Source organism: Selenomonas ruminantium AC2024, from assembly GCF_000687995.1.
GTDB classification, from domain to species: Bacteria; Bacillota; Negativicutes; order Selenomonadales; family Selenomonadaceae; genus Selenomonas_A; species Selenomonas_A ruminantium_B.
Window position 1 is genome coordinate 865,071 of sequence record NZ_JIAC01000001.1, and the last position, 115,343, is coordinate 980,413.

General features: G+C 49.1%; 105 protein-coding genes, 7 tRNA genes, 3 rRNA genes and 1 riboswitch (1 of these 116 only partly in view). Of the genes, 94 read left to right on the forward strand and 21 right to left on the reverse strand.

Annotation, left to right across the window (positions count from 1 at the left end; genetic code table 11):
• A protein-coding gene (locus P157_RS0103985) for a hypothetical protein (protein WP_026759877.1) crosses the window boundary here: on the forward strand, positions 1-188 show its 3' end. The gene continues 496 nt to the left of window position 1, outside the view; the window shows 188 of its 684 coding nt (coding positions 497-684); the start codon falls outside the window, past its left edge; it ends in the stop codon at positions 186-188.
• Between the two features lie 64 nt (positions 189-252).
• Here P157_RS0103985 and P157_RS14845 read toward each other — a convergent pair whose 3' ends face one another.
• Genes P157_RS14845 through P157_RS0104000 form a run of 3 tightly spaced genes read right to left on the reverse strand, consistent with a single transcriptional unit; the run spans position 253 to position 4,932 of the window.
• On the reverse strand, positions 253-2,778 hold the full coding sequence (locus P157_RS14845; protein ID WP_051598483.1) for an ATP-binding protein: 2,526 nt from the start codon (positions 2,776-2,778) through the stop codon (positions 253-255).
• Complete coding sequence (locus tag P157_RS13805) at positions 2,771-3,889, reverse strand: BMP family ABC transporter substrate-binding protein (protein WP_051598484.1); 1,119 nt, start codon at positions 3,887-3,889, stop codon at positions 2,771-2,773. Before P157_RS13805 ends, P157_RS14845 begins: the two co-directional genes overlap by 8 nt.
• Positions 3,886-4,932 (reverse strand): HD domain-containing phosphohydrolase, encoded by a 1,047-nt coding sequence (locus P157_RS0104000; RefSeq protein WP_026759878.1) that lies wholly within the window; start codon positions 4,930-4,932, stop codon positions 3,886-3,888. Before P157_RS0104000 ends, P157_RS13805 begins: the two co-directional genes overlap by 4 nt.
• 139 nt (positions 4,933-5,071) lie before the next feature.
• Between P157_RS0104000 and P157_RS0104005 the strand changes: the two genes are divergently transcribed.
• Positions 5,072-6,391, forward strand: a complete 1,320-nt coding sequence (locus P157_RS0104005) for a sensor histidine kinase (RefSeq protein ID WP_026759879.1) — start codon at positions 5,072-5,074, stop codon at positions 6,389-6,391.
• A gap of 76 nt (positions 6,392-6,467) precedes the next feature.
• Here P157_RS0104005 and P157_RS0104010 read toward each other — a convergent pair whose 3' ends face one another.
• Both P157_RS0104010 and P157_RS0104015 read right to left on the reverse strand, forming a co-directional pair.
• Positions 6,468-6,857 carry a P-II family nitrogen regulator gene (locus tag P157_RS0104010; protein WP_026759880.1) on the reverse strand — a complete coding sequence of 130 codons (390 nt, stop codon included), beginning with the start codon at positions 6,855-6,857 and terminating at the stop codon, positions 6,468-6,470.
• Positions 6,854-8,164, reverse strand: coding sequence for an ammonium transporter (locus P157_RS0104015; RefSeq protein ID WP_026759881.1), 1,311 nt, complete (start codon positions 8,162-8,164; stop codon positions 6,854-6,856). Before P157_RS0104015 ends, P157_RS0104010 begins: the two co-directional genes overlap by 4 nt.
• A gap of 287 nt (positions 8,165-8,451) precedes the next feature.
• Positions 8,452-8,567, forward strand: a riboswitch (molybdenum cofactor riboswitch).
• 72 nt (positions 8,568-8,639) lie between these two features.
• Between P157_RS0104015 and P157_RS0104020 the strand changes: the two genes are divergently transcribed.
• From P157_RS0104020 to aroF, 8 genes are all read left to right on the forward strand, one after another.
• Positions 8,640-9,671, forward strand: coding sequence for a molybdopterin-binding protein (locus P157_RS0104020; RefSeq protein ID WP_026759882.1), 1,032 nt, complete (start codon positions 8,640-8,642; stop codon positions 9,669-9,671).
• Between the two features lie 12 nt (positions 9,672-9,683).
• Positions 9,684-10,895 (forward strand): molybdopterin molybdotransferase MoeA, encoded by a 1,212-nt coding sequence (locus P157_RS0104025; protein ID WP_026759883.1) that lies wholly within the window; start codon positions 9,684-9,686, stop codon positions 10,893-10,895.
• A 13-nt stretch (positions 10,896-10,908) separates the two neighbouring features.
• Entirely contained in the window at positions 10,909-11,898 is a 990-nt protein-coding gene (gene moaA, locus P157_RS0104030) for a GTP 3',8-cyclase MoaA (protein WP_026759884.1), read from the forward strand.
• 3 nt (positions 11,899-11,901) lie between these two features.
• Positions 11,902-12,849 carry an MOSC domain-containing protein gene (locus P157_RS0104035; protein ID WP_026759885.1) on the forward strand — a complete coding sequence of 316 codons (948 nt, stop codon included), beginning with the start codon at positions 11,902-11,904 and terminating at the stop codon, positions 12,847-12,849.
• Between the two features lie 16 nt (positions 12,850-12,865).
• Positions 12,866-13,951 carry a molybdopterin-guanine dinucleotide biosynthesis protein B gene (mobB, locus tag P157_RS0104040; RefSeq protein ID WP_026759886.1) on the forward strand — a complete coding sequence of 362 codons (1,086 nt, stop codon included), beginning with the start codon at positions 12,866-12,868 and terminating at the stop codon, positions 13,949-13,951.
• Between the two features lie 77 nt (positions 13,952-14,028).
• Positions 14,029-14,694 carry a 3'-5' exonuclease gene (locus P157_RS0104045; RefSeq protein WP_026759887.1) on the forward strand — a complete coding sequence of 222 codons (666 nt, stop codon included), beginning with the start codon at positions 14,029-14,031 and terminating at the stop codon, positions 14,692-14,694.
• Positions 14,695-15,054: 360 nt separating this feature from the next.
• A complete protein-coding gene (pheA, locus tag P157_RS0104050; RefSeq protein WP_026759888.1) occupies positions 15,055-15,891 on the forward strand; it encodes a prephenate dehydratase in 837 nt (278 codons plus the stop codon).
• 27 nt (positions 15,892-15,918) lie between these two features.
• On the forward strand, positions 15,919-16,950 hold the full coding sequence (gene aroF, locus P157_RS0104055) for a 3-deoxy-7-phosphoheptulonate synthase (RefSeq protein WP_026759889.1): 1,032 nt from the start codon (positions 15,919-15,921) through the stop codon (positions 16,948-16,950).
• A 47-nt stretch (positions 16,951-16,997) separates the two neighbouring features.
• Here aroF and clpX read toward each other — a convergent pair whose 3' ends face one another.
• Complete coding sequence (gene clpX / locus P157_RS0104060; RefSeq protein WP_026759890.1) at positions 16,998-18,275, reverse strand: ATP-dependent Clp protease ATP-binding subunit ClpX; 1,278 nt, start codon at positions 18,273-18,275, stop codon at positions 16,998-17,000.
• Between the two features lie 284 nt (positions 18,276-18,559).
• Between clpX and rpmE the strand changes: the two genes are divergently transcribed.
• The 7 genes from rpmE (at position 18,560) to rbr (ending at position 25,996) form a co-directional block, all read left to right on the forward strand.
• Entirely contained in the window at positions 18,560-18,760 is a 201-nt protein-coding gene (gene rpmE, locus P157_RS0104065; RefSeq protein WP_026759891.1) for a 50S ribosomal protein L31, read from the forward strand.
• 125 nt (positions 18,761-18,885) lie between these two features.
• Complete coding sequence (locus P157_RS13810; RefSeq protein WP_037368528.1) at positions 18,886-19,824, forward strand: DUF1385 domain-containing protein; 939 nt, start codon at positions 18,886-18,888, stop codon at positions 19,822-19,824.
• Between the two features lie 16 nt (positions 19,825-19,840).
• A complete protein-coding gene (prfA, locus tag P157_RS0104075; protein ID WP_026759892.1) occupies positions 19,841-20,908 on the forward strand; it encodes a peptide chain release factor 1 in 1,068 nt (355 codons plus the stop codon).
• Complete coding sequence (gene prmC / locus P157_RS0104080) at positions 20,908-21,783, forward strand: peptide chain release factor N(5)-glutamine methyltransferase (RefSeq protein WP_026759893.1); 876 nt, start codon at positions 20,908-20,910, stop codon at positions 21,781-21,783. The genes prfA and prmC overlap by 1 nt, the downstream gene beginning before the upstream one ends.
• Positions 21,784-21,794: 11 nt before the next feature.
• Positions 21,795-22,856 carry an L-threonylcarbamoyladenylate synthase gene (locus P157_RS0104085; protein ID WP_026759894.1) on the forward strand — a complete coding sequence of 354 codons (1,062 nt, stop codon included), beginning with the start codon at positions 21,795-21,797 and terminating at the stop codon, positions 22,854-22,856.
• Between the two features lie 708 nt (positions 22,857-23,564).
• Positions 23,565-25,361, forward strand: a complete 1,797-nt coding sequence (locus tag P157_RS13815; protein WP_051598485.1) for a methyl-accepting chemotaxis protein — start codon at positions 23,565-23,567, stop codon at positions 25,359-25,361.
• Positions 25,362-25,456: 95 nt separating this feature from the next.
• Positions 25,457-25,996, forward strand: coding sequence for a rubrerythrin (rbr, locus tag P157_RS0104095; protein ID WP_026759895.1), 540 nt, complete (start codon positions 25,457-25,459; stop codon positions 25,994-25,996).
• 249 nt (positions 25,997-26,245) lie between these two features.
• Here the strand turns inward: rbr and P157_RS0104100 are convergent, their stop codons facing one another.
• The gene (locus P157_RS0104100; protein WP_026759896.1) at positions 26,246-27,310 is read right to left on the reverse strand and encodes a tartrate dehydrogenase; all 1,065 of its coding nucleotides are present in this window, start codon (positions 27,308-27,310) and stop codon (positions 26,246-26,248) included.
• 156 nt (positions 27,311-27,466) lie between these two features.
• Between P157_RS0104100 and P157_RS0104105 the strand changes: the two genes are divergently transcribed.
• The 15 genes from P157_RS0104105 (at position 27,467) to P157_RS0104175 (ending at position 41,450) form a co-directional block, all read left to right on the forward strand.
• Entirely contained in the window at positions 27,467-27,913 is a 447-nt protein-coding gene (locus P157_RS0104105) for a PaaI family thioesterase (protein ID WP_026759897.1), read from the forward strand.
• On the forward strand, positions 27,910-29,190 hold the full coding sequence (locus P157_RS0104110; RefSeq protein ID WP_026759898.1) for a M18 family aminopeptidase: 1,281 nt from the start codon (positions 27,910-27,912) through the stop codon (positions 29,188-29,190). Before P157_RS0104105 ends, P157_RS0104110 begins: the two co-directional genes overlap by 4 nt.
• 142 nt (positions 29,191-29,332) lie before the next feature.
• Positions 29,333-29,992: a hypothetical protein gene (locus tag P157_RS13820; protein WP_051598486.1), complete on the forward strand. Its 660-nt coding sequence runs from the start codon at positions 29,333-29,335 to the stop codon at positions 29,990-29,992.
• A gap of 273 nt (positions 29,993-30,265) precedes the next feature.
• Complete coding sequence (locus P157_RS0104120; RefSeq protein ID WP_026759899.1) at positions 30,266-31,258, forward strand: asparaginase; 993 nt, start codon at positions 30,266-30,268, stop codon at positions 31,256-31,258.
• Between the two features lie 123 nt (positions 31,259-31,381).
• Positions 31,382-33,685 carry an ATP-binding protein gene (locus P157_RS0104125; protein ID WP_026759900.1) on the forward strand — a complete coding sequence of 768 codons (2,304 nt, stop codon included), beginning with the start codon at positions 31,382-31,384 and terminating at the stop codon, positions 33,683-33,685.
• A gap of 181 nt (positions 33,686-33,866) precedes the next feature.
• The gene (locus tag P157_RS0104130) at positions 33,867-34,328 is read left to right on the forward strand and encodes an Hsp20/alpha crystallin family protein (protein ID WP_026759901.1); all 462 of its coding nucleotides are present in this window, start codon (positions 33,867-33,869) and stop codon (positions 34,326-34,328) included.
• Positions 34,329-34,695: 367 nt separating this feature from the next.
• Positions 34,696-35,067 (forward strand): hypothetical protein, encoded by a 372-nt coding sequence (locus tag P157_RS0104135; RefSeq protein WP_026759902.1) that lies wholly within the window; start codon positions 34,696-34,698, stop codon positions 35,065-35,067.
• Positions 35,068-35,101: 34 nt separating this feature from the next.
• Positions 35,102-35,776 (forward strand): F0F1 ATP synthase subunit A, encoded by a 675-nt coding sequence (gene atpB / locus P157_RS0104140; RefSeq protein ID WP_014423512.1) that lies wholly within the window; start codon positions 35,102-35,104, stop codon positions 35,774-35,776.
• Between the two features lie 47 nt (positions 35,777-35,823).
• Complete coding sequence (gene atpE / locus P157_RS0104145; RefSeq protein ID WP_014423513.1) at positions 35,824-36,075, forward strand: F0F1 ATP synthase subunit C; 252 nt, start codon at positions 35,824-35,826, stop codon at positions 36,073-36,075.
• A 39-nt stretch (positions 36,076-36,114) separates the two neighbouring features.
• Positions 36,115-36,618 carry a F0F1 ATP synthase subunit B gene (gene atpF, locus P157_RS0104150; protein ID WP_026759903.1) on the forward strand — a complete coding sequence of 168 codons (504 nt, stop codon included), beginning with the start codon at positions 36,115-36,117 and terminating at the stop codon, positions 36,616-36,618.
• Positions 36,612-37,154, forward strand: a complete 543-nt coding sequence (atpH, locus tag P157_RS0104155; RefSeq protein WP_026759904.1) for an ATP synthase F1 subunit delta — start codon at positions 36,612-36,614, stop codon at positions 37,152-37,154. The genes atpF and atpH overlap by 7 nt, the downstream gene beginning before the upstream one ends.
• Positions 37,155-37,177: 23 nt before the next feature.
• Positions 37,178-38,695 carry a F0F1 ATP synthase subunit alpha gene (gene atpA / locus P157_RS0104160; RefSeq protein WP_026759905.1) on the forward strand — a complete coding sequence of 506 codons (1,518 nt, stop codon included), beginning with the start codon at positions 37,178-37,180 and terminating at the stop codon, positions 38,693-38,695.
• A 20-nt stretch (positions 38,696-38,715) separates the two neighbouring features.
• Positions 38,716-39,567, forward strand: coding sequence for an ATP synthase F1 subunit gamma (gene atpG / locus P157_RS0104165; protein ID WP_026759906.1), 852 nt, complete (start codon positions 38,716-38,718; stop codon positions 39,565-39,567).
• Positions 39,568-39,590: 23 nt separating this feature from the next.
• Complete coding sequence (gene atpD, locus P157_RS0104170) at positions 39,591-41,003, forward strand: F0F1 ATP synthase subunit beta (protein ID WP_026759907.1); 1,413 nt, start codon at positions 39,591-39,593, stop codon at positions 41,001-41,003.
• 3 nt (positions 41,004-41,006) lie between these two features.
• On the forward strand, positions 41,007-41,450 hold the full coding sequence (locus P157_RS0104175; RefSeq protein WP_026759908.1) for a F0F1 ATP synthase subunit epsilon: 444 nt from the start codon (positions 41,007-41,009) through the stop codon (positions 41,448-41,450).
• 56 nt (positions 41,451-41,506) lie between these two features.
• Here P157_RS0104175 and P157_RS0104180 read toward each other — a convergent pair whose 3' ends face one another.
• Entirely contained in the window at positions 41,507-43,063 is a 1,557-nt protein-coding gene (locus P157_RS0104180; RefSeq protein ID WP_026759909.1) for an alanine/glycine:cation symporter family protein, read from the reverse strand.
• 219 nt (positions 43,064-43,282) lie between these two features.
• Between P157_RS0104180 and P157_RS13825 the strand changes: the two genes are divergently transcribed.
• Positions 43,283-45,097, forward strand: a complete 1,815-nt coding sequence (locus P157_RS13825) for a putative bifunctional diguanylate cyclase/phosphodiesterase (RefSeq protein WP_051598487.1) — start codon at positions 43,283-43,285, stop codon at positions 45,095-45,097.
• 25 nt (positions 45,098-45,122) lie between these two features.
• Here the strand turns inward: P157_RS13825 and P157_RS0104190 are convergent, their stop codons facing one another.
• Genes P157_RS0104190 through P157_RS0104200 form a run of 3 tightly spaced genes read right to left on the reverse strand, consistent with a single transcriptional unit; the run spans position 45,123 to position 48,647 of the window.
• Positions 45,123-46,871 carry an NADH-dependent [FeFe] hydrogenase, group A6 gene (locus P157_RS0104190; RefSeq protein WP_026759910.1) on the reverse strand — a complete coding sequence of 583 codons (1,749 nt, stop codon included), beginning with the start codon at positions 46,869-46,871 and terminating at the stop codon, positions 45,123-45,125.
• A 5-nt stretch (positions 46,872-46,876) separates the two neighbouring features.
• A complete protein-coding gene (locus tag P157_RS0104195; RefSeq protein WP_026759911.1) occupies positions 46,877-48,127 on the reverse strand; it encodes a complex I 51 kDa subunit family protein in 1,251 nt (416 codons plus the stop codon).
• A gap of 13 nt (positions 48,128-48,140) precedes the next feature.
• Positions 48,141-48,647, reverse strand: coding sequence for an NAD(P)H-dependent oxidoreductase subunit E (locus P157_RS0104200; protein ID WP_051598488.1), 507 nt, complete (start codon positions 48,645-48,647; stop codon positions 48,141-48,143).
• Between the two features lie 188 nt (positions 48,648-48,835).
• Here P157_RS0104200 and P157_RS0104205 point away from each other — a divergent pair, with 188 nt between their 5' ends.
• The 12 genes from P157_RS0104205 (at position 48,836) to P157_RS0104260 (ending at position 58,219) form a co-directional block, all read left to right on the forward strand.
• A complete protein-coding gene (locus P157_RS0104205) occupies positions 48,836-49,075 on the forward strand; it encodes a hypothetical protein (RefSeq protein WP_026759913.1) in 240 nt (79 codons plus the stop codon).
• 205 nt (positions 49,076-49,280) lie between these two features.
• The gene (locus P157_RS13830; protein WP_155266696.1) at positions 49,281-50,120 is read left to right on the forward strand and encodes a metallophosphoesterase; all 840 of its coding nucleotides are present in this window, start codon (positions 49,281-49,283) and stop codon (positions 50,118-50,120) included.
• Between the two features lie 18 nt (positions 50,121-50,138).
• Positions 50,139-51,587, forward strand: a complete 1,449-nt coding sequence (locus tag P157_RS13835; RefSeq protein ID WP_051598490.1) for a hypothetical protein — start codon at positions 50,139-50,141, stop codon at positions 51,585-51,587.
• Positions 51,584-52,399: a class I SAM-dependent methyltransferase gene (locus P157_RS0104220; protein WP_026759914.1), complete on the forward strand. Its 816-nt coding sequence runs from the start codon at positions 51,584-51,586 to the stop codon at positions 52,397-52,399. Before P157_RS13835 ends, P157_RS0104220 begins: the two co-directional genes overlap by 4 nt.
• 435 nt (positions 52,400-52,834) lie before the next feature.
• Positions 52,835-54,397, forward strand: a 16S ribosomal RNA gene (locus tag P157_RS13840).
• 104 nt (positions 54,398-54,501) lie between these two features.
• Positions 54,502-54,577: transfer RNA gene (locus P157_RS0104230), tRNA-Ala, on the forward strand.
• Positions 54,578-54,581: 4 nt separating this feature from the next.
• Positions 54,582-54,658: transfer RNA gene (locus P157_RS0104235), tRNA-Ile, on the forward strand.
• A gap of 165 nt (positions 54,659-54,823) precedes the next feature.
• Positions 54,824-57,740 (forward strand): 23S ribosomal RNA (locus P157_RS0104240).
• Positions 57,741-57,812: 72 nt separating this feature from the next.
• Positions 57,813-57,929: ribosomal RNA gene (gene rrf, locus P157_RS0104245) — 5S ribosomal RNA — on the forward strand.
• Together the 16S, 23S and 5S rRNA genes with 5 tRNA genes alongside form the textbook arrangement of a ribosomal RNA operon.
• Before the next feature lie 27 nt (positions 57,930-57,956).
• A tRNA-His gene (locus P157_RS0104250) sits at positions 57,957-58,032 on the forward strand.
• 13 nt (positions 58,033-58,045) lie between these two features.
• Positions 58,046-58,121, forward strand: a tRNA-Trp gene (locus P157_RS0104255).
• 7 nt (positions 58,122-58,128) lie between these two features.
• Positions 58,129-58,219, forward strand: a tRNA-Ser gene (locus P157_RS0104260).
• Between the two features lie 95 nt (positions 58,220-58,314).
• Here P157_RS0104260 and P157_RS0104265 read toward each other — a convergent pair.
• The 3 genes from P157_RS0104265 to P157_RS0104275 all read right to left on the reverse strand — a co-directional run bounded on the left by P157_RS0104265 (position 58,315) and on the right by P157_RS0104275 (position 60,607).
• The gene (locus P157_RS0104265; protein WP_026759915.1) at positions 58,315-59,073 is read right to left on the reverse strand and encodes a C40 family peptidase; all 759 of its coding nucleotides are present in this window, start codon (positions 59,071-59,073) and stop codon (positions 58,315-58,317) included.
• A 34-nt stretch (positions 59,074-59,107) separates the two neighbouring features.
• Complete coding sequence (locus P157_RS0104270) at positions 59,108-59,404, reverse strand: ArsR/SmtB family transcription factor (protein ID WP_037353087.1); 297 nt, start codon at positions 59,402-59,404, stop codon at positions 59,108-59,110.
• Positions 59,405-59,524: 120 nt separating this feature from the next.
• Positions 59,525-60,607, reverse strand: coding sequence for a MupG family TIM beta-alpha barrel fold protein (locus tag P157_RS0104275; RefSeq protein WP_026759917.1), 1,083 nt, complete (start codon positions 60,605-60,607; stop codon positions 59,525-59,527).
• A 235-nt stretch (positions 60,608-60,842) separates the two neighbouring features.
• Between P157_RS0104275 and P157_RS0104280 the strand changes: the two genes are divergently transcribed.
• The 3 genes from P157_RS0104280 (at position 60,843) to P157_RS0104290 (ending at position 61,644) form a co-directional block, all read left to right on the forward strand.
• Positions 60,843-61,376, forward strand: a complete 534-nt coding sequence (locus P157_RS0104280) for a methyl-accepting chemotaxis protein (RefSeq protein ID WP_026759918.1) — start codon at positions 60,843-60,845, stop codon at positions 61,374-61,376.
• A gap of 111 nt (positions 61,377-61,487) precedes the next feature.
• Positions 61,488-61,564: transfer RNA gene (locus P157_RS0104285), tRNA-Asp, on the forward strand.
• A 4-nt stretch (positions 61,565-61,568) separates the two neighbouring features.
• Positions 61,569-61,644 (forward strand) — tRNA-Phe (locus tag P157_RS0104290).
• Positions 61,645-61,708: 64 nt separating this feature from the next.
• Here P157_RS0104290 and P157_RS0104295 read toward each other — a convergent pair.
• Complete coding sequence (locus P157_RS0104295) at positions 61,709-61,927, reverse strand: hypothetical protein (protein ID WP_026759919.1); 219 nt, start codon at positions 61,925-61,927, stop codon at positions 61,709-61,711.
• A 117-nt stretch (positions 61,928-62,044) separates the two neighbouring features.
• Here P157_RS0104295 and P157_RS0104300 point away from each other — a divergent pair, with 117 nt between their 5' ends.
• Entirely contained in the window at positions 62,045-62,611 is a 567-nt protein-coding gene (locus P157_RS0104300) for a TMEM165/GDT1 family protein (RefSeq protein WP_026759920.1), read from the forward strand.
• A gap of 219 nt (positions 62,612-62,830) precedes the next feature.
• Entirely contained in the window at positions 62,831-64,153 is a 1,323-nt protein-coding gene (locus tag P157_RS0104305; RefSeq protein WP_026759921.1) for an RNA-binding domain-containing protein, read from the forward strand.
• A 107-nt stretch (positions 64,154-64,260) separates the two neighbouring features.
• Here the strand turns inward: P157_RS0104305 and ilvA are convergent, their stop codons facing one another.
• Positions 64,261-65,511, reverse strand: a complete 1,251-nt coding sequence (gene ilvA / locus P157_RS0104310) for a threonine ammonia-lyase (RefSeq protein WP_026759922.1) — start codon at positions 65,509-65,511, stop codon at positions 64,261-64,263.
• 192 nt (positions 65,512-65,703) lie between these two features.
• Here ilvA and P157_RS0104315 point away from each other — a divergent pair, with 192 nt between their 5' ends.
• Together P157_RS0104315 and P157_RS0104320 are read left to right on the forward strand one after the other, a co-directional pair.
• On the forward strand, positions 65,704-66,132 hold the full coding sequence (locus tag P157_RS0104315; protein WP_026759923.1) for a universal stress protein: 429 nt from the start codon (positions 65,704-65,706) through the stop codon (positions 66,130-66,132).
• A 19-nt stretch (positions 66,133-66,151) separates the two neighbouring features.
• Complete coding sequence (locus P157_RS0104320) at positions 66,152-66,568, forward strand: universal stress protein (protein WP_026759924.1); 417 nt, start codon at positions 66,152-66,154, stop codon at positions 66,566-66,568.
• Between the two features lie 557 nt (positions 66,569-67,125).
• Here P157_RS0104320 and nrdG read toward each other — a convergent pair.
• The 3 genes from nrdG to P157_RS0104335 all read right to left on the reverse strand — a co-directional run bounded on the left by nrdG (position 67,126) and on the right by P157_RS0104335 (position 69,206).
• A complete protein-coding gene (gene nrdG, locus P157_RS0104325) occupies positions 67,126-67,620 on the reverse strand; it encodes an anaerobic ribonucleoside-triphosphate reductase activating protein (protein WP_026759925.1) in 495 nt (164 codons plus the stop codon).
• 6 nt (positions 67,621-67,626) lie between these two features.
• Positions 67,627-67,914 carry an anaerobic ribonucleoside-triphosphate reductase gene (gene nrdD, locus P157_RS0104330; protein ID WP_026759926.1) on the reverse strand — a complete coding sequence of 96 codons (288 nt, stop codon included), beginning with the start codon at positions 67,912-67,914 and terminating at the stop codon, positions 67,627-67,629.
• Positions 67,915-68,165: 251 nt separating this feature from the next.
• Positions 68,166-69,206 (reverse strand): mechanosensitive ion channel family protein, encoded by a 1,041-nt coding sequence (locus P157_RS0104335; RefSeq protein WP_037368539.1) that lies wholly within the window; start codon positions 69,204-69,206, stop codon positions 68,166-68,168.
• 107 nt (positions 69,207-69,313) lie between these two features.
• On the opposite strand from P157_RS0104335, the gene P157_RS0104340 reads away from it, so the two are divergent.
• The 9 genes from P157_RS0104340 to P157_RS0104380 all read left to right on the forward strand — a co-directional run bounded on the left by P157_RS0104340 (position 69,314) and on the right by P157_RS0104380 (position 77,996).
• Positions 69,314-69,853 (forward strand): GNAT family N-acetyltransferase, encoded by a 540-nt coding sequence (locus P157_RS0104340; RefSeq protein ID WP_026759928.1) that lies wholly within the window; start codon positions 69,314-69,316, stop codon positions 69,851-69,853.
• Between the two features lie 748 nt (positions 69,854-70,601).
• Positions 70,602-71,261 (forward strand): deoxyribose-phosphate aldolase, encoded by a 660-nt coding sequence (gene deoC, locus P157_RS0104345; protein ID WP_026759929.1) that lies wholly within the window; start codon positions 70,602-70,604, stop codon positions 71,259-71,261.
• Positions 71,261-72,442, forward strand: a complete 1,182-nt coding sequence (locus P157_RS0104350) for a phosphopentomutase (protein ID WP_026759930.1) — start codon at positions 71,261-71,263, stop codon at positions 72,440-72,442. The genes deoC and P157_RS0104350 overlap by 1 nt, the downstream gene beginning before the upstream one ends.
• A 24-nt stretch (positions 72,443-72,466) precedes the next feature.
• Entirely contained in the window at positions 72,467-73,789 is a 1,323-nt protein-coding gene (locus tag P157_RS0104355) for a pyrimidine-nucleoside phosphorylase (protein WP_026759931.1), read from the forward strand.
• A gap of 174 nt (positions 73,790-73,963) precedes the next feature.
• Positions 73,964-74,344 carry a cytidine deaminase gene (locus tag P157_RS0104360; RefSeq protein WP_026759932.1) on the forward strand — a complete coding sequence of 127 codons (381 nt, stop codon included), beginning with the start codon at positions 73,964-73,966 and terminating at the stop codon, positions 74,342-74,344.
• 99 nt (positions 74,345-74,443) lie between these two features.
• Positions 74,444-75,643, forward strand: a complete 1,200-nt coding sequence (locus tag P157_RS0104365) for a NupC/NupG family nucleoside CNT transporter (RefSeq protein WP_026759933.1) — start codon at positions 74,444-74,446, stop codon at positions 75,641-75,643.
• Between the two features lie 103 nt (positions 75,644-75,746).
• Entirely contained in the window at positions 75,747-76,553 is an 807-nt protein-coding gene (locus tag P157_RS0104370; RefSeq protein ID WP_026759934.1) for a Cof-type HAD-IIB family hydrolase, read from the forward strand.
• 12 nt (positions 76,554-76,565) lie between these two features.
• Positions 76,566-77,414: a PHP domain-containing protein gene (locus P157_RS0104375; RefSeq protein ID WP_026759935.1), complete on the forward strand. Its 849-nt coding sequence runs from the start codon at positions 76,566-76,568 to the stop codon at positions 77,412-77,414.
• A gap of 351 nt (positions 77,415-77,765) precedes the next feature.
• Complete coding sequence (locus P157_RS0104380; protein WP_026759936.1) at positions 77,766-77,996, forward strand: hypothetical protein; 231 nt, start codon at positions 77,766-77,768, stop codon at positions 77,994-77,996.
• A 62-nt stretch (positions 77,997-78,058) separates the two neighbouring features.
• Here the strand turns inward: P157_RS0104380 and P157_RS0104385 are convergent, their stop codons facing one another.
• On the reverse strand, positions 78,059-78,634 hold the full coding sequence (locus P157_RS0104385; protein WP_026759937.1) for a hypothetical protein: 576 nt from the start codon (positions 78,632-78,634) through the stop codon (positions 78,059-78,061).
• A gap of 99 nt (positions 78,635-78,733) precedes the next feature.
• Here P157_RS0104385 and hydF point away from each other — a divergent pair, with 99 nt between their 5' ends.
• The 26 genes from hydF (at position 78,734) to P157_RS0104520 (ending at position 107,940) form a co-directional block, all read left to right on the forward strand.
• A complete protein-coding gene (hydF, locus tag P157_RS0104390; RefSeq protein WP_026759938.1) occupies positions 78,734-79,954 on the forward strand; it encodes a [FeFe] hydrogenase H-cluster maturation GTPase HydF in 1,221 nt (406 codons plus the stop codon).
• 42 nt (positions 79,955-79,996) lie between these two features.
• Positions 79,997-80,953, forward strand: coding sequence for a hypothetical protein (locus P157_RS0104395; RefSeq protein WP_230578439.1), 957 nt, complete (start codon positions 79,997-79,999; stop codon positions 80,951-80,953).
• 16 nt (positions 80,954-80,969) lie between these two features.
• Complete coding sequence (gene metA, locus P157_RS0104400; protein ID WP_026759940.1) at positions 80,970-81,905, forward strand: homoserine O-acetyltransferase MetA; 936 nt, start codon at positions 80,970-80,972, stop codon at positions 81,903-81,905.
• 71 nt (positions 81,906-81,976) lie between these two features.
• Complete coding sequence (locus tag P157_RS0104405) at positions 81,977-82,627, forward strand: hypothetical protein (protein WP_026759941.1); 651 nt, start codon at positions 81,977-81,979, stop codon at positions 82,625-82,627.
• A 131-nt stretch (positions 82,628-82,758) separates the two neighbouring features.
• Positions 82,759-83,664 (forward strand): LPP20 family lipoprotein, encoded by a 906-nt coding sequence (locus tag P157_RS0104410; RefSeq protein ID WP_026759942.1) that lies wholly within the window; start codon positions 82,759-82,761, stop codon positions 83,662-83,664.
• 138 nt (positions 83,665-83,802) lie between these two features.
• Entirely contained in the window at positions 83,803-84,234 is a 432-nt protein-coding gene (locus tag P157_RS0104415) for a hypothetical protein (protein ID WP_026759943.1), read from the forward strand.
• A gap of 58 nt (positions 84,235-84,292) precedes the next feature.
• Positions 84,293-84,730: a DUF3592 domain-containing protein gene (locus P157_RS0104420; RefSeq protein ID WP_026759944.1), complete on the forward strand. Its 438-nt coding sequence runs from the start codon at positions 84,293-84,295 to the stop codon at positions 84,728-84,730.
• A 170-nt stretch (positions 84,731-84,900) separates the two neighbouring features.
• A complete protein-coding gene (locus P157_RS0104425; protein WP_037368109.1) occupies positions 84,901-85,767 on the forward strand; it encodes an Rpn family recombination-promoting nuclease/putative transposase in 867 nt (288 codons plus the stop codon).
• Between the two features lie 244 nt (positions 85,768-86,011).
• The gene (locus P157_RS0104430) at positions 86,012-86,983 is read left to right on the forward strand and encodes a helix-turn-helix transcriptional regulator (protein ID WP_026759946.1); all 972 of its coding nucleotides are present in this window, start codon (positions 86,012-86,014) and stop codon (positions 86,981-86,983) included.
• A gap of 239 nt (positions 86,984-87,222) precedes the next feature.
• Positions 87,223-89,082, forward strand: coding sequence for an Hsp70 family protein (locus P157_RS0104435; protein WP_026759947.1), 1,860 nt, complete (start codon positions 87,223-87,225; stop codon positions 89,080-89,082).
• On the forward strand, positions 89,082-91,631 hold the full coding sequence (locus P157_RS0104440; protein ID WP_026759948.1) for a dynamin family protein: 2,550 nt from the start codon (positions 89,082-89,084) through the stop codon (positions 91,629-91,631). Before P157_RS0104435 ends, P157_RS0104440 begins: the two co-directional genes overlap by 1 nt.
• 11 nt (positions 91,632-91,642) lie before the next feature.
• On the forward strand, positions 91,643-92,305 hold the full coding sequence (locus P157_RS0104445) for a hypothetical protein (protein ID WP_026759949.1): 663 nt from the start codon (positions 91,643-91,645) through the stop codon (positions 92,303-92,305).
• Positions 92,306-92,609: 304 nt separating this feature from the next.
• Positions 92,610-96,149, forward strand: coding sequence for a helicase HerA domain-containing protein (locus P157_RS13845; protein ID WP_051598491.1), 3,540 nt, complete (start codon positions 92,610-92,612; stop codon positions 96,147-96,149).
• On the forward strand, positions 96,142-96,798 hold the full coding sequence (locus P157_RS0104460) for an HNH endonuclease (protein ID WP_026759950.1): 657 nt from the start codon (positions 96,142-96,144) through the stop codon (positions 96,796-96,798). The genes P157_RS13845 and P157_RS0104460 overlap by 8 nt, the downstream gene beginning before the upstream one ends.
• On the forward strand, positions 96,791-97,168 hold the full coding sequence (locus P157_RS0104465) for a hypothetical protein (protein ID WP_026759951.1): 378 nt from the start codon (positions 96,791-96,793) through the stop codon (positions 97,166-97,168). The genes P157_RS0104460 and P157_RS0104465 overlap by 8 nt, the downstream gene beginning before the upstream one ends.
• A 422-nt stretch (positions 97,169-97,590) precedes the next feature.
• A complete protein-coding gene (locus P157_RS13850; RefSeq protein ID WP_037368110.1) occupies positions 97,591-98,352 on the forward strand; it encodes a DUF3944 domain-containing protein in 762 nt (253 codons plus the stop codon).
• A gap of 124 nt (positions 98,353-98,476) precedes the next feature.
• Positions 98,477-99,946 carry a tetratricopeptide repeat protein gene (locus P157_RS0104475; RefSeq protein ID WP_026759952.1) on the forward strand — a complete coding sequence of 490 codons (1,470 nt, stop codon included), beginning with the start codon at positions 98,477-98,479 and terminating at the stop codon, positions 99,944-99,946.
• Positions 99,947-99,978: 32 nt separating this feature from the next.
• The gene (locus P157_RS0104480) at positions 99,979-100,698 is read left to right on the forward strand and encodes a hypothetical protein (protein WP_026759953.1); all 720 of its coding nucleotides are present in this window, start codon (positions 99,979-99,981) and stop codon (positions 100,696-100,698) included.
• Positions 100,699-100,732: 34 nt separating this feature from the next.
• Positions 100,733-102,286: a tetratricopeptide repeat protein gene (locus P157_RS0104485; protein WP_026759954.1), complete on the forward strand. Its 1,554-nt coding sequence runs from the start codon at positions 100,733-100,735 to the stop codon at positions 102,284-102,286.
• Positions 102,287-102,443: 157 nt separating this feature from the next.
• Positions 102,444-103,004: a hypothetical protein gene (locus P157_RS0104490; RefSeq protein WP_026759955.1), complete on the forward strand. Its 561-nt coding sequence runs from the start codon at positions 102,444-102,446 to the stop codon at positions 103,002-103,004.
• A gap of 245 nt (positions 103,005-103,249) precedes the next feature.
• Positions 103,250-103,666, forward strand: a complete 417-nt coding sequence (locus tag P157_RS13855) for a hypothetical protein (protein ID WP_037368112.1) — start codon at positions 103,250-103,252, stop codon at positions 103,664-103,666.
• A gap of 126 nt (positions 103,667-103,792) precedes the next feature.
• Complete coding sequence (locus P157_RS0104500; protein ID WP_026759956.1) at positions 103,793-105,277, forward strand: PcfJ domain-containing protein; 1,485 nt, start codon at positions 103,793-103,795, stop codon at positions 105,275-105,277.
• A 17-nt stretch (positions 105,278-105,294) separates the two neighbouring features.
• The gene (locus P157_RS0104505; RefSeq protein ID WP_026759957.1) at positions 105,295-106,038 is read left to right on the forward strand and encodes a hypothetical protein; all 744 of its coding nucleotides are present in this window, start codon (positions 105,295-105,297) and stop codon (positions 106,036-106,038) included.
• A 73-nt stretch (positions 106,039-106,111) separates the two neighbouring features.
• The gene (locus P157_RS0104510; RefSeq protein ID WP_026759958.1) at positions 106,112-107,284 is read left to right on the forward strand and encodes a sel1 repeat family protein; all 1,173 of its coding nucleotides are present in this window, start codon (positions 106,112-106,114) and stop codon (positions 107,282-107,284) included.
• Positions 107,285-107,303: 19 nt separating this feature from the next.
• Positions 107,304-107,729, forward strand: a complete 426-nt coding sequence (locus tag P157_RS0104515) for an HAD domain-containing protein (RefSeq protein ID WP_026759959.1) — start codon at positions 107,304-107,306, stop codon at positions 107,727-107,729.
• Between the two features lie 28 nt (positions 107,730-107,757).
• Positions 107,758-107,940, forward strand: a complete 183-nt coding sequence (locus P157_RS0104520) for a hypothetical protein (RefSeq protein ID WP_026759960.1) — start codon at positions 107,758-107,760, stop codon at positions 107,938-107,940.
• Between the two features lie 51 nt (positions 107,941-107,991).
• Here P157_RS0104520 and P157_RS0104525 read toward each other — a convergent pair whose 3' ends face one another.
• Positions 107,992-108,258 (reverse strand): hypothetical protein, encoded by a 267-nt coding sequence (locus P157_RS0104525; protein ID WP_026759961.1) that lies wholly within the window; start codon positions 108,256-108,258, stop codon positions 107,992-107,994.
• Between the two features lie 232 nt (positions 108,259-108,490).
• Here P157_RS0104525 and P157_RS0104530 point away from each other — a divergent pair, with 232 nt between their 5' ends.
• From P157_RS0104530 to P157_RS13865, 7 genes are all read left to right on the forward strand, one after another.
• Positions 108,491-109,228: a metallophosphoesterase gene (locus tag P157_RS0104530; protein WP_026759962.1), complete on the forward strand. Its 738-nt coding sequence runs from the start codon at positions 108,491-108,493 to the stop codon at positions 109,226-109,228.
• A 167-nt stretch (positions 109,229-109,395) separates the two neighbouring features.
• Entirely contained in the window at positions 109,396-109,644 is a 249-nt protein-coding gene (locus tag P157_RS0104535; protein ID WP_026759963.1) for a hypothetical protein, read from the forward strand.
• 115 nt (positions 109,645-109,759) lie between these two features.
• Positions 109,760-110,857, forward strand: coding sequence for a DUF932 domain-containing protein (locus P157_RS0104540; RefSeq protein WP_026759964.1), 1,098 nt, complete (start codon positions 109,760-109,762; stop codon positions 110,855-110,857).
• A gap of 184 nt (positions 110,858-111,041) precedes the next feature.
• Positions 111,042-112,451: a hypothetical protein gene (locus P157_RS0104550; protein ID WP_026759965.1), complete on the forward strand. Its 1,410-nt coding sequence runs from the start codon at positions 111,042-111,044 to the stop codon at positions 112,449-112,451.
• Complete coding sequence (locus P157_RS14850; protein WP_051598492.1) at positions 112,448-113,497, forward strand: hypothetical protein; 1,050 nt, start codon at positions 112,448-112,450, stop codon at positions 113,495-113,497. Before P157_RS0104550 ends, P157_RS14850 begins: the two co-directional genes overlap by 4 nt.
• A 27-nt stretch (positions 113,498-113,524) precedes the next feature.
• On the forward strand, positions 113,525-114,421 hold the full coding sequence (locus P157_RS0104560; RefSeq protein WP_026759966.1) for a hypothetical protein: 897 nt from the start codon (positions 113,525-113,527) through the stop codon (positions 114,419-114,421).
• A gap of 38 nt (positions 114,422-114,459) precedes the next feature.
• Complete coding sequence (locus P157_RS13865) at positions 114,460-115,227, forward strand: hypothetical protein (protein WP_230578440.1); 768 nt, start codon at positions 114,460-114,462, stop codon at positions 115,225-115,227.
• Positions 115,228-115,343 lie beyond the last annotated feature (116 nt).

The following is a 115,343-nucleotide window of genomic DNA, read 5'->3' on the forward strand; positions in this document are numbered from 1 at the left end:
CGGAATTGCAGTTCCATACGCCTAAGTCCTACGCCATTAAACAGGCCTCCCATGGCGTTTACGAAATCCGCCGCAATCCCGAAGCCACGCCGGAAGAAGTGGCCGAAGCAACGGTGAAGAGTATCGCCTACAACAGGCAGGTGAAGATGCCGCCGGGGACCAAGGAGATTGTCTGGGAAAACATTTAAGAACGTATAGCATAAAAAGGTGCTGTGACGAAATGGAAAATCATTTCGTCACAGCACCTTTTGGCTATTGCGGATTTGCTGCTTCCGCAGTTTTGCGGTAGAGCGCCATGATATCTGCGTGGTGTTGCTGGAGGTAGTCCAGAGCCTGTTGCTTTTGGCTGGGCGTTGCGTCTTCTGCCAAATAGTCCTTGGCGGCCTGTTCCTGCTCCTTGGCCTTTTGATTGAGACTACGGCAGCCGATGGTCAGTGCGGCGGACTTTAGCGCATGGATATTGATGCGGTAGTCATCCCAGTTGCCCGTGGCAAAATCTTCGTCCAGCCGTGCAATCTTGGCGATGGACTGTTTGCTGAACATGCCCAGTATGTTGTGGTAGATGGCCTCCATGTTGTTGCAGTATTTCATACCCAGTTCGCGGTCAATGAGCGGCGAAGATGGTGTGTCTGCTGCTGTGGCTGGAGGAGCCTCTGCGGCAGGGGCGGGGGCAGGCGTTGCCATCGGCGGCAGGGAAACCGGAGCCGGTTTTATCAGTTCTGCTGGCAGATAGCGGTGCAGCATGGCGGTGAGCTCATCACCGGTCATGGGTTTGCTGAGGTAGTTGTCAAAGCCTTCGCCGAGGAATTTTTCTCGGGAACCCGAAAGGGCGGTGGCTGTCAGAGCGATAAAACGGGTGCTGCTGATGCCCTGCAGCTGTTTGGCCTTGTGCAGAGTTTCCACCCCGTCCATGCCGGGCATCATGTAGTCGAGCAGAACAACATGGAATTTTTGTTTCTGCAGGGTTTCCAGAGCTTCGGCACCACTATGGGCAATGGTGGTCTGCATCTGCGTTTCCTTGAGCAGACTGCTGGCCACAAAGCAGTTCATATCGTTATCGTCCACGATGAGCACACGGGCATCGGGGGCGATAAAGCTGGCCTGATGGCTGAGATTGGTATCGAGGTCAGGCTGGGCATTGAGATTGAAAACACCAATCGGGTCAAAGGAATGGACTTCCTGAGGCAGTTCGATGGTAAAGGTGCTGCCTTCACCATAGGTGCTGTCCACCTGAATGGTGCCCTTCATCATGTTCAGCAGGCGATGGGTGATAGCCAGTCCCAGACCGGTGCCCTCAATCTGGCAGTTGCGCTTGATGTCGAGGCGCTCAAAGACATGGAAAAGGCGCGCTCTATCTTCTTCGCGAATGCCGATGCCGGTATCGGTGACGGCAGCCCGCAGGCGCAGGGTGCTTGCACTGCGCTGGCCGCTGATGTCTAGTGTGACGGAGCCTGACGGCGTGTACTTGATGGCGTTGTTCAGCAGGTTGATGAGAATCTGGCGCAGGCGGCCCGCATCACCATAGAGGCCGTTGGGCAGATAGGGGTCAACGTGAATCTTGAAGGCTAGATTTTTGGCCTGAGCCCGTACGCCTACCAGAGTGCCGACTTCCCGCAGCACCTGGCCCAGCTGATAATCTGTGGCGACGATTTCCATATGCCCGGATTCGATTTTCGAGAAGTCCAGAATTTCGTTGATGATGGTCAAAAGGGCCGCCGTGGCAGATTTGATATTGCTGGCGTACTTTCGGACTTCCGCAGGCAGTTCCTGCCGCAGAATCATTTCGTTCATGCCACTGATGGCGTTGATGGGGGTGCGGATTTCGTGGCTCATATTGGCCAGGAACTGGCTCTTGGCCTGGTTGGCAGCATCGGCAGCCTGGCGCGCCTCGCGCAGTTCCTCCGTCTCGGCTACACTGGTCTGAGCCATGAGCAGATAAATGCTCAGGCAGGCGAAGAGAATCAGCATAAAGGAAAAGAGAAAGAACACCCGCTGATAGATGCTCGTAATCTGACCGGCTACTGCTGACCAGGGCATATAGCCAATCAGGGAGAAATCGGTCTGGGGAAGGTCAGCACCAAAGACGAAGAATTTTCCCTCGGCTCCTTCGGTATAGACGGCGGCAGCTTTGCTGTGCTGCAGGCGGCGGTGAACCTCCTTCATGCCCGCCTGAATCGTGTCGTCGGCCCAGAATTTGGTATCATCCGTGGTGTAGTTCTCGTAGGGTACGGCCAAGGTGCCATCGCGGTATTGAATGATGACATGGGTAAAGGCATCATAATCGGAAAGGGCAAACAGCTGGGGCAACATCTCCGGCGGATAGACCTGATAGAGAACATAGCGGACATTGTCGCCATAAAAGACTGGCGTGGCCAGCAGGATGCCAATGTCGGGATTGTAGTCAATGATGGTGTTGCCATGGAAGGCAAGCTGCAGGCGGGGAAAGGAATCCCGGGACAGGAATCTTCCCATGGTATGATGCTGGAAGTCGATAAGTCCTGCCTGCCCCTGGGGATTTTGTTGGACAAGCATCTGCAGGACAGCCTCTTTGTCCTGTTCGTGCGTAGACAGATGGTTGGCCGCTGTCTGCAATGGCGTCAGAAAACGGAGGAAGCGTTCCCCAGCCAACATGGAGAGATCTTCGGTCTGGCGGGACACGGAATGTTCAGCGGCATTGTTGAGCATAGCCACAATGCGATGCTGTATGAAGATTCCTGCGAGGAAAATCAAAAAGAGCGTCATTAAAATGGTCAGCAGCATTTTTTTGCGGTTATTCAAGAATCTCCACCCCCTTCACCAGCCAGTCCATGTGCTGCAGCAGACGGTCATCCCGAATGGATTCATCCGGTCGGCAGCGCAGGTTGCCCTGACGGTCGTAGATTTCACCGGCAAAGACGAAGCGCCCGCCCAGCATCGTTTTCTTTATCTGGTCAAGCCGTGCTTTTTGTTCGTCGGTGACAGCGGGAGAGAAGTCGCAAAGTTCCACAAAGCCAGCTTCCATGCCCACCCATTGCTTATCCATGTAGTTTAGTTCGCCCTTGAGATAGCGGCGGATGATGTCCTCGTAGTAGCGGTCCCAGTTGCAGACCACGGATGTCAGGGCATGGCTGGAGCGCCAGCTGTGTTTGCCTAAATCTTCGTAATAACCAATGTAATCGATGCCGAGCTTTTCGGCCACATCAGCAGCTGCGGGTTCGTCCTGATGGTAGGTGAGGATGTCGGCACCAGCTTCCGTAATCAGGCGGCGTGCTTCCTGTGCTTCCTTTTCCTCATCCTGCCAGCTGCCGGTCCACATGACGACGACCCGGGCGGCAGGATTTGTCTGCTGCACACCCAGAGTGAAGGCGTTGATGCCGCGGTTGACTTCGGAGTTTTCCATGGCAGCCACGTAGCCAATTACATTGCTCTTGGTGCGCATGCCGGCCAGTGCGCCAGCCAGATAACGGCCCTGATACATGCGCACGAAATAGGAGGTCATATTGCGGGCATGACATTCAGCGGAGTTGGTGCCGAAGGCAATTTGAGGATATTCGCGGACGAGTTTTTTGGCTTCCTGGGAGTAGGAGTAGCTGGCCAGGAAAATCATGCCGGCACCTTCGCTGGCGAGTTCTTGAACGGCCTGGGTGCAGGCACCGTCACCGATAATGCGTTCCTTGGTGATGAGTCCTATGCCCATGGCAGCACAGGCCTTGCGGATGCCGCGGTACTGAGGTGCGTTCCAGCCCTCTTCGTCAATGCCACCCAGCAGGACAATGCCGGCTTTTGGCTGGGGCTGGTCGAAGGTGCTGCTGGAAAAAATCCAACAGGCGGCAGCCAATACGATTAAGATAAAACTGACAATGAGCCGGGTAGCCCATTGGGATAAATTGTGATGCAGCCAGAAATTCATACCGTTCCCTCCCGAAGCTGATAGTCGCTGTCCTCATCAATCATCTGCAGCATGATATCGGTAAAATAGGGATCAAGCTGCTTTCCACGGGCTTTGAGCATTTCCTGACGGACTTCTGCCTGGGGCAGACCGTCCCGGTAGCTGCGCTTGGAGGTCATGGCGTCGTAGACATCAGCCACAGCAATGATGCGTACCTTTTCCAGTATGGCCGTGCCAGAAAGACCGTCAGGGTAGCCGGTGCCATCATAGCGTTCGTGATGATGGCGGGAGGCACATAAAAGTTCTGGCATTTCCTTCACATGGGCGAGAATATCGCCGCCAATAATGGTGTGCTGCTGCATGGCGGCGTATTCCTCGTCGGTCAGCCGGCCCTTTTTGTTGATGAGGCTGGAGGGGATACCAATCTTACCGATATCATGGAGCCGGGCCATATAGTAAACGGCGTTTTGGTATGCTTCTGATTTGCCTGCCCGACGGGCAATTTCCCGGGCGTAATCCGCTACGCGGCGGGAATGGCCGTTGGTGTACTTGTCTTTGGCATCGATGGTGTCTGCCAGAGTTTCTACCATCTGCCGGAAGAGGCGCCGGGTAGAGGCCAGCTGTTCCTTGGCGATGGCGGTCTGTTGGTCGATTTCCTGCTGCATGTGGTGCTGCAGGGACTTGAGCTCCAGGGTGCGCTCGATGCGGCGCAGGATAAGAGTGGGAATGAAGGGTTTATGGACGAAGTCAAAGGCCCCGGCCTGAATGCCCTGCACCTCGGTTTCCTGGTCCGAGTCCCCCGTAAGTATGATGACGGGAATGTCCTTGGTGGCCTCATTTGCTTGCAGGGCCGCCAGTACCTCAAAACCATTCATTTCCGGCATATTGATATCCAGGAGTATGAGGTCTACAGATTGGTTGGGAAGCTGGGCCAGGGCTTCAGGTCCGCTGGACACAGCGGTGAAGTCGTAATTGACGCTGAGGATAGCTTCCAGCGTCATCTGATTGATGATATCGTCATCTACAGCCATTATGCTGCGGCGTTTTTTCGGTAGAAAATCCATAGTGAGGTTTCCCCCCTTTGTCGAATAAATTAGTGAAAATTTAATCTAATTATAATTTTAGCAAAAAGGTAGCGAGAAATCTATACTTAGGTTAAAATATAAATGCAGGGAATTGCAGCTCGGAAGGCGAGGGATGAGAATGGAGTATTTTTTGGCGTTAATGATTGTGCTTCTGCAGTTTTCCGGTGTCTGGCTTCGCTATCTGCCTTTTGCGAAAACAGTTACCGTTGTTCAGCGGCGCAAATTGGTGCAGCTGGCAGTAAGCTGGGGCATTTTGGCGTTTGCTATCTATGCAGCCATTATGAGCATGGACGACGGAGAAGTTCTGCGCTTCAAGCTGTTGGTAGCTTTCGGCTGGGTGCCGTTCTTCCTGATTTCTTATTACTGCATTCCGCGGGACTTTGTGCAGCATTTGTACGTGCTCGGCATGCAGAGTTTGTTTGCGGTACTCCTGCATACCATCAGCGGTTTTGTCGTGGGGGCGGTACTCTCGGCTGATTATGGAGAACGCATGCATATGCTGGCCATAATCAGTTGTTATCTCGTGCTGTTTACGCTGCTGATTCCATTGGAACGCCGTTGGTTCAGCACGCTGGTACTGGCGCAGCGATTTTTCCAATTCCGGCATCTGGGCCTCTACATTGCCCTGATGCCGCTGATGGTTCTGTTCGCTTATGCCCTGCCCTGGCTGGATGGGCAGCTTTATCATAGCGTGCCCGAGCGGGTCGGGCGGCTGGCCCTGCCGATATTTTTCTTCCTGATTTTCCGGCTGGTGTTCAAAGCTGCCCATCAGATGTCTGAGCATATGATGGAAATCGGCCGCAACAATATGTTGGCCCAGCAGCTTTATTCCTTGAGAGAGTACACGCGCCTGACAGAGGAACGTCGTCAGACCTTGCGGGTTCTGCGTCACGATATGCGTCATTATACCCGCCTGCTCAGTGCACTGCTGGACAGTGGGCGCATCCGTGAAGCAAAGGAATTGGTGGAAAAGCAGGCGGCGGAGCTTGAACGCACGACGATTCGGGAATTTTGTGCCAATGACCTCATCAATGCGACACTGTCGATTTATCATTATCATCTGGGCAATCTGGAAATCCCACTGCAGCAGAAAATCAGTCTGCCAAAGGAGATGTCCGGCATGGATACGGATGTGGCCATCGTGCTGTCGAACCTGTTGGAAAATGCCTTGCATGCCAGCATGAAGCAGCCGGTCATAAATCGTGAGGTTAAGGTATCGGCTCAATATGAGGGGGGACGGTTTGTACTGTCGGTGGCCAATCGTTTCGAGGAGCCGCTGCTCCTGGACCGTGACGGACTGCCCTACAACGAAGAACCGGGACAAGGTGTGGGGATGATATCACTGCGGGCCTTTATCCGCAAGTACAAGGCGCAATGCAATTTTTGCCAGCAGGATGGCTGGGTTACGGTGACACTTAATTGGCATGGGGAAGATTAGTCCGGAGAAGGCAAGAAGAGAGGCGCTATCATGGCAGCGCCTCTCTTCTTGTTGGTCTTATGTATGAGCACAGGCTTTAGGCACTGATGCTTCCGGTTGTTTCTCCGGGAATATCCCGGATGGCATCATCACCGTGCTGACCGGTGCGGATGCGGACGGCGTCCTTGAGCTCGGTGACGAAAATCTTGCCGTCACCGAACTGGCCGGTGCGCAGTACCCGTTCGCAGGTGTCGAGCACCTTGTCCACGGGAATTTCGGAAACCACGGTTTCCACTTTGATTTTGGGCACCAGCTTTACATCGTATTTTTTCCCGCGGTAAACTTCCTGATGACCTTTGGACAGGCCACAGCCGAAAACCTGACTTACGGTGATGCCCATGACCCCGATTTTGTTCAGGGCGCGGAGCAGGTCATCGAGTTTGGTGGAACGGGTGATGATTTCGATTTTTGTCAGCATGGCAATCATCCTTTCTCCATATTCATCTGCATTACCGTGTTGGCCAGCATTTCGCTGGAAGTCTCAAAGGAACCGAGGAGCGGGCTGGAGGTCAGCACGCCGCGGGTGTAACCGCGCTCGCCATGTTCGATGATATCGAGGCCCGTAAGTTCCTCCGCTTCGTCAGCGCGGGTTTCCATAAAGGCATGGACCAGCTGATAGAGCACGAAGGAACCGGCAACGGCCAAAGCGTAAGCCACTACGATGGAGATGAGCTGAGCGACGAACAGATGGGTGTCACCGTAGAAGAGGCCGTTGGCACCATCGGGGTTGACTTCCGTGGTGGCCCAGAGGCCGGTAGCGATAGCACCCCAGGTGCCGCCGATGCCATGAACGCCGAAGGCATCAAGAGAGTCATCATAACCAAGTTTTTCCTTGAGGACAGCTACGGCGAAGTAGCAGACCACGCCGCCGATGAGACCGATGATTACCGCAGGCATGGGAGCCACGAAGCCGGCAGCCGGAGTGATGGCTACAAGGCCGGCGATGGAGCCGGAGACGGCACCCAGAATGGTGGGCTTGCCATTGTGTTTCCATTCCACCAGCACCCAGGAAACAGCGGCAGCAGCTGCTGCTGCCTGGCTGGTGATGAAGGCGTTGGCGGCCAGAGCGTTGGCGCCAAGGGCGCTGCCAGCGTTAAAACCGAACCAGCCGAACCAGAGGAGAGTTGCACCAAGAACCGTCATGGGAAGATTATGAGGGAGCATAGCCGTGTGCTGATAGCCGTGACGTTTGCCCAACAGCAGGCAGATGGTCAGGCCGGACACACCGGAGAGAATATGGATAACGAGGCCGCCGGCAAAGTCCAGGGCACCCAGCTCAGCCAGGAAGCCACCGCCCCATACCCAATGAGCCATGGGGTTATAGATGAAGATAGCCCAGAGGAGGATAAAGACGGTAAAAGCAGCAAATTTCATGCGTTCGGCAAAAGCTCCGGTGATAAGAGCCGGTGTCAGAGCCGCAAACATGCACTGGAAGGCTACGAAGGCCAGTTCCGGGATGGTGCTGCCTTCCAACACCTGCAGGCCCACACCTGCAAGACCTAATTTATCCAGGCTGCCGATAAAGCCGTTGACATCCGGACCAAAGGCCATGGTGTAACCGACAACAATAAACTCTACCGAAATAAGAGCCAAAACAAAGAAACTCTGCATAATGGTGGTTAAAACATTTTTGCTCCGCACCATGCCGCCGTAGAAGAACGCAAGGCCGGGTGTCATTATGAAGACCAGGGCGGCGCTGATGAGTACCCAGGCCGTATTGCCAGTATCAATCATCACAATCATCCTTTCCATGGTAATGAATCAATAAGTCCCGCAAACAGGAAAAGCGCCCATAGCGCAGAAATCTTGCACTACGGACGCCTTTGTCCCCAAACGCAATGAACGCAAAAATCCCCAAGTGTCCGGTACCTGACACTTGGGGACGTCGTTGTCCTGTTTGCTTATGAGGTCATTATAAAATGGAAAATTTGACATGTCAAGGTGTAAAGTTATGTATACAAGAATGTAATAAAAATCACAAGCATGATTTCCTAAAATAGTGTATAATATCCAATAAGAGCAAACGAATATAACTCCGAGCAAAAATATCTAAGGCCTGTGGCTATGATATTGCGCCGGGGCCCTGTTGGAAACGGCAGGACCTTCCATTTTGAAAAGGGGTATCCATTTTAGTATCTGGCATTAGGCGAGGACTATCCTTTTCGTATGGAGAGGATAGTCTTTTTTGTGTGATGGGAGAGCGTAAACGATGAAGGAAATGCGTACCGAGGATGCGGTGGGGCAGATTCTCTGCCATGATTTGACCCAGATTATCAAGGGCGTGACGAAAGACGCCCGCTTCCGCAAGGGCCATGTGATAAGAGCAGAGGATGTGCCAGTGCTGCTGTCCATGGGCAAGGACCATATCTTTGTCTGGGAAAATGACGAAACCATGCTGCATGAAAATGATGCGGCGGAAATTCTACGGCAGCTTTGTCAGAACGAATATATGACAGCTTCTGAACCCAAAGAGGGCAAGATTGAACTGACGGCTCAGGTGGATGGCGTCTTTCAGGTGGATGAATCAAGATTTGATGAAGTCAATGAGCTGGATGATGTGACCATCGCCACGCTGCCCCAGAATATGCCGGTGAAGGCCGGGCAGAAGCTAGCGGGCATGCGGGTGATTCCGCTGGTCATCAAGAAGGACAAAATGGAGCAGGTTAAGAAGGTAGCAGGCAGTGAGCCGCTTTTGCGCCTGCGCCCTTACCGGCAAAATCTCAAAGTCGGCGTGGTCACCACTGGCACGGAAGTTTTCCTGGGGCGCATTGAAGATACCTTCACGCCGGTGATTGCGAGCAAATTAAAAGCCTTTGGCCTGACCATCGATGAGCACCGTCTGTCCGATGATGTGGCAGAGCACACGCAGAAACATATCGAAGACCTCATTGACTTGGGCATGGATATGGTCATCTGCACCGGCGGCATGAGCGTTGACCCGGACGACCGCACGCCTGCCGCCATTCGGGATGCGGGCGCGGAGATTGTAACTTATGGAGCACCGACTTTGCCCGGCGCCATGTTTCTGTTGGGCTATGTGCAAAAGGATGGCCGCGAGATTCCCGTCATGGGCTTGCCGGGCTGTGTCATGTACGCAGGCCGCACGATTTTTGATTTGATTCTGCCCCGCGTGATTACCGGGGAAAAAATAACGCGCAGGGAAATCCGCCATTTCGGCATTGGGGGACTTTGCATGAACTGCAAAGTCTGCCATTATCCCGTCTGCGGATTCCAGCATTAAGGGGGAATACAGATGCAGGATTTATCGTTGGAAAAAGCCGTGGCAATACTGAAAGAACATTGCCATAGGGTATCGGCGGTGGAAGAAGTGCCTTTGCTGCAGGCGTTGGGACGGATTCTGGCAGAGGATTATGAGGCATCGTTTGACAATCCGCCGTTTGACCGTTCCCCGTTGGATGGCTATACCTTTGCGGCGGAGAGCACGGCAGGGCATAGCGCGGATAATCCCGCGGTCTTTAAGATTATCGGCGAGGAATGTGCGGGAGATTTCTTTGACAAGGCGGTGCCAGAAGGTTCCGCCCTGCGCATTATGACTGGCGGGGCCATCCCCAAGGGCTGTAACTGTGTGGTGCGGCAGGAGGATGTGACCGCTGCGGGGGATAAACTCACTGTACCGTTCAGCATTGCGCCATATACCAACTACTGCCATGCCGGGGAAGACATCCGCAAGGGCACGAAGCTGGCGAAAAAGGGCACGAAGCTGACGGCGGCCCATATTGGCGTACTGGCAAGTATGGGCTTTGCCACGGTGAAGGTGCTGGGGAATGTGCGTATTGCCATTGCCAGCACCGGTGACGAACTCTTGCAGCCTGGTCAGCCCCTCGCCCCCGGCAAGATTTATAACAGCAATCTGTATCTCTTGGCCAGCCGCCTGCAGGAACTGGGCTTTTCCCCGGAGATTGTGGGCATTTTGCCAGATGATGTGGAAGAAGCGGCCAAGGTTATCGCCGGGTACAAGGACAGAGTGGATGTGTTCCTGACCACTGGCGGCGTTTCCGTGGGCAAAAAGGACATTATGCACGGCGTGGTGGAAAAAGTGGGCCAGCGCTTGTTCTGGCGTGTGTCCATGAAGCCCGGCGGGCCGGCGCTTGCTTATACCATGGGCGATACGTTGGGTATTGCCCTGTCGGGAAATCCCTTTGCGGCTTATGCCACCTTTGAACTCATTGCGGTGCCGGTGCTTTCCAAAATCAGCGGCAATGAAAAGATTTTGCCGGAACGCGCCCAAGCGGTGCTTACGGATGAATTCCCCAAGGCAAGCAAGGGGCGGCGCTTTATCCGTGCTTATTACGAAAACGGCAAGGTGCGTCTGCCGGAACAGCACGCGTCCGGCAGTCTCTTTTCTGCGGTGGGTTGCAATGCCTTTGTGGACATTCCCGCCGGTACGGGGAAACTGGCTAAGGAGACGGAAGTGGATATCGTCCGCTTGTATCGCGTGAAATAAAGGATTGGATTTTATGCAAGACCAATACGAGAGAAAAATTGAATACGTGCGCATTTCGCTGACCGACCGCTGCAATCTGCGCTGCCGTTACTGTATGCCGGAAGCAGGCGTGAGCAAGATGCGGCACGAGGATATTCTGACCTTTGCGGAAATCCTGCGCATTGTGCGGGGACTTTCCGCATTGGGCGTAAAAAAGGTGCGCCTGACCGGCGGGGAGCCTTTGGTGCGGCGTAATATCACGGAACTGATTCATGAAATCCGGCAGGTGCCCGGCATTGAGCAGGTGGTGCTGACCACCAACGGTGTACTGCTGTCGGAACTGGGACAAGACTTGATAAAGGCAGGACTTACCGGGTTGAATATCAGTCTGGATACTTTGAATCCGGACACCTTTGCAGAGATTACCCGCCGTCCCCTCTTTGCGCGGGTTCAGGCTGGCTTGGAAAAGGTAATGTCTTTGGGACTCACGAATGTCAAGTTTAACTGCGTGCCTATCTATGAAGTCAATGATGCGGAAATTCCCGCATTGGCGGCACTGGCGCGGGATTATCCTGTGAAGGTGCGCTTTATTGAGCTCATGCCCATTGGTTGTGCTTACGAAGTCGGTTATCGCGGTGTGCCCATGGATGAGGTGCGGGAGCGGCTGGAAAAAGCCTATGGCCCTTTGCGCCCTGTGGGGAAAAAAACTGACCGTTTGCAGGGGCCTGCGGAATACTATAAGGTCGCAGGCTTTGCCGGGCAGGTGGGCTTTATCGATGCCATGGAGCATAAGTTCTGCAGCAGCTGCAATCGGGTGCGGCTCACCGCCGAGGGCTTTTTGAAGCTCTGTTTGAATCAGAAAAACGGTCTGGACCTGCGGCAGCTTCTTCGAAGCGGCATCAGTGATGAGAACTTGAAGCTGGCTTTGCGGCAGGCCATCTACCGCAAACCGGCAGAACATTTATTTACGGATCATTTCAATACCGCGCGGGACAGCCGCGCCATGTATCAAGTGGGAGGCTAATTGATGGGTAAGATTCATGCACTGTGTACCAGCGAAAAAAAAGGAACACTCAAGACGCAGGTGGATAAAGTTGTCTTTGAAACGGAATGGGGCATTAAAGGCGATGCCCATGCGGGAAAATGGCACCGTCAGGTCAGTTTCCTCGGTCTGCAGGAGATAGAGGATTTCCGCAAGTTAGGCGTCAAGGTGGAGTTCGGCGCCTTTGGGGAAAATATCGTGGCTGAAGGTTTCCGCTTCAAGGAACTGCCCGTTGGTACCCGCCTCAGAGCCGGGGACGTCTGGTTTGAAATCACCCAGATTGGCAAAGAATGCCACAAGGGCTGTGCCATCCGCCAGCAGGTAGGAGATTGCATTATGCCCCGTGAGGGAATCTTTGGCCGGGTGCTCCATGGCGGTGAAGTCAAAGTGGGGGACGAGTTGGAACTGGTACAGCCCGGGGAGAAAATGCCCTTGGAAGCGGCTGTCATCACGGCCAGCGACAAGGGCAGCCGCGGTGAACGTGTGGATGAAAGCGGCGCGAAGGTGGCAGAAATTCTAACGGCTAACGGCTATACGGTGGTCGAAAAAGTAATCCTCCCCGACGAGCAGGAGCAGCTGGAACGTAAAATGCGGGAACTAGCGGCCAAAGGTATAGCGCTTATCGCCACCACTGGCGGTACGGGCTTTTCGCCCAGAGATATTACCCCCGAGGCTACGCTCGTTGTGTGCGAGCGTCTGGCTCCCGGTATTCCCGAAGCCATGCGCGCCCTGTCGCTGAAGATAACGGACCGGGCCATGCTCAGCCGAGCGCAGGCCGGCATCTGCCGCCGCAGTTTAATCGTCAACCTCCCCGGCAGCAAAAAAGCCGTGGAAGAATGCCTGGACTTTATCCTGCCACCGCTCAAACACGGCATCGACATACTGCGGGGAGAAGATAGCGAGTGCGCAAGACACGAGCATAAACATCAATAAGGCGGCAGGTAACAATATGGATTTTGCAGATATTGGCGTAATGATTATTGCCGGGGGCAAAAGTTCCCGCATGGGGAAGGATAAGCGATTTCTCACGGTGGATAACTGCTCTTTGTTGGAATTGACTTTGCAAAAAACGGCGCAGCTGTCTTTTGCGGAAGCGTATCTGTGCGGAGAATGTCATCAGGCAGAAGGACTATTCGAGCTGGCAAAGTGGTATGGACTTACGCTGGTGGCTGATAAACGGCAGGGGGCAGGGCCGTTGGAAGGCCTGCGTGCGGGGCTGGCGCATTTGCAAGCGGAGTATGCACTGGCCTTGTCCTGCGATATGCCGCTGTTTCGCTATGAGGTTATCAGGCCGCTGCTCGCAGAAGCCCGAGGAGAAATGGCCATTATCCCGGTGGTGAACGGCAGACGGCAGCCTTTGGCGGGACTTTATCATCGGGATTTGCTACCCACAGTGGAGGCGGCATTGCAGGGTGGCGATTATAAAATCGGTCAGGTCATTGATAGCGTGCCGCATAAGCTGGTGGAATTAGGGGACGATGATGCGTTTTTCAATGTGAACAGGCCGTCAGATTTTCGGCTGGTGCAGGGGCGGCTGGTCAATGACAAGCGGCAGGTTCCCTTGGTGACGGTTTCAGCGCCTAAGTCCAATACCGGCAAGACCACTTTTATCGAGCGCCTTATCCCTAAGCTCAAGGCACGTGGCCTGCGGGTGGGCGTGGTGAAGGGGGACTGCCACGGCTATGATGTGGACGAGGAAGGCAAGGACAGTTACCGCTTCAAGCAGGCAGGAGCTGATGGTGTGGCGGTGGTTTCGCCGGAAGGTTATTTTATCCAGCAAAAAACGGAGCAGCGGGCCAGTCTTATGGAGATTGCCGGGCGGCTGACGGATGTGGATTTGGTCATTATCGAGAGCCGCAATCATGGAACCATCCCCAAGATTTCCCTATGGCGAGGGCTTGGCGAGGTCATTGCGGATGAAGATACTGTGGCCATTTTCAGCAGCGGCGAGCATGAGGCGACTTCTCTGCGCCAGTATGATATTGATGATGCCGAGGGCGCAGCGCAGTTGGTATGTTTTTTGTGCGGCCTGTAAGCAAAATGTATTGAAGGAAATAGCGCTTTTCGGTAGAATAATATAGTTAACGAAAAAGGAAAGCGCAGGGAGTTTTAATGAAGTACGTTGTCATAGATTTGGAAATGAATCCCGTAGACCGGGAGTTCCGTGAAGTCAAGCGGCAGATGAAAGAGGAGGTTATCGAGTTCGGCGCAGTACGGCTGGATGAGAATTTCCAACAGGAAGCCGAGTTCCAGTGTTATGTGGAGCCGGAGTATGGCAAGATAAAGAAGCATATCACGAATCTCACGGGTATCAAGCAGGAAATGGTGGAGGGCAAAGCTCATTATGCCGAGGCGTTTCAGCGGTTTGTGGATTGGATTGGCGAGGAGGAAACGCAGATTTACTCCTGGAGCATGTCCGATATCAAACAGCTCAAAAAGGAATGCCGCTTCAAACTGCCGGATTTTGATGTGAAGTGGCTGGACAGCCGCTGGGTGGACTTGCAGCAGGTGTTTGATGACCGGCTGGGGCTTCATAATAATCTGGCGCTGAAACATGCTTTGGGGGCCATGGATCATCAATTCGAAGGTACTCAGCACACGGCGCTTGCAGATGCCATCAATACCAGTGCGATATTGGTGCTCATGCAGGATGATGAAAAATTCCGCAAGACCATGCAGCCGGTGCTTGATATTTTGCAGCCGAAGGATGATTTGGCTAGTTCCATTGGGGATTTGTGTCCGGACTTATTAAAGTTAAAGAATGATTTGGAAGAATAATTCGGTTCGATGTGATTGGCGGAGGTTGGCGGCTGTTGCGCCATTGCTTCGCTCTGCGGCTGAAATCATTTTTTCCTTTTAGGCAGCTAAAAAAGTCAAAACTCGCTGTGCTCAGACAGTTGACTTTTTTAGCTGCTTTTTTGGTGAGGAAAAAATGATTTCTTTACGCCGCGGCGCTGACGCATTGTCGCAACAGCCGCCAACCTCCTCAGGCTATATGCTTAATATCAATATTGTTGTTGTATTTAGCATTAATGTTTGCTTGTGATGCACTCACTGTAACTTTTTATGGAAATACTTGTTAATTTATTCCTATTATGCTATGATGTTGTCAATTGTTGAGATTCTGGAGGCGTATTTATGGCGATGAGTTTGGGCGTGCTGGGGCCGGCGGGAACCCATAGTGAGGCGGCGGCGGTGTATTTGAAGCGTCAGACGGGTGAGGATTATAAATTGGTGCTGTTTGCCGATATTTTTGACTGCCTGCAGGCTGTGGAAAATGGCGAGGTGGATTCGGCGCTGGTGCCGGTGGAAAATTCTTTGGAGGGTGCCATCAATATCACGCTGGATACGTTGGCTCGCAGTGAGGGGCTGACGGTTTGGCGGGAACTTATCTGGCCCGTCCATAACCAGCTGTTAGCGCGGCGTCGGGGTGAGATTAAGCGGATTTATTCTCACGCCCAGCCCATTTCCCAGTGCCGGGACTTTCTGCTGCAGCATTACCCGCAGGCCGAACTTATCAAAGTGGCCAGCACTGCGCGGGCGGCGGAGATTGTGGCCGAAGCTCCCGCCGATTCCGGCAGTGCCGCCATTGCCACGGCCAGAGCAGGAGAACTTTTGGGGCTTGTGCCCATTGCCACGGAGATTCAGGATAGTGCCGCCAACTGCACCCGCTTTTTCCAGGTGGGGCGGCAGGCTTTGAGCTTTTTGCCCAAGGAAAAATTATTGGTCATCTGTCAGATTGACGGTCAGAAGGCCGGTGCACTCTTTGAGGTCTTGAAGGAATTTGCCCAGCGGGGCATCAATATGACCCGTATCGAGTCGCGCCCTGCCAGAACGGAACTTGGCGCGTATATATTCTTTTTCGATTTGGAGTACAGCGATTCTCCGCAGCTTGAAGAGGCGCTCTCTGCGGTGGAGAAGAAAAGTATTTGGCTGCGGAATTTGGGGACTTTCCCCGTGCTTACGGTTAATTAATCATTTATTATAGAAGGGGATGGAATTATGGTTATTATTATGAATGTGGATGCTACGGCGGAAGACATCAAGGAAGTCATTGCAGTTATTGAGGGGGCCGGTCTGCAGGCCAAGGTAATGGAAGGCAGCCAGCAGAAGATTGTCGGCGTTATCGGCGATAAGACGCGGCTGGCTTCGGTGCCCATTGACGCTTTGGACGGTGTAGAAAAGAGCGTGGAGATTTCCAAGAGCTACAAGCTGGCCAGCCGTGAATTTCATCCCCAGAACAGTGTCATCGATGTTGCTGGCGTAAAAATCGGTGACGGTACGCCGGTAGTTATGGCAGGACCCTGCGCAGTGGAATCAAAGGAACAGCTCTTTGAAGCAGCAGAAATCGTGAAAAAGGCTGGCGCTCAATTCCTGCGCGGCGGTGCCTATAAGCCGCGTACTTCCCCTTATGCGTTCCAAGGTCTAGAAGTGGAAGGTCTGAAGTATCTGGCCGAAGCTCGCGAGCGTACGGGCCTGCGTGTGGTGACGGAAGTTACCACGGTCGAAGCCATTGAGCGGGTCGTGGAGTATGCGGATATGCTGCAGATTGGCGCGCGCAATATGCAGAACTTTGGCCTGCTCAAGGAAGTGGGCAAGTGCGGCAAGCCGGTACTCTTAAAGCGCGGTCTGGCGGCAACGATTGACGAATGGCTCAATGCTGCCGAATACATTATGAACGCAGGCAATCCCAATGTGGTGCTCTGCGAACGCGGTATTCGCACATACGAAACTTATACGCGCAATACACTCGACCTGAGTGCGGTGGCAGCGGTGAAGCACCTGTCCCACTTGCCGATTATCGTTGACCCCAGCCATGGCACAGGCAAATGGAGAATGGTAAAGCCCATGGCCTTTGCCGCTATCGCCGCCGGTGCTGACGGTTTGATGATGGAAGTCCATCCGAACCCGGCCAAGGCCCTGTCTGACGGCCCGCAGTCTTTGACACCGGAGAACTATAACGAGGTCATGCGCGGCGTACAAAAAATCTCCGCTTTTATGAAAGCGGAGAAGATTACTTCGATGGATATTTAAGCCTAGATAAAAAGCCCGTTCGTCAAATGGCGAGCGGGCTTTCATGTTTATTTCTTCACCACTTCTGGTGCGGCACCTTCTTCGATGCAGGCTTTGGTGATGATGACTTTGCGTGGTTCGTTGGATTTGGGGATATCGAACATGACATCGAGCATGATGTCTTCGATAATGCCTTTGAGCGAACGGGCGCCGGTCTTGCGCTCGATGGCTTTGCGGGCTACGGCACGCAGGGCATCTTCCTGGAACTCCAAGTCCACGTTATCCATGGCCAGGAGTTTTTCGTACTGCTTGACCGGGGCGTTCTTGGGTTCGGTGAGGATGCGCAAGAGCGCATCTTCGTCGAGGGTTTCGAGGGTGCAGATTACGGGCAGGCGGCCGATGATTTCGGGGATGATGCCGTACTGCATGAGGTCCTCGGGGCGAACCTTGTGGATGAGCTCATCGAATTTGGGCTTGTCATCCTTGCCCTGAATCTCTGCGCCAAAGCCGATGGAGCTGGTCTTGGAGAGGCGCTTGGCAATCACATCGTCAATGCCGACGAAGGCACCGCCAACGATAAAGAGGATGTTTTTCGTATCCACTTTGATGGTGGGAGCTTCGGGATGCTTGCGCTGGCCGCGGGAGGTGAATTCCACCACGCTGCCTTCGAGCATCTTTAAGAGGGCCTGCTGTACGCCTTCATGGCCGGGGTCAGCGGTGATGGAGTTGTTGGCGCCGGACTTGCGGGCAATCTTGTCGAATTCGTCGAGGTAGATGATGCCGTGTTCGGCTTTTTCTACGTCCTTGTCGGCGGCGTAGTAGAGATTGCGCACGGCGACTTCTACGTCAGCGCCAACGAAGCCGGCTTCGGTGAGGCTGGAAGCGTCCGTTACGGCAAAGGGAATGTCCAGCAGCTTGGACAGGTGAGAAAGAAGCGCCGTCTTGCCGCAGCCGGAGGGCCCGAGCATGATGACGTTGGACTTTTCGATTTCTGTGCCGTCATCATTTTGATAACCGTACTTCATGCGTTTGTAATGGTTGTAAACGGCCACGGAGAGAATCTTCTTGGCGCGGTCCTGATTGATGATGTATTCATCGAGGTACTGTTTGATGATATGGGGCTTGTTCTTATTGAGGATATCGTCCAGTTCGCCGGCGAATACCTGCTTTTCATCCTGTACCTGAGCGGCATCATGTTCTTCCAAAAAATGGTTGACTTCCTTGATGCAGTTGCGGCAGATGGCAAAGCCGGTGTTGGGGTCATAAATCGGCAGGTCATACTGGTCGCGGACGTTGATAATCCGTTTGCAGAAGCTGCACTGATGCTGCATAGTTTGATTAGCCATGATAAAATGCTTTCCTTTCTCTATATGAACTCGTAATAAACAAATTGTGTCATTACTTCATTATCTTATAAGAAGGAAATTTTTTCAAGAAAAATATTGCTTCATTCCTTGCATCGTAAGATTTCCTGTGCTATACTGTTTTGGTACTGGACGTACTGACGTCTGGTTCCAAGTCATTTTGACTGGCTTTGCCCCAAAAGGTAAGCTAGGTCTAAACCAAGCTCGCGCATAGCTTGCTTGTATCAATTCCCAGTTTTAGTTGGGGTGAAAGCGAGGTGTAATTTATGAAACAGGGTATTCATCCGGAATACTTCGAAGCAAAGGTAACCTGCGGTTGCGGTAACACGTTCACCACTGGTTCCACGCAGCAGGAACTGCGCGTCGATGTTTGCTCCAAGTGCCATCCGTTCTTCACGGGTCGTCAGCGTGACGTACAGGCAGGCGGTCGTATCGAAAAGTTCAACAAGCGTTACGCCAAGAAGTAAGACACGTTATGGTAAAGCAGAGCATATTGCTCTGCTTTATTTTGTATAAGGATAAATCAAGAATATTCGGTGTTTCCAAGTGTACGTTAGGAGGAAAGACCTTGAGTGATAAAAAAGATAAATTGATGGTAGGCGGTCAGGCCGTGATTGAAGGGGTTATGATGCGCGGGCCGAAACTTACGGCAACGGCTGTGCGCGACCCGCAAGGGTGTATCCAGGTCGAGACCAAGCCTGTAAATTCCATTAGCGATAGATTTCCCATTTTGAAAAAGCCTTTTCTGCGGGGCACGGTGTCTTTGATTGAGTCACTGGTCATTGGCATGAAATCCCTGTCCTATTCGGCCAAGATGGCCGGGGAAGAGGACGAGCAACTTTCCGACAAGGAAATGGCAGGCACCATTGTCTTTGCGCTGGTGCTGGCAAGTGTGCTCTTTATTGCCATCCCCACGGGAGCGGCCAAGCTCATTCATGGTGCCACGGAGGACCCGGTGGTGCTGAACCTGTTGGAAGGTGTCTTGCGGCTGGTGATTTTCCTCATTTATATTTGGGGCATTTCGCGGCTGAAGGATATTCGCCGGGTGTTCCAGTATCATGGGGCGGAGCACAAGACGATTTTTTGTTATGAAGCGGGGCTGCCGCTGACGGTGGAAAACGTACAGAAATTCCCCCGGCTTCATCCCCGCTGCGGCACCAACTTTTTGCTGATTGTGATGCTGGTGTCCATCTTTGTATTTGCTTTCTTAGGCTGGCCCTCTCTTTGGGAGCGCATTTTAAGCCGCATCCTGCTGCTGCCGGTGGTGGCGGGGATTTCCTATGAGATTATCCGTTTGGCCGGGCGCAGTAAGAACAGCTTCATCCAGACGGCCATCCGTCCGGGGCTTTGGCTTCAGTATCTCACGACCCGTCCCCCTGAGGACGATATGGTGGAAGTGGCCATTGAGTCCTTGAAAGCGGTTTTGCCGGAGGAGGAAATCCTGGAAGGGACGCCGGATTATATTCACAAGGAAAGCAGCGAAGCAGTGGTTGAGGAGAGTGTTCCCACAGCTGCCGCCGTTACAGAATGATTTTGAGGTGAAATAAGTGCTGGAAAAACTCCAAGCCGTTGAAGATAAATTTTTGGAACTGGAATCGCTAATCAGCGACCCGGATGTGATTGCAGATATGAGCCGCTGGCAGAAGTACAGCAAGGAACATGCCAGCCTGACCCCCATCGTGGAAAAATTCCGGGAGTACAAGGATGTGGTCAAGGGCATCGAAGATGCCAAGGCCATGTTTGCTGAATCGCTGGATGATGAGATGCGCAAGTTTGTGGAAGAGGAACTTGCAGAATTGAAGGGGCAGAAGGAAGCGCTCGACGCAGAACTGCCCATCTTGCTGTTGCCCAAAGACCCCAATGACGACAAGAACGTCATCGTGGAAATCCGCGGCGGTGTCGGCGGTGAGGAAGCGGCGCTCTTTGCCGGTGACCTGTTCCGCATGTATGGCCGTTATGTGGAAAAGCAGGGCTGGAAGATGGAAATCATCGATGCCAGCCCCACGGAGCTCGGTGGCTATAAGGAAATTTCCTTCATGGTCACGGGTTTCGGTGCTTACAGCAAGCTCAAATACGAAAGCGGCACCCATCGTGTACAGCGTGTGCCAGCGACTGAATCCGGCGGGCGCATTCATACCTCGGCAGTCACCGTCGCGGTACTGCCGGAAGCAGAAGATGTGGATGTGGCTATTGACCCCAAGGATTTGCATATCGACCTTTACTGCGCGTCCGGTGCGGGCGGCCAGCACGTCAACCGCACGGAAAGTGCCATCCGCATTACCCATATTCCCACGGGAATTGTGGTGCAGTGTCAGGATGAGCGCTCTCAGCTCAAGAACAAGGACAAGGCCATGAAGGTGCTGCGGGCAAGACTTCTCGACAAGGCCCAGCAGGAGCAGATGGATAACATTTCTGCTGACCGCAAGAATCAGGTGGGCAGCGGCGATAGAAGTGAGCGCATCCGCACCTATAACTTCCCGCAGGGGCGGGTGACCGACCATCGCATCGGCCTGACTTTGCACCGTATCGATGCTGTGCTTGCCGGTGACCTTGACGAAATCTTAAATGCCCTGATTACCGCTGACCAGGCGGAACGGCTGAAACAGGTGAAGTAATGGCAGGAAATGAAATATGGACAATCGGCCGCATTCTCAAATGGACGGAAGATTACTTTGCCCAGAAGGGCATTGAAAATCCCCGTCTGGACGCAGAGGTGCTGCTCGGTCATGTGCTTCATAAACAGCGCATTTACCTCTATGTGCACTTTGATGAACCCCTGCAGGCGCACGAACTCACTGCCTTTCGGGAGATGATTAAGCAGCGCGTAAACCATGTGCCCGTGGCCTATATCTTAGGAGAAAAGGAATTCATGGGGCTGACCTTTAAGGTCACCAAGGATACGCTTGTACCCCGTCCTGATACGGAAATTCTCGTGCAGGGGGCTGTGGAACGCTTGCGTCAGCTGGGGGGGGATAATCCCCGCATTGCCGACATCGGCACTGGTACCGGGGCGGTGGGCCTTAGCGTCCTGCATTTTGTAAAAGATGCGGAACTTGATACCGTGGATATTTCCCCGCAAGCCAGAGCAGTGGCGGAGGAGAATGCGGCCAGCCTCGAGCTTATGGACAGGGCGCATTTCTTCACCGGGGATTTGCTCGCACCGTTGCAGGGAAAAACTTATACGGCAATTCTCTCCAATCCGCCCTATATTCCCAAAGCCGATATTGCCGGCTTGTCGGAGGATGTGCAGCTCAGTGAGCCGCATACGGCCCTGGACGGCGGTGAAGACGGCTTGGATTTTTACCGGCGGCTCTGCAGCGAGGCTCCGGCCATGCTGATGGCTGGAGGTTTTATAGCCTTTGAAGTGGGGATTAACCAGGCGAAGGATGTGGCGGAACTTGCGCAGGCCAATCCCTTGATTACCCGCACGGAGATACTGAAGGACTACGCCGGTATTGAGCGGGTTGTGATAGCTTGGAAAGAGGCGTAAGAAGTAAGAACATGCAGACGAAATGTATTCAGATAGATAATGTCAAAGCCCGGAAGGAAGCTCTCCATGAAGCAGGAGAGCTTATCCGCCGTGGCGAAGTGGTGGCGTTCCCCACGGAAACGGTGTACGGTCTGGGGGCCAATGGCCTTGATGCAGATGCCTGCGCCAAAATTTATCAGGCCAAGGGGCGCCCATCGGATAATCCGCTGATTCTCCATGTGGCCAATCGTTCCATGATTGACCAGATTGCCACACGGATTCCCGAAAAGGCGGAAAAACTTATCGCTGCGTTCTGTCCCGGCCCCATCACCTTGATTCTGCCCCGCAAGGCAATCGTGCCTGACAGGATTACCGGAGGTTTGGCGACTGTCGGTGTAAGGATGCCGGAACATGATGTGGCAAGGGCTTTAATTGCCGCCGCAGGTGTGCCCATTGCGGCGCCATCGGCCAATATCTCTGGCCGTCCCAGTCCGACCACAGCAGAGTCGGTATTGGTGGACATGGAGGGAAAGATTCCCATGGTTCTCGATGGCGGTGCCTGTGATTTCGGTGTAGAGTCCACCATTGTAGATGCCACGGGGGACAAGGCCATCATCCTGCGTCCCGGTGCCATTACGAAAGAAATGCTCGAAGAAGTTTTGGGCGAAGGCAGTGTCATCATTGACCCCGCACTCGTGGGTGCGGATTCTGTGCCCAAGGCACCGGGGATGAAGTACACCCATTATGCACCAAAAGCTCCGTTGACACTGATTGAAGGTATGCCCACCCGCATGGCACGGGCGTTCCAGCAGGAAGTCAAACGCCTGCAGAGTGAAGGTCATATCGTGGGCGTCATGGCCAGCCATGAAGTGCTAAAAGAACTGAAGGAGGTTTTGCCTCAGGAGCTGATGGCAGATTACGGCCATCAGGGGAACCTGCCTGCCATTGCGGCCAATATCTATGAGGCTCTGCGCAGCTTTGATGAAAAAGAAGCCGATATTCTGCTGGGAGAGGGGACGACCTCGGAAGGATTGGGGCTGGCGATTATGAATCGGCTGCATAAGGCTAGTGGGTTTCGGACGATAAACGCTTGATTTTTGCATAATGAGTGCTGGCGCAGGTGCTTACTTTTTGGCCGGCGCCCTAAATACAGGCAGGCACAAGTGCTTACTTTTGGGCTTCCGCGCAAATGGCTCCTTCGGTAATGCCGTTTATTTAGTTACCTGCTCCGGTTACCACGTCGCGGCTTTCAGCGTTGTGTTTAGTTTTTTCTTTGGGGAGCCAGCCTGCGGCAGTGCGCTCCACCCCAAAAGCAAGCACGTGTGCCAAGCTCATGGGGATACTGTAGATTTTCAGCGCTTGCTGCTACGATTTATATAAAATATGAAGTTCCTTGCAAGAGGGTAATCTCGTGCAGGGAACTTTTTCGTATATTCAGGAGAGAAAAACTGAAGAAAAGCAATGCGACAGCGAGCGGCGGGTGGGGAATGTCTGGCTGGAGCGTAAGGCATAGAGCGTTAAGAAATATTTTTTGCCATACCGCTGTTTTAGCTGGGAAAGTCTATTGTTTGAGCGGAGCGAGTTTTGACTTTCCCAGCTAATGGATTAAGGGCAAAAAATATTTTAGCTCTAGGCATTAGCGGAAGACAGATATTCCCCGCCCGCCGCGCCTTGCACCTCGAATCAAGAATATTGTATCTCAAAAGAAAACTTTACCTACAGGCAGGAAACCGCCTTTGCGAGTAGAATTATTCCTATAAAACGCAATATTCGCATAAAAAGATTCTAAGGAGGGAGAATTTATGTTTTTTATGAAGTCAGTAAAAGGCAAACTGACAGCGCTGTTCGTGGCGGTCAGTGTCTTTGCAACGATGGCAGTGGGATGTTATTTTTTATACGTCACCATCACAGACAACGACAAATTAGTGGAGGAGTACCACAAGGAATTGGCTGACCACTACGATAGGGAGCTGCGCTTGCAGACAGAAGGTGTGGTTTCCTCGCTGAACGGCATTTATGCCCGCCAGCAGTCCGGAGAATTCACCGAGGCGCAGGCTAAGGAACTTTGCCTCGATGTTCTGCGCTCCGTGCGCTATGACGAAGGCAAGGGCTATTTCTTTGCCGATGAAAAGACTACTGGTATCTGCGTGGCTCATGCCGGCAACCGCAGTGCTGAAGGCAAAATGCGCCGCGGCGAAAAAGACCCCAATGGCGTGCCCTACATGGAAAACATGCTGAAAGAAGGCCAGAAGGATGGCGGCGGTTTTGTCAACTTCTCTTACCCGAAACCGGGCGAAAGCCAGCCCCTGCCGAAACGCAACTACGTTATGGAATTCAAGCCCTATGGCTGGATTGTTGGTACCGGCTCCTGGATTGACTACATTGACGCAGAATCTGCCAAATACATGAAAGAAAATCAGGAAGCCCTCTATAAGAAAATCGTGATTTCGGCAATTATCATTGTGATTGTGTCGGCAATCATGGCTGCATTGGGCGTAAAGATTGCCCAGAGTTTCGGCGACCCCATCAGCTTCGTGACGGGCAGACTGCAGAAATTTGCCCATGGGGATTACCGGGCAGAACCCGTTAAGCCGGAGTATACGGCCCGGGAGGACGAAATCGGCCAGATGGTGGAAATCCTCAAGGTTCTGGGCGGTAATATGCGTCATCTTATGGGCTCCATCAAAGAGTCGGCTGACCAGGTGGCTAGCGACGCAGCGCAGCTCAATGAAATGACCACCCAGTCTGCAGCTGCCAGCCAGCAGGTGGCAGAATCCATCACGGACGTGGCTGGGGCAACCAACAAACAGCTGGCCGCTATCGATGATGCTTCGCAGTCCATGGATACCTTGATGGAACGCATTGGCGGCATGGCCCACAATGCCCGCCGGGCCGCTGTGGAAACCCAGCAGGCCACGGAAAAAGCCCAGAACGGTAATCAAGTGGTTACCCGCACCGTTAAGGATATGGCCCGCCTCTCGGAAGTTGTAGGCGAATCGGCTCGCGTAGTCAACAGTCTGGGTGAGCGTTCCGATACCATCGGACGCATTACCGATACCATTTCCGGCATTGCTGAGCAGACGAATTTGCTGGCCCTCAATGCGGCTATTGAAGCAGCCCGTGCCGGTGATGCAGGTCGCGGCTTTGCTGTAGTCGCTGATGAAATCCGCAAGCTGGCTGCCCAGTCCGAAGAAGCTGCCAGTCAGATTGCCAGCCTCATTGGCCAGATTCAGAATGAAACGCAGCAGGCCGTCAATAGCATGAACGAAGGTACGGAAAATCTGGCTACGGCCAAAGACAGTGTCGAGGAAACCGGCCGGGAATTCTCTGCTATTGTGGAACTGGTGGAAAAAATCGCCAGCCGTTCCCAGCAGATTGCCAGCGCCTCCAAGGAAGCTACGGACAGTGCTGACAGCTGTCAGTCGGCCATCCATGACATTGAGGAAATGAGCCGCAGCGTGGTTTCTAATTCCGAAACCGTATCGGCGGCCACCGAGCAGCAGTCCGCATCCGTTCATGAAATGAATACCAACAGCGAACAGCTGGCGAAGATGGCCAGCATGCTGCAGGATGAAGTGCAGAAATTCAAAGTAGAATGATGATTCCAATTAAAACCAGCCGTCCCATTTACAGGGGCGGCTGGCTTATGGTAAAATATTAGCGTGTAGACAATTATATTTTAGGAGGTAGTAATATGAGTAAATACGCTGGAACCCAAACCGAGAAGAATTTGGAAGCTGCTTTTGCAGGAGAGAGCCAGGCACGTAACAAGTACACTTACTATGCTTCAAAAGCCAAGAAGGAAGGCTTTGAGCAGATTGCTGCCCTATTCTTAAAAACAGCTGACAATGAAAAAGAACATGCCAAGATGTGGTTCAAGGAACTCCATGATGGCATGCCCGATACGACGGTAAACTTAAAAGATGCCGCTGATGGCGAAAACTACGAATGGACGGATATGTACGCCGGATTTGCGAAGACCGCCGAGGAAGAAGGCTTCCCGGAACTGGCTGCCAAGTTCCGTCTCGTGGCCGATATTGAAAAGCACCATGAGGAACGCTATCGTGCGCTGTTGAAGAATGTCGAAGCACAGGAAGTATTCCAGAAGAGCGAAGTAAAAGTTTGGGAATGCCGCAACTGCGGACATATCGTGGTGGGCACCAAGGCGCCGCAGATTTGCCCGGCTTGCGCTCATCCGCAGAGTTACTTCGAGATTCATGCGGAAAACTATTAATTGGCGGCAGGGAAAGTTGCCCGGCGTGGCCGTGCTGCTTTGCCAGTCTGCGCATAGACCGTAAGCTAAAACAAATTTTGACCTTTTAATGAAATAGCTCTAAAAGCCATAAACTCGCTTTGCTCAGACAAATGGCTTTTAGAGCTATTTTTTCGTATGGTCAAAAAAGTGCCTTCCCCTTTGGGGAAGGTGCCCCGCAGGGGCGGATGAGGTTAGGATGTTACACAAGTATTCCCAACATGGTATAGATTAGCGCTGCAGGATTTCCAAGATGGCATTGCCGATTTCGTTGGTTTTGGCCGTGCCTCCTAAGTCGGGGGTGAGTGTCTTTTTCTCCTGCAGCAGGGTTTCGATGGCATCGATGACCTTCTTGCCCCATTCTTCCTGTTCGAAGAAGTCAAGCATCTGACTGACGCTCCAGATGGCGGCGAGGGGATTGGCAAGACCTTTGCCCGCGATATCCGGGGCGCTGCCGTGGATGGGTTCAAACATGCTGGGGAATTTCTTTTCCGGGTTGAGGTTGGCACCGGCGGCAAGACCCATGCCGCCGGCGATGGCGGCGCCTAAATCCGTCAGGATATCGCCGAAGAGATTGCTGGTTACGACAATCTGGAAGCGGGCAGGATTTTTGACGAAGAACATGCTGGCGGCATCGACCATAAGGCTGGAGGTTTCGACTTCGGGATATTCCTTGCCGACTTCGGCAAAGATTTCATTCCAGAACACCATGGAGTAACCAAGGGCATTGGCCTTGCTGACATTGGTCAGGGTCTTGCCCTCTTTTTTCGCCAGCTCATAGGCATAGCGGATAACACGCTCACAGCCCTTGCGCGAGAAGACGCCGGTCTGCAAAGCGATTTCCTGCTCCGTGCCGGGATAGAGGCGGCTGCCCACATTGGCGTACTCGCCTTCGCTGTTTTCCCGCACGACAATCATGTCGATGTCTTCTTCTTTCACATATTTGAGGGGGCAGGGAGCACCTTTTAAGAGTTTCACCGGCCGCAGGTTGATGTACTCGTCAAAGCCCTTGCGGATTTTTAAGAGCAGGCCCTGCAGGGAAACATCATCGGGCACGCCGGGATAGCCCACGGCGCCAAGGTAAATGGCGTCAAAATCTTTGAGGATGGAGAGTCCGTCCTCGGGCATCATTTTCCCTTCCCGCAGATAATATTCACAGCCCCAGGGAAAATCCGTAAATTCAACCTTGAAGCTGCCGTCCATTTCCGCAATGCCGGCGAGGACTTTTTTACCTTCGTCAATAACGTCCGGGCCAATGCCATCTCCGGCAATCACGGCGATTTTATAAGTTTGCATCGTAAAACCTTCTTTCTGCATAGAACAACACATTTTTATATATTCGTCATAAGGGAGAGAAAAACCTTGTGAGTATTAGTTTTATCATGGGTGATTGGCATTTTCCTAGTGGGAGGAGTATAATTTGAGCAGAAGAAAGAATAGGTGAGGTGCTTTATGAGTCAGGAACTTACGGAATTGCAACAGCAGATTGTGCGCTTTTATCATCATAATCCCTTTGTGGAATATCTTCATATTCAGGTACAGCCGCTTCCTAGTGGTGAAGTGCGGCTCGAACTGCCCATTGACGAGGTACATACCAACCTATACGGCATTGCCCATGGTGGTGTGCTCATGACGATGGCTGATACAGCTATGGGGGCGGTCTGCCTGGCCTGCAATAAAAAAGTAGTTACCATCAGTCTTACGACGGACTTCCTCCATGCGGTGCCGCTTACGGCTAAAGTGGTCACCACGGCGAAAGTCCTCCATGATGGGCGCCATACGATGACCTGCGAATGCGAGCTCAAAAGCGAAGAGGGCAAGATTTTTGCCAAGGCTCACGGCAATTTCTACGTGCTGGGAAAATTTGTGGAAGCTGAGGAAGGGAGCGAGGAGTCGTGAAGAAAGAAATCAAGGAACTGCTGAACTTTATCAAGGCGGCGCCCACTCCTTATCATACGGTGCTGACAGCGGCACAGAAATTGCAGAAGGCAGGCTTTACGGAATTGAAGCTCGGCGAAGTCTGGCAGCTGCAGAAAGGTGGACGGTATTATGTCAAAGCCTTTGATTCCACATTGCTGGCTTTTGCGCTGGGGAAGGAAGCCGGGCCTTTGCGCCTGGCGGCGGCCCATACGGATTTTCCCTGTTTCCGTCTGAAACCGCAGCCGGAAATTACGAAGGAGGGCTACGGCGTTCTCAATGTGGAAAAATATGGCGGCATGATGTTGCGCACCTGGCTGGACAGACCTTTGGCGCTGGCAGGCAAAGTAGCTTTGCGGACGAAAAATCCATTTCAGCCGGAAGTGCGGCTGGTGAATTTCCCGCGACCGCTCATGACTATTCCGAGCCTGGCCATTCATATGGACCGGGAGGTAAATGACGAGGGCAAGCTCAACGCGCAGAAGGATATGCTGCCTTTGACCACGGTGGGCGGCGAGGAACTGACGGCAGAATTCTTCCATGAATGGTTGGCGGCAGAGCTGAAAGTTGACATGTCAAATATCCTCTCCTATGAGCTGTCGGCTTATCCCTGCGAAGAAGGCACGCTTTGCGGCCTGCAGGAAGAATTCATTTCCTCGCCCCGTTTGGATAATCTGACATCAGTTCTAGCCTGTCTGGAAGGGATGACGGGACTGGATGCAGATAAACTGGCAGGCCTGCGGCTCATTGCCCTCTTTGACAATGAAGAAGTGGGCAGTCAGACCAAGCAGGGGGCTGGTTCGGCAGTCCTGCTGCAGGTATTGGAACGGATTTATCTGGCGCTGGGCAAGGAGCGGGCAGAAATGCTCGCGGACATTGCCGCAGGCTTTATGCTGTCCGTGGATGTGGCCCATGCCCTGCATCCGAACTACATGGATAAATGCGACCCCAGCCACAAGCCAGTATTGGGCGGCGGTGTGGTGCTGAAACAGGCAGCCTCCCAGTCTTATGCCGGGGATACAGAAGCGGTGGCTGTGGTGCGGGGCCTTTGCGAAGCCCATAAGATTTCCTGGCAGCATTTCGTCAACCGCAGCGACAGCCGAGGCGGCTCCACGTTAGGTTCTATTGCCTCAGCCCTTGTGCCTCTGCGCACGATGGATATCGGTGTGCCCATGCTGGCCATGCATTCGGCCCGGGAAACGATGCACAGCGCTGACCAGATATCCTTGATGGATTTGCTGAAAAAATTTCTTCGCTGACCATACAATAAATATAATTTGAAAACCATCCAAATCGTCTAAAAATTCCTTGCTTTTTCCTAGATTTTAACCGATAATGTAATTAGGAGAAATCTTTGTTTGAACTGATTTTGGAGTTCAGAGATAAAGGAGGAAGATGAACATGGATGTCAACATGATTTCTTCTTTGTCGCAAACTTCGGCAGCGGTGAAGGCTAGTTATACGAAGAACACCAGCACTACTACCAATGAAGCGACGAAGGAAACTACTACAACCACGAGCGAGGCGTTCTCGGTAGATATTTCTGCCGAAGCCAAGAAGGCCTCTACGGCGCTAGGCAAGCTCACCAGTGAGCAGGTAGATGCACTGCAGGATGGCATCAACAAGAGTTATCAGCTGATGATTAAGACCCTCACCGAGCAGAATGCGAAACTGCAGGGCTATCTCGATGAAGGTATTGGCCAGCTGAACTTTGACGGTATCCTGTTCGGCACGGACAAATTTGCTCTGCCGCCAGTAGGAACCACGCCGGAAGAAGCTGCTGAAGCTGTGGGCGAAGGCGGAGCGTATTCCGTTGACAGCGTAGCTACCCGCATCATGGATATGGCTACGGCGATTGCGGGCGGTGACCCTGAAAAACTCCAGCAGATGCAGGCGGCTGTGGAAGAAGGCTTCAAACAGGCCGGTCTCGTCTGGAAGGATGCTATGGGACAGGATGAAATGCCTCAGATTACCAAAGACACGCAGGCTGAGATTACGAATCGCTTCAACAAGCTCTATGAGCAGATGGGCGTGAATCAGACAGCCAAAATGGAAGAATAAATAATTTGTGGCGGCCGCTACGGGGAAATAGCGGCCGCCTTTTTTAGTGTCAAAGTAAAATTGTGACTTGACAGGGTTATCCACAGATAGCTTGTGCATAACCCTGTGGATTCTGTGGATAACCTGTGATGAAAAGCTGATGTTATCCACAGGTAGAAGCAGATTTCCACAGAGTTAGTAACATTTGGAAGAAGCCAGCCTGCGCTGCTGATTTGCGTGACCTCCTTATTATCCGTATAATGAAGCTATACGAATCATAAGGGGGCTATTTTTATGGGCAAGAGAATACATATACTGGCTATGGGCGGTACCATTGCCGGCAAGGCTGGGGACAGCACGGCAACCACCGGTTATCAGGCTGGCGCAGTAGGTGTGGAAGATTTACTGGCGGCTGTGCCGGGACTGCAGGAAGTGGCACAGGTCACCGGTGAACAGCTGGCAGCCATTGACAGCAAGGATATTACCACAGAGTGCCAGTTGCGTTTGGTCAAGCGGATGCGGGAACTGCTGTTGAGTGCCGATGTGGATGGCATTGTCATCACCCATGGCACGGACACGCTGGAGGAAAGTGCCTATCTTTTGGATTTGGTGCATTTTGCCGACAAGCCCGTGGTAATCACAGGCGCCATGCGCCCCGCCACGGCGTTGAGTGCTGACGGCCCCTTGAATATTTTGGATGCCGTGCGGGTGGCAGCTGCGGATAATGCCCGGGATAGAGGCGTGCTTGTGGTGCTCAACAATGAAATTCATAGCGCTCGTTTGGTGACGAAAATGTCCACGACTGCCGTGGAAACGTTTCAGTCGCCTGTGGGAGGAGCCATCGGTGCGATAAACGATGGTGTGGTGGTGTTCTATCATGGTGCGGAACTTCATCACCTGCCGAATACTTTAAGTGTCAGCGAAAAATTGACAAGTCAAAAGGAATTGCCGTATGTGCCTGTGCTCTACGGTCATAGTGATGATGATGGCCGCCTGGTGAAGCTGGTAGCTGATGAGGGAGCAAAAGGCATTGTCTATGCCGGTATGGGCAATGGCAGCATTCCTGCGCGGGTAGAAGCGAAACTTGCCGTCGCCGTGGAGCAGGGGATTGTTGTCATCCGTGCCAGCAGCAGTATCTCTGGCATGGTGACGAAGGCCGAAGCGTCTTATGAGGAAGCGGGCTTTATTGCCAGCGGCCTGCTGAATCCCCGCAAGGCACGACTGCTTTTGCAGGTCGCATTGGTCTGCGGTAAATCTGCGGCGGATTTACGGAAATTTCTTGCCTGACATAAAGGAAAAATTTTTCTCCATGGCGAATAGTACAAACAAATAATGTTCGTAACTCAGCGAAGTATTAAAATCCCTTGCGTTTCTCCGTAAGGGATTTTTTCGCCATAAGGAGGATGTGCGATGATACAGTACAATTACATGCTGAATTGGAGCGAGGGAGACCAGGGATTTTGGGATAAGCTGGAAAAGGTCATGCAGACACTCGTCATGCGTCCTGCCAGCAAACAGGCCAATGCGATTTTTATTCAGTTGTCCTTCAGTCAGATGCCCAAGGATGAGGCGGTGAAGGTGCGGGAGAAAATTCGCAGCTTCCTGCCTCGGGCTGTGGTGGCTGGTATTACGGAGACGTTGTTCTCGCCGCAGTTGGGAAGCTATGTGCAGCTCAACTGTACATTTTTCCAGAATTCTAAGCTGCGCCTGATGGAATATGCGGGGATTCCCGAAGATTTTGCCCGCCTGGGGGTGGAGTTCGGCCAGAAGGTGGCCGCCATGCCAGATGCGCGGGCGGCAATGGTGCTCGGGACTACGGATGGCAATTTTGACAAGTTCTTGGAAGGCTTTGTCTGCGGCAATGAGAATGTCGTGGTTTTTGGTGCCATGACCGGTACGGTGAAGGATATTGGCACAGGCAGTTCCATTATCACCGGTGCTCTGCTGGGGGAGAGCAATGACAAATATTATCTCATGGGCAGCGACCTGATGCCCCGGGGCATTGTAGTGGTGGTGTTTTGTGGCGAAAGTCTTGGTGTCCGGGCGGATTATGTGCTGGGCTGGAAGCCAATCGGCAAGGAAATGGTCATCACGGAAACCATGGGGCCCAATGTCATCAGCACGTTGGATGACATGCCGGCGGTGGATATTTACCGCCATTATCTGAAGGTCAAACCGGATGAGAATTTCGTCTATAATATCGCAGAATTTCCCTTGACCATTGAGCGTGAGGGCTGTCTTATCGCTCGTGTGCCGCCGGGATTTGACGAGGAAGGCCGCATCTTCTTCAACGGGAATGTGAATGTGGGAGAAAGAGTGCGCCTGACCTATGCGGTGCGGGAGGATTTTCTCCACGAGACGGAGCTGGCCAGCGAGAAGATGAGCCAGTTTGCTCCGGACGGCCTGTTTATTGTGGCCTGTGGTACTCGTTCCCTGTTCCTGCAGGGCGAGGAACATTGGGAGACGCGCTATTATCAGCGTTTTGCCAATCAGTTGAGCAGCTGCAGCGGCACAGGGGAGATTTATTGCTATCAGGGGCAGGGCGGACTGCTTAACTGTGCGCTGATTGCCGTGGGCTTCCGCGAGGGCGGCAATAAATCTGCGCTGAGCTTCTACGACGAGCCGGAGACAGAGCCGGAAAATACCCGCATGCTTTTGTCCACTCGTATGGCGGCTTTCCTGGATGTCATTACGCAGGAACTGGAGCAGAGCAATCGCGAATTGCGGGAACTGGCCGTGAAAAATGAGGAAGCCAGCATTGCCAAGTACAAATTCCTGGCCAATGTGCGCCGGGAAATTGCCGCGCCGTTGAAGACGGTAATTCGTCTGGAACGAAAAATCCGTAAGGAAAGCACGGAGGATAAAATCAAGGAATATTCCCGTGAGTGTTATTTGGCCGGAGAAAAGGTCTATGGCATTTTGGGACGTATTTTTGACTTCCTGGAGATGGAGGCAGGAGACTTAGGCGCGAATGAGGCGGAGTATCGGGTCAGCACACTCTTGCAGGATTTGCATAACGAAATCATGGACGAAGTGATAGAAAAAGGTTTGGAGATGGTGACGGAGCTGCCGCCGGACATCCCCAGCGTCCTCTACGGTGATGAACTGCGCATCCGCCAGATTCTCGTCAATATCCTGAACAATGCGGTACGCTTTACGGAAAAGGGCAGCATCCATCTTAAGGTTACGATGGAAAAGATTGGTCCTGCCGATGTACTGCTTCATTTCTCGGTGAAAGATACCGGTGTGGGTATTACACCGGAAAACTTTGCGGAGGTGCAGAGGGTTTTGTCGCTTAGTGACGACCGTCCGCAAAATATGCTCAACGAAATGGGACTCGGGCTCAATGTCACCCAACGGCTCTTAAAACTCTTTGGCAGTGAGCTGCATATGGAAACGGAGCTGGGGAAGGGCACCACCTGTTCCTTTGACCTGCGGCAGCGCGTGCTGAACTGGTTCCCCATGAAGCAGAAAAATGCACCTGCCCTGCGGGATGATGCGGACAGAAAGCCGCCTATCACGGAAGAAGAATTGGCTGAAACCTGGGAAGCTCTGCGTGAAATTGCTGCAGGCCAGGATATGGACAGTCTGGATTATATGCTGGAAACCCTCGATGATTACAGACTGCCTGAACGGGAAGCGGCGCTGCTATTGGAACTGCAGACGGCTGCCAAGGAAAATAATTGGGAGCTGATTGCAAAACTCGTACAGTGACAGCCGAAAAAAAGATAAATTTTATCTTTTTGACCTATTGACTTTTTGACTATTTGAGCTATAATAAAATTGTAATCAGGAAGAAGGAAAGCAAAGAACCTGGTTACAGAAATGTTAACAGATAGTCAGGAGCGCACAGCAAACTCTTGACCGGTATAAATTTAGAAAGGGGTTGCTGATTATGTTTGGTTTGGTTCCGTTTGGCAGTCGTAAAGATTTGGCAGCAGGCGATGCTCCGCGCAGCATCTGGGATGTGTTCAATGAACCATTTTTCCATGATGATTTCTTCCCCACCATGTCGGGCTTCAATGCCAATGGCGGTATGCGGGTCGATGTGAAGGATAACGGTGACAGCTATGAGCTGACGGCAGACTTGCCGGGCATGAAGAAAGAGGATGTAAAGCTCAGCTATCAGAACGGTTATCTCACCATAGCTGCTCAGCAGCAGAGTGAATCCGGTGATAAGGACGACAAGGGCAATTACATCCGCAGGGAGCGCCGCATGGGCTCTGTAAGCCGTTCCTTCTACATCGACAATATCGATGAGTCCCGCATTGATGCGGAGTTCAAAGATGGCGTCCTGCATGTGAATATGCCGAAAGCGGCAGAAGTGCAGCATAGTACGACAATTAACATCCGGTAAACGAGAAAGGTCTTCCTCATCCAGAGGGAGGCCTTTTTTGTGGTTTTTTATGCAATAATAAATATAAATTATTAAAATAAATAAATCTAATCGCATTTTTAATTATTTCTTGCCTTTTAACAATAATTTGCCTATAATAGTCATTGCGACCAAATGGGATAAAGTTGGAATATTGATTTATCGTAGTATAAATACCAATAATTCAATCGTAAAATCCCATAAATGTTCCTTGGAAAATAAGCAAAAAAAGCCAAAAAAACTCATAAATATTCATTTAAAAAAAGGATATTTTATGTTTATGTTGAATTGTATAAGATGGGCAATAGCCTAATATTCAACTTACAGGCTTTTTTGCCGGAGGAGGAATATGAAAGAAGTTTTGCCGATATTCATGAAAAGGCTTATAATGGGACTGGGGGTTATCACCTTGGCGGTAGGCAGTATGCTCGTGGCAAACGGGCAGACAGAGCTTATCGGGGCGTTAATCATTGGTTTTATGACGGGCCTGGTATTTTTGGGAAACATGTCCCTGCGGCTGTGGAAAGCTGCGTCACTACCTGTTGGCGGTGCAAAAAGACAAATGTTATGGGGACTGGTTTTGCGCTTGATGGTATTATTTATTGTCTTGTTGGCGGCCGTCCGGATTTCCACGCAGGTGTTCAGCATAGTGGCGTTGGGATTTCTTCTCTGTTATGCCTGGGCTATGGTTCTCATGATCCGCATGAATAGCGCGAAATAGTAACTCAGGAATTCCTGGGAGGAGGTTGAGGTATATGCATGAAATCGGTGTTCGCGAAGTAGTGCAGTTTGCCGGCTTTACCTTCAATTGGGAGACTCTGGTTATGACCTGGATTACGATGGCCATCGTACTGCTCATTGCAGTGTTGGCAACCCGCAATCTGCAGATGGTGCCGCAAGGCTGGCAGAATGTGGTGGAGGCAATCGTGGTCTGGCTTCATGAACAGATTGATGCGACCATGGGCAAGAATGGACGCTTTTTGGCGCCCTTTGTCGTGTCGCTCTTTATGTTCCTGCTGGTTTCCAACTGGCTGGGACTTATCCCAAAGATGGCATCGCCGACAAATGACTTGAACACCACTTTAGGCCTTGCACTCTTGGTCATTGTGATGGTGCACGGACTGGGGCTTTACATGAAGGGCGGTCATTACATCGCGCATTTCTTCCAGCCCACGCCGGTCTTTGTCATCATCAACGCCATAGAGGAAGTTGCTAAGCCAATTACGCTGGCCTTCCGTCTATTCGGCAACATTCTGGCAGGTGAAATCTTAATCATCATCCTGCTGCAGCTCATGCCAATCTGGATGCCGATACCGTCAGTTATCTGGCTGGCTTTCAGTATCTTTATCGGCGGGGTACAGGCATTCATCTTCACCATGCTGTCCATGGCATATCTTGCCAATGCAGTAAAGAGTGAGGAAGAAGGCTAAGACGAACTGGGAATTTTTTAGTTAAAGGTTTTAAGGAGGATTTTTTCATGGAAAACGCAATTATGGTAGCCGCTGCTCTCGTTGGCGCAGGTATTACGATGGGTCTGGCCGCAATCGGCGCTGGTATCGGTGATGGTCTTGTAACGAGCCGTTTCATCGAAGGTATCACCCGTCAGCCGGAAGCAAAGAGCACGCTCTTCACCAACACCCTTATCTCCGTTGGTCTGATCGAGTCCATGGCTATCATCGCAACCGTTGTTGCCCTCATCATGCTCTATGCAAACCCGCTCATCAAATAATTTTCTTTGATGAATTGCTTAATAAAGGGGGCATAGGAATTGATCGAGTTAAATGGGACGTTTATTGCGCAGATTATTAACTTCCTGATTTTGGTTGTATTACTCCGCGCATTTGCGTATAAACCCGTAGTCAACATGCTCAAAGCCCGTCAGGATAAGATTCAGGAAAGCCTTGACAAAGCCGATGCCGATGCGGCAGAAGCAGACAAGCTGCTGGCGCAGTACAAGGCGAAACTGGCTGCCGCAACCGCAAAAGCTGAAGAAATTCAGAAGAATGCTGAAAAGCGTGCCGCTGAGTTCCGCGAGGCAGAGGAGCAGAAGGTTAAAGCCGATATTGAGCAGATGAAGAAATCCGCTCAGGCCGATATTGAGCGTGACCGTGCAAAAGCCGTTGAAAAATTGCGCACCGAAATGGTGGCTCTTTCCATGGCTGCTGCCGGCAAAATCATCGCCAAGAATATGGATTCGGCTGAAAATGAAGCGCTTATCGCGGAATTTGTGGATAAGCTGGACAAAGATAAGATTGGTGATTTGCCATGCTAAACTTACAGCTTGCACATAAATATTCCCGGGCGATTTTTGAACTGGCGCAGGAAGAAGGCAAATTAGCCCAGTACGGCAAGGAGCTTCTGCAGGTCAAAAAAGACCTCGAAGCAGTACCGGCTGCGGTATCCTTCTTTGCCAACCCGCAGGTGGAGCGCAAAGCCAAAAAGGAACTGGTCAAGAAGATGTATGAAGGGGAACTTTCCCAGAGCATTTACCACTTCCTGCTCCTTCTGGTGGACAAGCGCCGTTTTGCCCTGCTGTCCGTTATTGCGGAACAGTATCGGGAAATGGCCAATGCCGCCCAAGGCATTGTCATTGCTGATGTGACCACGGCTCAGCCGGCAACGGAAGCACAGCAGAAAAAAATCGCCGCTAAACTTGAAGCAGTTACGGGGAAAAAGGTGGAACTCCGCCTCCACGAAAACAAGGCCCTTTTGGGCGGTGTCGTGGTCAAAATCGGCGACCGCCGTATCGACGGCAGTGTGGCCGGACGCCTCCAGGCGCTGCAAAAAGAATTACTGACGAGCAAGTGAGAAACTGGGGTGACAGCTAAGTTATGAAAATGAATCCGGAAGAAATAACGGCCATCATCAAAGACCAAATCAAGAACTACGAAGTAGACTTGAACGTCGATGAGGTTGGCACGGTTATCGAAATCGGTGACGGTATCGCCCATATTCATGGCCTCGAAAAAGCCATGGCCGGTGAGCTGTTGGATTTTGGTAATGATATATTTGGTTTGGTCCTGAACCTTGAACAGGACAATGTCGGCGCCGTTATCCTGGGCGGTGAAACCCAGATTAAGGAAGGCGCACAGGTAAAGCGTACGGGCAAAATCATGCAGGTTCCCGTAGGCGAAGCGATGATTGGCCGCGTTGTTGACGCTATCGGCCGTCCTATCGATGGCAAGGGCGACATCAAAGCCGACACGTTCCGTCCGGTTGAGTACCGCGCACCGGGTATTGCTGACCGCAAACCGGTTAAAGAACCGCTGCAGACTGGTCTGAAGGCAATCGATGCCCTCGTACCTATCGGCCGTGGCCAGCGCGAACTCATCATCGGTGACCGTGGTATCGGTAAAACGGCTATCGCGGTTGACACCATCCTCAACCAGCATGACCAGAACTGTATCTGCGTCTATGTAGCTATCGGTCAGAAGGCTTCCACCGTTGCCCGCGTGGTTAAGACCCTCGAAGAAGCCGGCGCTATGAAGTACACCATCGTCGTAGCTGCTACGGCTGCTGACAGCGCTCCGCTGCAGTACCTGGCTCCGTATGCTGGTGTTGCCATGGCTGAACACTTCATGTATCAGGGCAAGGCCTGCCTCTGCGTATACGACGATTTGACGAAGCATGCAGCTGCATACCGTGCAATGTCCCTGCTGCTCAGAAGACCGCCCGGACGTGAAGCATATCCTGGTGATGTATTCTACTTACATTCCCGTCTTTTGGAACGTGCCGCAAAACTCAGTGACGAACTGGGCGGCGGTTCCATCACGGCTCTGCCGATTATCGAAACGCAGGCCGGTGACGTTTCCGCGTACATTCCGACCAACGTTATCTCCATCACCGATGGTCAGATCATGTTGGAATCCGATGCTTTCTACTCTGGTATCCGTCCGGCTATCAACGTCGGTCTGTCCGTATCCCGTGTAGGCGGCTCGGCACAGATTAAGGCCATGAAACAGGTTGCCGGTACCATGCGTCTTGACCTCGCACAGTACCGCGAACTGGCAGCATTTGCCCAGTTTGCTTCCGACCTCGATAAAGCCACCAAGGCACAGCTCGACCGCGGTGCCCGCATGGTTGAAACGCTGAAACAGGCACAGTACAGCCCGCTCCTCGTACAGGAACAGGTTATGGTGATTTTCACCGCTGTCCGCGGTTTCCTGGCCGATATTCCGGTAGAGCGTGTGGTTGAGTTCCACAATGACTTCTTGAAGTTCATGCGTGCGCAGCATCCGGATATCGGGGCTAAGATTGCCGAACAGAAGAAACTTGATGATGCCATTGAGGCAGATCTTTCGAAAGCTATCGAAGAATTCAAGGAAACTGTAACATACAAAATGGCATAAGGTTAGCGAGGTGATTCTTTTTGGCTAGTTTACAGGACATCCGCCATCGCATTAAGAGCGTAAAGAGTACCAAGCAGATAACCAGTGCCATGAACATGGTGGCGACCTCGCGTCTCCGTCATGCCAAAGAGGCAGCACTTGCCAATAAGCCTTATGCAGAAAAGGTCGTGCAGGTGGTACAGCAGATTGCTGCTACCGCAGGAAATGATTTTTCTCATCCCCTGCTCGAAAAGCATGAGGACGGCAAAAAGCTCATTTTGCTTGTCACCAGTGACAAGGGCCTGGCCGGTGCTTATTCCGCCAATGCCTGCAAGGCAGCGGAAGCATTGGTCGAGGACAAGAAAAATACCCCGCTGGTCATTGTCGGCCGCAAGGGTACCAGCCACTTCAAGAATCGTGGTTATGATGTGGTAAAGAGCGTTATCGGCGTCAGCGAACGCCCCAGCTTTGACCTGGCTAAGAAACTGGCCGACGATTTGGTGGAACGCTTCAAGACCGGAGAAATCCGGGAAGTGCAGATGGTTTATACGAAGTTTATTTCGGCGATTAACTGTGAGCCGCAGGTGTTAAAGCTCCTGCCCTTTGAGGCAGAAGAAGGCACGGAAGGTCCGGTTACCGAATACATCTATGAACCGGATGCTGCCACGGTACTCGGAAGTTTGCTTCCGCAGTATCTTTACACCACCATCTATGCAGCGCTCCTGCAGTCTGCGGCAAGCGAACTTAGCTCCCGCATGAACGCCATGAGCAATGCAACGGACAACGCAGAAGAGCTTATCAGCAAACTGGACCTCTACTACAACAAGGTACGTCAGGCAGGTATCACCAACGAAATCACCGAGATTGTTGGCGGTGCCGAAGCTCTGAAATAAGGGCATCGTAAGGAGGTTTACCATTGGCAAAAGGTAAAGTCGTACAGGTTATCGGACCTGTCGTAGATATTGAATTCCCGGCTGGCGAACTGCCGGAAATACTGAATGCAATCACCATCAAGGGCAAAGCCGGTGAAGTGGACATCGACCTCGTGGTTGAAGTTATGCAGCACCTCGGCGACAGCGTAACCCGCTGCATCGCCATGAGCTCTACCGATGGTCTCACCCGCGGGATGGACGCCGAAGATACCGGCGCGCCGATCAGTGTTCCCGTTGGTGAAGGTACTCTGGGCCGTATCTTCAACGTACTGGGCCAGACTGTGGATAAGGACCCCACTCCGGTCAACGCCGCTGAGTATTGGCCGATTCATCGTCCTGCTCCGGAATTTGAAGATCAGGAAACCAGTGCACAGGTACTCGAAACGGGCATCAAGGTCGTTGACCTTATCGCACCGTACGCCCGCGGCGGTAAAATCGGCCTCTTCGGCGGTGCCGGCGTAGGTAAGACAGTACTTATCATGGAACTTATCCATAACATCGCTACCGAGCACGGCGGTTACTCCGTATTCGCCGGCGTAGGTGAACGTACCCGTGAAGGTAATGACCTTTGGGGCGAAATGAAGGAATCCGGGGTTATCGGCAAGACCGCACTCGTTTACGGTCAGATGAACGAACCTCCCGGAGCTCGTATGCGTGTAGGTCTGACGGGCCTCACCATGGCAGAATACTTCCGTGATGTTCAGCATCAGGACGTGCTGCTCTTCATTGATAACATCTTCCGTTTCATTCAGGCAGGCTCGGAAGTATCCGCACTGCTCGGCCGTATGCCGTCTGCAGTAGGTTATCAGCCGACCCTGACCACCGATATCGGTGCACTGCAGGAACGTATTACGTCCACCAAGGAAGGTTCCATCACCTCCGTACAGGCCGTATACGTGCCCGCCGATGACTTGACTGACCCGGCACCGGCTGGTACATTTACCCACCTCGATGCAACGACGGTACTTTCCCGTCAGATTGCCGAGCTCGGTATTTACCCCGCCGTTGACCCGCTCGATTCCACCAGCCGTATCCTCAATGCCGAAGTTCTCGGTGAGGAACACTATCAGGTGGCCCGTGGCGTGCAGGCCGTGCTCCAGAAGTACAAGGAACTGCAGGACATCATCGCCATCCTGGGTATGGAAGAACTGTCCGACGAGGATAAGCTCACCGTATCCCGTGCGCGTAAGATTCAGCGTTTCCTGTCTCAGCCGTTCTTCGTAGCAGAAGTATTCACCGGTTCTCCGGGTAAATATGTACCGCTCAAAGAAACGGTGCGCGGCTTCAAGGAAATCCTTGAAGGTAAATACGATGACCTGCCGGAAGCTGCCTTCTATATGGTCGGCAACATTGACGAAGCTGTGGAGAAAGCAAAGACCTTGGAAAAGGAGGGATAATCTATGGCTACGATCCAGCTAGAGATTGTCTCCCCGGATAAAGTGGTTTATGCCGAGGACATCAGCATGCTTATCGTCCGTTCCACGGGTGGTGAGCTGGGTATCCTCCCCAAACACGCTCCTCTGGTAACGGGGCTTTTGCCTCATGCCATGCGCGTGCGTCTCAATGGTTCCGACAGGGACGAACAGCTTATCGCTGTGTCCGGCGGCTTCATGGAAGTCACTCCGGAAAAAATTACGGTGCTGGCTACGGCAGCTGAACAGCCGATTGATATCGATATCAATCGTGCCCAGCGTGCCATGGACCGCGCCAAAGAGCGTATCGCTGCTTTCCATCAGGGAGGCGACGAGGCCAGAAATATCGATATCGAACGTGCCCAGCTGGCCCTGCGGCGTGCACTCGCCCGCCTGCGTGCTACGGGAGCGGAAATCGAGAATCTGAAATAAGAAGTGAAAACGGCTTGCAGAGAAATCTGCAAGCCGTTTTCAGGTATATAGGAAAGTTAACTTTGGGCATCCTTTATTACGTGGAAAGCTGATGAAGCGGTACATTCATCCCAAACCGGTACAGGCGTACCGAATGTTTCGGAATTGAATTCTTCATTGTTGTCTTCGAAATTCGCGAAGGCCTTTTTTACTTGGCCAAAGCCCAGATAGAGCAGCGGCAGGTTGCAGCAGACCATGACGATGTTGGCAAAGTCGCTGAGGTTCCAGAGGGCGCTGAGGTCAAAGCCGGCAATGTTGGTGACCATGCCGAAGGCCAGTACCGTCAAATTTACCAGACGGACGGAGGCAATGAACATCTTGTTATGGGAAATTTGCCGGGCGCAGATTTCGGAGAAGGACAGGAAGCCCAGCAGGCAGGTGAAGGCGAAAATGCCAAAGCAAATGCTGATGACGAGTGTAGCCAGACCATAACCGGTACCGCTGCCGAGCAGCTGCGCGCAGGAGGCGAGAAATTTTTCCAGACGGCCCAGTTCCATCCAGGCCGCAGAGCCATTGCCCATCCAGGCCTGTCCCATGATGAGGACGAAACCCGTCAGCGTGCAGATGACCATGGTGTCGAGGAAGACGCCGATGGCCTGAATGATGCCCTGATCGCAGGGATGTTTGGCATGGGAGACTGCAGCGGGCATGGACAGCGTGCCCTGTCCGGCCTCGTTGCTCATGAGGCCGCGTTTGATACCCTGTGAGAGGGCAATACCCAAAGCACCGCCGAAAATTGGCTCGGGATGGAAGGCTTCGGTTACAACCACATAGAAGAACCAGGGCAGGCGGTCAAGGTTCAGAGCGACCATAATCATAACGGCGGCCACATAGATAACGGCCATGATGGGGACGAGTACATCGGTGATTTTGGTAATGCGGCGCAGTCCGCCGAAGATGGAGAACGTGGTCACCCCCATCAGCAGCAGGAAGAAAATCCAGACAAGCGTGCTGTCAGCAGCCAGCTCCATGCCCGTTATATTCTGCGTGATGGCTGTCATGGCCGATATGGTATTGAAGCCCTGAGCCGGAATGCAGAGCAGGGCATAGACAATGTACAGCAGGCTCAAAGTCCCGCCGATGATGGCTGCACCACCCAAAAGTTTCCGTCCATAGCAGGGCAGACCGCCGACATATTCATCCCCCTGCTTGACCTTGTAAATCTGCGAGAGCGTGGATTCGACAAAAGCCGTGGCCATGCCGAAGAAGGCGGAGAACCACATCCAGAACAAGGCGCCGGGGCCGCCGGTGGAAACTGCGCCCGTCACGCCCAAAATATTTCCGGGCCCCACGCGCATAGCTGTAGAGAGAAGGAACGAGGCCAGAGGGCTGATGCCCTGCTCCGTCTTTTGGCTGTGTATCAGGGTGTTCAGGCCATAACGGAAATATTTGACCTGCACAAAGCCCAGCTGCAAGGTGAAATAAATGCCAGTCCCCACCAAGAGGATGATGACCAACGGCAATTCGCCGATAATGGGGAGCTGGGCGTACCATTCTATATTGGTGGGGAACCCCCAGACCAAATCGGCAAGATTTTGGAAGACAGCACATATACTGCTGATTAATTCATACATAAATAAAGACCTCCTGTGACACATTTAGATGAGCAGCCGGATGACTGCTGGTGCTGCTATCTAAATTGTAGCATACCCAATATAATATGGGTATTGGTGTTCGTGCTAGGTATTTTGTAGTCTGTGCGCATAGTATGCAAGTTTACGCACATTTTCTTTGCGGATATGATATAATTATATTCAGTAAATGCTAAATTATCCTGAAAGGGACGATAGCGAATGGAGCGTAGCGGAATTACAGCCTTGGTAAATCGGATAATCCGAGAATATTATGAATTTGGCAATACGACAGACATGCGTGACTTGCTGACGGATGATGTAATCGCCTTTGGCGTGATTTCTCAATACTATGTTCAGGGACGGGAGCCGGTGCTGAACTTTTTGGCGGACAGCTACAGGAAAGTGGAAGGCGTCCATGTAAAAAAGATGGCCTGCAACGAGATTGAAACCGACCAGGGAATCACGGTACGGGCGGCCGTGGAACTTACGTCCCGTAATCGCAGGCACAGTACCCATCGTCTTATGATTATGTTCCGCAAGGAGGCGGACACTTACCGGATTTGCGGTATCAATGTGCAGCGGGGCTTTGCCAGCTTTCTCTACAATCTGAATTACGACAGGCTGACCAATTTGTACAATAAAAAGGCTTTTTGCCGGCGGGTAAATGAAGTGTTGGCGCAGTATCCCGACACGGAATTTGAAATCATGCGCTTTAACATTGCCCGTTTCAAAGTGATAAATGACCTGTTCGGTGAGGAAACAGGGGACAAGCTGCTGCGGTATGTTTCCCAGTTTCTGACCAGCATTCAGCTGGAGCCCTGCGTCTATGGCAGGCTATATGCGGACAATTTCCTGCTGTGCTATCCGACGGCGGGAAATCTGCGGGAGCATCTCATTCATTCCCTGCAGATGCTGGCCGTGTCCTTTGCCCTTGATTACCGTATCGATTTCTACTTTGGGGTTTATACGGTGAAGGAACGGGATTTGTCTGTTACCACCATGTTGGACCGGGCGGCCATGGGGCTGTTCAAGGCTTCGCGCAATGGCATTATTGTCTGCGGTGAGTATGATGATGACATGCGGGAGAACATGGTCAGTGAGCAGGTCATTGTGAATAATATGAACGGCAGTTTGGAGCGGGACGAATTTATCGTCTACCTGCAGCCAAAGTACAATTTGAACACGGAGAAAGTGGTGGGGGCAGAAGCTCTGGTGCGTTGGATTCATCCCCAGCTCGGTTTCGTTTCTCCGGCCAAGTTCGTGCCCATCTTTGAACAGAACGGTTTTATCTATCAGCTGGATAAATATGTCTGGGAGAAAACCTGTCAGATGCTGCGGGAGGATATTGATGCGGGGCGGCCGGTTATGCCGGTGTCCATCAATGTGTCCCGGGTGGATTTTTACAGTCCGAATCTCGTGCAGGTCTTTGAGGATTTGACGGCAAAGTATAATCTTGACCCGCGGCTGTTGGAACTGGAATTGACCGAGAGCGCCTATGTGGAAAATCCCCAGCAGATTATTGAGATAACGAGCCAGCTACAGGCCAAAGGTTTTGTCATTCTGATGGATGATTTTGGCAGCGGTTATTCCTCGCTGAATATGCTGAAGGATTTGCCTGTGGATATCCTGAAAATCGACCTGCGGTTCCTGTCGGATTCTCAGGGCGTGGAAAATGGCCGGGCTGACAATATCCTAAATTCGGTGGTGCGCATGGCCAAGCGGCTGGATGTACCGGTCATTGCCGAGGGAGTGGAAACCCAGAAGCAGGTGGATTTCCTGCGAACCATCGGTTGCGAGTATGCCCAGGGGTATTTCTTCGCAGAGCCGGTGCCGCTCGATGAATACCGGAATCTTATTCAGGGCGATTTGGTGGTGGAACAGAAGGTACCCAGGTACGCGGAGAAAAATACCGAGGCGGTGCTGACCCTGTCCAGCCAGCTGCATAAGCTGATGGAAGAATTGCGTCAGGTAGCGCCGGATAAAATAGCTGCCATTGAAAAAAAGATGAAAGAAGAAGCCGCTGCTCTTTGGTGAGCAGCGGCTTTTTGGTGTCGAAAATTTAGTTGAAGGTGTACGGCTTATCCACCTGATGATAGTGGGTATGCAGCAGTTCGTGGGCTTTTTCACCTAAGGGCTCGCCCAGGAAATTCTGGTAAAGGGTCTGGATATCTGGGTTTTCGTGGGATTTGCGGATGGGCAGGGCCTTGTCGATTTCGTAAAGGGCGGCCATGCGCTTCTTGCGAATGGCGTTGGTGGTACCGATGGGCTGGCCGCCACCGCCGATGCAGCCGCCAGGGCAGGCCATGATTTCGATAAAGTCGTAAGGGCTTGTACCTTTCTTGACCTGTTCCATGATGAGACGGGCATTTTTGAGCGTATGAGCAACGGCAATGTGCACATCCCGGCCGGGGAGGTGTACCGTGGCTTCTTTGATGCCTTCAAAGCCGCGCACATCCATGAATTCAAGTTTTTCGAGGGTCTTGCCCGTAACTTTTTCGTAGACGGTTCTAAGGGCTGCTTCCATTACGCCGCCGGTGGCGCCGAAGATGGCCCCTGCACCGGTAGACAGGCCTAAGGGGCTGTCGAAATCATTTTCCGGCAGCTGGCCGATGGACAGGCCCACGTATTTGATGAGTTTGATAAGCTCGCGGGTGGTGAGCACCACATCCACATCCCGATAGCCGTCGCGTCCCATTTCCGGGCGGGAGGCTTCAAATTTTTTCGCCGTGCAGGGCATGATGGATACGGTGACGATTTCCTGCGGCTTGAGTCCAGCCTGCTTGGCGTAATAGGTTTTGGCAATGGCGCCGAACATGCTCATGGGGGACTTGGCCGAGGACAGGTGGTTGATGCAGGTGGGGAAGTGTTTTTCCATGTAGTTGACCCAGCCCGGGCTGCAGGAGGTCATCATAGGCAGCACGCCACCGTTATTGAGGCGGTGCAGGAACTCATGGCCCTCCTCCATAATGGTGAGGTCGGCGCCGAAGTTGGTGTCAAAGACCTTGTCAAAGCCTAAGAGCTTCAAGGCCGTAACCATCTGTCCCGTGACGATGGCGCCTGGTTCCAGGCCAAAGGCATCGCCAAGAGCTACGCGCACGGAAGGAGCAACCTGTACGATAACGTGCTTGGTATTATCCTGCAAAGCGTCCAGCACCTTCTGGGTATCGTCCTTTTCCACGATGGCGCCGGTGGGACAGACGAGGCTGCACTGGCCGCAGAGGATGCAGTCGGTTTCTTCCATGGGCTTGTTGAAGGCCGTGGTCACCACGATATCGCTGCTGCGTCCGGCGTAGGTGAGTGCGGCAATTCCCTGCACGTCCTTGCAGGCCCGGATGCAGCGGCCGCAGCGGATGCATTTGGACGGGTCACGGACGATGGACGGATTGGTTTCAATGCGGGGCACTTCCTTTACCACGCTGGGCAGATTGGATTTCAAAATGTTGAAGCGGCTGCAAAGGCGCTGCAAATCGCAGTTCTGGTTGCGGGGGCAGCTCAGGCAGTCTTTGTGATGGTTAGCCAGCATGAGCTGGAGGATGGACACCTGCGTGTCACGGACAATCTGCGTGTCCGTATGGACATCCATACCCTCCCAGACTTCGGTGGAGCAGGCGGCCAGCAGGCGCTTTTTGCCGGTGACTTCCACGGAGCACAGGCGGCAGTGCGCCTTGATGCGCTGGTCCTCATGGTAGCAGAGGTGTGGAATGTCAATGCCGAGAACTTTCGCAGCCTGCATGATTTTGGTGCCCTTGGGCACTTCGATGGGAATATTGTTAATGGTGAGTTTTACCATTTCCTGGCTTTCGTTCATATTGCTCATGCGCGGGCACCTCCAAGGTCAAAAACTTGCGGGAATTTCTTCATGGCGGACAACAGGCTGTTCTGGGCGGTTTCCCCAAGCCCGCAAAGGGAAGACATGCTCATGACCTTGGCAATGGTGGTCATGGTCTTGATATCCTGTTCGTTGGCTTCGCCTTTGGCCAGCTTGTCGAGAATAATCTTGATATGGAGATTACCCTCCCGGCAGGGCGTACACTGTCCGCAGCTCTCCTCGGAGAAGAATTCCTGATTCATGCGCAAAAAGTCAATGACACTGGTGCGCTCGTCGATGACCAGAATGCCGCCGGAACCGACCATGACGCCAGCGGCCCGCAAATCGTCATAGGTATAGGGCGTGTCCAGAATCGAAGCATCCGTGACTTTGCCGGATGCGCCGCCGAACTGAATGAGCTGGATGTTCCGGTCGTGCTGAATGCCGCCGGCCAGATTGTAGATGATTTCCCGCACCGTGGTGCCGAAGGGAATCTCAAAGACGCCCGGCTTGTTGACATTTCCTGCCACGCTGATGAGCTTGGTGCCGATGGATTCTCCTGTGCCGCAGTTCATGTAGGTGGTCTTGTCCTGAAGCAGATGAGGAACAAGAGACAGGCTCTCTACATTGTTCAAGCAGGTAGGACGAGCAAACAAACCGCTGACTTTGATAAAGGGCGGTTTCATGCGGGGACGGCCCGCCTTGCCCTCGATGGAGCGGATGAGCGCCGTGCCTTCGCCGCAGACATAGGCACCGCCGCCGGAATAGAGATGAATATTGAAATCAAAGCCTTTTCCTAAGATGTTTTCGCCCAGGAAACCGTAGTTTCTGGCTTGGCGGATGGCATTGAGAAGCAGGGGGCGGTGGCAGGCATATTCGCCCCGCATATAGATGAAGCCGTCGGTGGCACCGCAGACAAAGCCGGCAATACTCATGGCTTCAATGAGATTGAAAGGGTCGTTCTTGATGAGTTCACGGTCTTTGAACGTGGTAGTCTCTCCTTCGTCCGCGTTGCAGATGACTACCTTGTTCTCACCACGCACAGCCCGAGCCTGGCTCCACTTGCGCCCCAGCGGATATTCTGCGCCGCCGCGGCCACGGATTTTTGCCTCTGTGAGCATGGTACAGATATCTTCCGGATTCATATTCACGGCTTTGCGCAGAGCTTCAAAACCGCCAATATTCATATAGGAACCGATGGAGGAGGTGTCGTATTGGCCAAAATTTTTGGTCAGGAATTTAACTTGTGTGCTCATACATTTCCCCTCCTTATTTCAGCGAACGGAGCAGCGCTTCGATTTTTTCGATGCTGTCCAGATGGTCGTAGACATGGCCGTTGATGCGCACAGCGGGGGCCCGGTCGCAGGCACCGTAGCAGGTGGTGCGCTCCAAGGTGAAGCGGCCGTCATAGGTGATTTCCCCAATTTTGATATCGAGCAAATCCTGCAGCGTGGATAAGAGGCGCTCCGTATCGATACGGTTTACCCGGCAGGCCGGCGAGGAGCAGACCTGTATGGGATATTTTGCTCGGGGCTTTGCGGAAAGTTCGCTGTAAAAATTCAGGCAGTCGAACACGTTGGTGACAGGAATGGCGAGCCGGTCTGCTAGATAGTAGGCTGTGGCTTCCGGCACATAATGACGTTCGTTTAAGTCCTGCACTTCCAGCAGAATCCCCACAATCTGAGTCGGGTCGTTGTCGTGGGATTCCAGAACCAAATCGATTTTGGCCTGTAAATCTGCTGGCAGCGGATACTCTTTAATTTGAGTAGTAAGCATCGCAAAACCTCCTAAACAAATAGATATACACACGATACTTACATTATAAGAAAAAATTTATCCATTTACAAGAATTGTAAAAAAATTAACAAAAGATGTGTACAACTTTACAAAAATATGCTACAATATAGGTGCAACGCAGAGAGCATGTAAATATACTTCATAGGGGATTATGGGGGGTTGTTTATATGGCTATCAAGAACATAGAGATGGACCGTCGTGACAGCGCGATTTTTCGCAAACAATTAAAACGAGGAGGTTTCCTTTCTGCGAGTTACTTGTCTGTTAATGGTTTCGATGTAACGAAGTTGCGCAAACTGGCACTGGCTGGGGAGCTGGATGCTATTCGTTGCGCCATTGGCAAATCCATCCGCTGGTATTACAGGGAAAGACAAGCGGAGAACGCTCACCTGCGAGGCTTGGCATAATACATTTGATGTAAGTTTTTTTACGAAGTTTAACGAAAATTTTATTATGCTCTTATAAGATTGCACATTTGGAATCGGCGTGGCCGGTTCTCTTTTTTTTCGCTGGAGGTATTTTGTGTTCTGGGCGATATTTTTTTTAGTTGCGGCTATTGTATTTTTTTTCATCCCTGCGCTGTTGACACGGTTTATTTACCGGAAAATTCCTGTGGATAAGAACAAACGCAGATTTTTGAAGGGCGCGGCTCTTTATCCGGCAGCCATGCTGGGGGGCGGTTCCTATGGCTATTATTATGAGCGGAAGCAGCAGGTGAAGCGCCATTATGATGTAAAATATCCGGCTGGCCTCGGACTGGCCGGCTTGACTGTGGCGCAAATTAGTGATGTGCATTTGGGCAGATTCTTCTCGCTGGAGGATTTGCGGCAGCTTTTGCAGCTGGCGGCTGCGGATTCGCCGGATATTCTAGTGGTGACCGGCGATTTATTCGATGACTTGCAAAAGAATCCTGCCGCGGTGCATATATTGGATGAAGCGGTGGATTTATTCCCGAAGGGGATTTACTTCTGTCTGGGCAATCATGAAGTTTACCGGGACTGGGGACGCACGAAGAAGCTCTTGGAAAAGACCCGGGTACACATGCTCATTGGCCGGGCAGAAAAGGTGCCGGGGACAGAACTTTGGCTGGCTGGTGCCGAATATTCGTTTGCCCGGGATGAGGAAAGTTTTCGCACCGAGAAGGCGGAGATGGTGCAAAGGGCCTTGCAAGATATTCCCAAGGAGGAATGGGGGCAGACCATTTTGTTGGCCCACCATCCGGAATTTATTGATGACGGAGCGGAGATGGGCGTGCCTCTGATACTTACCGGCCATACGCATGGCGGTCAGTTCGGAGTCTTTGGGATTCCCCTGATGGCGGCCTTTAAGTACAACCGAGGACTGGTAAAGGTGAAGGACAGTCTGGGGTATGTTCACTGCGGCAATGGCAGCTGGCTGCCGATACGCATTGGCTGTCCGCCGGAGATTGCCTATTTCAGATTGACTGAGTAATGGGGACGAGGTGAGCGCATGGAGAGCTGGTGGCAGGAGATTGTGAACCTGTTGCAACGGGGCAGAACCCAACTGGCCCGGGAAAAACTGGATGATTTGCGGGGAAGCGTACCCCAGGATGAGGAATGGCGCTTCCATGAACTATATGGCGCCGTGTTCCATGATTTGGCGGATGGAGAAGGTGCGGCCGCCGCTTATAGCAACGCAGCCCAATGCGACAAATATCTGCGCAGCCAGCGGGAGCATTTCTCCAGCTATCTTTTTGCCCTGCATTATCTGCCGGGATTAGGTGCCGCTGATTTATGGCAGCAGCATAGCTACTATCAGGAACTGTACCGCGAGGAGGAATGGCTGCCTCCGCGTCAGATTGCGCCCCATAGCCGCCTGCGTGTGGGCTTTATCGCCCATGATTTCTGTGACAGTGCTGCGGCAAGATTTTATGAAGCATTGGTGACCGGACTGGATGTGCGTTATGCCAGCACGTATCTCTACGCTCTGCAGGATGAGGAGGATGCCTTTACCCATTCCCTACAGGGCTGTGGTCTTATCTATCGCTGCCTGGCCGGGAAAAATCTCGTGGAGATGGCTGAGGCCATCCGTTGGGATGAAATCGATATATTGGTGGATTTGTCGGGCCATACGGAAGGCGGCCTGACCTTGATGGTGCTGGCGAAAAAGCCTGCGCCGGTACAGCTCAGCGCCATTGGCTACTTCGATACGACGGGACTGGGGGCTGTGGACGGACTGCTGACGGATAAAATTCTTGACCCGTCAGAAATTGACATGTCATTTTTTCGGGAAGAACTGGTACCCCTTCCTCATGCGTTCTGCTTTACGCCTACGGAGGCCATGCAAAAATGCCGGCGTCAGCCACGAAATAAAAGCATGCCCCTGACCTTTGGCTGCTTCCAGAATGGTATGAAACTGAATCGGGAGGTGCTGGCGCTTTGGCGGGAGATTCTGGAACTTTGTCCGAAGGCACGTCTTATTGTGCAGGATACCACGCGCCTGCCGGAGCGGCGTCAGGCTTTGGAAAAGCGCTTGGAAAAAGCGGGCCTGCCGATGGAACGGACGGAAGTACGACTGGGCACCGATAATTACCTGCAGGATTATCAGGAAATTGACATCATGCTCGACACCTTTCCCTATAACGGCGGTGCTATGACGGCTACGGCGCTCTATATGGGGGTGCCGGTGGTGACTCTGCGGGGGAATCATCATAGTGCCCGCTTTGGGGCAAGCCTTTTGACAGCGGCAGGTTATGAGGAATGGATAGCAGACAGCAGAGAAGACTATTTGAAATATGCCTTGCAGCTTGCTTCTGACTTGTCATTTTTAGCGGCTGTGCAGGAAAATCTGCGGGCGGAGGTGGAAAATTCGCCCCTCTGCGACAAGGCAAGGTATGCAGGTGCGTTTTGGCAGGTATGTATCGACCTGTGGGCCAGAAAGGGGGACTTTGCCTTATGAAGCAGGACTTAACCGCTTTTCTGCCCGGTGGGCCGGCGCCTTTACGCTGGCTGATTCTGGAAAGTCTGACTTATGTAGAAAAGATTGCGGCACTCTATCCCCATGCTCAATTGACGGTGGTAACGGAAATTGAGGAAGTCGCCAGCTTGCACGAGTTTGCTGGGCTGAATATCCAATGGGTATTTCAGGACATCCGTCAGGAAAAACTGCCCTTTCCCAATGGCAGCTTCGATGCGGTATTAGCGGAAAATCTGCTGTCCAGGGCTTATGAGCCTTATGAACTGCTGCTGGATATCAGCCGCAAGCTTACGGATGTGGGCGCATTCTATGGTGATTTTCTGAATATACGTTACACCGGCGTATTGGAAGCTTTGAAGCAGGGGCAGTTTCCTGTACGGGAAAAACATCTTTATGCTAAAAGCGAAATGGTTCGCCTGCTGGATGATACACTTTTTAAGGAAATTGACTTTGTGCCTGGGGATAGAGATGAGGATAATAGCGCCGAAGAAGAGTGGGAGGCGGCAGGCTACGCTAATATCAATCACGAGCTTTCCATCAGCCGGTATCTCTTCCGAGCTGCCGTCAGCACCGCCAAAGTGGCCAACCTCAAAGGATTATACAGCCCAGATGCGCGCAAGGAGTTATCCCGCATCCTGCATCGTATTGAGTATGACGTTGCGCGGACGGAAAATCTGGAACATCTGCAGCAGCTTTGTCAGCAGGAGGGAATCTTCCCGGAATATCTGCACGATTTTGTTGAGGAAACATGCTATCATCGGGACAAAGTTTTAGCTTTGTTGGAGCAGAAATGATTAGAAGTGGCGGCATCTAGCAGTTTTTCATGTTTTTTTCAAAAAAGGTGTTGACAGGAGCTTCTGACTCGTGTAATATAATACAAGTCGCTGACAGACACGGCAACGAAACAGTTCAGCAAGCCTTGATTGGCAGGCCACTGTGAGGAACCGAAAAGCTTCGAAAAACTTCAAAAAAGTTCTTGACAAGCTAAGCTGAATGCGATAAGATAAATGAGTCGCTTGAAGCGAGTACCCGAAAGGGCACAGGCGCCGATAACGACAAAACAGATTGTTCTTTGAAAACTAAACAATGCAAATAATCATGCAACATGATTAAAGCCAGATGTTTGAGAAGTGAAAACTTCTTATTAAAACATCGATTGGTATGAATAACATAGCAATCGGCAATTTCTTTAATAGATAATTGAGAGCTTGATTAAGTTCTTCATAAATTTTATGGAGAGTTTGATCCTGGCTCAGGACGAACGCTGGCGGCGTGCTTAACACATGCAAGTCGAACGAGACGGATTGAAAGCTTGCTTTTGAAATGTCGAGTGGCAAACGGGTGAGTAACGCGTAGACAACCTGCCGCAAAGATGGGGACAACAGTCCGAAAGGACTGCTAATACCGAATGTTGTCAGTTTTCCGCATGGAAGACTGATTAAAGATGGCCTCTACTTGTAAGCTATCGCTTTGCGATGGGTCTGCGTCTGATTAGCTAGTTGGTGGGGTAACGGCCTACCAAGGCGACGATCAGTAGCCGGTCTGAGAGGATGAACGGCCACATTGGAACTGAGACACGGTCCAGACTCCTACGGGAGGCAGCAGTGGGGAATCTTCCGCAATGGGCGAAAGCCTGACGGAGCAACGCCGCGTGAGTGAAGAAGGGTTTCGGCTCGTAAAGCTCTGTTGACGGGGACGAACGTGCGAGATGCGAATAGTTTCTTGCAATGACGGTACCCGTCGAGGAAGCCACGGCTAACTACGTGCCAGCAGCCGCGGTAATACGTAGGTGGCGAGCGTTGTCCGGAATTATTGGGCGTAAAGGGAGCGCAGGCGGGAAGGCAAGTCAGTCTTAAAAGTGCGGGGCTCAACCCCGTGATGGGATTGAAACTGTCTTTCTTGAGTGCAGGAGAGGAAAGCGGAATTCCTAGTGTAGCGGTGAAATGCGTAGATATTAGGAGGAACACCAGTGGCGAAGGCGGCTTTCTGGACTGTAACTGACGCTGAGGCTCGAAAGCGTGGGGAGCGAACAGGATTAGATACCCTGGTAGTCCACGCCGTAAACGATGAATGCTAGGTGTAGGAGGTATCGACCCCTTCTGTGCCGGAGTTAACGCAATAAGCATTCCGCCTGGGGAGTACGGTCGCAAGACTGAAACTCAAAGGAATTGACGGGGGCCCGCACAAGCGGTGGAGTATGTGGTTTAATTCGACGCAACGCGAAGAACCTTACCAGGGCTTGACATTGATGGAAAGCACTAGAGATAGTGCCCTCTCTTCGGAGACCAGAAAACAGGTGGTGCATGGCTGTCGTCAGCTCGTGTCGTGAGATGTTGGGTTAAGTCCCGCAACGAGCGCAACCCCTATCATTTGTTGCCAGCACGTTAAGGTGGGAACTCAAATGAGACTGCCGCGGGCAACGCGGAGGAAGGCGGGGATGACGTCAAGTCATCATGCCCCTTATGTCCTGGGCTACACACGTACTACAATGGGATGGACAGAGAGCAGCGACCCCGCGAGGGCAAGCGAACCCCATAAACCATCTCCCAGTTCGGATTGCAGGCTGCAACCCGCCTGCATGAAGTCGGAATCGCTAGTAATCGCTGGTCAGCATACAGCGGTGAATACGTTCCCGGGCCTTGTACACACCGCCCGTCACACCACGGAAGTCATTCACACCCGAAGCCGGTGGGTAAACCGCAAGGATATAGCCGTCTAAGGTGGGGGCGATGACTGGGGTGAAGTCGTAACAAGGTAGCCGTATCGGAAGGTGCGGCTGGATCACCTCCTTTCTAAGGATTACAAAATCTTAGGTCGGAGCATCTGCTTTGCTAGAAATAGCGTTTGCATTGTCTAGTTTTGAGAGAATAATCTCTCTAAAATTAAATACCATAATGGGGGCGTAGCTCAGCTGGGAGAGCACCTGCCTTGCAAGCAGGGGGTCAGGAGTTCGATTCTCCTCGTCTCCACCATTATGGGCCTATAGCTCAGCTGGTTAGAGCGCACGCCTGATAAGCGTGAGGTCAATAGTTCAAGTCTATTTAGGCCCACCATTAAAAACGAATGGTATATGTACACTGAAAACTACACAGAAGAAATTAAAATGTATCAATTTTAACCAAAGGTCTACACGACAGTGTAAACAGAGGTTGAACGAACATTTTAGGATTCAAAAGCATAGACATCATAAACAATATGATACTTTATGGCAAAACGAAAGTTAAGCTACAAAGGGCATATGGTGGATGCCTAGGCGTTTCGAGCCGATGAAGGACGCGATAAGCTGCGAGAAGTCATGGGGAGCCGCAAGTAGGCTGTGAGCCATGAATATCCGAATGGGGCAACCCGATACGAGTTATGTCGTATCACCTAGTTTCTAGGAGGCACACCCGGTGAACTGAAACATCTAAGTAACCGGAGGAAAAGTAATCAAAAGAGATTCCCTCAGTAGCGGCGAGCGAACAGGGAAGAGCCCAAACCGGACGTCTTCGGACGACCGGGGTTGAGGACTGGCATCAAGCGGAAAGTTCCTAGCTGAAGCTTCTGGGAAGGAGCGGCACAGAAGGTGAAACCCCCGTAAGCGAAAGGAAAACAAGCGGGCCGGTATCCAGAGTACCACGAGACACGTGAAACCTTGTGGGAAGCAGGGTGGACCACCATCCAAGGCAAAATACTACGAAACGACCGATAGCGCATAGTACCGTGAGGGAAAGGTGAAAAGAACCCCGGGAGGGGAGTGAAATAGAACCTGAAACCGTATGTCTACAAGCAGTCGAAGCACTTTATATGTGCAACGGCGTGCCTATTGAAGAATGAACCGGCGAGTTAATTTATGTAGCGAGGTTAAGTGGAAGACACGGAGCCGAAGCGAAAGCGAGTCTTAATAGGGCGAAAGTTACATGGATTAGACCCGAAACCACAGTGATCTATGCATGGCCAGGTTGAAGCTCAGGTAAAAATGAGTGGAGGACCGAACCCGTGAGTGTTGAAAAACTTTGGGATGAGCTGTGCATAGGGGTGAAATGCCAATCGAACGTGGAGATAGCTGGTTCTCCCCGAAATAGCTTTAGGGCTAGCCTCAGGCGACACATAAAGACGGTAGAGCACTGATCGGACGCGGGTCTGTAATGGATACCAACTCCAGTCAAACTGCGAATGGCTTTATGAGAAGAACCTGGGAGTCAGAATGCGAGTGATAAGACCCGTATTCAAGAGGGAAACAGCCCAGACCGCCGACTAAGGTCCCCAATGCTGTACTAAGTGGAAAAGGATGTAGGACTTCCTAAACAACCAGGATGTTGGCTCAGAAGCAGCCACCATTTAAAGAGTGCGTAATAGCTCACTGGTCGAGAGGCCCTGCGCCGAAAATATCCGGGGCTCAAGTACAGAACCGAAGTCGCGGCATGCGCAAGCATGGGTAGGGGAGCGTTCCATGGGCGTTGAAGGTTGACCGGAAGGACAGCTGGAGCGTATGGAAGTGAGAATGCCGGTATGAGTAGCGAAACGGCCAGTGAGAATCTGGCCCACCGAAAGCCTAAGGGATCCTGGGCAACGCTCGTCGTCCCAGGGTAAGTCGGGACCTAAGCCGAGGCAGCAAGCGTAGGCGATGGACAACAGGCGAAAATTCCTGTACTGCATGAAGTTGTTTGAGGATGGAGTGACGCAGCAAGGAGTCTGAGCTGGCGATTGGAAATGCCAGTCGAAGGCGGTAGGCTGGAGCGGAGGCAAATCCCCGTTCTGTAAGGCTGAGAACCGATAGATAGACGCGTACTTCGGTACAAGTCAAATTCAGACGTACTACACTGCCAAGAAAAGCTTCTAACGAGACGACATGTACCCGTACCAAAACCGACACAGGTAGGCGGGGAGAGAATCCTAAGGTGCGCGGGAAAACCCTCGTTAAGGAACTCGGCAAAATGCATCCGTAACTTCGGGAGAAGGATGGCCGGAGCTGGTGAACCCTGTACAGGGGAAGCTGGAGCCGGCGACAGAAGAGAAGCCCAAGCGACTGTTTACCACAAACACAGGTGCCTGCTAAAGAGAAATCTGACGTATAGGTGCTGACACCTGCCCGGTGCTGGAAGGTTAAGAGGACGGGTTAGCCGCAAGGTGAAGCTCGGAATTGAAGCCCCAGTAAACGGCGGCCGTAACTATAACGGTCCTAAGGTAGCGAAATTCCTTGTCGGGTAAGTTCCGACCCGCACGAAAGGTGTAACGACTTGGGCACTGTCTCAACGAGGGACCCGGTGAAATTGAAATACCTGTGAAGATGCAGGTTACCCGCGACTGGACAGAAAGACCCCATGGAGCTTTACTGCAGCCTGTCATTGATTTTTGGCATGTAACGTACAGGATAGCTGGGAGACGGAGAACCATTGTCGCCAGATGATGGGGAGTCAATGTTGGGATACCAGCCTTTGCGTGTTAGGAATCTAACCCTGAGAGTAACGAACTCGGGGACAGTGGCAGGCGGACAGTTTGACTGGGGCGGTCGCCTCCGAAAGAGTAACGGAGGCGTCCAAAGGTTCCCTCAGCGCGGACAGAAATCGCGCGAAGAGTATAAAGGCAGAAGGGAGCTTGACTGCGAGACAGACACGTCGAGCAGGTACGAAAGTAGGGCTTAGTGATCCGGTGGAATGAGAGTGGAATTGCCATCGCTCAACGGATAAAAGCTACCCTGGGGATAACAGGCTAATCTCTCCCAAGAGTCCATATCGACGGGGAGGTTTGGCACCTCGATGTCGGCTCATCACATCCTGGGGCTGAAGCAGGTCCCAAGGGTTGGGCTGTTCGCCCATTAAAGTGGTACGTGAGCTGGGTTCAGAACGTCGTGAGACAGTTCGGTCCATATCCATCGCGGGCGTAAGATACATGAGGGAAGCTGCTCCTAGTACGAGAGGACCGGAGTGGACGGACCGCCGGTGTACCAGTTGTTTCGCCAGAAGCATAGCTGGGTAGCTGCGTCCGGAAGGGATAAACGCTGAAAGCATCTAAGCGTGAAGCCTGTCCCGAGATGAAGTATCTCATGGAGTAATCCAGTAAGATTCCTTGAAGAAGACAAGGTAGATAGGTTGGGAGTGGAAGTGCCGTAAGGCATGCAGCGGACCAATACTAATAAATCGAGGGCTTATCTTTCAGAGCTAAAATGTTCAATACAAACGATTTCTTCTGTATAGTTTTGAGTGTTCATAGAACACCAAATAAATATCTGGTGACGATAGCTGAGTGGTTCCACCTGTTCCCATACCGAACACAGTAGTTAAGCACTCATACGCCGAAAGTACTTGTCTGGAGACGGACTGGGAGGATAGGGCGTTGCCAGTTTTTCCCTATATGGGATTTTTTATCATGGCGGCTTTGGTGAAGCGGTTAACACACTGGATTGTGGCTCCAGCATGCATGGGTTCGATCCCCATAAGTCGCCCCATTTTTTAATATGTAGGGGTATAGCTCAATTGGTAGAGCAACGGTCTCCAAAACCGTAGGTTGTGAGTTCGATTCTTACTGCCCCTGCCATATATACGGAGTGGTACTCAAGAGGCTGAAGAGGACGGTTTGCTAAATCGTTAGGCTGGGTAACCGGTGCGGAGGTTCGAATCCTCTCCACTCCGCCACTTGAAATTAAAGTCATTGCTGAGGCAATGGCTTTTTGTCGTCTCTAAAATTGTGCAAAAAAAATCCTTCCCCAAAAAGGGAAGGTGTTTGCTATTCATTTTACGATATGTTTACCGCCTAAGTAGCGCGGTGCCCAGTAGGTATCGGAGAGGGCATCCACCCGGACACCTTTGCTGGAGCTGGCATGGATGAATTCGCCGTCGCCCAGATAGATGCCGCAGTGGGAGGCGCCAGGTTCGTAGGTGGTAAAGAAAACCAAATCTCCGGGAACCAGTTGTTTGCTGCTGTTGGTGCGCAGCCCCAGCTTGTATTGTTCATCGGCAGTACGAGGGATGTTGATGCCGTTCTTGGCAAAGACGTATTGGAGATAGCCGGAGCAGTCAAAGGCCTTGGGCGTTGTTCCACCAAACGCATAAGGCACTCCAATATAAGAGCGGGCAGTTTTCAGCAGGGCTCCGACCTTACCTTTGGCAAGGATGGGCGCATTGTTGGGAGCCAGCGGCCCTTTGGAAGCGAGCGTACCACTTTCTTTGGCGGCAGGTTTGGGGACGTCCACGCCCCATTTAACCTTTTTAGCCTTTTGCAGAGCCCGCCAGGTGGCGTTATTGACGATACCGGTGATGCGGATTTTGTTATCCCGCTGAAATTCTGCAACAGCCCGTTCGGTTTCACTGCCGTACACGCCGTCTACGCTGGTTATCTTATAGCCGACAGCCTGTAATTTTTTTTGCAGGAGCAGCACATCATGGCCATGGGATCCTTCCTGCAGAGTAGGGGAAGCCAGTGTGACCGCGCTCGACATGAAGAGCGCCAGTCCCAGGGTTAAGCCTGTTTTGAGCAACTGCTTGTTCATCGGCATCGTCCTTTCGTCAATGTTTGACAGGGAATCAATGTTCCTGTACGTGATCAAGTCCCATGTGCATGAGAATGAGCACATGGTCATCATCGAGGCTGTAGAAGGCCTCTTTGCCTGATTTGCGGAATTTTACCAGCCGGGCAGCCCGCAGGACACGTAGCTGGTGCGAAATGGCTGACTGGCCCATCTGCAGGCTTTCGGCAATATCGCAGACGCAGAGTTCATCCTCTGCGGCCAGCAGGGAGAGCAGTTTAATGCGGGTTTTATCGCCCAGCACCTTGAATAAATCTGCCAGTTCCAAACTGGTTTCATCGTCCAGCTTACGCATGGCGCAGGTTTTTAATTTATCGGGATGTATGTGATGAATCTCGCACATATCCGTAGTCAATGTATCAGACATAAAAATGTTTCCTTCCTCGTTCGACTTATTCTTTTATTATAACACAAATCATTCGTGGAAGATGAAGGAAAATTTCCGGCCAGGGCTGATGTACTCAATGAGATTGAGCTCACGGGAATCAATCTGAGCAGCTACATTTACCCCCGTATCTGCCGGCAGGTTGCTGCGGCAAATCTGCACTTCTCCCATATAGGGAAGGTTCCGTTCATTGTCAATGGTGATAGCTCCTAAGGGACGGGAAACAGCGTTTTCCGGCGCAATCTGCAGCTCCGTGTCCTGCCAGAAATCCTGGCTGTCACCAGCCCGTACAGCGTTTTGCGCCACATCCTGACGCGCCGTGAACACATGCTGTAAATGTTGCCGTAATTGGGGATTTGGTGTCAGCCACTTGGCCTGCAGGGTTACTGCTTTATCCGAGAGCTGGCTGATGGCTTGCAGCTCCTCGGGCAGCGGCGGCAGGTCACCGAGGAAGATGGCATCAATACCCAAAGCTACAAGATGACGGGCCGCCAGAGAGGCAGTTTCTTCCCGATGATTTTCCAGCGTAGGACAGCCCGCTTTGCAGAAATTATGCTGGCGGTTAGCGCCGGGAACAAAGGCTCCTACTCGGATGCCGGCTTTGTGCAGCAACATGGTCTTGCGTACAAGCAGGTCCTCGCTTAGCCCGGTAAAGGGGCGTGGATAAAAGCTGTGCAGGGCTTCGATTTGCCGGAAGTTGGCCTTTAGCTCGACCAGCGCGGCAATAATCCTGCTGGTGACAGTGGAGGCATTCAGGGCAATGCGTATGCCCTGCCGATTCTGGGAGAGGGTGGCAATCTCTGCGGGGGAAAATCCCTCTGCCAGCCGCAGGGTCTTGATGCCCCAGATGCGGAACAGGGAGGGACTTAGTTCTGGAAGTTCCAGCCTTTCCTGCGTTTGCGGCGTGACGTTAGCGACAACTTCCATATCATTTTGCCGGGCCGCCTTCAAAATGGCCGACAATTCTCCTTTTATATCACCCAAATCGGTGGGATATTCAGGCAAAGCAAGAAAGAGCCGCCGCAGACCACAGGCAGCTGCTTCCTCGATGATGGCCAGGCTCTGCTCCACGGGCGTTCCCTGGCCGGGATATAGTGAAATACCATTTTCCATAGCAATTCCTTCCTTAGTTCATATATCCTCGTGCCTTTTCGGTAACGGTCAATCTTTATGTATTTATTCGGTTTACAAGGGCGAGAATCCTTTTGATAATCTTATGAAAATTTTTTCGAAAGAAAAGAAGGTTTTTAGAGTCGTATGTGGAATTAAAGAAGAGCAAGGCATTATAGGAAAATCTAAATGGGGCGTTGACTATTGATGTGAATTATTAAGATGGGGAGGAATATAAATGGCAGAGGATATCAAAAACAGGGAAGAGATTAATGCACGGCTGTCTTCGGCGATTGAGGAAATCGCCACTTCAACCCAGACGGTTTATGAAGCAGTCGAGCAGGTAGCCAAAAGTGCCAGTGCGCTGGCCAAAGCAGGTCAGGAGTCTGTAGAACAGGCTAAGCTCCTGCAGGAAAAAAATGCGGATACCATCAAGGTCATCGATTTCATCACCAATATCGCCGGCCAGACGAACTTACTGGGCCTCAACGCCGCCATTGAAGCAGCCCGTGCCGGTGAACAGGGACGTGGCTTTGCCGTCGTAGCTGAAGAAGTGCGTAAGCTGGCGGAACAGTCCCGTGAAGCAACGGAAAAGATTCAGTCCACGCTGAACGAAATGAACAAGGCCGTTGAGGGCATTTCCAAGACGATTGAAACCACTGGCTCCATCAGTGAGGAGCAGGCCGCTTCCACCGAGGAAATCACGGCGAATCTGTCCCGTGTGACGAAAGCTGCGGAAGACTTGAAGAAGTTTGTGGAAGCCTTGAACTAAATGGTGAAAAAATAACCTTTCTGCTGTGAAAGGTTATTTTTTTGCGAAAAAGCTATTGACAACGAGGGCTTTTATCCGTATAATTATGTCCTGTGAGTGACACATTCACATGGCCCGGTAGTTTAGTTGGTTAGAATGCCGCCCTGTCACGGCGGAGGTCAGGGGTTCAAGTCCCCTTCGGGTCGCCATTTTGCCTTTGTAGCTCAGTTGGTAGAGCAGGGGACTGAAAATCCCCGTGTCAGTGGTTCGATTCCGCTCGAAGGCACCACTTAACAAATCAAGCCCTTGTCATGGCACTTAGCTTTGACAAGGGCTTTTCGTTTTATCAGGTACTAGCGGGCGCGGAAGTCGATATAGAGGATTTCCGCCACGGAAAAAATAAGCAGTCCCTTTTTGGTGAAGAAGGAGAAGGAATCAATTCCCTGAAACTGAAAGGAACTTAAATCATTGCTTTGCAGGAATTTAGGGCCGTCTTTGTCGGTATAACGGATGGTCAAAATATCGTCGATGGAGACGGATGAACCGCCTTTCCAATGTACAATCGCTCTCATGGTTTCACCCCCAGCACTTAAAAAAATTCGACGGCTGAGAGGATTTTCCTGCTTTTTTCGAGAGCACCTGTGTTATATTGTGTATATCATATTTGCAACAGTTTAGGAGTGGAATGGATGGAAGCATTTTGGGCATCTTTCTTGTTGATTTTTTTCGCTGAGATGGGGGACAAGACCCAGTTCCTCGTGATGGCACTGGCAGGCCGTTATGACAGCCGCCGGGTGTTTGTGGGGATGACCCTGGGGATAATCGTGGTACATGCCATGGCGGTGCTCTTGGGTGCCACCATCGGCAGTCTGCTGCCAGCGGAAAAAATGGCTATTGCCGCCTCAATCCTCTTTATTTGCTTTGGCCTTTGGTCCTTGAAGGGGGAGGAAGATGCGGAAGAAGAGGAATGCAAGGCCAGCCGATTCGGGCCGGTGATGACCGTAGCATTGACCTTTATCGTCGGCGAAATGGGCGATAAGACGCAGCTGGCAGCTGTGGCGCTGGCTTCGGAAATGAATAGCTGGCTGATGGTCTTTATCGGGGCCGTGGCCGGCATGATTATCGCCGACGGCATGGGGCTGGTGGCAGGCAACTACCTCCAGAAAAAAATATCGCCCCCGACCATGCAAAAAGTGTCGGCGGCGATATTCATCGTGTTCGGTGTGGCAGGGTTGGTGCAGTGCTTGATTCTATAAAAATATCATAGGCTTTTTTGGAGTAATTATCAGGATAAACGACGCGGTTGCTTGTCTAATTCTTGTAGTTTGCCCAATAAATTTGGGGCAAAGTCTTTGTATTCAGGTAGCGTTGTATCAGACTGTAAAAGTTTGAGGAAACGCGGGGGTTATTCTCTTGCATTCTCTTTCTATCTCTTTTATAATGAGAAAGAAAGAGAATGAGAGAGGAACAACGTGATGACCAATAGAGAAAATGTAGATATTGAATACAAGCGTGTATATGTTCAAGAGCTTCGCAAAGATATTGTAGCTTTTGCCAATACAGAAGGTGGCACTCTTTATATAGGCATAAACGATGATGGCTCGGTGGCAGGTGTAGAAGATTCAGATGATACCATGTTGCGACTGGCGGGAAGTCTGAAAGATGGCATCGCACCAGACATTATGCCTTTTGTGCAGATTCGAGCTTTCGAACAAGAAAATAAGGTCGTGATTGCAGTAGAAGTGTCCATTGGTTCTGCCAGACCGTATTATTTGAAGGACAAGGGCTTGAAGCCGACTGGAGTGTATGTACGCCGGGGAACCTCATCGCAACCCCTCAGTGAAGCAGGGATAAGAGATATGATTGTGGAGTCATATGGCAAATCCTATGAAACATGTCGCAGCCTTAACCAAGAGCTTACCTTCGAGGCTTTTCAGAAAGAAATGGCCGTGAGGGAAATGGAATGCGGGGCCGTGCAGATGCGTACATTGAACATGATTGGTGAAGATGGTCTCTTCACCAATCTTGCCCTGCTGTTGTCTGACCAGTGTGAACATACGCTAAAAGTGGCCGTATTCCAAGGCACAGATGATGTCGTATTCCGCAATCATCAGGAGTTTAGTGGCTCGTTGCTGTCACAGTTGGAAGAAGGGTATGCTTTTCTGGATAAAAATATAGCAGTCAAATCAACTATTGAAGGCCTGCGACGCAAGGAGCAGAGAGACTATCCTATAGCGGCCGTCAGGGAAGCATTGCTCAATGCCATTATCCATCGTGATTACAGTTTCAATGGCAGTACGTTGGTAAACATATATGATGACAGAATAGAATTCGTGTCCCTTGGTGGCTTGGTAGCGGGGCTTTCCATGGAGGCTGTGCTGATGGGGGTATCTCAGTCACGCAATGCCTGTCTGGCAAATGTATTTTACAGGCTGAAACTGGTAGAAAGCTACGGTACCGGTATAAAGCGTATTAAAGCTCTGTATAAAAATAGTCAGCGTCAGGCTGTTTTCGAGTCAGCACCAGGGGCGTTCAAGACCACGCTGTTTAATCTAAACATTATTGAAGAGCCAGAAATAGTAACGCCATACCAGCCAGAGGCAGAAAAAGAAGCCGTGATGAAGTTGGCAGCCAACAAGGGGATGGTTACCCGCAGGGATGTTGAGGAGGCACTGTCCGTGGGGGCAAGCAAAGCATATTCTATATTGACAAATATGTGCAACGATGGAGTCTTGATAATGCAGAAGGCTGGAAAAAGGACACAGTATGTTCCTGTGCGGCGGGATGGGCGTAACTGATCAGCGTGGCAAAGGATTAATGTTATTGTCCTTCTAAAATATAAGTGCAAACAAAAAAGCTCTTGGTGAGAAGCCGAGAGCTTTTTTCTGCATAGCGGGGGTTGTCATCAGTAAATCCGTTCCAGCTCATACCCGTTATCATGCAGGGCTTTGGTGATACGCTGGATGTGTTCTTCGTTGTTGGTTTCGCAGGTGACTTCGAGAATTACCTTTTTGAAACTGTCGGTCACTTTGGACTGGTTGTGGTTGAGTTCGATGACGTTGGCATTTTCTTCGGCGAGGATGCGGGCGACGTTGAGGAGCTGGCCGGGTTTATCAGGCAGGAGTACGCCGAAGCAGAAGACGCGGCCACGGGCTATTTTTGCTTTTTCGATAAGGGCCGAAATCGTGGAAATATCGATATTGCCGCCGCTGACGATGGCAGCTACTTTTTTGCCCTTGAAGGGGAGCTTGGAGAGGGCGGCAAGGGACAGCACGCCTGCGCCTTCGGCGATGAGTTTGTGCTTTTCAATGAGCGATAATAAAGCGCCCATAATTTCCATTTCGGAAACGGTGATGATATCGTCGAGGTATTTCTTGCAGAATTCGTAGGTGAGTGTGCCTGCCGTCTTTACGGCGCAGCCGTCGGCTACAGTGTCGGCGGATTTTAGGGTCGTGATTTTTCCTTTTGCAAGAGCCGCTTTCATGCAGGCGGCGTTTTCCGGCTCTACGCCGATAACTTTGATGTTGGGGTTGACGAGTTTGGTAGCCAGGGCTACGCCGGAGGCAAAGCCGCCGCCGCCGATGGGCACGAGGATGGCGTCAATGTCCTTGCAGGCGTCGATGATTTCGAGTGCCGTGGTGCCCTGCCCTAAAAGCACCTGCAAATCGTTGAAGGGGTGGATGTAGACATAGCCGTGCTGTTTTTGCAGTTCGAGGCTGTAGGCGTAGGCATCGTCAAAACCGTCACCGTGGAGCACAACTTCGGCGCCGAGGGCTTTGGTACCTTCGACTTTTAAGATTGGGGTGGTGGCGGGCATACAAATAACGGCCTTGACGCCGAGTTTTTGTGCGGCAAAGGCTACGCCCTGTGCATGGTTGCCAGCGGATGAGGTAATAACGCCTTTGGCACGCTCTTCGGGGGTGAGCTGGCTGATTTTATTATACGCGCCGCGCAGCTTGAAGGCGCCGGTGTGCTGGAGGTTTTCGGGTTTTAGGTAGACTTTGTTGCCGGACAGTTCGGAGAAAAAGTCACTTTCAATGAGGCGGGTTTTGCGGACAATGCCCTCTAAATTGCGGGCGGCTTGATAGACTCCTGCGATGGTAGTCTGGGCGACAATTTCGGCATTGTTTGGTTTGCTGGCTTTTTCTTTTGACATGATATGGCCTCCTCGTTGTATGGCGGTTTACATAATTGTTATTTTTATCTAGTATAATCATCTAAAATGTTCTATTTAGTGTAGCATTATCCGTGAGAAAATGTCAATGTATTTTCTCGTTGTCAGGGCAGGATTTTGCAGGCGGCGGCGCGAAGTATAAAGACAAAGAGTATTACGGGGAGGTATGTTCAGATGAAGTTATCCCGTATTTTAGTGCCGGTGGACGCGTCCGATACATCGAAGCGGGCTCTGAAGTTTGCAGCAAATCTGGCTGATGAGATGGGAGCCAAGCTGGATGTGCTCCATGTGACTTATTTTACCAGTGAAACGGATGCGCAGGAGGAAAGCTGGCTGCCGGATGATATTGCCGGGGATGTGCGCAGTGATGAAGCAGCAACTCAGACCATGGTCAAGGGTTGTATGCCGGATGATGTTGATTATGCGTATCATACTCGCACGGGGATGCCGGTGGAGGAGATTTTGCAGTTTGCTGAGGAAAGCCTGCCGGATTTAATCGTGACCGGTGGCCGGGGGCTGGGAGTCGTGGAAGGCTTCTTTGCAGGCAGTGTCAGCCAGGAATTGGTTGAGCGGGCGCAAACGGCAGTGATGGTGGTTAAATGACCTTGAGGGGGTAATCATTATGATGAAAAATATTCTTGTACCGGTGGATGGTTCGGAAGGTTCGGATCGTGCCGTGGCAGAGGCTATCGCTATGGCCGAGGTCTGTGAGGCAAAGCTCAACTTTCTCTATGTGGCCAACATCAATCAGCTGGCGATTAATGCCTGCCTGTCGGATGCTATTTTGGAAGCGGTAACGAAGGCCGGAAATGTTATTCTGGACAGAGCGATGGAAATGGTGCCCTCGGGGATTGAAAAGGAAGCCTTTTCGGAAACGGGGTCGCCGGCCGTGGTGATTCTGGATTTTGCTTCGTCTAATGATATTGATTTGATTATTATGGGCAGCCGCGGGCTCGGTATTGTCAAAGGGGTACTGTTGGGCAGTGTCAGCCAGTATATTGTGGAACAGGCGAAATGCCCGGTGCTTGTTGTTAAGTAGTTCTTGGTTGGCTAGTGGCTGGCGGGGCGGCTGGCTGTTGTCCACGCTGTGCTATGGCATTTTGCTAAAAATATTTTTTGCCAATTATAAAAAGCAAAGCATCTAAACTCACTGCGTTCAAACAGTAGATGCTTTGCTTTTTTTAGGTGGTGGGCAAAAAATATTTTCTTAACGCGAAATGTCATACGCGCCGCTTAGGACAACAGCCAGCCACCCCGCCAAAGATACTATCTAGCCATTATTATGCAACTATATCGCTGGTTGGGACAAAAACTCGCCGAAAAGTTAGCAGCAGCCGCATGGCTGAGCAAAAGCGATAGCCTCGCAACTAGCCGCCAGCGGCCATACTTGCCTAAGCGAAGCGTTAGGCGAGCGAGCGTAAAGAAAAATCTCCTTTGCCTACCTTAATATCTTGGGGAAAAGTCTACTGTTTGAGCGTAGCGAGTTTTGACTTTTCACCATGCTTAATTAAGGGCAAAGGAGATTTTTTAGCGAGCCGCCGAGCTGCGCGTGGCAAGTATGGCCGCTGGCGGCGTACTACGAATACGAAGTGCGAACTAAAATAGTGTTTTAATCTTGCCTGTCTTGCGGTAGGCGTTCATATCGATGACTCTTTGGTTGCTGGAGCCGCGGAAGTTCAGGGTCAGGTCCCGCAGGCGTTCTTCGTAGCGGCCATCCACCAGCACATCGAGTTCTTTCAGCAGAGCATCGATGGCGGGATTTTTCTTGGCAACGAGCTGTTCTAAGGTGTAGCCCGTGTAACTCCAAACATCAAGCCCGCGGGCATGGGCCTCACGGGCTAGTTTGGTCAAGGGGGAGGGCTGTAGGAACGGCTCACCGCCGCTGAAGGTGATGCCGTCCAGCAGGGGATTGGCATCTACGAGGGCGAGAATTTCGTCCGTATCGGCATCACGGCCGCCGGTGGCGGGATGGGTGCCAGGGTTATGGCAGCCAGGGCAATGATGGGGACAGCCCTGGGTAAAGATTGAGAGGCGCAGGCCGTCACCGTCCACGATGGATTCCTCTACAATGCCTGCAATGCGAATTTTCATTTTGGCTTAGTGCATAACCGTGTGTTTTACGCGGTCGTGTTCTTCTGCGCGCTTCGCATTGTTCCAGCGGTCAATGGTACCTACCAGATAACCGGTAATGCGGCGGATGCGTTCAAATTTCTGCGGCTGGAGTACATAGTCCAAATGAATCTGGCCGTCGGCTGCAGGGGTCAAGGTCAGTTCGTTGACTTTTTCGTTGGTCTGTTCTTCCACATAACCAATGTACTGGGCGATTTCTGCCTCGGTTACATCGCTGAGACCATCAACGGTTACTGCTACATCATTTACCATCATGATAATCACCTATCCTTTAATTTATATGACCCGTTGGGGTGTGTTTAAGACTAACCACAATAAGTGGTGAATGTAAGGAAATTATACAATATGTATGGCGCTTAGTCAATAGAAATACTATATATAGGTGTTTGTGCACGTAGTTATCCACAAGGAAATTGGCGCATGAAGCCCGCGCCAAAGGCGCAAAAAAAATTATCCACAGATTGCCATGACGGGAATCTGTGGATATCTGCATGTTTCTGTTGTCGTTATTGCTGAACGATGGTCCGAATCGGGAAGGGAATTTCGATGCCTTCTTGGCGGAAACGGGCGGTCAGCGCTTTGATGAATTCGTGCTTGAGGCGGAACTGGTCATCAAAGCGGGCGGAGTGCAGGAGCACGTTGAAGTCGATGCTGCTGTCGCCGAATTGATAGAAGCGTACAGCGGGCTGACGGTCGGCATCGAGTTTTTCATTGAGGTCGGTAAGCACCTGACGGGCAACTTCCAAAGTCACCTCTTCCACCTTCTGTAAATCGCTGTCATAGGCCACGCCCACGGGAATCTTGATGACGATATCGTGGCGGGGCATACTGTAGTTCGTGATGATGGAGGAGGCAATTTTCTGATTCGGAATGACGACCATATTGCCGTCCCCAACCGGAACGATGGTGGTGAAGCGCCAGGTGATGTCGGTGACGCGGCCTTCCTCGCCGGAGCTTAGATGAATGTAGTCACCTAAGCGCAGCTGTTTGGAAAGAATCAGATGCAGCCCCGAAAAGATATTGGCCAGTGTTTCCTGCAGAGCCAGGGCCACGGCCATACCACCGACACCTAAAGCGGTGAGGATGGGAGCAATGGAAATGCCGTAGTATTGCAACACGACGAGGATGCCCATGGCGTAGATGATGCCGTTGACGATGGCATTCAAGAGTGTGGTCTTGGGCATGGTCTGCTGGGAGCGTTCGATTTGCATATCGATAACGCCGCTGACTGTGCGGGCGATGACCCGCGTGATGGTCAGGATAATCACGGTAAAGAGAATGTAGGAAAAAATCTTTACCAATGGTTCGATGATGTCGATGGTGTTGACAATCCAGTAGAGGCCAACGACTAAACAAAAGGAAATCGGCACGCCCTGCAAGGCTGTTACCAATACGGACTGCCATGAGGCTTCGTCCGTATTGATGCGATTCATGACTCGCTTTTTTATCATGCGGTTGAGCATGATGCCTGCCGTGAGTGCCGCAAAAAGTATGCAGAGTGGCACAATGAGCATTTCCAAAAGATGAGTCCAGTCAATGCTGCTCATCCATCCTGTATTGAGCAAAGTAATTCCTCCCTTGCGATAAATCTTGAAATAAAAAATCCCTCTCATTATACTATATGTAGCTGAAAAAAAATAGTAAGGGGGATTTTATGTCTGAGATTTTAATAACGGGGCCTCGCCTGCGCCTGCGGAAAGCTACGGAAAAAGACCTGGATTTCATTATAGATTTGGAATACGCCGAGGATAACCTGCCTTATATCGTGCCCTTTGACCGGGATTTCCATATCAATATCGTCACGAAAGGCGAAGCCTCCATGGATGTGATTGTGGAGGAAGTCGAAACTGGCGAGCCAGTGGGATACTTTCTCGTGGCAGGCTTAAAGACGGACGCTAAGGAAATGGAATGGACCCATGTGATTATCGCCAAGAAAGGTTTGGGCTATGGGCATGAGGCCATGCAGCTTATCAAGAAATGGTGCTTTGCGGTGAAGAAATTCCATCGGGCTTGGTTGGATTGCAAGGATTATAATGAGCGGGCCTTGCACCTCTATGAGTCGGAAGGTATGGTGCGGGAAGGATTGATTCGCGAGACAATCATTACGAATGGGAAGTATGAGAATCTTGTGATACTGGGCATTCTTGATCGGGAGTACGAGGCTCGCTTGGCAGAGGGGAAAGAGCTGTCCTAATGGTTAGCTCGTGCTAAAGATATTCCGTTCATGTGTTGTTCGGGGCAAACGGAGGAGTAATTTTTCTGTTTTCCGCTAAACGCCCCCCCTCGCGAAATAGAGCTGTCCAGTTACCTGCGCCGGGCAGGCCAACGGCGCTGCTTTCAGCGTGTTTGCTTAGCTTTGTTCTCTTGGGGCCGGCCTTCACTACGCTCAGGCAGTCGCTCCCTACAGAAAAATCACTCCCCCGTCCGCCCCAAGTTGCGGATTAGGCATTTGCCACGAACTCGTTGCTCCCGTAACAAGAACATCGATGTACTTGCTCCTTATCACCACGAAAATGATGGTTGATACGGACATCACTTAGGGCGGAGATGGTGATGCTTTTCGCTGTGGAACGACTGTCCGAACGCAGTGAGGACTGGCCCACAAACGGCACAGACTAAACACTGGGCTGAACATACGCGCCGCCGGTCTTGCCCGGCGCAGGTAACTAAAAAGCCCATAAATTTACTTGTGGGTCATTCAGTGCAACGGCGAAAAGTATTGCCACCTCCGCCCAACTGAGCTGTAACAAATATCAGCAAGCTCGCATTAACATCGACATACTGCAATTGACCAGCGCGAACAAAAAAGCGAATAATTTTATCCAAGTAAAAGGACACTTACAGACATGTGTCCTTTTATTGTGCGATGAATTGCGATACAATAAGAATAACAAAGGGGATGAATAGATGTTCCCACGGGTTTTAAGCTAGGAGGCTATACAATGAATGCACAGGAAATTTTGTCCAAGGTTGACCACACGTTGCTCAAGCAGACGGCCACTTGGGAGGATATAAAGGAAATCTGCGAGGAGGCTGTGAAGTATCACACCGCTACGGTTATGATTCCTTCTTGTTTCATCACGAAGATTCGGGAGAATTATGGCGGCAAGCTCAAAATTGCAACCGTAGTCGGTTTCCCGAACGGTAACTGCAACACGGCGGCCAAGATTGCCGAAACGGCACAGGCCCTGGCCGATGGTGCGGAAGAAATCGACATGGTGATTAACATTGGCATGCTTAAAGCCGGTGAAACGGAATACGTTACCGAAGAAATCCGTGCGCTGAAGCGCCTGTGCGGTGAACGTGTGCTCAAGGTTATCGTAGAAACCTGCTTCCTGTCGGAAGAGGAGAAAATCGCCGCCTGCAAGTGCGTAACGGAAGCTGGCGCTGATTTCATCAAGACTTCTACGGGCTTTGGTTCTAAGGGCGCAACGCTGGAAGATATCAAACTCTTCAAGGACCATATCGGCGAAGGCGTACAGATGAAGGCTGCGGGCGGCATTCATACCCGCGAGGAAATGGTCGGCTTCATCGAAGCTGGCTGTACGCGTCTGGGGGCCAGCGCAGCGGTGAAAGTGCTGAAAGACGAGGTGGATAAATAATGGGCAAGTTCAAAAGAGCGTTTGTTATCGTTTTGGACAGCTACGGCATTGGCCAGGAACCGGATGCAGCAGACTTCGGCGATGGCGAGTGCAACACCTTAAAATCCATTGTGGGTTCTTCGAAATACGACACGCCGAATATGAAGAAGCTGGGCCTCTTTAACATTGATGGTGTAGGCTGCGGTGAGCCGGTGGAAAAGCCGCTGGGTTCCTTTGCCCGCCTGCGTGAGCTTTCCCGCGGCAAGGATACGACCACGGGCCATTGGGAAATCGCGGGCATCGTGTCCGAGCGTCCCATGCCGACCTATCCGGATGGCTTCCCCGCTGACCTCATTGAAAAGCTTGAAAAAGCCTTCGGCAAGAAGATCCTTTGCAACAAGCCGTACTCCGGCACGGCAGTCATCCATGACTATGGTCAGGAGCAGGAAAAGACTGGCGGTCTGATTGTCTACACTTCCGCAGACAGCGTATTCCAGATTGCCGCCAATGAAGCGGATGTTCCCGTGGATGAACTCTATGGCTACTGCAAGACGGCACGCGAAATCCTGCAGGGTGAGCATGGTGTAGGCCGTGTCATTGCCCGTCCGTATGTGGGCAAGTTCCCGGACTATCAGCGCACTTCCCGCCGCCATGATTTCTCCCTTGACCCCACGGGCGATACCATGATGGACGCTCTGCGCCGCAAGGGGCTCGATACCATTGGCGTAGGCAAGATTTCCGATATCTTTGCGGGCAGAAATGTCAGCCGTTCCTTAGGGATAAATAAGGACAACGTAGATGGCATGGAAAAGACGCTCAAGGTGATGGATGAAGACTTTGAAGGTCTGTGCTTTGTAAATCTCGTGGACTTTGATATGCAGTATGGCCATCGCCGCGATATTGACGGCTATGCAAATGCCGCAACAGTATTTGATAAGCAGCTTGGTGAATTCATGGCCAAGATGCGCGATGATGATGTGCTGATGATTACGGCTGACCACGGTTGTGACCCCGGCGCTCCTGGCACCGACCACACCCGCGAATACATCCCCCTGCTGATTTACGGTAAGCATGTCAAAGAAGGCGTAAATCTGGGCACGTATCCCACCTTTGCTATGATTGGCGCCACCATTTCCGACATGTTTGACTGTGACCTGAAAACCAAGGGCGAGAGCCTGCTCCCGCGCTTTATTAAAGATTAAACTTTAGAAAAGAGGCTGTTTTCGATGAGAATGTACGACCTGATTACCAAGAAAAAACACGGTGAGGTTCTGACGGATGAAGAAATCCAGTTCATGATTGATGGCTATGTCAAGGGTGAAATCCCCGACTACCAGATGTCTTCTATGCTGATGGCGATTTGGTTCAACGGCATGACGGACCATGAAATCACCCAGCTGACGATGGTGATGGCAAAATCCGGCGATATGATTGACCTCTCCGCGATTGAAGGCCGTAAGGTCGACAAACATTCCACGGGCGGTGTCGGCGATAAGACGACCCTGATTGTTGGCCCGATTGTCGCTGCCTGCGGCGGCAAGGTGGCCAAGATGAGCGGCCGCGGCCTCGGTCATACCGGCGGTACGGTGGACAAGCTCGAATCCATCCCCGGTTACAAGACGGCCCTTGACCGCAAGGAATTCTTCGATACGGTCAATAAATGCGGTATCAGCCTGATTGGCCAGTCCGGCAATCTTGCGCCTGCCGACAAGAAACTCTATGCCCTGCGCGATGTAACGGCAACCGTTGATTGCATTCCTTTGATTGCCTCCTCCATCATGAGCAAGAAGCTGGCCGCAGGTTCTGACTGCATTCTGCTCGACGTTAAGACCGGCAGCGGCGCGTTCATGAAGACGCTCGATGATTCCATCAAACTTGCTCAGACCATGGTGGCTATCGGTGAAGGCGCAGGCCGCCGCACGGTAGCACTCATTACCGATATGGATACGCCGCTGGGCCTTGGCATCGGCAACAGCCTCGAAGTCATCGAATCCATGGATGTTCTGAAAGGACATGGCCCGGCTGACCTCACGGAAGTATCCCTGCAGCTGGCCGCCAACATGCTCTATCTCGTGGGCAAGGGCGACCCGGATGAATGCCGCAAGCTGGCCGAAAAATCCATCGAAGATGGTTCTGCCTTTGAAACCTTCTGCACGATGGTCAAGGAACAGGGCGGCGACGACAGCGTACTGCGCGATTACAGTAAGTTTGCTCAGGCACCGTTCAAGGCCGAAATCAAGGCTGAGGAAGACGGCTTCATCACGAAGATGAACGCTGAAGCCATCGGCGAAATGTCCGTTATCTTAGGCGCAGGCCGTGAAACGAAGGAAAGTGATATCGACTTCTCCGCCGGCCTTATGCTCCATAAGAAATACGGTGACGCGGTGAAGAAGGGCGACGTCCTCGTTACGCTCTATACGTCCAAGGAAGCAGCCCTTAAAGGTGCCGAAGACCTCTACCGCAAATCCGTGGTTATCGGCGCGGACGCTCCCGAAAAGAAACCGCTGGTTTATGCCCGCGTGGAAAAAGACCTGGTAGAGAAGTATTAAGAAAAGCCTTCCCCTTAAGGGGAAGGGGGACCGCGTTAGCGGTGGATGAGGTGATGATTGGCCAATTGAGCGTTTCCACCTCATCCGTCAGCCTTATGGCTGACACCTTCCCCTCAAGGGGAAGGCTTCCCAATAAATTGTCATATAATTATGTATTGAAGGAGAGTTTTTACTGTGGAGGATAAAGACTTAATCGCCGCGGCGAAAAAATATCGGGAAAACGCCTACGCGCCGTATTCCAAGTTCAAAGTTGGCGCGGCCGTGCTGACGAAAAAAGGCAATGTCTACGGCGGCTGCAATATCGAAAATTCCAGCTTCCCCATCACGAATTGTGCCGAGCGCACGGCCATCTTCAAGGCCGTATCCGAAGGGGAACAGGAGTTTGCCGCCATTGCGCTCATTGCCGATACGCCGGGGCCCTGCTCGCCTTGCGGTGCCTGCCGTCAGGTGATGGTGGAGTTTAAGATTCCCCGCATCATCATGGCGAATATGAAGGGTGATGTGAAGGTAGTTACCCTTGAAGAAATTATGCCTTATGCTTTTACAGAATTCTAATATATTGACAATTACACTGGATTTGTGCGAAAATAGGACACATGTCCTATGATTAACAATTAGGACATGGAAGTACAAATCTCTAAAGGGGAATGAATCATGTATTTAGTAGTAAACCTTATTGGCATCTTTGTCTTTGTAGCCATTGGTGTCTTGTTGTCGAAAAAGCGAAAATCCATTCAGTGGCGCTGTGTGGGTGCGCTTTTAGCACTTAATGTATTTTTGGCCTGGTTCCTGACGTCCTTTTCCATTGGCCGTGAAATTATCATCGCCGCTGCTGCCGGCTTTAACTGGCTGGTCAGTGTAGCTTATGAAGGTATCGCCTTCGCTTTCCCGGACTGGGTGCATGTGCCGCAGATGAACTTCTTCACGTCGGCTCTGCTGCCTATCCTCCTGGTTGTGCCGATGTTCGATATTTTGACCTACATCGGGATACTGCCCTGGGTTATCAAATGGGTAGGTAAGGTACTGGCCTTCCTGACCCGCGCACCGAAGTTTGAATCCTTCTTTGCGATTGAAATGATGTTCCTCGGCAACACGGAAGCCTTGGCTGTATCGAGCCTGCAGTTAAAGCGCATGAAGGCTGACCGCTGCCTGACGCTTGCGATGATGTCCATGAGCTGCATCACGGCAGCTATGGTGGGTATCTACATCAAGATGATGCCCGGTGAATTCATCCTGACGGCTATTCCTTTGAATGTCATCAATGCTTTGATTGTCACCAACATTCTGCATCCGGTGAAGATTAAGGAATCGGAAGATACGGTAGCAACTGTAGGCGAAGGCAGCGAAGAAAAAGAACCCTTCTTCTCCTTCCTGGGCAACAGCATCTTAAATGCCGGCCGTCTGGTGTTGATTATCTGTGCTAACGTTATCGCGTTTGTGGCACTGGCAAAACTCATCGATATGCTGCTGGTGCTGATTCATCCGGCTATTACCCTGGAAAATATCCTGGGCTGCATCATGTTCCCCTTTGCCTGGCTCATGGGTTTGGAGAGCGGGGAGGCTTTCCAGCTGGCACAGTACATGGGAACGAAGCTCGTGACCAACGAATTCGTCGTTATGCTGAGCGTTCAGGATACGCTCGCAACCTTCAGCCGTCATATGCAGGGCGTGCTCACGGTGTTCGTCACTTCCTTTGCGAACTTTGCAACGCTCGGTATGATTATCGGCTGCTTCAAGAGCATGGTGGATGATGACAAGAATGAACTCATCTCCCGCAACGTAGCCTATATGCTGCTGTCTGGTATTCTTGTATCCCTGCTGTCCGCAGGTATTGCCGGTCTCTTTATCTGGTAAATTATTCAAGCCTTCCATTTTGGAGGGCTTTTTCTTATGGCAAAAAACGCCCGATAGCGTTATAATGAGATATATTTGCTTTCAATGATGACGAGGTGGACGAATGATTAAACTTATCATGTCGGATATGGATGGTACTTTGCTGGACGAAAACGGCCAACTGCCGAAGGGATTTGATGATATCATCCGCCAGTTGCGGGAAAAAGGTGTGCTCTTTGCGCCCTGCTCCGGGCGGCAGTATTATTCCCTGCTGGAAACCTTCAAGGGGTATGAGGATGAGTTCCTCTTCTTTGCGGAGAATGGCACTATGGTGCGCTACCATGACCGGGAAGTTTGCTCAAGTGTCATGCGGCGGAGCCTGGGGATGAAGGCTTTGCAGGCGACCCAGACTATTCCGGGCGTTTACGAAGTGTTCTGCGGCAAGAAGGATGCTTATGTGCTGAGCAGTCAGATGAATGATACGCTGGCCGACGAACTGCACAAATACTATACCCGCACCCAGGTGGTGGATAGCTTCGAGGAAATCGATGATGAGATGATTAAGGCTTCGTTCTATGATGAGCAGGGCCGGGCCGGGGAACGGATTTATCCCTATCTGAAAAAATTCCGCGGTCCGTTCCAGGTGGCGACCTCCAGCGATTACTGGGTGGATATGATGCGCTTTGACATCAACAAGGGCATTGCCATTCAGCACGTGCAGAAGAAACTGCATATTAGCCCTATGGAATGTGCGGCCTTTGGCGATTACATGAACGATGCAGAGATGATGAGCTCGGTTTACTATAGCTTTGCTATGGACAACGCCCATCCAAAAATCAAGGAGCTGGCACGGTTCAGCACGGCCAGCAATGTAGAGCACGGCGTTTTGCAGGGAATCCAGAAATTGATTGACGACGGACTGTGCGGCTAAGGGGGAGTAGTTATGCGGGCAGATTATCATATGCATTTTGAAAAGGGCTCCTATGATGAGGAATGGGTGGAAGGCTTCTTCCATCAGGCAGAGCTGCTGGGCCTCGAAGAAATCGGCATTTCCGAGCATTCCCATACCTTTCCGGAGTTTGAGAGCCTTTACTATGATGATTTGATTCTGGATGACAGCTTCATCGGCCAGTTCCAGAAAAAATGGCTCAAGACCAATAAGTTCAAATATACCTTGGACGAGTATTTTGCCTTTATGGCAAAGCTGAAGAAAAAGCACAAGGTCAAGACCGGCATTGAAGTCTGCAACTTCCAGAATCAGGATGCGGTGCGGGACATCCTCAAGGACTACAAGTTTGACTATGTGATTGGCTCCGTGCATTTCCTGAATGGCTGGGCTTATGATTCGGCAGAAATCATGGCGCAGTGGGATAAGGAAGATTTGGCAGACGTCTATGAGGCGTATACGCAGGAAGTGGAAAAGTTGGCGGCTGCCGGACTCTACGATGTCCTGGGGCATCCGTATAATATCCGCCTGTTCCATTACATTCCGGAATTTGATGCCACGCCGTATCTGATTCGCGCAGTGGCAGCGCTCAAAAAAGCGAATATGGTGGTGGATGTCAATACGGGGACGTTCTATCGTTATCCGATTGCGGAGATTACGCCTTATTACAAGTTCATGCGTGTGGCTTCGCAGGAGGGCCTGCCCATTGTCATCACCTCGGATGCGCATAAGCCGGAGGACTGTGGCGCGTATCACGACGAAGCGGTGAACTATGCCCGCTCTTATGGCTATGAACAGACAATTCGGTTCACCCAGCGGCAGCGGGAAGTCGTGCCACTGGAATAAGTAGAAACAGCAGCCTTTCTTTCGGGGGAGGCTGCTGTGTTCATCGTAAATAATCAGATAATAAAATATTTTTACAAGATATTGACAAACTGATTGCACAGGAGTACAATGAAGATGTATCAGTAATTGAAGCTTATATGCAGAACTGAAAAGTATCTGAAAATTTTTCCATATTTTCATCAGAAAACCCTTAAGTATTTTCAGAAAATATCGATATACCTTGTAAGAAAAAACTGGAAGCAATGTACAGGGGATTGTACTTGCAGTGACAACTGACGAGAAAGCCGTGGATGGTTATTCCATCAAATGTCAGGAGAAGTCACGAGTTTTTGATACAAGGAGAGATATATCATGAAAGTACAAATTTGTTCGCAATGGATGGAAGAAGTTTTTATCCCTGTTCGCGTCAAACAGTTCACCAAGGCCGCAAAGCTCTTAGGTCATAGCGACTTCAAGGCTTATGCAGGTGGAAATGACATGGACGACCTGGTTCAGATGGGCCGCAAGTCCGTTGAACGGCAGGTAGTAGCTGAGTGGCTCGATGGCCGTGGTATTGCAGGTGTGGCTGACGGGGTCGCATGATGGAAATATGGAAAAAGGGCACTCCCCTCGTAAGGTGGGAAGTGCCCACTATTTTTTTGCCTTTAATTCAGCTTTTGTTTGGAAGGTGGCACGGGAATCGAGAGTGGCACCTCGATAACGGAGCTTGCGGCCTCGCGCATCTGCGCGGGGCTTTTTTGTGCCCAGATGGTCTGGACGGCAAGGCGCAGGGCGGCTTCGTCCAAGGTGGCTGCTTTCTGCGCCGCTACATGTTTATGGAGGATGGCCATAAAATCTGCCGGAAGGGGAACATCCCGCTGGGCCAGTAAAACCTGTAGCGTGGTGTCCACAAGATAAAGATGCAGGGTGGTATCTGCCAGGCTCTTTTCTGTGGGGAGCAGTTCTGGTTTTACGCCGCAGAGGGAGAAGGGGGCATCGCCCCAGCCTTCTTTGAAGATGCCGTCAATTTGATAGAGGAAGAACAGCAGGCCGTCCTGTTCGTAGAGAGCCAGTTCCATCTTGCCGGTGCGGAAGGCTTCGGCGGCAATGACATCATGGCGGGAGAGCTGCAGGATAAACATACAGCCGTTGGCGTCAATTTGGAAAAGGCCGCCGTCCTGTTGGTTTTTGATGGGCAGGGGGAATTTTTCCCCGACTTGAAAGTTTGCGTAGTTGCTCATTGTGGTCGCTCCTTTGCGTTTGTTCTTTCCTAGTGTATCATATTTTGCGGAGAATGTGCTATACTGATTACAGATGAGGTTGGGAGGAGGAATGTTCAATTGACTCTTAACGATACAACGCGGGGGAATCGTCTGCATATTGGGCTGTTTGGCCGCCGCAATGCGGGGAAGTCTTCGCTGATTAATGCGTTGACAGGGCAGTCGGTGGCTACTGTTTCGGCTGTGCCGGGGACGACCACGGACCCGGTTTATAAGGCCATGGAACTGCATGGCGTTGGCCCGGTGGTGTTTATTGACACGGCGGGCTTTGATGATGAGGGAGAACTGGGGCAGCTGCGGGTGGAGAAGACGGAGCAGGCGGCCCGGGAGACGGATATTGCTTTGCTGTTATTCAGTGGATTGGATATGGCAGAGGAGTTGAAATGGCTGGCGATTTTCCGCCGGCAGAAAACGCCGGTGATATTGGTGGTCAGCTGCACGGATGAACGGGAGGCGGCTGGCGAGGCGCTGGCAAAGGCAGTGGAGGAGGCCACAGGTGTCTGCCCGCTGCAGGTCAGCGCGGTGAAGAAGCAGGGGCTCGAAGAATTGCGGCAGGAACTTATCCGTGCCCTGCCAGAAGATTATGAACAGCCATCGATTACCGGGGATTTATGTCAGGCCGGGGATTTGGTATTGCTCGTGATGCCGCAGGATATTCAAGCGCCCAAGGGGCGGCTGATTCTGCCACAGGTGCAGACCCTGCGGGAACTTTTGGACAAGGGCTGTCAGGCCCTTTGCTGTACGACAGACAGGTTGCAGGACACCTTGACAAGGCTCAAGGAGCCGCCGCAGTTAATCATTACCGATTCTCAGGCGTTTAAGGAAGTATATCCCTTAAAACCGCAGGGCACGCTATTGACGTCCTTTTCCGTGCTCTTTGCCGCGTTTAAGGGGGATATGGATTACTTTTTAGCTGGGGCAGAAAAACTCCTGCAGCTGAAGGAGTCGGCCCATGTTCTGATTGCTGAAGCCTGCACTCATAAGCCACTGCAGGAGGATATCGGGCGGGTGAAACTGCCGCGCCTGCTGCGGAAGAAAATCGGCGATGGTTTACAGATTGATATTGTATCGGGCAAGGATTTTCCAGAGGATTTGTCCGGCTTTGATATCATCATTCACTGCGGGGCCTGCATGTTCAACCGCAAGCTGGTGCTAAGCCGCGTGAAGGCGTGCCGGGAGCAGGGCATTCTCATGACCAACTATGGCCTCGCCATCGCCGCTCTTTTGGGCATTTTAAGCAGGGTAGCATTGCCCAATGGGACAAAATACGCTAAAATGTAAGGTGAGCTTGAATTTTAGATGATGAAACATGAGGTGAACACTATGGATAAACGAATGTATAATTTTATCGGACTGAGTTTGTTGGCAAGTTCTCTTATGCTGGGAAATCCTCAGGCTGTTCAGGCGGCACATATTGACTTTGACCATCAGGCCAAGGCGGCAGCGGCGCAAACAAGCAAGCCGGCTGACGCGAAAGAACAATGGTACTGGTTGGCCTCAGATGATAACTATAGCAAATATTTTGACCCGGAATCCGTGGTGGTGACCCGCACGGTGGAAACAGCACATGGCAAGGTGCCCACGGAGATTCAGGTCTGGACGAAGACCACCTACAGCTACGGCGGTGCTCAGGATACGTTGAAGGCCTATGGCCTCAGCGACAAGTTCCCGGATGCCTCCAAGCTGAATTTCAGCACGGCACAGCTGGTTATTCGTCCGCAGTTCCGCACGGTGCAGTGCATTGCGGAGCATTTTTATGATGCCAGTGGCAAGGTAATTTGGTCGGAAGCAAATCCGGCGGCCAAGGAAAAGGAAATCAATTCCCAGAACTTCAATGAAGATTTCTATGCGGCAACGGTAGACCAGGCTTTTCATCAAAGCCGGGAAATGGAACGGGTCAATGCCAAGAATCGCTGGCTGACCGTGTTTGATTCCACCTCACCGGATGGCATCTATACCCATACCAAGGTAGACACTTCTACCATGCGCATGCAGGGCAGCAATCTGGTGTTCTGGCAGTGGCAGGAGGTGAAGAACAGCGATGGCCAGGTCATGGAAATCAAGTTCTTGAAGATGGCGGTCAATCTGCCGCAGGCTACGGAAAAAGCCATTGCCGGCCAGTATTGGACGCCGAAAACGGGCTGGAAGTCCTTGGATGCGGCCATTGACGGTCAGTACCGCATGGTGAGCCGCAACAGTGAAGAATATCGTTATATCATCGAGCTGAGAAATTACGTGGAAACCCATAGTGCCTGGGTACATCGTTACGGCTTGGAGTAAGGAGAGAGTTAGTTAGATGCCAATTAAGATACCCAATGCGCTGCCAGCAACGCATATTCTCGAAGGGGAAAATATCTTTGTGATGGATGCCGACCGGGCTTACAGCCAGGATATCCGTCCTCTGAAAATCCTTATTCTGAACTTGATGCCCATTAAGTACATTACGGAAACACAGCTTTTGCGGCTGCTGGGTAATACTCCCCTGCAGGTGGAAGTGGATTTCATCTACACCGAGAGCTATACCCCCAGCCATACGTCCATGGATTATCTGGCGCAGTTCTATGGCACCTTTGATGAGGTACGCCATAAGAAATACGATGGCATGATTATCACCGGTGCTCCAGTGGAGAACATGGCTTTTGAAGAAGTGGCATACTGGGACGAAGTGGCAGAAATCATGGAGTGGAGCAAGAAGCATGTCTATTCCACCTTCCATATCTGCTGGGGTGCCCAGGCGGGTCTTTACTACCATTATGGTATTCCTAAGTACCAGGTGCCCGAAAAGATTTTCGGCGTGTTCCCGCATCATCTCTGTGTGGAGCATGAAAAACTCCTGCGGGGCTTTGATGATGTGTTCTATGTACCTCATTCCCGCCATACGGAGGAGCACAAGGAAGATATTTTGAAGGTGCCGGAGCTTACCATTCTGGCGGAAGCCGAGGGGGCGGCAGGCCCGTATATCATCGCCAATTTGGAAAAGCGCCAGTTCTTTATCACGGGGCATGCGGAATATGACCCCACGACCTTGAAGCAGGAATATGACCGGGACTTCAAAGCGGGGATGAACCCGAATATCCCGCAGAATTACTATCCCAATGATGACCCGAGCCAAAAGCCGATTGTGCGCTGGCGCAGCGTGGCTCATCTGCTCTTTGCCAACTGGCTGAATTACTACGTTTATCAGGAAACGCCTTATGAACTGGATGAACTCTACAAGGAGCGGGATGACTGACTTCTTCAGTATTTTTTCAGCAAAAAGGTGTAGAATAGAAACGTTGTAAATTAGAGCTAGGGGGATTCTATATGAAAATGCGTTGGGGCGCAGGAATTTTGGCGGCGGCCATGCTGTTTATGGCACAGCCGCAGGCACAGGCAGACGAGGTGATTTCACCGGACATCTATCAGTGGGTGCAGTCTACCTCTCGTCAAAACTATTTTTTTAACAAGCAGCATATGTACTTTGGACAGGATAGCAAGGGGATTCTCGATGCCAACATCATGCTGGTGCCGGTACTGAAAACATATGATTCTGTGCAGATTCAGGATGTTCAGGCCAAGCGCCGCTGGAAGATGCTGCCGATGGAAGGCTACGAAGCCCTTGTGGGTACCGCTGAATACCTGCGTTTTGATTTGGCCCAAGGCACCGTGACGGTGGTTAAACATGAAGATTTGGATGAGGATTGGGGTGTACTCAGTGTCACCACTTCCGACAAGGCCGTCAAAATCGCCGACCTCTCGGAAAAAGATGTGGACGGTGTTTTCTACAAGGCCATTCTGAAATACGCTTATGCCCATATTGACGATATGGTGGAGCGTACGGAAAAAAACAAGCGGGCCAAGGTCAATGATGCGGTCAAAAAGAAAATTGCCGAGCTGAAAAAGCCTGCGGAAAAGCAGGCGGCACAGGAATCCAAAGACAGCAAAAAGGATAATAAAAAGAAAAAAGCTGACTAAGGCAATTTTTAATTAAAATTTAATCGGATTTCAATGCTTTTTTAATCTTTTCATGCGATATTACAGGTGAAGACAAGATAACTTCATCGTGATAAAGAAATCAATATTAAGGGAAGAAATGAGGGATTATGATGAACAGATTGGCAAAAGTATTGGGCTTAATGAGCCTGGTGGCAGCAATGCTGGTAGCTTCTATGGCTACGGTTCTGGCTGCGGAAAATGTGGACTGGAACAGCAACGTGATTCGGGCAACCGGTGGCGGCGTAGCTCCAGCAGGTGCCAGAACCATGGCGCAGGCACGTATGATGGCCCGGCGGGCGGCGATTGCGGATGCTTACCGTCAGCTGGCTGAATACGTGGGCGGTGTGAACGTGGATTCGGAAACCACTGTGAATATGGCGGCTGTACAGAGTGATGTGATTCGCACGAAAGTAAAGGCAACCATTCGCGGTGCCCGCATTGTATCGGAAGGCCAGACCAGTGATGGCGGTTATGAAGTGACCATGGAAGTGCCGATGTTCGGTGTTTCTTCCCTGGCTAGTGCCGTGATTGACCGTCCGGCTGTAAGAGAAGCATTCCCGCAGCAGGTGCCGAACGTTCTGCCTGCACCGGTGAAACCTCATGATGGCGGCGGCTGGATTACGCCGGAAACTTCCACGGCATCTGGACATGGCAGCTCTGCTGCAACGGCTCCGGATGGCAAAGCCATTGGCAGCTTCACGGGACTGATTGTAGATTGCCGCGGTTTGGGCCTGAAACCGGTCATGAGCCCCGTAATCAAGAATGTTAACGGCAGCCCCATTTACGGTTATAAAAACCTCGATTATGACAAGGTCATTGAAAACGGCATGGCATCCTATGCCAAGGATATGAGCGGTGCAAAACGCGCTGGCAGCAATCCGCTGATTGTCCGCGCTGTTGATGTAGAAAACCATGGCGGCACCCCGGTGTTGTCTGTGGCTGATGCCAATCGCATCCTCATCGAAAACGGCGCAACTCATTTCTTGGATAACACTAGAGTGGTATTCCTGAGATAAGCAAAGAAAAGTACCGGATTGGTCGTAGCAGACTAATCCGGTATTTTTTTATGCTTTTGGTTAATTGTATTTTAATATTCACTCCGTATAATGCAATCGTAATGCATAATCTATAATATTTTAAGGAGTAGTGATTCTATGGAACAAATAGTGGTGTGGGCCGTACCTGCAGTGGCGTTATTTTTTAGCTTGCTGTTTTTTATTTTATCCAAGGTACTTTATCGCAGTCATCTGCAAAAATTTGCCACCTATACGGCGGAGGTACAGGGCGTTCTTGTAGGCTGGCAATATCATCACTCCATTTATAGAGCAGGCGTAGATGGCTGGTATCCAATCGTTTCCTATAACGTGGGAGGCGAGCATTATGAAAAAGAAGAACCCATAGCCTATCCGAAAGAAGGCGAAGCCGGGATAGCGACAGTCATTCACTACGACCCGGAGGCGCCATATAAGTTTTACATGAATAAAGAAATCTATTTAAGACAGGTGCGGGTATTTAGATTGGCTAGCTATACGGCACTATTCGTATCGCTGGTGTTTTTCTATATCGTTTATGAGCTGGTGGGATAAAAGTAGAAAGGCAAACCGCAGGAAGTTCATGTAGATTGTACAAGAAGGACGGAAAAATATGTCTGAATCGTTATGGGTACTCGCGTTTATACTGCTGACAGGTCTTATCTTTATATTTGCAGCTGGTGGTATAAGGTGGATGGCAAAAAGGAAACTGGAGGTTTGTACAGCGGAAACAACAGGACGCGTAATTCGCTGGCTGCAAGAAGAGGTATACGATGATTTTAATTCTGCAACAAGTTACATGTGGTTTCCAGTATATGCCTATGATGTACAGGGAAAGCACTATGAGAAGAAAGGGGATATTGGTTTATCAGAACCTGGAAAAACAAATGAAGATGTAGTCCTGCACTATGAACCGGCCAATCCGTATAACAGTTATGCAACCCTCAGGAATTATGACATTCTGGTATATATCTTTTGGATATTGGGCGGGCTTCTTACCATGGGAGCGCTTGCTGTCTGGTGGCTTATTCATGCAGGCTGGACGGAATGATGCCCCACTAAATTGGTCCTTATATAGGTTTTTTATCCGGGTCCCTGGATTGCAATTTAGTGGATTTTTATACAGTTTGTATTGGGCCGGCACCTGTCAGAACGAATAGATGGGGATAGACACGTTCACTTTATCTGCTGTATAATGAAGATGAAGAAAGGGCGAGTAATATGGCGTATACAATCAAACCTTGGGAAGAACTGACCATACAGGACGATTACATGTTCAAGCTGGTCATGAGCCGTAAACGCATCTGTAAGAAGATGCTGGAGAAGATTCTCAAAATCAAAATTCATGATATAAAATACCTGGAGGAAGAAAAGACCATAACGGCCACCTACCAGAGCAAGGGGGTTCGTCTGGATGTCTATGTGGAAGATGAAAAGCACACGGTCTACAATGTGGAAATGCAGGTGCGCAAGCTGACGGATGCGGCGTTGTTCAAGCGTCCCCGTTACTACCAGTCGATGATTGATGTTGACCTGCTGGCCACGGGAGCTGAATATGATGAGCTGAATGATACTTACATCATATTCATTTGTCCTTTTGCAATTCTGGATGAACAGAGACACATCTATACATTCCGTAACTATTGTACAGAGGATAAGAATATCCTGATGCCGGATGGTTCCACTAAAGTGTTCCTCAGCACCAAGGGAAATATGGATGATGTTACGCCAGACGTTAAAGCATTCTTGGACTATGTGGATGGAATAATCAGCAATGATGAATTCGTTCAGGAGTTAGACCAGGAAATTAAGGACGTAAAGACTATCGAACGGGAGAGGAGGAGCTATATGACTTACGAGATGAAAATGCGCGAAATGCGTAATATAGGACTTGAAGAAGGCCGTGAGGAAGGGCGTAAGGAAGGATTGGCGGAAGGCCGTGCTGAAGCTGCACAGGAAGGGATGCAGAATGTTATTGCTACGGTGAGAGACCTTAATCTTGATAAGGATGTAGCTGTTCAGCAACTGATAAAAAGGTACTCCTTGCCACAGAATGATGCAGTAGAATTTGTAAATAACAACTGGTAAATTGCGAAGGTCGTACAGCAGAAGCTGTGCGGCCTTTTTTGTCGGGAAGGTCGTGAATATGCCGAAAATTAATTGCATACTATGAATATGAAAATAGAGCTACGACATCACTGATGCCCATCGCCGAGTAAGCGCTGGGCATATTTTTGTGAAAAAATTTCTGCTAAGTTAGTAAAACGACATGTGGTGTCGTAGTAGTGTTGTATGATTGAAATAAGTTTATGGAGAAGGGAGGTGTGAGCGAATGAAGCCAACGCTTAGAATTATTCACTTGTTTTGCCGTCTGTTACAGCGGGAACGGCTTAACCGGGAAAATGTTATCGAGGAGTACAAAATCAATAGTCGTACCTTTGACCGCGATATCAGCGATATTCGCAATGTGCTGTCGGAGCTGCATGCTCGGGACGAGCTTATTTATGACCGCAACGACAAATGTTACTATCTGTCTAGAGGCGGCCTGCATGAGTTTACAGGCATGGATGTAATGGCTCTCTTGAAAGTGCTGTTGGGAAGCCGTGCATTGTGCCATGATGAAATGATGAGCATGGTTTGTGCCATTCGCTCACTTCTGCCTTATGATGATAGGAAAGCACTTTACCATGCCATCGAGGACGAACTGAAAAACTATATCGAACCGCTGCATGGGAAACATATACTGGAATTGCAGTGGAAAATCAATAAATCCATAATCAGCAAGCAAAAAATACAGATTATTTACACAAAGGCAGACGGAAAACGAATTGAACGGGATGTATTGCCTGTAAATATCGTATTTGCAGAGTTCTACTTTTACCTTGTGGCGTTCCGCGATGAATCCGAGTATGAGTATCCGGCATTTTTCCGCCTGGACCGTATAGAATCTGTCAAGGTGCTGGGCAAGGTGGGGGAAAATTCACTGTATACGAATTTCCGCTATAGCGATATGCGCCCAGCAGTGCAATTCATGTATGCGGGAGAACTCTTTGAAATCAAGCTGCGATGCAGAAAATCAGCACTGGAAGCTGTTTTGGACAGAGTACCGAAGTATGAGATTATACAGGAATTAGATGGCTGCGTCATAGTAAAAGTGACTGCATTTGGCGAAGGCTTTATCCGTTGGGCAGCCATGCAGGGCGAGAACGTAGAAATTCTTGCTCCGCAGGAATTGAGAACACGGATGAGCCAATGGTTCACGAAAGCGGCTGAAGTATATATGCAGGATGTAAAAGATGCATAAAAAAAGAGGGGGATGTTTTAAAACAAAATAACTGAAAATTTAGAAATAAAATTATACTCAGATGTGGCATGTGATATAGTGAGTAACTATGGCGCGTTTCGAAGCAAAAGGAGATGTACTGTCCTATTGTAATAGTCGGTACGGTTTTTCCATTTATTTAGAATAGCGAAGGGATTCTGAAGACGTGGGCGAATATGAGAATATATATGTAAACGAGGAAAGGATTACAGGAGCTAACAATGTCAGAGATTATAGGTATTGATTTTGGTACGGGTTCCCTGACAGCGGCAGTTGTAAAGGATGGCATCCCTGAATGTGTGAAGGATAGCGAGGGGAACACGGCTTTTTTTCCAGGAGATGGTGGTAAAGGTGTGGCTGCATGGGGAACAAAAGGTAAACCTAGTACGTATCTTTCTGCTGTAAGCAGTATTAAAAGAGAAGCTGTTATTGGTGGCAAATATCCTTGGTTGGAAGGAAAAGTTTACTATCCCGTTACATTGCTCACAGATATGTTCAATGAGCTCAAAGTTTTGGGCGAATCATTTTTGGGCAGGACAATTTCACAGGTTGTGATTTGTCTGCCTGAGAGATTGCAGGGCAAGCAGACGGAAGTGGTCAACGAGGCTGCAGTTCGAGCGGGCTTCGAGCGGGTACAAATTATCGCGGATGGTGTAGCTGCTATGCATTATTATGCATATTGCAATCAAAACAGGGAGAATATCCTGATATGTGATGGAGGGGCAGGTACTTTTAGCGTGACTTTGGGCAGTATCAAAGGGGGAGAGATAGAAAAGCTTTATGGCAATACGGAGATGTTTTTTGGGGGGCTGGATTTTGATACAAAAATTGTAGACAGGTTGGCTAAAGAATTCGCTACTGAGTACGGCATAAGTCTGTATGGTCTTAAGGGGGCAATGCCACGTTTGTATAATGCGGCTGAAGATGCTCGAATTTCCCTTTCCAGTAAGCATGAAGCCGAAATTTATTTGCCTCAGCTTGCTGCTAAACGATCACAAATATTTGATTTGTGTAGAAAAATTGGCCAAGGGGAAATGTATGAACTGACTTATGGATACAGGCTGCTAATTTTAAATATGCTTAGGTCGCTTGATATAGGTATTCCTGTACAGCGGGTGCTGCTTACGGGGGGACTTTCATATATGCCTATGGTAGGAGACTGTATTCGCGAGGAATTTGGTAATGTGCCTGTGGAAGTTTTCCATGTTAAAGAGGCCCAAGCTATGGGGGCTGTTCTATATGGCACAGATATAGCAAGCAGGAAAGAAAGCAAATTTTCCGGGCCTAGGAATGCGTTTTTGGAAAAAACTGGTTATAAGAAAAAACTTTGTAAGATTTTGGTAACGGCGACTATGAGCGCAGGCAAGTCCACTTTCATCAATGCTCTCATAGGTGAAAAAGTGAGCAAGACAGAAAATATGGCCTGTACTGACCGCATTCTTTCCTTTGCAAACTCAGGTGGAAAAATTTCTCGTACCTTTGAAAGTGAAGAGGTTGTGCTGGTGGGGTTCGGTGGAAAGTTGACAGAGTTTGATCTTGTTATCAAAGATTCCCCGGGGGTAAATTCTAGCATGGAAAGAAGTCATCGGGATATAACGAGGCGGGAGATAAAGCAGGGAGACTATGATTTGCTGGTTTATATCATCAATGCCTCGCAGATTGGGGTCAATGATGATAGCTACCATATGGAGTTTGTACGTGAGCATGCAATGGGAAAACCAGTGCTATTCCTGCTTAATAAGATAGATTGCTTAAATCCAGAAGAGGAAGATTTGAAGGAGATTATCAGAAGGGTTCGCAGGTATATTTCAAGCAAGGGGTTCAAGGCACCGATGATTTGCCCTGTATCGGCTAAGGTCGGATTTGAAGCACTGAGTGATGAGGGAGAGTTAGAATTGGAAGATCAATTGGAAAGACGCAGATGTAAACGTCTTTTCGAGACTTTTGGTATTCCTCAATATTATGCGCAGGAATTTTCAAAACATTGTACTGACTCCGAGGTTGAAAATCTACATACATTATCAGGCATTAATTATGTGGCCATGATCATTATGGAACTATGCAAGGGAGGAAAAATTTGATGGCAAAATTGTATGTTAAGTATAATCCCTATCGTTTACAAACAGAAATTAGGATTAATGGCAATGCCATAGAAAAAGACAGCAGGCTGTACAAATATGTCAAGGACAAGCGTTTACAGGAATGGGTGGGGGATTTTCCAGAAGAATTGCGAAAAGCAGTCAACACTGTAGATTTTGATATAAAATTTCACGGCATGGAAATGGATTGGGATGATTTTGAAGATGCCTTTCATCAGGCAGTGGAGAGAGGTGTTATAAAGCCGCCTGCTATGGAATTCATCGCAGGGAAGTCTCAGAAAAACATCGTGGAGAAATTGACAAAGATTTTTGATGATTTGCGAGATGAGAATGCTCCTGTAGAGGCATTCAAAGATGAAGCTCTGAAAAAATCATTTGATAATGTGAAGAATGCTGTATTTCCTATCAATGTCATTGCTACGATGAGCTCTGGAAAATCTACACTAATCAATGCCTTGTTATCAAGGAAGATGATGCCATCTAAAAATGAGGCTTGCACAGCCACCGTAACCCGAATAACCGATAATGACAGAGATGATTTTCAAGGAATTGCATACGATAGAGAGGGAAATATCATCTCAAAAATAGAGAATATAGCCTATGAGAATATGGTGGAGCTGAATGAAGATCCTAAAGTGCAAGAAATTGCCATATCCGGCAATATCCCTTTTATCGATGCCAACACAACGGCTTTGCGTTTAGTGGATACACCGGGACCAAATAATTCACAGAATCAAGCCCATAAAAATACAACATATAGAGCTGTAGAAAGTGATGCAAACAATTTAATACTGTATGTGTTGAACGGGACGCAACTGGCTACCAATGATGATGATCATCTACTCAATCATGTGGCAGAGAAAATCCGTACCGGAGGAAAATTGATGCGGGACAGATTTTTGTTTGCCATAAACCGCATGGATGATTTCAACCCGGAGGAAGAGAATATCGAATCTGCCATTGAGAAGGCAAGGACTTACTTAGTTAATCATGGTATAGAGAATCCGCAGATTTTCCCATGTTCTGCTTATACAGCCTTGAATATTCGCACATATCTCAGGGATATAGATCCTGCTAAGTTAACATTGGATGATATGGATAACCTTCCTAATGCAGCTTTGGATACTATTAGCAAAATGAGACGGTTTAGGAAGCATGAATCCATGCACTTAGAAGCATACAGTAATTTGTCTCCTATAGCCAAGCGGGAACTGAATGCTGAATTAGCTGCTGCTTTAGATAGTAAAGACAGCAAAGGGCAAGTGTTAATCCACTGTGGCATACGCTCTATAGAGTCTGCCATCATCGCCTATGTGAAAAAATATGCTATGACTAAAAAAATCAAGGATCTGGTAGAAACTTTTCAAGGCGTATTGGAAGCCAGTGAAGTCCTGGCAAAAGTCAAGGCAACGGTGGCTACGGATGAAAATGCACTAAGGGAAATTAATGAGCGTGCGAAGATTATTCAGGCGCGTATAGATGACGGCAAAGAAGCACAAAAATTCAAAGCTAAGATAAATGCTTTCAATCCGATGAAATCTATAGAGGAGAAAACCGAGGAGTTGCAGGATAAGATAGAGGACGAGATTATTCAAATTTTTAGAAGATATGATGATGTTATTGAAAGTAAGAGTGAGGCTGTGCGGCTGGTAAATCAGTTCACGGATATGGCATCCAATACTATGGCTAAATTGGCAGCTGAACTGGAAACCATCATCAATCGCGAATTGGTAGAAACTGGCGAAGGACTGCTATGGGAATACCAGGAGAAGCTCAATCGCTTCGATAAGGAGGCTCAAGTAGAGGCGTTAGACTTTGATACAGCATCCCTGGTGAAGGACGGTTTGATGAACCTTCGGGAGAGCATCAATGCTTGGCGCTCCGATTCCTTTGCTATGGAAAAAGCGGAGGCCATAGGTGAGACTACCATAGAAGAAGAGACTTATCATGAGAAGATAGGCACTAAAAAGGAAGATGTCATAGTGGGATCGCATGAGGAAGAAGTGGGGACACGCCAGGTAAAGTCAGGTTCTCATCAAGTAGAGCGCACTAGAAGAGTGAAGAATCCCGACAAGCAGGGGTGGAAATTTTTGCTGTTCTGGCGGGATGATTATGTGGATGAAACGTATTATGTAAATGTGGATGATTATCGCACAGAGAAAGTATACAAGACGGTGCTTGATTATGAGACAGTAGAAAGAGATGTTTTTGAGGAGCGTACTAGAACTACCGAGAAGTTCCGTGCAGATAAGGATAAGATACAGGCAGATCTTCTGGCAAAATATCAGCAAAAGCTGGGAGAGAGCATTAAAAAATCACTTGGTTACGCTGAGGAACAGATAGACGGTATGAAGAAGCAGTTTTCTAATAGCTTTGATGAATTAGATAGACGTATTGGCGAAAAGTATAAGGAAATTAAGGCTTGCACGGTCGACCAGAAAACAAGAAAAGAAGAACTTGAAAAGAATAAGAAAATCATAAAATGGATTGAGGCCAATATTGCTGAACTGAACGGTATTTTAGATGTTTAGGAGGGTGAGATATGCATGATTCGGTAAGGACTTGTATTGCCAATGGTGACATAGAGGGCTTGAAATATATTTTCAAGGATGCTTTGGATGTGGATCCCACCTTTGCAAAATATCAGGATGATTACAATCAAGTGTTAAAGGCTGGGTTATTTGAGTCACATCAGGTACTGTCCAGCTCCAAGGAAAGTTCTACTCAGTGGGATAAGGCTTATTGGAAGAGATTAAAGAAGGATTTATTAAAGAACTTTTCCAAAGAACGTGTAGACCATATGCGAAAAGTGGCTCAAGTGATATATGCGGATGATATAAGCAGAAAAGAGGAGACTTCTGAGAGTGCAGTTGATGAGCACCAGGTTTTGACAAAAGCGGAGCTACAGCCCAAACCTGTCGAAATAGCTTCGGCTGTGTCCAAAGTTGTGCAACCGAAAGAATCCAAGGAAGAATACGAAAGACGCATACAAAAAGAACTGGCAGAGGATAGAAAGAAATACGCATCAGTCAGTCCTATTCCACGCATCGAGGGGCCAGAGCTAAAAAAAAAACAGTCTCGTCCAATCAGTCGAACACCATCGGGAAAAAATCAGGCAAAGAGCAAGGAGAATCTGGAGAAAATTGTTTTGCCGATAATAGGTGCATTGGCGATATTGTTGATTCTGTTGATACTGTTGCGATAAAGCCGTCTAGAACGAAAAGCGTAGCTTGGCGAACTGTATTAATTATTAATCCTGAGGAAAAGTACTTCTTATCGGAGGGGAGTAAACTGCTAAAAAAACATTCTAACAACAGGGAGGCTGTTTATGAGCTCACAGAAGACTTGTACTTTAAAGATCGTGGCTGGGAAAGGATAAAAGGTTATTCGCCACAGGGATTTGCTATTTATATGCAAAGTTATGAAGGGCATCCAACGGGCTATTATAAGCTTGAGATAGCAGGAAAAAAGAAAAGATTCTATCGCAGATTTGCGGGAGGTGGTGGTTTATGAAGTGGAATGGGTTTGATAGTAAGATGGCGGAGGTAAATAAAGAGATTTTTTTGCATGAAGAGATGGGAAAAAAGCAACTGCCGTTAGTGAATGAAAATCAGATCACAATAGAACCCAAGTTAGATGATTCGCAGAAAGAAAAGCATATTGAACAGTTATCATTGCAAGAATATGAACAGTTTGATCGCTTGACTATTTTGCAGAATAACCTTGCCAATTGCTTGAAAATTATTGATGATGAAGTGATGAAGGGGTATTTGGCAAAACTTGATAGTTTGAAGATTGTGGATGCAGATGCAGAGGCTTTAGCAAAACTTAATCAGATTCAGTTTTTCCGCATTGATAAGCTGGCATATCAAGCGGAGGAATTCTCATTGCATAATCTGGCAACTTTGTATCGGGTATTGAGTGATAAGCCGTGCACTTTGGTGTTGATGGTAAAAAGCGATGGCATAACGGTGGAATTTTTCTTGGGAGTGAGACCCAAATCTGCTATTCACGCTGCTGGTACCATGAAATGTATGCTGGAGGACAGTCTCAAAGGTCTTTTCCCCGGTAGCTGCACCTCGGCTTATTTGGAAGAGGCTTTGCAGAAACAAATGGAAAACATCTCCATAGGAGCCATTTCTAGTGTTACTTGCATAGCTGATTTTCGCCAGAATGAGGAGGGATTGAGCGATAGACGTTTTGTGCAGGGGGTAGAGAAATTCATTGATAGCATGAAGGGGAAGAGCTATCAGGCGTTTTTCGTTGCAGAGAATGCAAGCTATGACTATCTTGCGGAAACGCGGAGAGGCTATGAAAGCATTGGTACGCAAATATCCCCCTTTGTCAATATGCAGATGAATTTTTCATTAAACGATTCTGATGCTGAGGCAAATGCTAATAGCAGTGGTAAAACCATAACACTTTCGCAAAACAAAGGGGTGGGAAAAACTGTAAATGATGGTATTACCCTGTCAAAGAATATCGAAAAAAATTTTGGAACGAATACTTCTATTACTGTAGGGGAAAATAAATCTGTGGCTGTTGCTCACACATATACATCTGGGGCAGCCGATGGGGTGAATGAGTCTACAGCAGATGCTCACAGCGAGAGCACTAATACGACAGATGGTTCTACAGTGGGGGCGGGGGCTTTTTATGGTGTGGGTGTAAGTTACAGTAAAAATCACAGCGAAGGCAAAGGCAGCAGTGATACTCATACTGTCACCAAAGGCACTAGCCATACGATATCTGAGTCTCAATCCATTTCGCGCACATTGACTCATGGTCTAAGTACATCAAAAACAGTGGGGGAAAGTAGCGGTATCAGCGAAGGAGAAGGTACGGCTAGAAATTTTGGGATTGCTATTAATGATACTGAGACGATAGGACGGAGCGAGGCTGTTACCTTGACCGATTCCTTGACGATTACATCCACCTTGGGAAAAAGTCAAGGAATCACTCTAGGGGCAGAAAATAAAACCTTCGTTGCGATTGCCAAGCGGCTGGAAAAGCAGCTTCAGCGCCTAGAGGAGTGCGAGAGCATGGGGATGTGGAATTTTGCTGCTTACTTCGTGGGGGAAAGCTCAGCTGAGACGGAAATGGCGGCTAATATCTATCGTTCCGTGGTTTCTGGTAAAGGGAGTGGGATTGAGCGATCGGCCATCAATACCTGGAACGATGAACAATCCTTAGTGCAACTGGCACCATATATCAAGAATTTCTTGCATCCTGTGTTCGAGTATCAAGGTTTTGACTACGAGGGAGAACGTTGTGTAAAAGTGACTCCTGCTGTTTTAGTGAGTACTGGAGAGTTGGCAATCCATATGGGACTGCCTCATACTTCAGTGAAGGGACTCCCTGTGGTCAACCATGCAGCTTTTGCAAGAGAGGTTTTGCATGGCTGGCAGACTGACAGTGGGCAGAAGAATATGTTGCAAATTGGTCGTATTTTCCATATGGGTGAGCGGACAGAGACCGTGGTTGACCTGGACACAGAAAGCCTTGCTAGCCATACATTTGTAGCTGGTTCTACCGGGGCTGGAAAGAGCAATGTTGTTTGTCATATCATCAATGCTTTACAAAAACAGGGGAAGAAATTCTTGGTCATTGAGCCAGCCAAAGGAGAATATCGTCATATGTTCCCCCAGACACGAATTCTTGGGACTAACCCCAGGCTAGGGGAAATGTTGCAACTTAATCCATTTGTATTCCCATCTTCCATCCATGTGCTTGAGCATATAGATAGATTGGTAGAGATATTCAATGTTTGTTGGCCTATGTATGCAGCTATGCCTGCTATTTTGAAAGAGGCTGTGGAGAGGGCTTATACAAGATGCGGTTGGAATCTGTCCCTTTCGGAGAATAGCATTCATGAAGGGGTATATCCTGGCTTTGCCGATGTGCAGGAAGAGGTTAGGCAGATTTTGGCTGAAAGCGAGTACTCTGCGGACAATAAAAGTGACTATATAGGTTCCCTGGTCACCAGATTGCGTTCATTGACCAATGGCATAAACAGCCTTATCTTTTCTGCCAAAGGCATTTCCGATGAGGATCTTTTCAACGAGAATGTTATCGTTGATCTCAGTAGGATTGGATCTGCAGAAACTAAGTCCCTACTCATGGGATTATTGGTGCTCAAATTACAGGAACATCGTATGGAAGAACGTAGCAGGGGGGCTTCGCCGAACAACACCCTATTCCATGTCACTGTCTTAGAAGAGGCACATAATCTCTTGAAGCGTACTAGCAGTGAGCAGACTGCCGAAGGAGCTAATCTTTTGGGAAAATCAGTGGAAATGTTGGCTAATTCCATAGCAGAGATGCGTACCTATGGCGAGGGCTTTATCATCGCTGACCAATCACCGGGGCTTTTGGATTTGTCAGTTATTCGCAATACGAACACAAAAATCATCCTGCGTTTGCCGGAACTATCTGACCGTGAATTAGTAGGAGCAGCTGCTGGATTAAATGCGTCACAGATTGAAGAAATCGTGAAGCTGGAAAAAGGCGTAGCAGCGGTGAGTCAAATTGATTGGTTGGAACCCGTTCTTTGTCAGATTCCACTTTATGAGCCGCCAAAGACTATTGATGAAAAGCAGAAAGTAGAGATAAAGGATTTGGTTAAAATAGAGGATCAATTGTTGGACGCTATCAGGAATAATGGTATTGGCGGTTCTAAATTACGAAAAGCTTTGCTTAACATGAAGACTGAGATTCTGTGTTCACCATTGAGGGGGGCTTTGAAGGCTGAATGCTTGATGTATGCAAAAAGTGGAAATGCTTCAAATTGGCAGTACTTTTTGTTTGAGTTTTTTGATGCACAAAAAGCTCTTAATCATGCTAAATCTTGTGGGGAAATGAATTCTTGGTTGAAAACAGTAAAAGAAAAGCTAATACCTGCGTCATATGAACTTGCACCGCAACAAGTAGACATTCTTTTAGGAATTGTATTGCGTGAGGCAGTTAAAAGAGACGGAAGTTACTTGAATATTTTTCTGAGGTTTACTGAAGAACACCGAAGCAAGGGTGGTGCGTTTGTCAATGGATGAGATAAATGAAAGTTCAGATGTTCAGGAAAATCATGGAGAGTTTGAAAGTTATCAGGAAATAGGCTCAGAAGGAGATATTTCTCAAGATGAGGCAGAAAATTATTGGGGAGAACAGTTAGAGTCAGCAGAAATAGAAAATCCTGATATCGAGACAGCGCCCTTCAGTACATATGAAGAGCGTTTGGCTCATGTGCCAAGGGAAAATTCGGATAGAGGCACATGGGAGGGTGAAAGAGGAGAAAGCGGCTATAGACCTGCAGACGGAGAAACCATAGAAGCTATGAAAGAGCGTGGGGTAAGTGAAATCCCCTATCAGGATGCCATGGTGGATTTTAGCGGGGTGGCAGAGGCCACAGTGGAAATTGATAATATGACGGAGCATCGTCTGGGCCGAGACGGAAATTTTGAGCAGTGTGATACGAAATTATCTGAAGTATGGAATAGAGAAAATCATGATGGCAGGGCTGACTGGACACCTCGCGATGTATCGGATTGGCGTCATGAGAATAATTACTCTTGGCATGAACGTAACGATATGAGAACTTGCGACCTTGTGCCTACAAAGATACATGAAGCTTGTACCCATTTAGGTGGCGTGTCGGAATGTAAGAAGGCCAGCCAAGAAAAGGAGCGTATTTTTGATGATTAATCATAAGAAAGTCAGACTATGGGGGAGAGACCTGGATCTTGAAATACAATATGACTGCTATGCAGGTGAAGAAGTACTTCCTGTTCAGGAAGAGGCTTTAGAGAGTGTGTTGAATAATTGGCAGATTGTAGAAGATGCGAAGGCTTATGTTGTGAAATATATGCTGGAACGTGATGGTGATAAGATAGAGAATGCGAATAATCTTAATGTGTTTAAATATGTAATGCCACAAAATCTTTTTGTAGGGAGGAGCAAAGGAACCCCGTCGGTGTATTTAGTCTGTGCTTACAGATATAATGAGGATGATGGTTTAGTGGTGGAATTTGTAGATGCTGCTGTAAGACAGGTGGGTACACAAAGCATTATTTGAAATGATGAATGTTTCTTAAATAAGGTTGCCTGTTCAAAGCAGAACAACGTCATGCGCGTAAAGAAGATTATTTCAATGAGCGCATTAAGTAAATTGAAACCACGGCAGAATGCATGACCACTATGAGCGAACTAAAGCCTATGATGGTAAAATGGCAACTATGTATAAGTCGTTTGTAGAGGAAGTAGAGAGAGTATCTTGAAATTCATTATGAATTTGAAAAGGCATTTGATTCTAATGAAAGAATAGAAGAAGCAATTGGATGTTCAGTCAGACTAGCGGAAAAATGTAAGGTGGATAAAAAGAAAATCATTCATAATATTAAGGAGTTGGATAATTTTTTTACCAAGGTACATAATGGAAAAATGTGTACGGGCGTGTGTGTTTAAGAGACAGGATATAGAAAGAGAGGGGGCGGGGGTATGGCTTATTGTAAAGATGCAGATTTAGAGATTTTGGCTTCGGCGAGTGATGAAGATTTGCAAATACTAGTGGATTATCTTATAAAAGATAAGGATGGTAGCCCAAGGTTAACTGAAGAATTGACATTAACAGAAGTATATAAAAATTATTCAGATAGACCAAGTATGTATTGGCAGGAAATTGCTGGGGAGTTGCAGCATTTTGGTGGAAATAGTATTGCTAATTTAGTTAGAAATATATTTGGTAATGGTGAAGGAGTCCTGTATAGAGAAATTCTATGTGATGTTTGCGATAAGATGAAAGTAAATTATAATTATAAAGCTTCTATTGAAATAATAGAGATGAATTTATTGCAAAAAATTCTAATAGACGCTATTGATAAAATGAATAGTGAAGAATTAAAAAAGATAATAGATGAGTTGGATTTGAAGACAACTGATTTTACCAAAGAAGCTTTGATCGCGGCATTACAAGCCGGTATATTGAAAGGGGGATTCTTCGCGTATCAGATAGCAGTAATAGTAGCTAATGCTGTAGCAAAGGCGATTCTTGGTAGAGGATTATCTTTAACAGCAAATGCAACAATAACAAGAGCCATGGGGGCATTGGCTGGACCTTTGGGAATTGCTTTGACTGCTTTATGGACTTTGGTAGATATTGCTGGGCCTGCATACAGGGTCACAATACCAGCGGTCGTACAAGTTGCATATATTCGTATGAAAACGAAAGAAATATTGCGCTTAGAAAGTGGACGGTCTTGATGATGCTGTAAAGATAGGCACAGGCTGATTTGAGTCTTAGTTAAGAAAAAATTAAGGTTGCCTGTATGGCAACCTTTTTTGTATTGTTACGTGTTATGATCAATAATAATAGGAGAAAGTTAAGATGAAAATTAATTATGAGTCCCCTTGGGTTCAATTTTATCAGCGAGCAGTTAAATACTTAAATCTCGAATTTGATGAAAAAATCTTTATTGGGGAATGCTTGCCTTTATTTGAGAGTATCCGTTCTTGGAATCATCTTGATTCGGAAACGTTAAACTGGGTGAAGTCGCAACCAATGTTAAATCACTATAGCATACCTGTTATAGATGGGATGACAAAAGAAGGAATTATGCGATATAGAGAAAAATGGTTAGATGATGATGAATTTGGGGGGATATTCGATCGATTTATATCAAATCCTTTTTCTGGATTTCATGAAATTAGTGAAATGATACCTTGTGGTACTTTGGTTTATATGCTAAAAAAGGCTTGTCAGTATTATGACAAAAAATGTGAAGAGTTGTGTAAGAAAATAGACGAAATAAAAAATAATGAAGAAATGTTGGCTGAGAAGGAAAAACTAGCTTCAAGTGGCGATGTGGGCGCGATGGTTTTCTTAGGTGATGCCTATCACGAAGGTATGTTGTGCCGTCGGGATGTGAAGAAATCATTTAAATACTATGAAATGGCGGCAGAGAGCAACAGTGCCGATGGTTGGTTCGGTATGGCAAGATGTTATTCGCTGGGAGAATGTGTAGAAGCTGATGCTGAAAAAGCGATAACTTTATATGAAAAAGCAGCTAGTAATGGAAATTATAAGGCAATGTTGTTACTTGGTGGAACTTATTTAGGCGGGGGTGCTAGTGATAAAACTGATAAAGTATATATTGGAAATGTTAGTTTTGATAGAGAATACGATTTTTCTAAAGCAAAATCCTGGTATGATAAGGCTATAGTTGCTTGTGGTGATGATAAAGAAGCGTTGGCTTTGTGCTACCATCGCATAGCTTCGGATATTCAGTACTCTAAAAATAAGGATGAATTGAGTAACATAGCAGAGGAGTATCATAGAAAAGCTGCTGACTTAGGAAATGTTGGGTCAATGTTGGATTTGTTGCGTATATATGATATCGCAGAATCATTAGACGATGATTTTATGAAAAAATATAAGAGATGGTTGGATAATGCAGTAGAAGAGAGTGGGTTGAAAACTATTGGCATTATTGGAGCTAAATACATAGAAGGTGGTTTGGTTACTGAAAAGCAAGAAGATAAGAAGAATAAAATTAAAGCAGAGTTTAAATGGTTGAATGAAAAAGCCAATGCCGGTGATGGTTGGGCTGCCTTTACTTTGGGGAATGTTTGCTATTATGGATATGGAGCTTGGGGCGTTCGTATCAATAAAGCGCATGAGTATTATAAAATAGCATCAGAATCTATTAATCCTGTATACGCAATAGAATTGGGAGATATGTACTGGCAAAAAAAGATTCCATGTGTTCAAAGGAGAAATAGTGCTATAAAGTGTTATTATATGGCTTTGATAAATGGTAATGGATTAGCGTTGGAACGTTTGGAAAAATTCTTTTAGCTATTAAGTGCTGGATGGAAGGTAATACTGGCATGAAAATTATAGGATTTGATGAAAAAGTTGAAGCTGCTAATAAAATAGTAGCTGATTATGCTAACCGTTTTAGCGGCCAAAGTAATTGTGAAACCGAATTGCTTATCGATACATGTAAGAGTATGTGTCAGGATATAGCTGGATGTTTTGGCTATAGTATTACGGATGAGGAATTTTTGGCCATACATGGATTTGAAATGAATATTATGCGAGAGATAAGGCAAGATGTTGAGGAATTTAGTAATAAATATCAAGATGTAGATTCAGAGCATAGGGCTATTATTAGGAGAGCGCTTAGTCTGGCTCAACCTCCGGGAGAAGTGATAAAAAAATGTGGACGCGATTATATAAGAGCCACTTCTAATTGGCTCGAAAGTGATTGTGAAGAGAAATTAATGAAATCTGTAAATGCTTATGTAAATGAGCATAGGCATGAATATGCTGAATGGTTGCAAATTGTTGCAGAAAAAAGCAAAATGCCTATGATTGGTCAGATTGGCCAGGATTATCTAGCAGGCAATATGACCTATGGATGCAAGAAGGATACATACCCTCAGCTAAGAGCTGAGGAATCTTGGCTGATGGATGCTGGGGCAGCAGGTGATGGCTGGGCAGCATTTACACAGGCTTGTCTTTGTTACTTTGGAGCTGTTCGTTTGAAGGTGGCTATTGAGTGTTATGAAAAGGCGAAAGAATTATTGATAAATGATTGTAAGTGATCGGTAAATATGTATAAATAGGGAGGTTTGCATCATGGAAAAGAATATGAACTTAGAAGACTTGATGGAACTGGGCAATGAGGCATTTTTAAAAAAAGATTACGAGTTGTCCGTTAAATATTATCGACAGGCAGCTGATGCGGGCGAAACAGATGCTATGGCGCAGATAGGGATTTTTTATCAGAGTGGACAAGGTGTTGAGCAATCCTTTGAAAAAGCTATAGAATGGTATCATAAAATATTAGATGCGGGTAATGTGGATGGCTGGTATCTATTGGGGACTGTTTATGAGGATATGGAGGATTATGAAAAGTCAGTAGAGTGTTATGAGCGGCAGATAGATGAAGAAGGTACCTGTAAATATGATGCTTATTATGGCTTAGCAAAAGCCTATCGATATGGTTTGGGAAAAGAGGAAAATTTTGCCAAGGCATTGGATTATTATCAACAAGCAGCTGGCAATGGTGTAATTATGTCCATGGTTGACTTAGGGCAGCTTTATTACGAGGGCGATTTCGTCAAGCAGGATTATAGTATCGCTAATTATTGGTTTGAAAAGGCAGCGAATTCCTATAATGGTAATTATCTAGCCTTTGCTCATTTGGGAGAGGCATATCATCATGGCTTAGGGAAGGAAGTAAATTACGATAAGGCTAAAGAATACTACGAAAAGGCGATGGATGCGGGGGAAGATGCTGTCCTGTTCTGGTATGGGGAAATTTACTTTGATGAAGAGCAATATAAAGAAGCATTAAATTATTTCCAGCGTGCAGCAGTTGATGGGAATGAATTTCAAGCTGAAGCGGAGAATACCATTGGTATAATGTATCAGCAGGGCAAAGGCGTTGAGCAGGATTTTGTTAAAGCAGCTGAATGGTATCAAAAAGCTGCCGGGCATGGCAATGCATCGGCAATGTGTGCGCTGGGGACTATGTACAATCGTGGACAGGGGATGGCGCAGGATTGTGCTCAGGCAGCATACTGGGCTTTACAAGCTGCCAAGCTGGGCGATGTTGTAGCAATGTATAATATTGGTTCATATTATGAAGAGGGCAATGGCGTTGAACAAGATTATGTTGCTGCCTTGGCTTGGTATATGCGTGCAGCTGATTATGGTGATGAAGATGCCATGAATGAAATAGGCGATATATATTATTTCGGCAATGGCGTAGAGCGGGATTATTCCATCGCTAAGGAGTGGTTTGAAAAGGCTATTGCAGCAGGGAATGAAACACCGTTTATGCCATTGGGAACTATCTACTATTACAATGAGAATTATGACAAGGCAATGGAACTATACTTGAAGGCTGTAAATGACGATAATACATATCAGCATATAGCTGAAGCGAGAATTGGCGATTTGTATTTGGAAGGCTCAGGCGTTGAACAGGATATGGCAAAGGCTGCAGAGTGGTATGAAAAATCAGCTGCGCATGGTTATGCGACGGCAATGCTGGCCCTAGGAGATATTTATTGTGATGGCGAGGGAAATGTCGAACAAGATTTGACCAAAGCCAAGGAATGGTATGAAAAAGCCAAGGCTACAGGAAGTGAAGAAGCTGAACAGCGACTGGCTGATTTGGAATAGTATAATAGGACTTATGGACACAGAAAAGACACCTTCGGCGATGAAGGTGTCTTTTTTATGATGATAAATTGTCTGAATTTACCTATATATTATTGATTGGATGGCAGGTTTTCATTGCAAGCTGGCGAATAATGTTATCAGGATGGAGGGATGGCGTATGCTGGAGCAAGGGCTGATTGAAGAGCTGGAACGCTATATACTGCTGAACTATCGCCCGGATGGGGCGAAGGAGAAGGGCTTTGCAGAGGAGCCTAAACGGAAGAAGGATTCCACTAATGGGGCTTGGGGGATAGGGGCACCTTTTGCTGCTTGTATCGCATTGCCGGAATTCCTGACGGGAATAGAGTCATTGACAAACAAGTTGGAAATGTCTTTTTCAGAGAAACTTATGTGGTGGATAAAGGAACGGAAGCGCAAGCCGGTGGAGATATACCGTGCGGCAGGCGTGACCAAGGCGCATTTTGCTAAAATCCGCAATAATGTGCAGTACCACCCAACGAAAGAGACGGTACTGGCTTTTGTGATTGCCTTGCACCTGTCTATGGATGAGGCTGCTGATTTACTGAAGCGGGCAGGCTATGCTTTGTCTGAAAGCCGTTTGGGGGATATGATTGTGAAGTTTTTCTTGGAAATGAAGCGCTATAATATAGATGAAATTAATGAGGCGTTGTATACGCACGATTGCAAGACCTTGACCAATTGGCGGGGGAACAAATAAGATACAAATGTCTTCATATATAGGAAACAGCCGATTCTGTAATGGAATCGGTTTTTTCGTAAAAAAAATTATTTGGCGAATTGTAAAACGACATGAGACGTCATAGCCCTGCTGTATTATCGGGGTACCAAGAAGGCATATGCTAAAAAATAGCAAGGTTGCCTGCTTGGATACCACTTAGACGTGTACGTTCTGTATAATCTAAGTAATCAAGCAGTATTGGAGTTTGTAAGGAGGAAATTGGTATGATTTGGAATTTTGTTGTTGGTGGCGCTGTCGGTTGGTTGTTGGCAAATTTGATGGAAGAGGATAAGCCAGTGGAAAAAGCTGAGGTTACTCCAGAGCAGGCTTTAGAAGTGCTGGTACAGGACATCCGCGATGAAGCGGAGTGGGCGATGGAAGAGTGCACCACGGATGAGGAGCGTGAAATGGTCTATGCGCAGGTGAAAGAGTCGGTGCAAAAGATTCAGCTTACGCTGCAGGAAAAGGGCGAAGAAATCATAGCCGACTTGCGTGCACAGGTAGCGGATGCTCCCAGTAAGGAAGAAGTTGCAGATTCTGTGGAAAGCAGGGTGCAGGATTTCAAAGAGAAGATGGACAACTTATCGGATTCTTTGAATCAGGCACTTTCGGATTTGAAGCCTAAAACGGCGGAAGCTTAATAGTTACTCATAGCAGTTCACTAGTTCAGCACAGGCGAATATATCGTCTGTGCTGTTGTGTCAATATTGCACTTTAGAAGTTATGGGGCTTTGAAGAGATTTTACGAGTATGACAGGGGAAAGTAAATGAACGGTAAGAAAAGGTGTTTTTATTACAATGCCATAGAAGATGATTGGCAGCAGGAGCAAGTTTGCCCACAGGATGATTTAGAGTATCGTCTGAAGGGGCTAAAAATGGATGACTGGCGATTTTCCTATGTCTATTTGCCATTGAGCTGGAGTGTAGAGTTGCTTCCTAATAGAACGGTAGAACTTGCTTTACATGTCAAAAGGGTTACTTTAGAAGAAAATACGATTACTGAGGTCACGGATAAGGATTGGACGATTGAGTGTGATATTGACCATGGCAATCTGCAAGGGTGGCCTGCATCCATTGTGGGCAATGATATAAGGAACTGGCGTAATGGCTATGTTTGTGGGGGAAGTATATTATTTCCGGAATTACTGGCGGCAAGGCATGTTGATATACCGGCGGTGGCTATTGATGTGGCCATTGATTATCTAAGAGAAATAGCAGAAGACAAATACGGATTTCGTCCTAGTTATTTAGGGGATGCCCACGGCTTGCAGCATTTGATTGCCTTTTGTGAAAGTGCGTTGGACCCTAATATATATATTCTGAAAGATGTTTTGGGACAGGCCGCTTATAAAGCAATAAAGGAACAAGGCCGTTTTGACAGTTATCGGGAATTATGCAGATATTTGGACATAGAAAATCTGCCACCCAGTCTAAGAAAAGCATATGTGCGGAGTCCGGAAAGCATATTGGTATACGTTTTTCTTCGTCAATGTGGATTTACGGATATCAATATCATTCGCCGCTTTTTCTACCGGGAAGAGATTTTCGGTTATCGGTTACTGAATATGCGTTACAATGCCACCGCTGGTGTGTTGAATTTAAGAGGAACGGGTGCCTATGACTTGGATCGTTTCCAACGGTTTTGCCGTTGGCTGCTGCGTCATCGCGAGGAAAAAGCGATTGCTCCGCGTGTGCTTCGTTGGTGTAATGATAATTTCACCTATGCTGCATTGGATACGCTGAGAATGTTCGTGGAAGCCGAGCTGGATAATAACGAGGGGCTGATAGACTGGAACGTGTATCGTCGGCTTCTGAATGAGGGGCTTACCCAGGAAGTCCACGATGCATTAGTGGATGAGCTGTTTATCGCACGTCCGGATATAGTAAATCGCTATAGGAGCGCAGGGAAGAATTCCAAACGTGAGAACAAAATATATGAATATAAAGAAAAAGAACTGGCCTTAGAAACAAATCTTGGGGAATATACGTTCCATTTGCCTAGAGATACAAATGAATTGCATAAATGGGGGAATCTATTCCATAACTGTGTCGCAAGCTATGATTCGGATGTTCTATCTAAATGGTCGCTAATCGCAGCGATGAAAAAGCAAGAAAAATATGTGGCTTGCATTGAGGTGAAACAGGGCAGGATTACGCAGGCTCTGGGCTATTGTAATCAAAGTTTACCAGCAGACTATCGTGCGGCTATTGCAGAATGGGCAAAAGAAAATAAGATTTTCTATAGACACTGATTGAGGGGGAATATAAAATGTTCGAGTTAAATGAAAATATGGATAAAGAATTGTGTAATTTTAGAGTTGCTTTCATAGGTAAAACTGCCGAGATATGGAAACAGCAAACCTTTGCTGAAAAATTTAAGTTGCTGGATGGAAAGCCATTAGAAGCTGCATCATGGAGGAGAGTAGACATTGGCTTTTTGATTGCCGATGCCAGGGAGAAGGAAGATGTAGATTATCTAAAAAAAGCGGCAGCGGCTGCTAATAATACCTGTATATCATTATTGATACCAATATTGATTTCTGCAGAACAGATAGATGTACCAGCGTCCTTGATGACTATAAATCCTAAAAAATATGCAGGAGAGTCTGAGCTTTACAAGACTATATACGATGCTATTAAGTCTATATATGATGTCGTTTGTATTCCAGGACTCGTAAATCTGGATTTGTGTGATGTTCAAGCTGTTTGTAAGGATAAAAAGAAGTTATTGTTAGCTACGGGAGAAGCTGAAGGTGAAAGGGCAAGTATAATTGCTGCTATGGAGGCCATAAACAAACTGACAAAGCAGAATGAAAAAGCTCAAAGCGTAGGCACGTCTGTTCTGTTGAATGTTACTGGCAGTGAAGCTAATTTGAGTATGTATGAAATTCAAGAAGCTAGTGAAACAATACACGATTGGATGGAGAATAAGCAGGCAGCGATTATTTGGGGCGCATCTATTGATGAATCGTTGGATGATGTGATTCGGGTGTCTATTTTGATTGGGGAATAAAGGTGGAAATGATGGAGAAGGCCAATTAGGTGTATGAACTATAAAGTGGGTGGGAATCTTGGAGAAGAATTGTTTGTATAAGGTCAAGAGAGCCTATCGGTTGAAAAATTATGATGTAGTGGTGGATGAACGCAGCCCGGAAGTTATATGTGAGGATAATTGTGCTTGGACAACAGCCTATGTATATCGTGGCCTTAGAAATCGTAAAAATCCCAAATCAATAACAGAATTGGAATGGGAACAAGGAACAAAGCTGAAGATATGTGCGGAGGGAACAGGTGCAAAAAGAATAGTAAAGAGTATAGTGGAATGGCTCTATAACAAAAAAAGTATAGAGTTTGATGAGGCAAGGTTCCTAAGTCAATGTATGCAAAGATTTGCGGACATTCGTAATGAATGCAATTTGGATGAAGAGACGTTAAGACGAGCTGAAAAAATCCGTTTAGTGGAACGTGAGGCGGCTTTGGTATTGGCAGGTTGTACGGAACAGGGAATCAAAGAAATTGAGAAGAAACTGCCAGCGTGGGAAGAGAAAAAAAGACAGAATGATTATGGGTGGAGCAGCGGTGAAATCCTTGATTTTTCTTTACGGGAATCAGCACCCGTAGATATAACAGCAAATAGAATAGAACGAATGTGTGATTATTATCGAGAGCAGTGTGATCGGTTAAATTGGAAAATGGAGCAGGTTCGACATTTTGAGGAAATCATCAATGGAAAAGAGCAGTTAGCATCTGCTGGCGATATTGAGGCAATGTTCTTCTTGGCAAAAGCATATGAAACGGGGCGGCTTTGTGAACGTGACATGGAAAAGGTACGCGCGTATTTGAAAATGGCCAAGGAGGCATTTGCTGGTGACTTAGTCAAAAAATACAAGGTCTGGCTGGATAAGGCTGTACAGGATAGTGGCTTGGAAATGATAGGCCGTTTAGGGCGTGAATATATAGAAGGGACCTTTGCAGAGTCGGCCAAAAAGAATAAGGACGTTAAGCTTAAGAAGGAGATTAAATGGCTTAATCAGGCTATAGAATCCGGTGACGGCTGGGCTGCTTTTACCAAAGGGAATATTTGCTATTACGGTTATGGACGCTGGGGCGAAAGACGACAGGAAGCCTATAATAACTATCTTAAGGCTGCTAAGTCTAAGGAGTCCATATACGCACTGGAATATGGAGAACTGTGTTTGAAAAACGGAGCTTTGAAAGAAGAAGTCGTAAAAGTATTAGCGCAGGCACTTAGCGAGTAATATCAAGAGGTGGCTATAGTTGAAAATAATCTTTTTAGACGTGGACGGTGTGTTGAATTCTATGCAGGATGGATATTCGATAAGATTGAAGACAGATTCGCATTTGAAACTTTTGCAGTACATCGTAAGGGAAACAGATGCTAAAATCGTACTGTCATCCTCGTGGAGGATAGGCTTTACGCCTGCCAGTAAAAATCTGCTGAATCGATTCAAGGAATATGGACTGGAGATTATGGACTGCACGCCGGAATTATCCAGTGCATGCCGGGGCGATGAAATACGTAAGTGGTTGAACGATACAGAGTATAGTGTGGAGAATTTCGTTATCCTGGATGATGAGGCAAATATGGCAGAGTTTACAGAGACAAATCTGGTACAGACGGATACCAATGTTGGCCTGCAAGAGAATGAGGCAATCAGGTGTGTTAAGATGTTGAATGCGTAGTGTTACAGTTAGAAAAGGAGGGCTGGTCATGGCTATAAGGAAAAAGCATACTAAGCATAGCAAGTATAAAAAGAAATCTGGTAATGTGGTTAGTGCAGTGAAAGCCAGTAATATCAATCTGACTGAAGAGCAAAAGAGGTTAGCAGTATTGGGGATAATAGTAAATATGAGTCCGCCTCCGTTTCTACGAATCGATGAGAGTATAAAATAAAGCCGGCTCCTATATATTCATACAGGAACCGGCCTATCATCTCTCATCTTGTCAGTCGAGAGGAACCAAATCATAAATGGTTATGCGGTAAGTATCATCGGTTTTGTGAATTTTAAAAGTCACGCCCAAGCCGGCTTCGCTGGAGCAGGACCATAGCAGGCAAGGCTCTCCCTTCTCCAGAATATCCATCACCTCCTGGTCTTCGATAAGGCTCGGCAGCACTTCCGAAGGATTGATAAGCGTCCTGCACTTATCAATCAGGTGGTTCTTCAAGATGAATTTCAAAACTTCGTCATCAAATACCATTTGAATTTGCATAAAAAAATCCCCTTTCCAAAACAGAAAAATATATTATCCAGCAAATAGACAGACTGATAGCAGCCTGCTATTTGCTGAACAACATTGTCTCTTTCAAAAAAGGGATGTTTCCTAAAATTATGGACATATTATAGCACAAATTATGGGGGAGGGATAGCCCAATAGGTAATTTTTCTAAAAATTATCGGAGAGAAATAACGTAAGATGAAAATATGTGAGGAGATGTCGTACAATGGATAAATTTGAGAGGCTGTTGGTTATCGGCGATATTCATGGAAAATGGGAAAGATTCAAGTCTGTCTATGATAAGGTCGGTTTTAATCCGGAGAAGGATTTGATTGTGTTTTTGGGAGATTATCTAGACCGGGGGGATGCTCCTGTCCCTGTTATGGAATGGGTGCTGGAGCATTATGGGCAGAAAAATATGATATTCCTGCGTGGTAACCATGAGCAGATGTTTTATGATGCATTTTTGGAGGTCCAAAGCGGTGATGGGGGGAAAGCCTTTTCAATGGATTCGTCCCTGGCGATGTGGCTGGGAAACGGTGGCCAGATTACTTATGAGGAAATCAGAAAAACAGGAAGAAAAGATAAGTTAATAAATAACTGGCTAGGCTTTGTCTCGAAATTGCATCTATGTACAGAGATGGTGGTGAATGGGCAGACATACTGGTTTATGCATGCAAATTGCAATCCTAACCGGCCACTCTCTGAACAGGATGATGTTGATTTGCTGTGGAGAAGAACTTTAGCGGAAAGGCCGAGTTTACATCATGGAGAGCAGATTATTGTGTTGGGACATACGCCTGTGCAGGCGTTAGGCTTTGAAGCTAAGCCCCAGTGGCTGCAAAATGGCAGATTGGTGCTTATGGATACGGGCAGTTATTTGGATTCTAGTCGCCATTTGGGGGCAGGGAAAATTTCCTGTGCTGATTTATTAAGTGGTGAAATCTATCAGTCGGTTGTATGAATAAAGGGGTATGAATGTCTGGACAAAGGAAGATAAAGGCGGTATAATTCTTACAAAGAGTACAACCTCTTTTCACATGGATAATGGCACTAGGACAGGAATATAGGCAGGGGAGTAGTCTGCCTATATTCTAGACTAAGTGTTTTTTGTGGAAAGGGGTATTTTTTATGAAAATCCAAATGAATTTTGACGCTGATTGCCTGGAGTACATCCTTAAAAACGACCTGTTGGAAAAAATCCGTCCCTACTTGAGCTTGAGTGAAGTTCTTGAATGGATGGCAAATTATCCGGAGGTTTTAGAGTGCGAAAAGGATGCGCACTTGTATACCGGGACAGAGGGCGTAGGCATAGTCCTCAGAATGAACCGTAAAGAAGATGCATTCATAGTGACGGTGTATGATGTGTCCATCTACTGAACAATTTCAGTTCATGCCAAAATAACAGATTTCAACTGCATATTATATTCGTGAATCCAGCACAGGTGATATTGCCTGTGCTTTTTCTTATGTGAAAAATCGAGGAGGCATCAACATGAAACAGGGCAGATCATTAGAAGAATTGGGTGTGGAACTTCAGAGGCAGCGCAATGTAAGGCAGGACTTCGTGGCAGACAGCCGCAAGCTGACATTTTCCACGGGGGAAGGTGGTTCAAAATTATCCATGGACATGGGCAAAGAACTGCTGGAGTTTGGTGTGAATCCGTTGGCCCATCAGCAGATTTCCACCCGGCTGGGGATTCCGTTGAAGTATTATCAGCGTATGCAGCGTGAGTCACCAGCTTTACTGGATGCCAATGTCAACAACTGGTTGCAACAGACGCGTGACCGGCGTATGCTCCGTGTGATGGATGGTAATGTGCGAGCGTTTCTGTCTGACCGTTATCGCCGGTTGGATAATCTGGAGCTTTGTGCTGCAGTATTTCCGATTATTAAGGATATGAAGGGGGCAGTGATTGAGTCCTGTGAAATAACAGACGCGCATTTGTACTTGAAGGTCATCAATCGCCGCATGAAAGCGGAAGTGGCTGTGGGGGATCCGGTGCAGGCAGGATTTGTCATTTCCAACAGTGAGGTAGGCCTAGGGCATCTGACGATAGAGCCGATGATCTTCCGGCTTGTCTGCAAGAATGGCATGATTTGCAAGGATTTCAGCCAGAAGAAACGCCATGTGGGCAGGCAGGTGGAAAATTATGATACGGCCTACGAGTTGTACAGTGATGAAACACTAGCGCAGGACGATAAAGCCTTCTTCATGAAGGTGGCTGATACCGTCCGCTGCGCTGTGGATGAAAGCAAGTTTATGCTGACGGTGGGCAAGATGCAGGAGGCTATGAATATTCCGCTGGATCATCAGCCGATGCAGGAAGTAGAGCTTTTGGCGGATCGATTCAATCTGACCGAAAATGAACAGGGGGATATCTTCCGGCAACTGTTCATCAGTGGTGATAATAGTCGTTATGGTCTGCTCAATGCAGTTACGGCTGCATCACAAAATGCTGCAGATTATGAGCGCGCAACCGAGTTGGAGCGTATTGGCGGAGAAATTCTTGCCTTGCCGGTAAAAGATATAGCGCCGATAGCACTTCCCGCAGGCAAGGTGACACCGCTTAGAAAGGAGCTGGCATCATGAAAAATAATGATATTCTGTATACTTTGGGGTTGGAAGCGTTGGGGATTTTGCTTCGTTGGGGAGCAGATAAGCTTTCTGAAAGCGATAAGGAAAAAGATGAATAGAAATTTTGGTTCGGGCATGGCTTAGGTCATGCCCATTTTTCATGGGACTTTACAACGATACTACAGGAGGATGAAGATAAATGAACATTGAAGAAAAAATTGAGAAAAATAAGCAGAATATATGGCAGGCGCTGGATGATTATCGGGCACATACCAGCAGTACAGAAGTTTTGGACGATATTACCGATGATTTTGTGAACAGGTTGGCACGGGATAATGCCTATGCCAAGATGGAACTGCGACAGCTTTTCCGTACATCACCAGTATGGAATGAAGAACTGGATGCCTTGGTTATCAACGGTACCCGTACCCATAACCCGGATTATGAACGTATTAGGAAACTGGCGTGTGATATACTGGCTCCAGCCTATGAAAAATGTGATAAGGAGAAACGGGGGCTGCTGAATCTAGCTATAAATTTCTTTGCCCTTCCTAAGGGGGAGAAGGCTTATCTACAAGCTATCCAATCGTTAGCACCCAAAGCTTATGCCCCTAACAAGAAGAGAAGCCGCATTTTCAAGGCTATGTGTGATGAACTGGGCATTTCGGATGATACTGCGGGCAGTGACTTTCAGCGGCTTTACGCCCAGTTTGCTGATGAGTTGTCAGCCAAGAAAATTGACTTCAAGTTCTATGTCTCACTGAATCCGGCACATTTTCTGACCATGAGCAACCCCAAGGATGATAAACGTGGTTGCACCCTGACAAGTTGTCATTCGCTAAATAGCGTAAGCTACTCATATAATAATGGTTGTTCTGGCTATGCGCGGGATAATTACAGCTTTATTGCCTTTGTGGCAGCAGACCCCAGTATTCCAGAAACGCTGAACAACCGCAAAACCATGAGGCAGGTCTTTGCTTATAAGCCAGGAAATGGACTACTACTGCAAAGCCGCTTGTATAATACAACTGGTGGGACTTACGGGGCGCAGACTGAATCGAAGATTTATCGGGATTTGGTGCAGCGGGAAATATCTCAGCTGGAGCAGGTTCCGAATCTTTGGCAGACTTACAATTACTTTAATAACACGCACTGCAAAATTAGTGCCGGTTCAGGGTTTGGTGGCTATCCGGATTGGATGTATCAAAACTTTGGAGCAAAAATCAGTATTCGGCAGGATAAGGCTGATAGCTACGAACCCTTCTATATTGGTACCTATGGGTTGTGTATTTGCTGTGGCAATGAAATCGGCAACCATCTTTACTGCGAAGATTGTGGGGACGAGGTTGATGATGACTCATCCCGTTGTGATTCCTGCGATGAGTTCTATGATGATACCTACCCGGTCTATAACAGCGAAGGTATCGAAATATATGTTTGTGCAAATTGCCGAGATCGGTATTACGCTTATTGCTCCGAGTGTGGGGAGTATTACCCGAAGGATGAAGTTATTACAGCAGATGATGGAGAGCGGATTTGTAACCATTGTCTGGAACGCAGGGAAAATGATGCTACAGAAGATAAGGCAGATAAGGAGCTGGTTGCATGATGACGCTGGAAGAGATTATCCGGTTATCACAAGGGCAGTTATTCTATCACCTGCAAAGGCTTTTCGCCGATAATAATGTTGCCTGTGAAGGGAAATACCTGTTGGTCAAGGGGGAAATGCCGATATTGCTCGTGGCCCATCTGGATACGGTGCACCGGGAAAAGGTGAAAAATATCTGCTATAGCGAAGATGGCAATATTTTGATGTCCCCGCAGGGCATAGGCGGTGATGACAGGTGCGGTGTATATGCCTTGATTAAGGCATACGAGCAGGCCAATAAAAAGCCATGGATGCTCTTTACCTGTGATGAAGAAACTGGCGCTGGCGGTGCAAGAGCCTTTACGGAAAGTTATGCGAAGAAGAAATTACCACAGGAACTTGGTCAAATTAAGTGCATGGTAGAGCTTGACCGAAAAGGAAGTCGTGATGCTGTCTATTATGACTGCGCCAATGAGGATTTTGAAAACTACATTTCCGGTAAGGGATTTCAAACGGCTATTGGTTCCTTCAGTGATATTTCCGTGCTGGCTCCAGCGCTGGGCTTGGCTGCTGTTAATCTGTCAGCAGGCTATTATCATGCCCATACCCAGCACGAGTACATTGACCGCAGCCAGTTGGAAACTGTAATTGCCAAAGTGGGGGAAATCATCCAAGATGCAGCGGGAGAAGATTTTCCCCGCTATGAATTTATTGGAGAAACGCTGGATGGTTATGTTCCGACTGATGTTCCAGGGAAATATGCGGAACTATACAATATTCTGCTGGATTATTATTTCCCGGAAGAAATCGAGGAATACCGCATGGCCTACGGTAATGTGATTTTACAGGCCCTTTACGAGAATGCTTTTGGCGTGCCGTATCGTATAAGTAGAAAACGTAAGGTCAGAGGGAGTGATGTACATGAACGCGGCTGGACAACTGGTGAGATTTCCCAAGCCGCATCTGATGATGGCACCTATAATAAAACAAGAACAGGCCAGACAGTCACATCTGCATGGCCAGAACAGAAATCTGACACAGTGGCTTCTGCAGTGTCGTTGTATTAGTGAAGGTTTTTGGCAGGAGGTGTAAAGATGCCAGCTACAAAGTTTATCTGCCCGAATGGACGGCGGATTACCATTAAGCGCTGTTTGACTGCCTGTCCACAAAAGGAACGATGCATGTTTTTACCGACATTGCGAGCTGTGGCAGAATCTCTTGACCGAGGGCTTAAGGGCGCAACGGTAACAGAACTGATATCCGGCGTAAGAGAAGCTTATCTGAAGAAGAAAACCAGTTATGCTGTAAATCCGCAGGATGAACTGTATTCTCTGCATGGGCAGGCGGTTCACACTATTCATGAGAACAATACCTACGGAGATATCCTGGGGGAAATACGCCTGCAGGATAAGATTACCAGTGGGAAGTTTGACCTGTACGGCAAAATTATTGACGAAGAAGAAGGCGTGTTGGGAGACCTAAAGGTAACTAGTTCCTACAAGCTGGCAAAAGCACTTGGAATCTACAAGCTGGATGTCCCCACAGGCGAGGTCTATAGGACCGGGGCTAGAAAAGGTCAGCCAAAGACGCGAAAGGAGTTTCGTTATGACGGTGTACGTCATGTCTGGGATTGGGCAGTTCAGCTGAACTACTATCGGTTGTTACTGGAGCAGTCTGGTTTTGAGGTCAAGAAAATGTTTATCCAAGCGTTGTGTCGGGATTCAAGCTTACGGACAGCAACGGAGCGGGGCATCGATAAGCCGGTTTACATTATTCCTATAAACAAAATCAGCGACAGGTGGCTTCTGAGATATTTCGGGAAGAAGGCTTCGATGCTCAAGACAGCCTTGCGCACTAAGACGCTTCCCCCGCCATGTTCGCTAAAAGAAACATGGAAGGGCAAAAAGTGCCTGGAATACTGCGAGGTGAGGGAGAAGTGCCCACATGCAGCAGCTATAGCAGAACTGTTACAAGCAGGGCATGCAGTGTAATGGTTGTGATTTTTAAATGACAAAATGCGGAGGTAAAGATGATGGCAAAAACGACAAAAAACAGCAAGGACATCGTAAGTGTTGAAGATACAGGTTATTTGACATTGCGGGATTTTGATTTCAAGGCAGCAATCGCAGAAGAAATGGATGGTTTGAACACTTTCTTTGAACGGATTAAGATGCCGTCTGGAGAAACGACCCTTTATCAGTTGCCGGCTGATAATCCTGAAGAGCCTGATTTTGCTAAGGAGTTTTCGGCAGTTATCCTGCATCATCACCCTATAAGGGCATATTTCAGTCAGAAGTTTAATGGTGCAGCAAATCCTCCAGATTGTGGAAGCCTTGATGCAGTTAAAGGATTTGGTAATCCTGGTGGTGATTGTAAAAGCTGTATCTATAATGAATACAACTCTGGGGACAATGGCTCTAAAGCCTGCAAAGAGCGACATAGACTTTATCTGTTACGGGAAGGTGAAATGTTCCCTGTGATTCTATCTCTGCCGACTGGTTCACTAAAGGAATTGAGCCGTTATCTAATGAGATTATTAACCAAAGGAATTAAAAGCAGTGAAGTGGTAACGAAATTCTCATTGGTCAAGGCAGCCAATAAGGGCGGTATCGTCTATGCTAAAGCATGTTTCCAGATGGATAGAAAATTAACTGCTGAAGAAATACCGTTGGTAGCAGGTTTATCAGAACAGATAAAAATGTTGAGCCGTAATATTGATTTCGATGATGTGGATAATGAACCAGCTGTATTATCAAAAAGTGATACGGTAATGAACGAGAACGAGAGAAGTGCATAACTGATAAATCTAAAGATATAGGCGCAAACATCAGCTTGGCAGCTGATGTTTGCGCCCATTGCCAGTATTCATGCTAAAAGAGAAAACAGGGAGATCATCCTCTCCGAGGCTCGCCC

Bases quoted from the DNA above. Each gene is read 5' to 3' on its own strand.
- P157_RS13805 (WP_051598484.1), bottom strand. From the start codon at position 3,889: ATGAATTTCTGGCTGCATCACAATTTATCCCAATGGGCTACCCGGCTC.
- P157_RS0104000 (WP_026759878.1), bottom strand. From the start codon at position 4,932: ATGGATTTTCTACCGAAAAAACGCCGCAGCATAATGGCTGTAGATGAC.
- P157_RS0104005 (WP_026759879.1), top strand. From the start codon at position 5,072: ATGGAGTATTTTTTGGCGTTAATGATTGTGCTTCTGCAGTTTTCCGGT.
- P157_RS0104010 (WP_026759880.1), bottom strand. From the start codon at position 6,857: ATGATTGCCATGCTGACAAAAATCGAAATCATCACCCGTTCCACCAAA.
- P157_RS0104015 (WP_026759881.1), bottom strand. From the start codon at position 8,164: ATGATTGATACTGGCAATACGGCCTGGGTACTCATCAGCGCCGCCCTG.
- P157_RS0104020 (WP_026759882.1), top strand. From the start codon at position 8,640: ATGAAGGAAATGCGTACCGAGGATGCGGTGGGGCAGATTCTCTGCCAT.
- P157_RS0104025 (WP_026759883.1), top strand. From the start codon at position 9,684: ATGCAGGATTTATCGTTGGAAAAAGCCGTGGCAATACTGAAAGAACAT.
- moaA (WP_026759884.1), top strand. From the start codon at position 10,909: ATGCAAGACCAATACGAGAGAAAAATTGAATACGTGCGCATTTCGCTG.
- P157_RS0104035 (WP_026759885.1), top strand. From the start codon at position 11,902: ATGGGTAAGATTCATGCACTGTGTACCAGCGAAAAAAAAGGAACACTC.
- mobB (WP_026759886.1), top strand. From the start codon at position 12,866: ATGGATTTTGCAGATATTGGCGTAATGATTATTGCCGGGGGCAAAAGT.
- P157_RS0104045 (WP_026759887.1), top strand. From the start codon at position 14,029: ATGAAGTACGTTGTCATAGATTTGGAAATGAATCCCGTAGACCGGGAG.
- pheA (WP_026759888.1), top strand. From the start codon at position 15,055: ATGGCGATGAGTTTGGGCGTGCTGGGGCCGGCGGGAACCCATAGTGAG.
- aroF (WP_026759889.1), top strand. From the start codon at position 15,919: ATGGTTATTATTATGAATGTGGATGCTACGGCGGAAGACATCAAGGAA.
- clpX (WP_026759890.1), bottom strand. From the start codon at position 18,275: ATGGCTAATCAAACTATGCAGCATCAGTGCAGCTTCTGCAAACGGATT.
- rpmE (WP_026759891.1), top strand. From the start codon at position 18,560: ATGAAACAGGGTATTCATCCGGAATACTTCGAAGCAAAGGTAACCTGC.
- P157_RS13810 (WP_037368528.1), top strand. From the start codon at position 18,886: ATGGTAGGCGGTCAGGCCGTGATTGAAGGGGTTATGATGCGCGGGCCG.
- prmC (WP_026759893.1), top strand. From the start codon at position 20,908: ATGGCAGGAAATGAAATATGGACAATCGGCCGCATTCTCAAATGGACG.
- P157_RS0104085 (WP_026759894.1), top strand. From the start codon at position 21,795: ATGCAGACGAAATGTATTCAGATAGATAATGTCAAAGCCCGGAAGGAA.
- P157_RS13815 (WP_051598485.1), top strand. From the start codon at position 23,565: ATGTTTTTTATGAAGTCAGTAAAAGGCAAACTGACAGCGCTGTTCGTG.
- rbr (WP_026759895.1), top strand. From the start codon at position 25,457: ATGAGTAAATACGCTGGAACCCAAACCGAGAAGAATTTGGAAGCTGCT.
- P157_RS0104100 (WP_026759896.1), bottom strand. From the start codon at position 27,310: ATGCAAACTTATAAAATCGCCGTGATTGCCGGAGATGGCATTGGCCCG.
- P157_RS0104105 (WP_026759897.1), top strand. From the start codon at position 27,467: ATGAGTCAGGAACTTACGGAATTGCAACAGCAGATTGTGCGCTTTTAT.
- P157_RS13820 (WP_051598486.1), top strand. From the start codon at position 29,333: ATGGATGTCAACATGATTTCTTCTTTGTCGCAAACTTCGGCAGCGGTG.
- P157_RS0104120 (WP_026759899.1), top strand. From the start codon at position 30,266: ATGGGCAAGAGAATACATATACTGGCTATGGGCGGTACCATTGCCGGC.
- P157_RS0104125 (WP_026759900.1), top strand. From the start codon at position 31,382: ATGATACAGTACAATTACATGCTGAATTGGAGCGAGGGAGACCAGGGA.
- P157_RS0104130 (WP_026759901.1), top strand. From the start codon at position 33,867: ATGTTTGGTTTGGTTCCGTTTGGCAGTCGTAAAGATTTGGCAGCAGGC.
- P157_RS0104135 (WP_026759902.1), top strand. From the start codon at position 34,696: ATGAAAGAAGTTTTGCCGATATTCATGAAAAGGCTTATAATGGGACTG.
- atpB (WP_014423512.1), top strand. From the start codon at position 35,102: ATGCATGAAATCGGTGTTCGCGAAGTAGTGCAGTTTGCCGGCTTTACC.
- atpE (WP_014423513.1), top strand. From the start codon at position 35,824: ATGGAAAACGCAATTATGGTAGCCGCTGCTCTCGTTGGCGCAGGTATT.
- atpH (WP_026759904.1), top strand. From the start codon at position 36,612: ATGCTAAACTTACAGCTTGCACATAAATATTCCCGGGCGATTTTTGAA.
- atpA (WP_026759905.1), top strand. From the start codon at position 37,178: ATGAAAATGAATCCGGAAGAAATAACGGCCATCATCAAAGACCAAATC.
- P157_RS0104175 (WP_026759908.1), top strand. From the start codon at position 41,007: ATGGCTACGATCCAGCTAGAGATTGTCTCCCCGGATAAAGTGGTTTAT.
- P157_RS0104180 (WP_026759909.1), bottom strand. From the start codon at position 43,063: ATGTATGAATTAATCAGCAGTATATGTGCTGTCTTCCAAAATCTTGCC.
- P157_RS13825 (WP_051598487.1), top strand. From the start codon at position 43,283: ATGGAGCGTAGCGGAATTACAGCCTTGGTAAATCGGATAATCCGAGAA.
- P157_RS0104190 (WP_026759910.1), bottom strand. From the start codon at position 46,871: ATGAACGAAAGCCAGGAAATGGTAAAACTCACCATTAACAATATTCCC.
- P157_RS0104195 (WP_026759911.1), bottom strand. From the start codon at position 48,127: ATGAGCACACAAGTTAAATTCCTGACCAAAAATTTTGGCCAATACGAC.
- P157_RS0104200 (WP_051598488.1), bottom strand. From the start codon at position 48,647: ATGCTTACTACTCAAATTAAAGAGTATCCGCTGCCAGCAGATTTACAG.
- P157_RS0104205 (WP_026759913.1), top strand. From the start codon at position 48,836: ATGGCTATCAAGAACATAGAGATGGACCGTCGTGACAGCGCGATTTTT.
- P157_RS13835 (WP_051598490.1), top strand. From the start codon at position 50,139: ATGGAGAGCTGGTGGCAGGAGATTGTGAACCTGTTGCAACGGGGCAGA.
- P157_RS0104220 (WP_026759914.1), top strand. From the start codon at position 51,584: ATGAAGCAGGACTTAACCGCTTTTCTGCCCGGTGGGCCGGCGCCTTTA.
- P157_RS0104265 (WP_026759915.1), bottom strand. From the start codon at position 59,073: ATGAACAAGCAGTTGCTCAAAACAGGCTTAACCCTGGGACTGGCGCTC.
- P157_RS0104270 (WP_037353087.1), bottom strand. From the start codon at position 59,404: ATGCGTAAGCTGGACGATGAAACCAGTTTGGAACTGGCAGATTTATTC.
- P157_RS0104275 (WP_026759917.1), bottom strand. From the start codon at position 60,607: ATGGAAAATGGTATTTCACTATATCCCGGCCAGGGAACGCCCGTGGAG.
- P157_RS0104280 (WP_026759918.1), top strand. From the start codon at position 60,843: ATGGCAGAGGATATCAAAAACAGGGAAGAGATTAATGCACGGCTGTCT.
- P157_RS0104295 (WP_026759919.1), bottom strand. From the start codon at position 61,927: ATGAGAGCGATTGTACATTGGAAAGGCGGTTCATCCGTCTCCATCGAC.
- P157_RS0104300 (WP_026759920.1), top strand. From the start codon at position 62,045: ATGGAAGCATTTTGGGCATCTTTCTTGTTGATTTTTTTCGCTGAGATG.
- P157_RS0104305 (WP_026759921.1), top strand. From the start codon at position 62,831: ATGACCAATAGAGAAAATGTAGATATTGAATACAAGCGTGTATATGTT.
- ilvA (WP_026759922.1), bottom strand. From the start codon at position 65,511: ATGTCAAAAGAAAAAGCCAGCAAACCAAACAATGCCGAAATTGTCGCC.
- P157_RS0104315 (WP_026759923.1), top strand. From the start codon at position 65,704: ATGAAGTTATCCCGTATTTTAGTGCCGGTGGACGCGTCCGATACATCG.
- P157_RS0104320 (WP_026759924.1), top strand. From the start codon at position 66,152: ATGATGAAAAATATTCTTGTACCGGTGGATGGTTCGGAAGGTTCGGAT.
- nrdG (WP_026759925.1), bottom strand. From the start codon at position 67,620: ATGAAAATTCGCATTGCAGGCATTGTAGAGGAATCCATCGTGGACGGT.
- nrdD (WP_026759926.1), bottom strand. From the start codon at position 67,914: ATGATGGTAAATGATGTAGCAGTAACCGTTGATGGTCTCAGCGATGTA.
- P157_RS0104335 (WP_037368539.1), bottom strand. From the start codon at position 69,206: ATGAGCAGCATTGACTGGACTCATCTTTTGGAAATGCTCATTGTGCCA.
- P157_RS0104340 (WP_026759928.1), top strand. From the start codon at position 69,314: ATGTCTGAGATTTTAATAACGGGGCCTCGCCTGCGCCTGCGGAAAGCT.
- deoC (WP_026759929.1), top strand. From the start codon at position 70,602: ATGAATGCACAGGAAATTTTGTCCAAGGTTGACCACACGTTGCTCAAG.
- P157_RS0104350 (WP_026759930.1), top strand. From the start codon at position 71,261: ATGGGCAAGTTCAAAAGAGCGTTTGTTATCGTTTTGGACAGCTACGGC.
- P157_RS0104355 (WP_026759931.1), top strand. From the start codon at position 72,467: ATGAGAATGTACGACCTGATTACCAAGAAAAAACACGGTGAGGTTCTG.
- P157_RS0104365 (WP_026759933.1), top strand. From the start codon at position 74,444: ATGTATTTAGTAGTAAACCTTATTGGCATCTTTGTCTTTGTAGCCATT.
- P157_RS0104370 (WP_026759934.1), top strand. From the start codon at position 75,747: ATGATTAAACTTATCATGTCGGATATGGATGGTACTTTGCTGGACGAA.
- P157_RS0104375 (WP_026759935.1), top strand. From the start codon at position 76,566: ATGCGGGCAGATTATCATATGCATTTTGAAAAGGGCTCCTATGATGAG.
- P157_RS0104380 (WP_026759936.1), top strand. From the start codon at position 77,766: ATGAAAGTACAAATTTGTTCGCAATGGATGGAAGAAGTTTTTATCCCT.
- P157_RS0104385 (WP_026759937.1), bottom strand. From the start codon at position 78,634: ATGAGCAACTACGCAAACTTTCAAGTCGGGGAAAAATTCCCCCTGCCC.
- P157_RS0104395 (WP_230578439.1), top strand. From the start codon at position 79,997: ATGGATAAACGAATGTATAATTTTATCGGACTGAGTTTGTTGGCAAGT.
- metA (WP_026759940.1), top strand. From the start codon at position 80,970: ATGCCAATTAAGATACCCAATGCGCTGCCAGCAACGCATATTCTCGAA.
- P157_RS0104405 (WP_026759941.1), top strand. From the start codon at position 81,977: ATGAAAATGCGTTGGGGCGCAGGAATTTTGGCGGCGGCCATGCTGTTT.
- P157_RS0104410 (WP_026759942.1), top strand. From the start codon at position 82,759: ATGAACAGATTGGCAAAAGTATTGGGCTTAATGAGCCTGGTGGCAGCA.
- P157_RS0104415 (WP_026759943.1), top strand. From the start codon at position 83,803: ATGGAACAAATAGTGGTGTGGGCCGTACCTGCAGTGGCGTTATTTTTT.
- P157_RS0104420 (WP_026759944.1), top strand. From the start codon at position 84,293: ATGTCTGAATCGTTATGGGTACTCGCGTTTATACTGCTGACAGGTCTT.
- P157_RS0104425 (WP_037368109.1), top strand. From the start codon at position 84,901: ATGGCGTATACAATCAAACCTTGGGAAGAACTGACCATACAGGACGAT.
- P157_RS0104430 (WP_026759946.1), top strand. From the start codon at position 86,012: ATGAAGCCAACGCTTAGAATTATTCACTTGTTTTGCCGTCTGTTACAG.
- P157_RS0104435 (WP_026759947.1), top strand. From the start codon at position 87,223: ATGTCAGAGATTATAGGTATTGATTTTGGTACGGGTTCCCTGACAGCG.
- P157_RS0104440 (WP_026759948.1), top strand. From the start codon at position 89,082: ATGGCAAAATTGTATGTTAAGTATAATCCCTATCGTTTACAAACAGAA.
- P157_RS0104445 (WP_026759949.1), top strand. From the start codon at position 91,643: ATGCATGATTCGGTAAGGACTTGTATTGCCAATGGTGACATAGAGGGC.
- P157_RS13845 (WP_051598491.1), top strand. From the start codon at position 92,610: ATGAAGTGGAATGGGTTTGATAGTAAGATGGCGGAGGTAAATAAAGAG.
- P157_RS0104460 (WP_026759950.1), top strand. From the start codon at position 96,142: ATGGATGAGATAAATGAAAGTTCAGATGTTCAGGAAAATCATGGAGAG.
- P157_RS0104465 (WP_026759951.1), top strand. From the start codon at position 96,791: ATGATTAATCATAAGAAAGTCAGACTATGGGGGAGAGACCTGGATCTT.
- P157_RS13850 (WP_037368110.1), top strand. From the start codon at position 97,591: ATGGCTTATTGTAAAGATGCAGATTTAGAGATTTTGGCTTCGGCGAGT.
- P157_RS0104475 (WP_026759952.1), top strand. From the start codon at position 98,477: ATGAAAATTAATTATGAGTCCCCTTGGGTTCAATTTTATCAGCGAGCA.
- P157_RS0104480 (WP_026759953.1), top strand. From the start codon at position 99,979: ATGAAAATTATAGGATTTGATGAAAAAGTTGAAGCTGCTAATAAAATA.
- P157_RS0104485 (WP_026759954.1), top strand. From the start codon at position 100,733: ATGGAAAAGAATATGAACTTAGAAGACTTGATGGAACTGGGCAATGAG.
- P157_RS0104490 (WP_026759955.1), top strand. From the start codon at position 102,444: ATGCTGGAGCAAGGGCTGATTGAAGAGCTGGAACGCTATATACTGCTG.
- P157_RS13855 (WP_037368112.1), top strand. From the start codon at position 103,250: ATGATTTGGAATTTTGTTGTTGGTGGCGCTGTCGGTTGGTTGTTGGCA.
- P157_RS0104500 (WP_026759956.1), top strand. From the start codon at position 103,793: ATGAACGGTAAGAAAAGGTGTTTTTATTACAATGCCATAGAAGATGAT.
- P157_RS0104505 (WP_026759957.1), top strand. From the start codon at position 105,295: ATGTTCGAGTTAAATGAAAATATGGATAAAGAATTGTGTAATTTTAGA.
- P157_RS0104520 (WP_026759960.1), top strand. From the start codon at position 107,758: ATGGCTATAAGGAAAAAGCATACTAAGCATAGCAAGTATAAAAAGAAA.
- P157_RS0104525 (WP_026759961.1), bottom strand. From the start codon at position 108,258: ATGCAAATTCAAATGGTATTTGATGACGAAGTTTTGAAATTCATCTTG.
- P157_RS0104530 (WP_026759962.1), top strand. From the start codon at position 108,491: ATGGATAAATTTGAGAGGCTGTTGGTTATCGGCGATATTCATGGAAAA.
- P157_RS0104535 (WP_026759963.1), top strand. From the start codon at position 109,396: ATGAAAATCCAAATGAATTTTGACGCTGATTGCCTGGAGTACATCCTT.
- P157_RS0104540 (WP_026759964.1), top strand. From the start codon at position 109,760: ATGAAACAGGGCAGATCATTAGAAGAATTGGGTGTGGAACTTCAGAGG.
- P157_RS0104550 (WP_026759965.1), top strand. From the start codon at position 111,042: ATGAACATTGAAGAAAAAATTGAGAAAAATAAGCAGAATATATGGCAG.
- P157_RS14850 (WP_051598492.1), top strand. From the start codon at position 112,448: ATGATGACGCTGGAAGAGATTATCCGGTTATCACAAGGGCAGTTATTC.
- P157_RS0104560 (WP_026759966.1), top strand. From the start codon at position 113,525: ATGCCAGCTACAAAGTTTATCTGCCCGAATGGACGGCGGATTACCATT.
- P157_RS13865 (WP_230578440.1), top strand. From the start codon at position 114,460: ATGATGGCAAAAACGACAAAAAACAGCAAGGACATCGTAAGTGTTGAA.